This window comes from Streptomyces sp. x-19, from assembly GCF_046549115.1.
GTDB lineage: Bacteria > Actinomycetota > Actinomycetes > Streptomycetales > Streptomycetaceae > Streptomyces > Streptomyces albulus_C.
This window is the reverse complement of the sequence record NZ_JAJPWK010000001.1, coordinates 112,153-224,774: the sequence shown is the minus strand read 5'-3', so window position 1 is coordinate 224,774 and position 112,622 is coordinate 112,153. Positions and strand designations below refer to the sequence as shown.

98 protein-coding genes, 2 tRNA genes, 2 pseudogenes and 1 riboswitch (2 of these 103 only partly in view) are annotated in these 112,622 nt (G+C 73.5%); of the genes and pseudogenes, 59 read left to right on the top strand and 43 right to left on the bottom strand.

Annotated features, from left to right (window positions below; all coding sequences use genetic code 11):
- Positions 1 to 54 carry the start of a hypothetical protein gene (locus tag ACLJT4_RS01030; protein ID WP_016573352.1) on the bottom strand. It extends 405 nt beyond the left edge of the window, so the window shows 54 of its 459 coding nt (coding positions 1-54); its start codon is at positions 52 to 54; its stop codon lies off the left edge, out of view.
- Positions 55 to 372: 318 nt separating this feature from the next.
- On the bottom strand, positions 373 to 1,305 hold the full coding sequence (locus ACLJT4_RS01025; protein WP_411120541.1) for a heavy metal transporter: 933 nt from the start codon (positions 1,303 to 1,305) through the stop codon (positions 373 to 375).
- A gap of 41 nt (positions 1,306 to 1,346) precedes the next feature.
- Between ACLJT4_RS01025 and dapE the strand changes: the two genes are divergently transcribed.
- Together dapE and ACLJT4_RS01015 are read left to right on the top strand one after the other, a co-directional pair.
- Complete coding sequence (gene dapE / locus ACLJT4_RS01020) at positions 1,347 to 2,435, top strand: succinyl-diaminopimelate desuccinylase (RefSeq protein ID WP_411120540.1); 1,089 nt, start codon at positions 1,347 to 1,349, stop codon at positions 2,433 to 2,435.
- Between the two features lie 146 nt (positions 2,436 to 2,581).
- Positions 2,582 to 3,334, top strand: coding sequence for a TIGR00730 family Rossman fold protein (locus ACLJT4_RS01015; protein WP_016573349.1), 753 nt, complete (start codon positions 2,582 to 2,584; stop codon positions 3,332 to 3,334).
- Between the two features lie 176 nt (positions 3,335 to 3,510).
- Here ACLJT4_RS01015 and folP read toward each other — a convergent pair whose 3' ends face one another.
- Complete coding sequence (gene folP / locus ACLJT4_RS01010; RefSeq protein ID WP_411120539.1) at positions 3,511 to 4,371, bottom strand: dihydropteroate synthase; 861 nt, start codon at positions 4,369 to 4,371, stop codon at positions 3,511 to 3,513.
- Between the two features lie 95 nt (positions 4,372 to 4,466).
- Here folP and ACLJT4_RS01005 point away from each other — a divergent pair, with 95 nt between their 5' ends.
- On the top strand, positions 4,467 to 4,910 hold the full coding sequence (locus ACLJT4_RS01005) for a DivIVA domain-containing protein (protein WP_411120538.1): 444 nt from the start codon (positions 4,467 to 4,469) through the stop codon (positions 4,908 to 4,910).
- Positions 4,907 to 5,512, top strand: a complete 606-nt coding sequence (locus tag ACLJT4_RS01000; RefSeq protein WP_411120537.1) for a DNA-3-methyladenine glycosylase I — start codon at positions 4,907 to 4,909, stop codon at positions 5,510 to 5,512. Before ACLJT4_RS01005 ends, ACLJT4_RS01000 begins: the two co-directional genes overlap by 4 nt.
- An 82-nt stretch (positions 5,513 to 5,594) precedes the next feature.
- On the opposite strand, the gene ACLJT4_RS00995 is transcribed toward ACLJT4_RS01000, so the two are convergent.
- Complete coding sequence (locus ACLJT4_RS00995; protein WP_411120536.1) at positions 5,595 to 6,395, bottom strand: enoyl-CoA hydratase-related protein; 801 nt, start codon at positions 6,393 to 6,395, stop codon at positions 5,595 to 5,597.
- A gap of 323 nt (positions 6,396 to 6,718) precedes the next feature.
- On the opposite strand from ACLJT4_RS00995, the gene ACLJT4_RS00990 reads away from it, so the two are divergent.
- Positions 6,719 to 6,886 (top strand): DUF3117 domain-containing protein, encoded by a 168-nt coding sequence (locus ACLJT4_RS00990; RefSeq protein WP_003985072.1) that lies wholly within the window; start codon positions 6,719 to 6,721, stop codon positions 6,884 to 6,886.
- 162 nt (positions 6,887 to 7,048) lie between these two features.
- On the opposite strand, the gene ACLJT4_RS00985 is transcribed toward ACLJT4_RS00990, so the two are convergent.
- Positions 7,049 to 7,732: an O-methyltransferase gene (locus ACLJT4_RS00985; protein ID WP_037633525.1), complete on the bottom strand. Its 684-nt coding sequence runs from the start codon at positions 7,730 to 7,732 to the stop codon at positions 7,049 to 7,051.
- A 299-nt stretch (positions 7,733 to 8,031) separates the two neighbouring features.
- Between ACLJT4_RS00985 and sigE the strand changes: the two genes are divergently transcribed.
- The 5 genes from sigE to ACLJT4_RS00960 all read left to right on the top strand — a co-directional run bounded on the left by sigE (position 8,032) and on the right by ACLJT4_RS00960 (position 13,434).
- Positions 8,032 to 8,721: an RNA polymerase sigma factor SigE gene (sigE, locus tag ACLJT4_RS00980; protein ID WP_411120534.1), complete on the top strand. Its 690-nt coding sequence runs from the start codon at positions 8,032 to 8,034 to the stop codon at positions 8,719 to 8,721.
- The gene (locus tag ACLJT4_RS00975; protein WP_411120533.1) at positions 8,718 to 9,665 is read left to right on the top strand and encodes an anti-sigma factor family protein; all 948 of its coding nucleotides are present in this window, start codon (positions 8,718 to 8,720) and stop codon (positions 9,663 to 9,665) included. The genes sigE and ACLJT4_RS00975 overlap by 4 nt, the downstream gene beginning before the upstream one ends.
- Before the next feature lie 151 nt (positions 9,666 to 9,816).
- Entirely contained in the window at positions 9,817 to 12,042 is a 2,226-nt protein-coding gene (locus tag ACLJT4_RS00970; RefSeq protein ID WP_411120532.1) for a trypsin-like peptidase domain-containing protein, read from the top strand.
- Between the two features lie 117 nt (positions 12,043 to 12,159).
- A complete protein-coding gene (locus ACLJT4_RS00965; RefSeq protein WP_411120531.1) occupies positions 12,160 to 12,660 on the top strand; it encodes a sec-independent translocase in 501 nt (166 codons plus the stop codon).
- A gap of 117 nt (positions 12,661 to 12,777) precedes the next feature.
- Positions 12,778 to 13,434 carry a hypothetical protein gene (locus tag ACLJT4_RS00960; RefSeq protein ID WP_016574162.1) on the top strand — a complete coding sequence of 219 codons (657 nt, stop codon included), beginning with the start codon at positions 12,778 to 12,780 and terminating at the stop codon, positions 13,432 to 13,434.
- Positions 13,435 to 13,573: 139 nt separating this feature from the next.
- Here ACLJT4_RS00960 and ACLJT4_RS00955 read toward each other — a convergent pair whose 3' ends face one another.
- The 3 genes from ACLJT4_RS00955 to ACLJT4_RS00945 all read right to left on the bottom strand — a co-directional run bounded on the left by ACLJT4_RS00955 (position 13,574) and on the right by ACLJT4_RS00945 (position 16,764).
- Positions 13,574 to 14,740: an Mrp/NBP35 family ATP-binding protein gene (locus ACLJT4_RS00955; protein ID WP_411120530.1), complete on the bottom strand. Its 1,167-nt coding sequence runs from the start codon at positions 14,738 to 14,740 to the stop codon at positions 13,574 to 13,576.
- A gap of 97 nt (positions 14,741 to 14,837) precedes the next feature.
- Entirely contained in the window at positions 14,838 to 15,449 is a 612-nt protein-coding gene (locus ACLJT4_RS00950) for a DUF1003 domain-containing protein (protein WP_411120529.1), read from the bottom strand.
- Positions 15,439 to 16,764, bottom strand: coding sequence for a magnesium transporter MgtE N-terminal domain-containing protein (locus tag ACLJT4_RS00945; protein ID WP_411120528.1), 1,326 nt, complete (start codon positions 16,762 to 16,764; stop codon positions 15,439 to 15,441). The genes ACLJT4_RS00950 and ACLJT4_RS00945 overlap by 11 nt, the downstream gene beginning before the upstream one ends.
- Before the next feature lie 215 nt (positions 16,765 to 16,979).
- Between ACLJT4_RS00945 and ACLJT4_RS00940 the strand changes: the two genes are divergently transcribed.
- On the top strand, positions 16,980 to 17,762 hold the full coding sequence (locus ACLJT4_RS00940) for a hypothetical protein (RefSeq protein WP_411120527.1): 783 nt from the start codon (positions 16,980 to 16,982) through the stop codon (positions 17,760 to 17,762).
- Between the two features lie 21 nt (positions 17,763 to 17,783).
- Here ACLJT4_RS00940 and ACLJT4_RS00935 read toward each other — a convergent pair whose 3' ends face one another.
- On the bottom strand, positions 17,784 to 18,371 hold the full coding sequence (locus ACLJT4_RS00935) for a hypothetical protein (RefSeq protein ID WP_411120526.1): 588 nt from the start codon (positions 18,369 to 18,371) through the stop codon (positions 17,784 to 17,786).
- Positions 18,372 to 18,458: 87 nt separating this feature from the next.
- Entirely contained in the window at positions 18,459 to 19,595 is a 1,137-nt protein-coding gene (locus ACLJT4_RS00930; RefSeq protein ID WP_411120525.1) for a magnesium and cobalt transport protein CorA, read from the bottom strand.
- Positions 19,596 to 20,100: 505 nt separating this feature from the next.
- On the opposite strand from ACLJT4_RS00930, the gene ACLJT4_RS00925 reads away from it, so the two are divergent.
- Entirely contained in the window at positions 20,101 to 20,685 is a 585-nt protein-coding gene (locus tag ACLJT4_RS00925) for a suppressor of fused domain protein (RefSeq protein ID WP_016574155.1), read from the top strand.
- Positions 20,686 to 20,737: 52 nt separating this feature from the next.
- Here the strand turns inward: ACLJT4_RS00925 and ACLJT4_RS00920 are convergent, their stop codons facing one another.
- Positions 20,738 to 21,919, bottom strand: coding sequence for an MFS transporter (locus tag ACLJT4_RS00920; protein WP_411121055.1), 1,182 nt, complete (start codon positions 21,917 to 21,919; stop codon positions 20,738 to 20,740).
- Between the two features lie 352 nt (positions 21,920 to 22,271).
- Here ACLJT4_RS00920 and ACLJT4_RS00915 point away from each other — a divergent pair, with 352 nt between their 5' ends.
- The 3 genes from ACLJT4_RS00915 to ACLJT4_RS00905 all read left to right on the top strand — a co-directional run bounded on the left by ACLJT4_RS00915 (position 22,272) and on the right by ACLJT4_RS00905 (position 24,723).
- Positions 22,272 to 22,910 carry a DUF6758 family protein gene (locus tag ACLJT4_RS00915; protein WP_411120524.1) on the top strand — a complete coding sequence of 213 codons (639 nt, stop codon included), beginning with the start codon at positions 22,272 to 22,274 and terminating at the stop codon, positions 22,908 to 22,910.
- 189 nt (positions 22,911 to 23,099) lie between these two features.
- Positions 23,100 to 23,954: a PHP domain-containing protein gene (locus ACLJT4_RS00910; protein ID WP_411120523.1), complete on the top strand. Its 855-nt coding sequence runs from the start codon at positions 23,100 to 23,102 to the stop codon at positions 23,952 to 23,954.
- 163 nt (positions 23,955 to 24,117) lie between these two features.
- Positions 24,118 to 24,723, top strand: coding sequence for a MarC family protein (locus ACLJT4_RS00905; RefSeq protein WP_055584733.1), 606 nt, complete (start codon positions 24,118 to 24,120; stop codon positions 24,721 to 24,723).
- Positions 24,724 to 24,865: 142 nt separating this feature from the next.
- Here ACLJT4_RS00905 and ACLJT4_RS00900 read toward each other — a convergent pair whose 3' ends face one another.
- Positions 24,866 to 25,021 (bottom strand): hypothetical protein, encoded by a 156-nt coding sequence (locus ACLJT4_RS00900; RefSeq protein WP_016574150.1) that lies wholly within the window; start codon positions 25,019 to 25,021, stop codon positions 24,866 to 24,868.
- Positions 25,022 to 25,231: 210 nt separating this feature from the next.
- On the opposite strand from ACLJT4_RS00900, the gene ACLJT4_RS00895 reads away from it, so the two are divergent.
- Positions 25,232 to 26,158 (top strand): NYN domain-containing protein, encoded by a 927-nt coding sequence (locus ACLJT4_RS00895; protein ID WP_411120522.1) that lies wholly within the window; start codon positions 25,232 to 25,234, stop codon positions 26,156 to 26,158.
- A 23-nt stretch (positions 26,159 to 26,181) separates the two neighbouring features.
- On the opposite strand, the gene ACLJT4_RS00890 is transcribed toward ACLJT4_RS00895, so the two are convergent.
- Complete coding sequence (locus ACLJT4_RS00890) at positions 26,182 to 27,048, bottom strand: alpha/beta fold hydrolase (protein ID WP_411120521.1); 867 nt, start codon at positions 27,046 to 27,048, stop codon at positions 26,182 to 26,184.
- Positions 27,049 to 27,186: 138 nt separating this feature from the next.
- On the bottom strand, positions 27,187 to 29,697 hold the full coding sequence (locus ACLJT4_RS00885; RefSeq protein ID WP_411120520.1) for a DEAD/DEAH box helicase: 2,511 nt from the start codon (positions 29,695 to 29,697) through the stop codon (positions 27,187 to 27,189).
- Between the two features lie 214 nt (positions 29,698 to 29,911).
- Between ACLJT4_RS00885 and ACLJT4_RS00880 the strand changes: the two genes are divergently transcribed.
- Positions 29,912 to 30,649, top strand: a complete 738-nt coding sequence (locus tag ACLJT4_RS00880) for a ferritin-like fold-containing protein (RefSeq protein ID WP_016575979.1) — start codon at positions 29,912 to 29,914, stop codon at positions 30,647 to 30,649.
- A 48-nt stretch (positions 30,650 to 30,697) separates the two neighbouring features.
- Here ACLJT4_RS00880 and ACLJT4_RS00875 read toward each other — a convergent pair whose 3' ends face one another.
- The 4 genes from ACLJT4_RS00875 to ACLJT4_RS00860 form a co-directional block, all read right to left on the bottom strand.
- A complete protein-coding gene (locus ACLJT4_RS00875; RefSeq protein WP_233656877.1) occupies positions 30,698 to 30,991 on the bottom strand; it encodes a hypothetical protein in 294 nt (97 codons plus the stop codon).
- Between the two features lie 274 nt (positions 30,992 to 31,265).
- Entirely contained in the window at positions 31,266 to 31,493 is a 228-nt protein-coding gene (locus ACLJT4_RS00870) for a DUF3107 domain-containing protein (protein WP_411120519.1), read from the bottom strand.
- A gap of 141 nt (positions 31,494 to 31,634) precedes the next feature.
- Positions 31,635 to 32,276, bottom strand: coding sequence for a TetR/AcrR family transcriptional regulator (locus ACLJT4_RS00865; RefSeq protein WP_016575982.1), 642 nt, complete (start codon positions 32,274 to 32,276; stop codon positions 31,635 to 31,637).
- A gap of 148 nt (positions 32,277 to 32,424) precedes the next feature.
- Positions 32,425 to 32,649 carry a hypothetical protein gene (locus tag ACLJT4_RS00860; RefSeq protein WP_016575983.1) on the bottom strand — a complete coding sequence of 75 codons (225 nt, stop codon included), beginning with the start codon at positions 32,647 to 32,649 and terminating at the stop codon, positions 32,425 to 32,427.
- A gap of 151 nt (positions 32,650 to 32,800) precedes the next feature.
- On the opposite strand from ACLJT4_RS00860, the gene ACLJT4_RS00855 reads away from it, so the two are divergent.
- From ACLJT4_RS00855 to moeZ, 7 genes and pseudogenes are all read left to right on the top strand, one after another.
- Entirely contained in the window at positions 32,801 to 33,832 is a 1,032-nt protein-coding gene (locus ACLJT4_RS00855; RefSeq protein WP_411120518.1) for an alpha/beta fold hydrolase, read from the top strand.
- 8 nt (positions 33,833 to 33,840) lie between these two features.
- The gene (locus ACLJT4_RS00850) at positions 33,841 to 35,274 is read left to right on the top strand and encodes a DUF3152 domain-containing protein (protein WP_411120517.1); all 1,434 of its coding nucleotides are present in this window, start codon (positions 33,841 to 33,843) and stop codon (positions 35,272 to 35,274) included.
- A 171-nt stretch (positions 35,275 to 35,445) separates the two neighbouring features.
- Positions 35,446 to 35,670 (top strand): annotated as a pseudogene (locus ACLJT4_RS00845) (ABC transporter ATP-binding protein); the annotation flags it as partial.
- Positions 35,671 to 35,869: 199 nt separating this feature from the next.
- Positions 35,870 to 37,633: a DUF3492 domain-containing protein gene (locus ACLJT4_RS00840; protein WP_411120516.1), complete on the top strand. Its 1,764-nt coding sequence runs from the start codon at positions 35,870 to 35,872 to the stop codon at positions 37,631 to 37,633.
- Positions 37,634 to 37,844: 211 nt separating this feature from the next.
- A complete protein-coding gene (locus ACLJT4_RS00835) occupies positions 37,845 to 39,110 on the top strand; it encodes a hypothetical protein (protein ID WP_411120515.1) in 1,266 nt (421 codons plus the stop codon).
- Positions 39,111 to 39,396: 286 nt separating this feature from the next.
- The gene (locus ACLJT4_RS00830) at positions 39,397 to 40,356 is read left to right on the top strand and encodes an NAD-dependent epimerase/dehydratase family protein (RefSeq protein ID WP_016571662.1); all 960 of its coding nucleotides are present in this window, start codon (positions 39,397 to 39,399) and stop codon (positions 40,354 to 40,356) included.
- Positions 40,357 to 40,695: 339 nt separating this feature from the next.
- Positions 40,696 to 41,874 (top strand): adenylyltransferase/sulfurtransferase MoeZ, encoded by a 1,179-nt coding sequence (moeZ, locus tag ACLJT4_RS00825; protein WP_016571661.1) that lies wholly within the window; start codon positions 40,696 to 40,698, stop codon positions 41,872 to 41,874.
- Between the two features lie 124 nt (positions 41,875 to 41,998).
- Here moeZ and ACLJT4_RS00820 read toward each other — a convergent pair whose 3' ends face one another.
- Positions 41,999 to 44,995: a lysylphosphatidylglycerol synthase domain-containing protein gene (locus tag ACLJT4_RS00820; protein ID WP_411120514.1), complete on the bottom strand. Its 2,997-nt coding sequence runs from the start codon at positions 44,993 to 44,995 to the stop codon at positions 41,999 to 42,001.
- 240 nt (positions 44,996 to 45,235) lie between these two features.
- Here ACLJT4_RS00820 and ACLJT4_RS00815 point away from each other — a divergent pair, with 240 nt between their 5' ends.
- From ACLJT4_RS00815 to nudC, 5 genes are all read left to right on the top strand, one after another.
- On the top strand, positions 45,236 to 45,670 hold the full coding sequence (locus tag ACLJT4_RS00815) for an MGMT family protein (RefSeq protein WP_411120513.1): 435 nt from the start codon (positions 45,236 to 45,238) through the stop codon (positions 45,668 to 45,670).
- A 210-nt stretch (positions 45,671 to 45,880) separates the two neighbouring features.
- Positions 45,881 to 49,405 carry an ATP-dependent helicase gene (locus ACLJT4_RS00810; RefSeq protein WP_411120512.1) on the top strand — a complete coding sequence of 1,175 codons (3,525 nt, stop codon included), beginning with the start codon at positions 45,881 to 45,883 and terminating at the stop codon, positions 49,403 to 49,405.
- 110 nt (positions 49,406 to 49,515) lie between these two features.
- Positions 49,516 to 53,298: a UvrD-helicase domain-containing protein gene (locus ACLJT4_RS00805; RefSeq protein WP_411120511.1), complete on the top strand. Its 3,783-nt coding sequence runs from the start codon at positions 49,516 to 49,518 to the stop codon at positions 53,296 to 53,298.
- A 10-nt stretch (positions 53,299 to 53,308) separates the two neighbouring features.
- Positions 53,309 to 54,709: a dipeptidase gene (locus tag ACLJT4_RS00800; protein WP_411120510.1), complete on the top strand. Its 1,401-nt coding sequence runs from the start codon at positions 53,309 to 53,311 to the stop codon at positions 54,707 to 54,709.
- A gap of 75 nt (positions 54,710 to 54,784) precedes the next feature.
- Positions 54,785 to 55,720, top strand: a complete 936-nt coding sequence (gene nudC, locus ACLJT4_RS00795; RefSeq protein WP_016576226.1) for an NAD(+) diphosphatase — start codon at positions 54,785 to 54,787, stop codon at positions 55,718 to 55,720.
- A 117-nt stretch (positions 55,721 to 55,837) separates the two neighbouring features.
- Here the strand turns inward: nudC and ACLJT4_RS00790 are convergent, their stop codons facing one another.
- On the bottom strand, positions 55,838 to 56,083 hold the full coding sequence (locus tag ACLJT4_RS00790) for a mycoredoxin (protein WP_016576739.1): 246 nt from the start codon (positions 56,081 to 56,083) through the stop codon (positions 55,838 to 55,840).
- Between the two features lie 254 nt (positions 56,084 to 56,337).
- Here ACLJT4_RS00790 and ACLJT4_RS00785 point away from each other — a divergent pair, with 254 nt between their 5' ends.
- The 5 genes from ACLJT4_RS00785 to ACLJT4_RS00765 all read left to right on the top strand — a co-directional run bounded on the left by ACLJT4_RS00785 (position 56,338) and on the right by ACLJT4_RS00765 (position 60,178).
- Positions 56,338 to 58,608: an ATP-dependent DNA helicase UvrD2 gene (locus ACLJT4_RS00785; protein ID WP_411120509.1), complete on the top strand. Its 2,271-nt coding sequence runs from the start codon at positions 56,338 to 56,340 to the stop codon at positions 58,606 to 58,608.
- A 144-nt stretch (positions 58,609 to 58,752) separates the two neighbouring features.
- Positions 58,753 to 59,079, top strand: a complete 327-nt coding sequence (locus tag ACLJT4_RS00780; RefSeq protein ID WP_038521634.1) for a hypothetical protein — start codon at positions 58,753 to 58,755, stop codon at positions 59,077 to 59,079.
- 119 nt (positions 59,080 to 59,198) lie between these two features.
- Positions 59,199 to 59,549: a WhiB family transcriptional regulator gene (locus ACLJT4_RS00775; RefSeq protein ID WP_016574557.1), complete on the top strand. Its 351-nt coding sequence runs from the start codon at positions 59,199 to 59,201 to the stop codon at positions 59,547 to 59,549.
- Positions 59,546 to 59,863, top strand: coding sequence for a hypothetical protein (locus ACLJT4_RS00770; protein ID WP_411120508.1), 318 nt, complete (start codon positions 59,546 to 59,548; stop codon positions 59,861 to 59,863). The genes ACLJT4_RS00775 and ACLJT4_RS00770 overlap by 4 nt, the downstream gene beginning before the upstream one ends.
- Positions 59,864 to 59,977: 114 nt before the next feature.
- Positions 59,978 to 60,178 (top strand): hypothetical protein, encoded by a 201-nt coding sequence (locus tag ACLJT4_RS00765; protein WP_016574555.1) that lies wholly within the window; start codon positions 59,978 to 59,980, stop codon positions 60,176 to 60,178.
- Between the two features lie 3 nt (positions 60,179 to 60,181).
- On the opposite strand, the gene ACLJT4_RS00760 is transcribed toward ACLJT4_RS00765, so the two are convergent.
- The gene (locus ACLJT4_RS00760) at positions 60,182 to 61,648 is read right to left on the bottom strand and encodes an ABC1 kinase family protein (protein ID WP_411120507.1); all 1,467 of its coding nucleotides are present in this window, start codon (positions 61,646 to 61,648) and stop codon (positions 60,182 to 60,184) included.
- A 34-nt stretch (positions 61,649 to 61,682) separates the two neighbouring features.
- The gene (locus tag ACLJT4_RS00755; protein WP_411120506.1) at positions 61,683 to 62,822 is read right to left on the bottom strand and encodes a ThiF family adenylyltransferase; all 1,140 of its coding nucleotides are present in this window, start codon (positions 62,820 to 62,822) and stop codon (positions 61,683 to 61,685) included.
- A 189-nt stretch (positions 62,823 to 63,011) separates the two neighbouring features.
- On the opposite strand from ACLJT4_RS00755, the gene ACLJT4_RS00750 reads away from it, so the two are divergent.
- Together ACLJT4_RS00750 and ACLJT4_RS00745 are read left to right on the top strand one after the other, a co-directional pair.
- On the top strand, positions 63,012 to 63,623 hold the full coding sequence (locus tag ACLJT4_RS00750) for a M48 family metallopeptidase (RefSeq protein ID WP_411120505.1): 612 nt from the start codon (positions 63,012 to 63,014) through the stop codon (positions 63,621 to 63,623).
- Between the two features lie 114 nt (positions 63,624 to 63,737).
- Positions 63,738 to 64,889, top strand: a pseudogene (locus ACLJT4_RS00745) (TerD family protein); the annotation flags it as partial.
- A 259-nt stretch (positions 64,890 to 65,148) separates the two neighbouring features.
- On the opposite strand, the gene ACLJT4_RS00740 reads toward ACLJT4_RS00745, so the two are convergent.
- Complete coding sequence (locus tag ACLJT4_RS00740; RefSeq protein ID WP_411120504.1) at positions 65,149 to 65,694, bottom strand: NUDIX hydrolase; 546 nt, start codon at positions 65,692 to 65,694, stop codon at positions 65,149 to 65,151.
- Positions 65,691 to 67,160, bottom strand: coding sequence for a zinc-dependent metalloprotease (locus ACLJT4_RS00735; protein WP_331248695.1), 1,470 nt, complete (start codon positions 67,158 to 67,160; stop codon positions 65,691 to 65,693). Before ACLJT4_RS00735 ends, ACLJT4_RS00740 begins: the two co-directional genes overlap by 4 nt.
- 190 nt (positions 67,161 to 67,350) lie before the next feature.
- On the opposite strand from ACLJT4_RS00735, the gene ACLJT4_RS00730 reads away from it, so the two are divergent.
- From ACLJT4_RS00730 to ACLJT4_RS00715, 4 genes are all read left to right on the top strand, one after another.
- On the top strand, positions 67,351 to 68,499 hold the full coding sequence (locus ACLJT4_RS00730; protein ID WP_411120503.1) for an SDR family oxidoreductase: 1,149 nt from the start codon (positions 67,351 to 67,353) through the stop codon (positions 68,497 to 68,499).
- A gap of 153 nt (positions 68,500 to 68,652) precedes the next feature.
- Positions 68,653 to 69,132: a molybdenum cofactor biosynthesis protein MoaE gene (locus ACLJT4_RS00725; RefSeq protein WP_275463033.1), complete on the top strand. Its 480-nt coding sequence runs from the start codon at positions 68,653 to 68,655 to the stop codon at positions 69,130 to 69,132.
- 185 nt (positions 69,133 to 69,317) lie between these two features.
- Positions 69,318 to 69,521 (top strand): hypothetical protein, encoded by a 204-nt coding sequence (locus ACLJT4_RS00720; RefSeq protein ID WP_411120502.1) that lies wholly within the window; start codon positions 69,318 to 69,320, stop codon positions 69,519 to 69,521.
- Positions 69,522 to 69,607: 86 nt separating this feature from the next.
- Positions 69,608 to 70,702, top strand: a complete 1,095-nt coding sequence (locus ACLJT4_RS00715; RefSeq protein ID WP_411120501.1) for a PDZ domain-containing protein — start codon at positions 69,608 to 69,610, stop codon at positions 70,700 to 70,702.
- 44 nt (positions 70,703 to 70,746) lie between these two features.
- On the opposite strand, the gene ACLJT4_RS00710 is transcribed toward ACLJT4_RS00715, so the two are convergent.
- Entirely contained in the window at positions 70,747 to 71,301 is a 555-nt protein-coding gene (locus ACLJT4_RS00710; protein WP_411120500.1) for a PPA1309 family protein, read from the bottom strand.
- Positions 71,302 to 71,437: 136 nt separating this feature from the next.
- On the opposite strand from ACLJT4_RS00710, the gene ACLJT4_RS00705 reads away from it, so the two are divergent.
- The 4 genes from ACLJT4_RS00705 (at position 71,438) to ACLJT4_RS00690 (ending at position 76,761) form a co-directional block, all read left to right on the top strand.
- On the top strand, positions 71,438 to 74,329 hold the full coding sequence (locus ACLJT4_RS00705) for a UPF0182 family protein (protein ID WP_411121054.1): 2,892 nt from the start codon (positions 71,438 to 71,440) through the stop codon (positions 74,327 to 74,329).
- 108 nt (positions 74,330 to 74,437) lie between these two features.
- Positions 74,438 to 74,511: transfer RNA gene (locus ACLJT4_RS00700), tRNA-Met, on the top strand.
- 208 nt (positions 74,512 to 74,719) lie between these two features.
- Positions 74,720 to 76,555: a tetratricopeptide repeat protein gene (locus tag ACLJT4_RS00695; RefSeq protein WP_411120499.1), complete on the top strand. Its 1,836-nt coding sequence runs from the start codon at positions 74,720 to 74,722 to the stop codon at positions 76,553 to 76,555.
- 132 nt (positions 76,556 to 76,687) lie between these two features.
- Positions 76,688 to 76,761, top strand: a tRNA-Met gene (locus tag ACLJT4_RS00690).
- 60 nt (positions 76,762 to 76,821) lie between these two features.
- On the opposite strand, the gene ACLJT4_RS00685 is transcribed toward ACLJT4_RS00690, so the two are convergent.
- From ACLJT4_RS00685 to ACLJT4_RS00670, 4 genes are all read right to left on the bottom strand, one after another.
- Positions 76,822 to 77,970 carry an ABC transporter substrate-binding protein gene (locus ACLJT4_RS00685; RefSeq protein WP_411120498.1) on the bottom strand — a complete coding sequence of 383 codons (1,149 nt, stop codon included), beginning with the start codon at positions 77,968 to 77,970 and terminating at the stop codon, positions 76,822 to 76,824.
- 89 nt (positions 77,971 to 78,059) lie between these two features.
- Positions 78,060 to 78,932 (bottom strand): ABC transporter permease, encoded by an 873-nt coding sequence (locus ACLJT4_RS00680; protein WP_411120497.1) that lies wholly within the window; start codon positions 78,930 to 78,932, stop codon positions 78,060 to 78,062.
- Positions 78,929 to 79,693 (bottom strand): ABC transporter ATP-binding protein, encoded by a 765-nt coding sequence (locus tag ACLJT4_RS00675; RefSeq protein ID WP_411121053.1) that lies wholly within the window; start codon positions 79,691 to 79,693, stop codon positions 78,929 to 78,931. Before ACLJT4_RS00675 ends, ACLJT4_RS00680 begins: the two co-directional genes overlap by 4 nt.
- A gap of 698 nt (positions 79,694 to 80,391) precedes the next feature.
- A complete protein-coding gene (locus ACLJT4_RS00670) occupies positions 80,392 to 80,811 on the bottom strand; it encodes a Fur family transcriptional regulator (protein WP_351463291.1) in 420 nt (139 codons plus the stop codon).
- Between the two features lie 160 nt (positions 80,812 to 80,971).
- On the opposite strand from ACLJT4_RS00670, the gene ACLJT4_RS00665 reads away from it, so the two are divergent.
- Positions 80,972 to 82,435: a catalase gene (locus ACLJT4_RS00665; protein WP_038521651.1), complete on the top strand. Its 1,464-nt coding sequence runs from the start codon at positions 80,972 to 80,974 to the stop codon at positions 82,433 to 82,435.
- A 235-nt stretch (positions 82,436 to 82,670) separates the two neighbouring features.
- Here the strand turns inward: ACLJT4_RS00665 and ACLJT4_RS00660 are convergent, their stop codons facing one another.
- Both ACLJT4_RS00660 and hisN read right to left on the bottom strand, forming a co-directional pair.
- Positions 82,671 to 83,069 (bottom strand): cyclic nucleotide-binding/CBS domain-containing protein, encoded by a 399-nt coding sequence (locus ACLJT4_RS00660; RefSeq protein WP_275467583.1) that lies wholly within the window; start codon positions 83,067 to 83,069, stop codon positions 82,671 to 82,673.
- Between the two features lie 197 nt (positions 83,070 to 83,266).
- A complete protein-coding gene (gene hisN / locus ACLJT4_RS00655) occupies positions 83,267 to 84,070 on the bottom strand; it encodes a histidinol-phosphatase (protein WP_411120496.1) in 804 nt (267 codons plus the stop codon).
- A 170-nt stretch (positions 84,071 to 84,240) separates the two neighbouring features.
- Here hisN and ACLJT4_RS00650 point away from each other — a divergent pair, with 170 nt between their 5' ends.
- Complete coding sequence (locus ACLJT4_RS00650; RefSeq protein ID WP_411120495.1) at positions 84,241 to 84,897, top strand: TetR/AcrR family transcriptional regulator; 657 nt, start codon at positions 84,241 to 84,243, stop codon at positions 84,895 to 84,897.
- Between the two features lie 20 nt (positions 84,898 to 84,917).
- Here ACLJT4_RS00650 and ACLJT4_RS00645 read toward each other — a convergent pair whose 3' ends face one another.
- The 4 genes from ACLJT4_RS00645 to ACLJT4_RS00630 all read right to left on the bottom strand — a co-directional run bounded on the left by ACLJT4_RS00645 (position 84,918) and on the right by ACLJT4_RS00630 (position 88,656).
- Complete coding sequence (locus ACLJT4_RS00645) at positions 84,918 to 85,241, bottom strand: DMT family transporter (RefSeq protein ID WP_020930759.1); 324 nt, start codon at positions 85,239 to 85,241, stop codon at positions 84,918 to 84,920.
- A 136-nt stretch (positions 85,242 to 85,377) separates the two neighbouring features.
- Positions 85,378 to 86,385, bottom strand: a complete 1,008-nt coding sequence (gene rsgA / locus ACLJT4_RS00640; protein WP_411120494.1) for a ribosome small subunit-dependent GTPase A — start codon at positions 86,383 to 86,385, stop codon at positions 85,378 to 85,380.
- Positions 86,386 to 86,398: 13 nt separating this feature from the next.
- Positions 86,399 to 87,751, bottom strand: a complete 1,353-nt coding sequence (aroA, locus tag ACLJT4_RS00635) for a 3-phosphoshikimate 1-carboxyvinyltransferase (RefSeq protein ID WP_411120493.1) — start codon at positions 87,749 to 87,751, stop codon at positions 86,399 to 86,401.
- Positions 87,752 to 87,942: 191 nt separating this feature from the next.
- The gene (locus tag ACLJT4_RS00630) at positions 87,943 to 88,656 is read right to left on the bottom strand and encodes a M50 family metallopeptidase (RefSeq protein WP_411120492.1); all 714 of its coding nucleotides are present in this window, start codon (positions 88,654 to 88,656) and stop codon (positions 87,943 to 87,945) included.
- Between the two features lie 35 nt (positions 88,657 to 88,691).
- Here ACLJT4_RS00630 and ACLJT4_RS00625 point away from each other — a divergent pair, with 35 nt between their 5' ends.
- The 8 genes from ACLJT4_RS00625 (at position 88,692) to def (ending at position 96,649) form a co-directional block, all read left to right on the top strand.
- Positions 88,692 to 89,522, top strand: a complete 831-nt coding sequence (locus ACLJT4_RS00625) for an SOS response-associated peptidase (protein ID WP_411120491.1) — start codon at positions 88,692 to 88,694, stop codon at positions 89,520 to 89,522.
- 65 nt (positions 89,523 to 89,587) lie between these two features.
- Positions 89,588 to 90,235 carry an alpha/beta family hydrolase gene (locus tag ACLJT4_RS00620; RefSeq protein ID WP_411120490.1) on the top strand — a complete coding sequence of 216 codons (648 nt, stop codon included), beginning with the start codon at positions 89,588 to 89,590 and terminating at the stop codon, positions 90,233 to 90,235.
- Between the two features lie 331 nt (positions 90,236 to 90,566).
- Complete coding sequence (locus ACLJT4_RS00615; protein WP_233657109.1) at positions 90,567 to 91,268, top strand: sigma-70 family RNA polymerase sigma factor; 702 nt, start codon at positions 90,567 to 90,569, stop codon at positions 91,266 to 91,268.
- Positions 91,265 to 91,657, top strand: a complete 393-nt coding sequence (gene rsrA / locus ACLJT4_RS00610; protein ID WP_016573167.1) for a mycothiol system anti-sigma-R factor — start codon at positions 91,265 to 91,267, stop codon at positions 91,655 to 91,657. Before ACLJT4_RS00615 ends, rsrA begins: the two co-directional genes overlap by 4 nt.
- A 319-nt stretch (positions 91,658 to 91,976) precedes the next feature.
- The gene (locus ACLJT4_RS00605) at positions 91,977 to 93,380 is read left to right on the top strand and encodes an HD-GYP domain-containing protein (RefSeq protein WP_411120489.1); all 1,404 of its coding nucleotides are present in this window, start codon (positions 91,977 to 91,979) and stop codon (positions 93,378 to 93,380) included.
- A complete protein-coding gene (locus tag ACLJT4_RS00600) occupies positions 93,377 to 94,615 on the top strand; it encodes an HD-GYP domain-containing protein (RefSeq protein ID WP_411120488.1) in 1,239 nt (412 codons plus the stop codon). The genes ACLJT4_RS00605 and ACLJT4_RS00600 overlap by 4 nt, the downstream gene beginning before the upstream one ends.
- 336 nt (positions 94,616 to 94,951) lie before the next feature.
- A complete protein-coding gene (locus tag ACLJT4_RS00595) occupies positions 94,952 to 95,950 on the top strand; it encodes a tetratricopeptide repeat protein (protein WP_275463015.1) in 999 nt (332 codons plus the stop codon).
- 69 nt (positions 95,951 to 96,019) lie between these two features.
- The gene (gene def / locus ACLJT4_RS00590; RefSeq protein WP_411120487.1) at positions 96,020 to 96,649 is read left to right on the top strand and encodes a peptide deformylase; all 630 of its coding nucleotides are present in this window, start codon (positions 96,020 to 96,022) and stop codon (positions 96,647 to 96,649) included.
- A 39-nt stretch (positions 96,650 to 96,688) separates the two neighbouring features.
- On the opposite strand, the gene ACLJT4_RS00585 is transcribed toward def, so the two are convergent.
- The 4 genes from ACLJT4_RS00585 to ACLJT4_RS00570 form a co-directional block, all read right to left on the bottom strand.
- Positions 96,689 to 98,641, bottom strand: coding sequence for a transglycosylase domain-containing protein (locus ACLJT4_RS00585; protein ID WP_411120486.1), 1,953 nt, complete (start codon positions 98,639 to 98,641; stop codon positions 96,689 to 96,691).
- A 107-nt stretch (positions 98,642 to 98,748) separates the two neighbouring features.
- Positions 98,749 to 99,813 (bottom strand): ribonucleotide-diphosphate reductase subunit beta, encoded by a 1,065-nt coding sequence (locus ACLJT4_RS00580; protein WP_411120485.1) that lies wholly within the window; start codon positions 99,811 to 99,813, stop codon positions 98,749 to 98,751.
- A complete protein-coding gene (locus ACLJT4_RS00575; protein ID WP_411120484.1) occupies positions 99,813 to 102,233 on the bottom strand; it encodes a ribonucleoside-diphosphate reductase subunit alpha in 2,421 nt (806 codons plus the stop codon). The genes ACLJT4_RS00580 and ACLJT4_RS00575 overlap by 1 nt, the downstream gene beginning before the upstream one ends.
- Before the next feature lie 186 nt (positions 102,234 to 102,419).
- A riboswitch (cobalamin riboswitch) is annotated at positions 102,420 to 102,520 on the bottom strand.
- A 167-nt stretch (positions 102,521 to 102,687) separates the two neighbouring features.
- Positions 102,688 to 103,191 (bottom strand): GNAT family N-acetyltransferase, encoded by a 504-nt coding sequence (locus tag ACLJT4_RS00570; RefSeq protein WP_411120483.1) that lies wholly within the window; start codon positions 103,189 to 103,191, stop codon positions 102,688 to 102,690.
- A gap of 135 nt (positions 103,192 to 103,326) precedes the next feature.
- Here ACLJT4_RS00570 and ACLJT4_RS00565 point away from each other — a divergent pair, with 135 nt between their 5' ends.
- Positions 103,327 to 103,914, top strand: a complete 588-nt coding sequence (locus tag ACLJT4_RS00565; RefSeq protein WP_411120482.1) for a Uma2 family endonuclease — start codon at positions 103,327 to 103,329, stop codon at positions 103,912 to 103,914.
- A gap of 85 nt (positions 103,915 to 103,999) precedes the next feature.
- On the opposite strand, the gene mctP is transcribed toward ACLJT4_RS00565, so the two are convergent.
- From mctP to ACLJT4_RS00550, 3 genes are all read right to left on the bottom strand, one after another.
- Entirely contained in the window at positions 104,000 to 105,670 is a 1,671-nt protein-coding gene (gene mctP, locus ACLJT4_RS00560) for a monocarboxylate uptake permease MctP (protein WP_411120481.1), read from the bottom strand.
- Positions 105,667 to 105,924 carry a DUF3311 domain-containing protein gene (locus tag ACLJT4_RS00555; protein ID WP_016573178.1) on the bottom strand — a complete coding sequence of 86 codons (258 nt, stop codon included), beginning with the start codon at positions 105,922 to 105,924 and terminating at the stop codon, positions 105,667 to 105,669. The genes mctP and ACLJT4_RS00555 overlap by 4 nt, the downstream gene beginning before the upstream one ends.
- Positions 105,925 to 106,142: 218 nt before the next feature.
- Positions 106,143 to 106,904 (bottom strand): GntR family transcriptional regulator, encoded by a 762-nt coding sequence (locus tag ACLJT4_RS00550; RefSeq protein WP_411121052.1) that lies wholly within the window; start codon positions 106,902 to 106,904, stop codon positions 106,143 to 106,145.
- A gap of 241 nt (positions 106,905 to 107,145) precedes the next feature.
- On the opposite strand from ACLJT4_RS00550, the gene ACLJT4_RS00545 reads away from it, so the two are divergent.
- The 4 genes from ACLJT4_RS00545 (at position 107,146) to ACLJT4_RS00530 (ending at position 111,914) form a co-directional block, all read left to right on the top strand.
- Positions 107,146 to 108,414 carry an extracellular solute-binding protein gene (locus tag ACLJT4_RS00545; protein ID WP_411120480.1) on the top strand — a complete coding sequence of 423 codons (1,269 nt, stop codon included), beginning with the start codon at positions 107,146 to 107,148 and terminating at the stop codon, positions 108,412 to 108,414.
- Between the two features lie 168 nt (positions 108,415 to 108,582).
- Complete coding sequence (locus ACLJT4_RS00540; RefSeq protein WP_411120479.1) at positions 108,583 to 109,557, top strand: carbohydrate ABC transporter permease; 975 nt, start codon at positions 108,583 to 108,585, stop codon at positions 109,555 to 109,557.
- Positions 109,554 to 110,384 carry a carbohydrate ABC transporter permease gene (locus tag ACLJT4_RS00535; protein ID WP_016573182.1) on the top strand — a complete coding sequence of 277 codons (831 nt, stop codon included), beginning with the start codon at positions 109,554 to 109,556 and terminating at the stop codon, positions 110,382 to 110,384. Before ACLJT4_RS00540 ends, ACLJT4_RS00535 begins: the two co-directional genes overlap by 4 nt.
- A 3-nt stretch (positions 110,385 to 110,387) precedes the next feature.
- Positions 110,388 to 111,914, top strand: coding sequence for a glycoside hydrolase family 3 protein (locus ACLJT4_RS00530; RefSeq protein WP_411120478.1), 1,527 nt, complete (start codon positions 110,388 to 110,390; stop codon positions 111,912 to 111,914).
- A 161-nt stretch (positions 111,915 to 112,075) separates the two neighbouring features.
- Here the strand turns inward: ACLJT4_RS00530 and nagB are convergent, their stop codons facing one another.
- Positions 112,076 to 112,622 carry the 3' portion of a glucosamine-6-phosphate deaminase gene (gene nagB / locus ACLJT4_RS00525; protein WP_411120477.1) on the bottom strand. It continues 236 nt past the right edge of the window, so 547 of the gene's 783 nt are visible here — the last part of the coding sequence; its start codon lies beyond the right edge, outside the window; it ends in the stop codon at positions 112,076 to 112,078.

The window sequence follows — 112,622 nt, the reverse complement described above, 5'->3', positions numbered from 1 at the left end:
TGCTGCGACCAGCAGGGCGGCTCGGGCGATCCGACGCGTAACGGGGAGGGACATGATGCTCCTTTTACGGAGAAGGACTCGTACTTCTGACAGATGTGCCATGTCCGCCGGGCGGACGGACGCCCTGATTACCGCGTCAGGAGTCCGAAGGTTGCGGTGAACTCCGGTAAAGAATTGGCAACGCGTCACATAATCTGCCCGGATAAAGATGAGCAATGTGCGCGCGCCCCGAAGTCGTACGGAAACGTCACAGACCTTTAAACGCACGGGAATTGGCCGAGGATACGGTCGCAACCAGGTGAAATACCGGTCCGGTAAAGGGGGTTGCGGCTCCGGGCGGTCAAGTCGGCCGGCGCGTCAGAGGGAAACGCGCTACTGCGCGGTGACGATCCGCACCGCGTCCGCCGCGCCCCCGGCGCCCGCCGGGCCCTGCCAGCCCTTGTCCGAGTCGGCCGCCGTCCACGTCCGCCCGGCGTAGGTGATCCGGTCGATGTGCAGGTCGGCGGCGTGCGCCAGGGCCCAGTTCGCCAACTGCCAGCCGCGCTGCGCGGCGTCGTCGGTCGCCGTCGCGTACGCGTCGGGCCGCACCGGCACGGTCAGGTCGCGGCCCGCCGCCGGCGCCCGCCCGCCGCTGCCCCCGGTCCGCGGCACCACCCCGGAGCCGAACTCCCGCACCAGCTGCTCCCGCACCTTCGCCGCGCCGTCCGGCCCGGCGCCGTCCACCGGGTGGCTCACCGTGCAGCTCAACACGTCCCCGCTCCGGCCGGTCAACGCCCCCGTGAGCAGTGCGGCGTTCGCCTCGTGCTTCGCGTACGCCTGCGGATAGCCACTGCGTTGCACCTTCTGTGCGGCAACGGTCAAAGGCAGTCGCGAATAGCCGGGAACTTTCACCAGATGGCGGTAGAACTCCCCGGACGCATAGACGGGATCCATGATCTCTTTCACGGTTCCCCAGTCCTGCGAAGGACGCTGCTGGAAAAGCCCCACCGAATCCCGGTCGCCGAAATTGATGTTGCGCAGTCCGGATTCCTGCATGGCGGTTGCCAGTGCGATCGTCACCGCCCGCTCCGGAAGCCCGCGCGAGGCCGCCACCGCGGAAATCGTCGCGGCGTTCGCGGCCTGTTCGGGACTGAGCTCGTACGGATCCCCGTCGCCCTGGACCCGCACCGTGCAGCGCGGTGCCCCGGGGCCGCTGGTGACGTACTGCACCAAGAGGTACGCGATCACTCCGAGGAGGACGGCGACCGCCGCGGCGGTGCGCCACCGACGGGCACGGCGGGCCGGGGAAACGGGCTGGGCGGACACGCAGCACAACGTACCCGAGGGCTGCCGATAGGGTCGGTCCCATGGAGCGCTCCACTCACCCCCGCCTTGACCTGTCGCTGGACGCCGCCGCACTGACCGCGCAGCTCGTCGACTTCCCGTCCGAGAGCGGCAACGAGAAGGACCTCGCCGACGCCGTCGAGGACGCCCTGCGTGCCCTGCCGCACCTGACCGTCGACCGGTACGGCAACAACGTCGTCGCCCGCACGCACCTGGGCCGCACGGAGCGGGTGGTGCTCGCCGGACACCTCGACACCGTGCCGATCGCGGACAACGTCCCCTCCCGGCTCGACGAGGACGGCGTCCTGTGGGGCTGCGGCACCTGCGACATGAAGTCGGGGGTCGCCGTCCAGCTCCGGATGGCCGCCACCGTCCCCGCCCCCAACCGCGACCTGACCTTCGTCTTCTACGACAACGAAGAGGTCGCCGCGCACCTCAACGGCCTCGGCCGGGTCGCCGACGCCCACCCCGACTGGCTCGCGGGCGACTTCGCCGTCCTCCTGGAGCCCTCCGACGGCCAGGTGGAGGGCGGCTGCCAGGGCACCCTCCGGGTCCTGCTGCGCACCAGCGGGGAGCGCGCGCACTCCGCGCGCAGTTGGATGGGCGCCAACGCCATCCACGCCGCCGCCCCTCTCCTGGCGACGCTCGCCGCCTACGAGCCGCGCCGCCCGGTGATCGACGGCCTGGAGTACCGCGAGGGACTCAACGCGGTCCGCATCGAGGGCGGCGTGGCCGGCAACGTCGTCCCGGACGCCTGCACCGTCACCGTCAACTTCCGCTACGCACCGGACCGCACCCCCGAAGAGGCGGTGGCCCACGTCCGCGAGGTCTTCGCGGACTGCCCCGTGGACGAGTTCGTCATCGACGACCACTCCCCGGGGGCGTTGCCCGGGCTGTCCCACCCGGCCGCCCAGGCGTTCATGACGGCCGTCGGCGGCAGCGCGAAGCCCAAGTTCGGCTGGACCGACGTCTCCCGCTTCAGCGCCCTCGGCGTCCCGGCCGTCAACTACGGACCCGGTGAGGCGCTGCTCGCCCACAAGAAGGACGAGCGGGTCGCGATCGACCGCATCGCGCACTGCGAGGAGCGGCTGCGCGCCTGGCTGACCGCCTGAGGACGCGCGGTGCCAGGTCAGCGGGGCCGTCCGGGACCGGACAGCCCCGCTGGCGACCGCCCGGAGACCCGCCGAATTCCCCTCCGCGCCACACCGGCGGATCTACGCTGAAGTGGCAAACGATCTGTCAGCGGAGGGAGCACGTCATGGCCAACCCCGAGGGTGCGTACAGCCCTGAGGAGCAGCGGCTGGGCCCCGTACTGCGCCGGCACGACCAGGTGCAGACGGGTACGACGACGGACCAGCGGCTGCTGGACTCCGAAGGTCCCTCCGAGTGGGTGCACACCGATCCCTGGCGCGTGATGCGCATCCAGTCGGAGTTCGTCGAGGGCTTCGGCGCGCTGGCCGAGCTGGGCCCGGCCGTCAGCGTCTTCGGTTCGGCCCGCACCCCGCGCGGCACGGCGGAGTACGACGCCGGGGTGCGGATCGGCGCGGCGCTGGTGAAGGCCGGCTTCTCGGTGATCACCGGCGGTGGCCCGGGCGCCATGGAGGCGGCCAACAAGGGCGCCTTCGAGGCCGGCGGCACCTCCGTCGGGCTCGGCATCGAGCTGCCCTTCGAGCAGGGCATGAACGCGTACGTCAACCTCGGGGTCGACTTCCGCTACTTCTTCGTCCGGAAGACGTGTTTTGTGAAGTACGCACGCGGGTTCGTCGTCCTCCCCGGCGGACTCGGCACCCTCGACGAGCTCTTCGAGGCGCTGACCCTCGTCCAGACCCGCAAGGTCACCCGCTTCCCGATCGTGCTCTTCGGCTCGGACTACTGGAGCGGGCTGGTCTCCTGGCTGCGCGAGACCGTGATCGCCCAGGGCAAGGCGTCGCCGCACGACCTGGAGCTGTTCCACCTCAGCGACGACGTGGACGAGGCGATCGCGCTGGTGACAAAGGAGGTCGGGATCTAGTCCCGGGCAGTCGGGGTCTGGTCCCGGTCGGCCGTGATCCGGCGCCCCGGTCCGCCGCGGAGAGGGGAACACCGCCCGCGCCCGCGCCGTTGTGGCCCGCAGGGGGCGCGGGCGACCCCTAGGGGATCCGTTCCCACGCCCCCGAGGGGGGTTCCCCGCCGCCGGCGGGAACGGCGCTACGCCAGGCCGCGGCGGGCGACCGCCGGCGGCCGGTGGCCGGCGATCGAGGCCACCATGTCCAGCACCTGACGGGTCTCGGCGACCTCGTGGACGCGGTAGACCTGGGCACCGAGCCAGGCGGAGACCGCGGTGGTCGCCAGGGTGCCCAGCACCCGCTCCTTGACCGGCTTGTCGAGCGTCTCGCCGACGAAGTCCTTGTTGGACAGCGAGACCAGCACCGGCCAGCCGGTCTCCGCCATCTCGCCGAGCCGTCGGGTCGCCTCCAGGCTGTGCCGGGTGTTCTTCCCGAAGTCGTGCCCCGGGTCGATCAGGATGCCGTCCCGGCGCACGCCCAACGCCGCGGCCCGCTCGGCCAGTCCGAGCGTGACCCGCAGGACGTCGGCCATCACGTCGTCGTACGCCACCCGGTGCGGCCGGGTGCGCGGCTCGGCGCCGCCCGCGTGGGTGCACACCAGGCCCACGTCGAACCGCGCGGCGACCTCCGCGAGGCGCGGATCGACGCCGCCCCAGGCGTCGTTGAGCAGGTCCGCACCGGCCTCGCAGACCGCCTCGGCGACCTCGTGCCGCCAGGTGTCCACGCTGATCACCACGTCGGGGTGGCGGCGCCGCACCTCGGCCACGAACCCCACCGTGCGGCGGGCCTCCTCGGCGGCGTCCACCTCCTCGCCCGGACCGGCCTTGACGCCACCGACGTCGATGATCGCGGCCCCGTCGGCGATCGCCTGCTCCACGCGGTGCAGGGCGGGTTCGTCGCGGAACGTCGCGCCCTGGTCGTAGAAGGAGTCCGGCGTCCGGTTGACGATCGCCATGATCACCGGTTCATGCGCTCCGAACTCGCGTTTTCCCAGCCGCAGCATTCCCTTGACTCCCTCTCCATGGTCCGGGGGCGACCCTAACTGTCAGACCCGCATGGCACGATCGGTGCAGGCACTTGAAGTCCGGGGAGATGGTCGTGTTCTGGTTCATGCTGATCGCGATGGTCGTGGTGGTGGCCGCGGTCACGCTGGTCGTCGTCGGCGGAGGTGACGCCGGCGGAGAGGGCGGCGGGCTGCGCGACGCCGAGCCTGCGGCGCTCCACGACCCGTTGCCCCAGGACCGCCCGCTGGCCCGGGCCGACGTGGAGGCCGTCCGGCTGCCGGTGGCCGTCCGCGGATACCGCATGGACGACGTCGACGACGTGCTGGACCGCCTCGGCGCCGAGCTGGCCGAGCGGGACGCCCGGATCGCCGAGCTGGAGGCGGCCCTGGCCGGTGCCAACGCCTCGGCGATGGGCGGCGCCGGACTGGTGGCGGACCTTCCGCCCGGGTCCGGACCGGCCGGGGAGCCCGGACGCCCGGAGGCGACCGAGCACGAGGACGGCGAGGCGCCGTCGGGAGAAGGGGAGGACCGGGCATGACCGGAGTGGTGACGGCCCCCGACGGGGTCCCGCGCTGCCCGTGGGGCATGGAGTCGGAGCGGATGGCGGACTACCGCGCCTACCACGACACCGAATGGGGCCGGCCGGTCCACGGCGACGACGCGCTCTTCGAGCGGATGAGCCTGGAGGCGTTCCAGTCCGGGCTGTCCTGGATCACCATCCTGCGGCGCCGCGAGGGCTTCCGCGCCGCGTTCGCGGGCTTCCGGATCGCCGAGGTGGCGCGGTTCACCGACGAGGACGCCGGGCGGCTGCTCGCCGACCCGGGCATCATCCGCAACCGCGCCAAGATCACCGCGACGATCGCCAACGCCAAGGTCGCCGCCGCGCTGGCCCCCGGCGAGCTCGACACCCTGATCTGGTCCTACGCGCCGACCCGGGCCGGCCGCCCGGTGCCGCGCAGCACCGGCGACGTGCAGCCGGTCACCGAGGAGTCCACCGCCCTCGCCAAGGACCTCAAGAAGCGCGGCTTCCGGTTCGTCGGCCCCACCACCGCTTACGCCATGATGCAGGCGTGCGGCCTGGTCAACGACCACCTCGCGGACTGCCACGTCCGTGCGGCGGTGGACGCGGCGGTCGGCTGACGTCCCGGCTGCCGCCAGGAGGTGCCGCAGCCGGGCCCGTCGCCCGTCAAGAGCGCCGGGTCCGGCGCCGCCGTCCGCCCGGTCACCGTCCTTCGAAGACCGGCTTCTCCTTGTTGACGAACGCGGCCACGGCGCGGTGGTGGTCGCCCGAGGCCCCGGCCCGGACCTGGAGCTCGTCCTCCTTTTCGAGGGTCTCGACGAGCCCGTGCCCGGCGCCGAAGGCCAGCGACTCCTTGATCGCGGCGTAGGCGGCGGTCGGGCCCTCGGCCAGCCGGCGGGCCACCGCGGCGGCCGTGTCGGCGAGTTCGTCGGCCGGGACGACCTGGTTGGCGATGCCCAGGTCGTGGGCCTCCGAGGCTCCGATCGAGCGCGGGAAGAGCAGCAGGTCGGCGGCCCGGCCGTGGCCGATCAGCCGCGGCAGCGTCCAGGACACCCCGGAGTCCGCGGTCAGCGCGACGCCCGCGAACGAGGTGTTGAAGGAGGCGGTGTCGGCGACCACCCGGTAGTCGGCGGCCAGCGCGAAGCCCGCGCCGGCACCCGCGGCGACCCCGTTGACGCCGGCCACCACCGGCTTGGGCATCCCGGCCAGCGCCGTGACGATGGGGTTGTAGTGCTCCCGCACGGTGTTCATGGTGCGCCCGGCGCCGGTCTCCCGGTCCTCGGCCAGCAGGGCGATGTGTTCCTTGAGGTCCTGCCCGACGCAGAAGGCGCGCCCGGTGGCGGTGAGCAGCACGGCGCGCACGGCGGGGTCGGCGGCGGCCTCCTTCAGGACGTCCCGGAGCGCGACCTTCGCCTCCGTGTTCATCGCGTTCATCGCGTCGGGGCGGTTGAGCGTGATCGTCGCGAGTCCGTCGGTCACGTCGTAGAGCACGGTGTCGGCCATAGTGGAGTCCCCTCCGTCGCGGCTCTGGGCTGCCCGGCAGCGGCAGTCAGCGCTCAGGATGCCGGAGATCATCCGCCGTCGACATGTGACGTACGTCAAACAATGTGGGGGTGCCGGGTGGCGGAGAGTGGCGAAGTATCGCAGCCCGCTCCCCGAATTGGGTGGGTTTGCGGGAGCGCGTTGCCAAAGGGATGCCCCCTGATGTTGGTCATCGGGTCGTTCGATGCGGGATAATGGCCTGGAAGCAATGTGTTCGACGCCGGTGACACGCGCCTATCAAGGCCGCCGGCTGAGATGAGCTGGTTTCAGGAAGGGGAACGAGCATGGCGGCCATGAAGCCGCGGACGGGCGACGGCCCGCTCGAGGTGACCAAGGAGGGGCGGGGCATCGTCATGCGCGTTCCGCTCGAAGGCGGCGGTCGACTCGTCGTCGAGCTGACCCCCGACGAGGCCAAGGCCCTGGGTGAGGCCCTGGAGAAGGTCACCGTCTGACGAGGGCGGAGAATCCGCTGCGGTTTTCGGGGAATTCCACCCCGCTACCTCCAGCCGAATACCCCGGCCCCGGCACGCGGCACGCCACCACACGGCGCGCCGCGTGCCGGGGTCGTTTCGTACCCCCGCGCGCTCGTCCGGGCCGGGCCCGCGGCGGCCGGGTCAGGCGCGCTTGACGGCGCAGAGCAGCCCGTCGCCGACCGGCAGCAGGGCCGGCGCCAGCGAACGGCTCTCCCGGATGGCCCGCAGCAGTTCGCGGACCCGCAGTACCTCGTCGGGCTGCTCCGCGGAGTCCACCGTCCGGCCGTCCGCGAAGACGCCCTGGAAGCAGACCAGGCCGCCGGGGCGCAGCAGCCGCAACGATTCGGCGAGGTACTCCAGGTACTCCAGGAGGTCGCCGTCGCAGAAGACGAGGTCGTAGCCGCCGTCCGCCAGGCGCGGCAGCACGTCCAGGGCGCGGCCCGGGATGAAGCGGGCGCGGTTGCCGGCGAAGCCCGCGGCGCGGAACGCCTGCTTGGCGAAGGCCTGCCGTTCGGGTTCGAGGTCCACGGTGGTCAGCACGCCGTCCGGGCGCATGCCGTGCAGGAGGTAGATGCCCGACACCCCCGTGCCGGTGCCGATCTCGGCGACGGCCTTGGCGTCCGCGGTGGCGGCGAGCAGCCGCAGCGCCGCGCCGGTGCCGGCGGTCACCGTGCGCACGCCCACCTCGCGGGCGCGGTCGCGGCACCAGAGCAGGGCGGTGTGGGCGGCGTCGTCGATGGTCCCGGCGCCGTACGCCTCGGCGAATGCCAAGCTCGTCTGCCGGTTGCCGGTAATGGCCCTCTCCTGTCCCCGTAGTTGACGCAACCGTGACTGTATCCGCTGCGCGCGGGAACCCGCAGATGGGACCGGGCGTTAGAAGGGGGCAGGGGGAGAGACGGGGGGACGCACCGGTGGATACCGCGCAAGAGTCCGGGCGGGAGCCGCGGCGAGACGAGAAGCCACACCAAATGCTGGTCAAAACTGCTTATCCGGAGCTAACGGGCGAGGTGGATATGGTAGGGGCTCTACTGGACACCACCAGAGCCACCAGGGGAGGTGCGGCTGCGGCGGGTGACCGAGGAGTGCGCAGGCGCTTGCGAAGGTCGTTCGCCGGGCCGAAATCCGTGACCAACACCGCTGACCGCTTCCGCCCTTACGGCCCCAAGGCCAAGGGAGGGGCTCCCGTCACCGACGCGCCCACCGCGACCTTCGCCGCAGACGCCGACGTGCAGGCGTGGACTCCGCCCACCTGGGAGGAGATCGTCAGCACGCACAGTGCCCGGGTCTACCGCCTCGCCTACCGCCTCACCGGCAATCAGCACGACGCCGAGGACCTGACGCAGGAGGTGTTCGTCCGCGTCTTCCGCTCGCTGTCGACGTACACCCCCGGCACCTTCGAGGGCTGGCTGCACCGCATCACGACCAACCTCTTCCTGGACATGGTCCGCCGCCGTCAGCGCATCCGCTTCGACGCGCTCGGCGACGACGCCGCCGAGAAGCTGCCCAGCCGGGAGCCGGCGCCGCAGCAGCAGTTCGACGACACCCACTTCGACGCGGACGTGCAGCACGCGCTGGACACCCTCGCGCCGGAGTTCCGGGCCGCCGTGGTGCTCTGCGACATCGAGGGCCTGTCGTACGAGGAGATCGCCGCGACGCTCGGCGTCAAGCTCGGCACGGTCCGCAGCCGGATCCACCGGGGCCGCTCGCACCTGCGCAAGGCGCTCAAGCACCGCTCGCCCGAGGCCCGGGCCGAGGAGCGGCAGGAGCGGCGGAGCCTGGCCGTGGTGCCCAGTAGGGAGGTCGGAATCGCGTGAGCGGCAGTGGCGGTCCGTCCCCCGCCGAGCACCATCTCGGCGACCGCCTCGCGGCCCTGGTCGACGGTGAACTGGGGCACGACGCACGGGAGCGGGTGCTGGCGCACCTCGCGACGTGCGGGAGGTGCAAGGCGGAGGCCGACGCGCAGCGTCGGCTGAAGAACGTGTTCGCGCAGGCGCTGTCCCCCGGGCCCTCCGAGGGACTGCTCGCGCGGCTCCAACAACTGCCCGGCGGCGATTCCGACGGCCCCGGCAGTCGGCTCGGCAGCGGCACCTTCGGTCGCGGTGCGTTCGCCGGCGGCGACGGCGCGTTCGGCTACGTCCCGTCGGAGAACCACCTCGGCGGCGCCATGGCGGCCGTTCCCACCCCGCCGCGGACGCGTGGCTTCCGGGTGCCGGAGTCGGAGCGCGGCGCCCCGCAGCGGCGCCGGTTCGCGTTCGCGGCGGCCGGCGCGGTCTCGTTGGCGGCGTTCGCGCTCGGCGGCGCCCTGCCGCTGGAGGCGGCCGTCGACGCGCCCGGGCCCCGCGCCGAGGGCAGCGGCACCGCCGTCACCCCGCTGGGCGCCAATCCGGCGGCCGGCTCCCTGGAGTTCTCGCGCGGCCGGGGCTTCTGGGCCACGCACGAGCCCCGCCCCGACGTCTGGCCCTCCGCCAGCAACCCGACGGGTGCCCCCGCGCCCAGTCCCATGTCGCTGCTGGGGCCGGACGAGGGCCGGTCGTCCGACGCGGTCCCGGCGTTCAACCCGGCACCCGGCCGGTTCGGCATCTCGCCGCTGATAGCCGCCACCGGCCCGGCGACGGAGTTCCGCTTCGCCCCGCTCGCCGCCACCAGCGGCAACGCCCCGGTCCGGCACACCCCGCCCCCGTTGCCGCCGCTGGAGCCCATGCGGCCGCTGCTCGGCTCGGCGGCCCCCACCGGTCAGCCCGTCACCGGCCAGCACTGACCGGGCTCTGCGCGCTCCCGCCCGGAACTGGTTGAATCCCTTCTCGGGCGGCGCGCTCCTGCCCGGGGCGCGTACCGCACGGGCCTGTCGTCGGACAGGCCCCAGGTGGCGGTGGTCCGCGCAGGGCCGCGGGCGAATTGTTGGGGAGAGCATGGACGACGCGAAGGCCGCCGGGCCCAAGCCGAAGTGGTGGCACCGCCCGGAGCAGGCTCCGGGGCCGGGACAGTCCGCCCGGCAGGCCGGGGAGGCGGCACCCGCCGCGTCGCCCGTCGACGGCACCGACCACGCCTCCGAGGCGGAGACCTCGGGCGACTGGATCGTCCGGCCGCCGCAGCCCCCGGCCGGGCCGGCGGAGCCCGCGGCCGTTCCCGCCCCGCCCGCCGGGCCCCCCGGGACCGCCGCGGTCGACCGACCCGCCGTTGCCGCCGACCCCGTCGACGCCCCCCAAGCGGCCGGTGGCGGACGGGAGTTGGCCGGGGCGTCGGCCGAGATACCCGGTGAGGGCGTCGCCCCGGAGGCCGCGACAACGACCGCACCGGCGGGGCCCGCCCCCACGGCACCGGGCGCCACCGGGCACCCCACCGAGGACGCACCGACCGCCCCGGCCCCCGTGGAGCGCCCCGCGGCGACCGTGACGCTCGGCCGGGTGCCCGCCGGCGCCCGGGCGGAGCAGCGGCCGGCGCCGGACGTCGAGCCCGCGGCCGGCACCACCCCGCCCGACCCGCGGACCGAGCCGGCGGCCGCTCCCCCCGCCGCGCCCCGACAGCAGCCGCTGCATCCCGAGGACCCCTACGGCACGCCTCCCTACGGCGGCCCCGGTCCCTGGGCGCCGGCCCCGCTCGTCCAACGGCCGACGGCCACTCCGGCCCACGGCACCGTGCTTCCGCCCGCGCCGGACACCCCGGCGCCCGGCGCGGCGACACCGGCCCCTGCCGCCCCGCAGGACGCCGAGCAGCGGCCCGCCGGCCCGCACGCCCCGGCCGGCCATCGCGCGGCGCCGGACGCCCCGTTGGCGCACTCCACGGCGTCGGACGCCGGGCCGGCCGGACCGCGGCCGGCCGTCCCCGAGCCCGCCGAGGGCGGCTTCGTCCCGCACCCGGGCGACGGCGGCCCCCGCCCCGCGCCCCCGGGAGCCGTGGCGGCCGGCGTCCCCGCCTCGGGCTTCGTCGCACCCCCTCCCGCCGCCCCCGGCGCCTGGCAGCAGTACGACCCCTGGAGCGCGCCCCCGGTGGCCGTCGCGGCCCCGCCCCGGCGCCGCGGCCGGCGTCCCGCGCTGGTCCTCGGCGCGGTGGCGCTGGCGCTGCTCGCGGGCGGCGCCGGCGGGGTCGCCGGCGCCTACATCGAGCGCTACGGCGGCATCGACGACATCAAGTTGCCGCAGGTGGCCGACGGTGTGGGGAGCCGCAGCCCGGAGAGCGTCGCCGGGATCGCCCGGGCGGCGCTGCCCGGCGTGGTGACCCTGCACGTCCGCGGGAACGCCGAGCAGGGCACCGGCACCGGCTTCGTGCTCGACCGGCAGGGCCACATCCTCACCAACAACCACGTCGTCGAACCGGCCGGGACCGGCGGCGAGATATCGGTGACGTTCAGCGGCGGGCAGACCGCCCGGGCCAAGGTCGTCGGCAAGGACGGCGGCTACGACCTCGCCGTGGTCCAGGTCGAGGGTGTCACCGGGCTGCACCCGCTGACCCTCGGCGACTCGGACGCGGCGCAGGTCGGCGACCCGGTGGTGGCCATCGGCGCCCCCTACGACCTGGCCAACACCGTCACCTCCGGGATCATCAGCGCCAAGCAGCGGCCGATCACCGCGGGCGGCAAGAAGGGCGACGGCAGCGACGTGTCGTACGTCGACGCGCTGCAGACCGACGCCCCGATCAACCCGGGCAACTCCGGGGGGCCGTTGGTGGACGCCAAGGCCCGGGTGATCGGGATCAACAGCGCGATCAGGGCCGCCGACAGCGGCAGCGGCGGACTGGACGGCGGCAGCAGCAGCCAGGGCGGCAGCATCGGGCTCGGCTTCGCCATACCGATCAATCAGGCCAAGCGGGTGGCCGAGGAGCTGATCAACACCGGCCGGGCCACCCACCCGGTCATCGGCATCACGCTGGAGATGGAGTACGACGGCGACGGCGCCCGGGTCACCCAGGCCGCCAAGACCGGTGCCGCGCCGGTCACCCCGGGCGGGCCCGGCGCCAAGGCCGGCATCCGCCCGGGCGACGTGATCACCCAGGTGGACGGGGCGGCGGTGCACAGTGGCGAGGAGCTGATCATCAAGGTCCGCAGCCACCGTCCGGGGGACGCGCTCACGCTGACGGTCCAGCGGGACGGCGCGGAACGGTCCGTCCGGCTGACACTGGGTTCCTCCAGCCGGAGCTGATCGTTTCCACCGTGTTGGCACGGGCGACTCCCGCCCGAGGCCCGGGGCCAGGTACCGTGAGAGGTGGCCTTGGCCCAAAGGCCCCCGAAGGCCGCGGATACCCCAAGGAGCTGCAAGGTGTTCTTCGACATAGGACCCCTAGAGCTGGTTGCGATCGTGGTCCTCGCGGTGCTCATCTTCGGACCGGACAAGCTGCCCAAGGTCATCCAGGACGTCACCGGTTTCATCCGGAAGGTCCGGGCGTTCTCCGACAACGCCAAGGAAGACATCCGCAATGAGCTCGGCCCGGAGTTCAAGGACTTCGAGTTCGAGGACCTCAAGCCGCGGAACTTCGTCCGCAAGCACGTCCTGGAGAAGGACGAGTACGGCCTGCGTAAGCTCGCCGAGCTCCGGGAGGGCTTCGACCTGAAGAAGGAGATGGCGGAGGTCACCGACGCGGTGCGGGATTCGACCGCGCCGCGCTCCGCGTCCGGTGCGCCGGCCGCCTCCGCCGGCGGCGCCCCCTTGAGCCTGTCCAAGGAGTCCCCGGCCGCTTCCACCGGTCGTCCGGACATGTTCACCAAGAGCACCGACCCGTCCCGACGCGAGCCGCCGCCGTTCGACGCCGACGCGACCTGAGAATCTCGTATGCCCGGCTGTGTTGACCCCACTGGCTATGCTCCCGGTGTCCGGGGTGAGGTCGCCTGAGGGGGGCGGGCCGCCCACGACGCAGGGCAACGAGGAGGCTCCGCGCAGATGGAGACGACGAGTCGGACAGTCACCGACCAGGTGTCAGCCGATACCGGCCGCAAGGTCGACGGCTATCTGCTGGCCGCGTTCCCGTGGTACGGCCTCGATGAGGCGTTCACCGGGCCGCGCTGGTTGATGCGGGTGGGCTCGGCCGCGGACGGCACCGTCGAGCACGGCGCGACCGGCCACGGCGTGGAGCCGACCATAAAGCTGGAGTCCCCGGAGGACGAGCGGTTCGCGGTGGTGGTGACGGTCGCCAGCCGACCCGTGCGGCGCAGCGCGGACGGCACCGGCGTGCTGGAGGCCACCTCGGTCTCGACCGCCGCCTGGCTCGCCGGTTCCGGGCTGTTGTCCCACACCTGGCCGACCCAGATGGACCGGACGCTGCGCCAGGACTGGCTGGACCAGCAGACCATGCTCGCCTGGGAGTTGGCCGACGACCTCGGCGGGGAGGGGTGGAGCGAGCTGATGCTCCCGGTGGACGGGGTGCCGACGCCGTTCTGCTACCGGGAGTCCGAGTACGGCTGGGTGCTCGCCGGGTCCGCCAGCAGGGACGGGGCGGAGGGGCCGGAGGGGGTCCACCTCGGTGCCTACGGGCGCGGGATGAGCGCCTACGGCCTGGGCTTCTCGGTGATCAAGGACCTGGACGCGTACGAGGGCTGAGCGCCGGACTTCGTTTTGGGGGCGCGTGTGAGGCGTCGTGCGCCCCATCAGGCGGCGCACGCGCCGTGCGCGAAAGGGCGGACCGCTGCGGATCCGCCCTTTCCGGGGGCGTGCGGGGCCTGGAGCGGGCCCGTACGCGTCAGAACTTGTTGCGCGGGGTGATCCCCAGCGACATGCCCGCCAGACCGCGCTGACGGCCGCCCAGCTTGCCGGCGATCGCGCGGATCGCGGCGCCGGCGGGGGACTCCGGATCGGTCAGCACCACCGGCTTGCCCTCGTCGCCGCCCTCGCGCAGCCGGACGTCGATCGGGATGGCGCCGAGCACCGGGACCTGCGTACCGGTGGTCTTGGTCAGCCCCTCGGCGACTCGTTCGCCGCCGCCGGTGCCGAAGACGTCGACCATCTCGTCGCAGTGCGGGCAGGGCAGCCCGGACATGTTCTCCACCACGCCGACGATCTTCTGGTGGGTCTGCACGGCGATCGAACCGGCCCGCTCGGCGACCTCGGCGGCGGCCTGCTGCGGGGTGGTGACCACCAGGATCTCGGCGTTCGGCACCAGCTGCGCCACCGAAATGGCGATGTCGCCGGTGCCCGGGGGCAGGTCCAGCAGGAGGACGTCCAGGTCGCCCCAGTAGACGTCGGCGAGGAACTGCTGGAGGGCGCGGTGCAGCATCGGGCCGCGCCAGACGACCGGGGCGTTGCCCGGCGTGAACATGCCGATCGAGATGACCTTCACGCCGTTCGCCGACGGGGGCATGATCATGTTCTCGACCTGGGTGGGACGCCCGCTGGCACCGAGCATCCGCGGCACCGAGTGGCCGTAGATGTCCGCGTCGACCACGCCGACCTTGAGGCCGTCGGCGGCCATCGCGGCGGCGAGGTTGACGGTGACCGAGGACTTGCCGACGCCGCCCTTGCCGGAGGCCACCGCGTAGACCCGGGTCAGCGAACCGGGCTTGGCGAAGGGCACCTCCCGCTCGGCGGTGCCGCCGCGCAACGCCGTCGCCAGCTCCCGTCGCTGCTCGTCGCTCATGACCTCCAGCTCGACCCCGGCGCGGGTGACGCCGGGGACCCGCTCGACGGCCTCGCGGACGCTGTTGGTGATCGTCTCCCGCATCGGGCAGCCGGAGACCGTGAGGTAGACCACGACCGCCACCGAGCCGTCCGCGGCGACGTCCACCGATTTGACCATCCCCAGTTCGGTGATGGGGCGGTGGATCTCGGGGTCGTTGACCGTCGCGAGCGCTTCGCGGATCGCGTCCTCGCTCGGCGCGGAGCCGTCGGGCTGGGGCGTGTCTGTTGCCATGCCCCGATAGTACGGCCGCGCGAAGCGCGCCCCAAAGGGGTGGCGGTCGGGTGACGAGAGGGCGGTAGGGCGGGCGGGGAGGCCTCCGGTATGGCCCTCAGCGGTCGCGTTCGTCACGCTCGGGGCGCTCGCCGTCCGCCGGCCGGCGCACTTCCAGCTCTCGCAGCAGCTCCTCCAGTTCGGAGCGGATCCAGTCGCGGGTGGCGACCTCGCCCAGGCCCATCCGCAGCGCCGCGATCTCCCGGGTCAGGTACTCGGTGTCGGCGATGGAGCGCTCGTTCTGCTTGCGGTCCTGCTCGTGGGTGACCCGGTCGCGGTTGTCCTGGCGGTTCTGCGCCAGGAGGATCAGCGGCGCCGCGTAGGACGCCTGGAGGGAGAGGGCCAGGGTCAGGAAGATGAAGGGGTAGTTGTCGAACCGCAGGGAGCCGGGCGCGGCGACGTTCCAGCCGATCCACAGGATGATGGTGACCGTCATCCAGACGATGAAGCGGCCGGTCCCCAGGAAGCGGGCGATCTTCTCGGACATCCGCCCGAACGCCTCCGGGTCGTACTCCGGGAAGAGCGTCCGGCGCGGCACCCTCGGCTGGTCCAGCCGCACCCGCGGCCGCGCCTCCGCCCCCCGGGGCCGTTCGCCCGCGGCGCCCCGGCGCACCGCGGAGGCGCCGTGCAGTCGCCGCTCCTTGGGGGGCTCCCGGTCCTCAGCGGCCATCGGCCGTCTTCCCGCGCGACCGGACGGGGGCGCCGGCGGCCCCGGGGGCGCCAGCGGTGTCGGTGCGGCCGTGCAGCCCGGCCTCCCGCCAGTCGTCCGGCAGCAGGTGGTCCAGCACGTCGTCGACGGTGACCGCGCCCAGCAGCGCCCCGCCCTCGTCCACCACCGGGGCCGCCACCATGTTGTACGCGGCCAGGTAGCCGGTCACCTCGGGCAGCGGGGTGTCCGGCCGCAGGGCCGGCAGGTCGGTGTCCACGATGAAGCTGACGAGGGTGAACGGCGGGTCCCGCAAAAGCCGTTGGAAGTGGACCAGGCCCAGGTACTTGCCGGTCGGTGTCTCGTCCGGCGGCCGGCAGACGTACACCTGGGCGGCGAGCGCGGGGGAGAGGTCAGGGTCGCGGACCCGGGCCAGCGCGTCCGCGACCGTGGCGTCCGGGCGCAGCACGATCGGCTCGGTGGTCATCAGGCCGCCCGCGGTGCGCTCCTCGTAGGACATCAGCCGACGGACGTCCGCCGCCTCCTCCGGGCGCATCAGTGTCAGCAGCCGTTCCTTCTCCTCTTCGGAGAGTTCGGAGAGCAGGTCGGCGGCGTCGTCGGGGTCCATCGCCTCCAGGACGTCGGCGGCCCGCTCGTCCTTCAGCTTGCCGATGATCTCGACCTGGTCGTCCTCCGGCAGCTCCTCCATGACGTCGGCCAAGCGGTCGTCGTCGAGGGCCGCGGCGACCTCGGCGCGCCGCTTGGGGGAGAGGTGGTGCAGCACCCCGGCCAGGTCGGCCGGGCGCAACTGCTCGAAGGTGGCGAGCAGGTTCTCCGCGCCCTGCCCGTGCTCCTCCAGGGAGAAGCCGGTCACGGCCGACCACTCGACCGTCAGCACCTCGCCCTTGCGGCGCAGCGCCCCGCCCTTCCCGCGTCGGACGAAGACCTTGTCGATCTCCCAGTCGCGGCGGGCCGGCAGCTGGATGATGCCGATGTCGAGCACGGTGACCTCCTCGCCGGTCTCGACCAGCCGCACCCGCCGGTCCAGCAGTTCGCCGAAGACCAGCGTCTCGGAGGCCCGCTGCTCGAAGCGGCGCATGTTGACCACGCCGGTGGTGACGATCTGGCCGGACTCCACGCCGGTCACCCGGGTCATCGGCACGAAGATCCGGCGCCGGCTGATCACCTCGACGACCAGCCCCAGCAGCCGGGGCGGGCGGTCCCCGATCCGGAGCAGCGCCACCAGGTCCCGCAGCCGCCCGACCTGATCGCCGTTGGGGTCGAACACGGCCATGCCGGAGAGGTGGGAGACGAAGATCCGGGGAGTGACCACCGCCATGCGTAGCGCCGCCCTTCTCCCTTGCGCCCGGATTGCTCCACTTTTGATCGGTGAAATCCCGATGGGTCCGGGTTCAGGCTAACCCGTCGGGGTGGGCCGCGCCCCGACGGGAACGGCCGTATGGTGACCGCCCGGCGCCCGGCCGACGGCCCGCCGGGCCCCGGGTACGCTGCCGTGAGCTGTCGAGGTCACCCGCATCAGGAGGCAGAGCCGACGTGAGCGTCATCCCCCCGGACACCACCCGCCGGCCGCCGGCCGAGCCCCGACGCACCGGGCGGGCGACGCTGGTGGTGGCGGCGTGCGCGGCACTGGCCGCGACGGTGACGGGCTGCGCGGAGGACCCGGACGCCGGTACCAACGGGGTCGGCAAGCTGCCCGCCCAGCAGATCGAGGCCAAGGCGCGGGCCGCCGCCGCCCGCGCCGACACCGTCCGGCTCTCCGGAAAGGTCGTCAGTCAGGGCAGCACCTACACCCTGGACATGCGGCTGGCCAAGGACGGCGCGCGCGGCGAGCTGACCACCAAGGCGGCCTCCTTCCAACTGCTGCGGGTCGGCGAGGCGCTCTACCTGAAGGCGGACGCGTCCTTCTGGGCCGGGGAGAAAGCCGGCGCCGGCTCGGGCCCCGACTCCAGCGCCGCCAAACTCGGCGACAAGTACGTCAAAGTGCCCGCCGCCGACCCCGTCTACCAGCGCTTCAGCGGCTTCACCGACAAGGAGACCCTGCTCGCCGGACTGCTCGGCCTGCACGGCCAACTGACGGCCGGCAACCGCGGGACGGTCGGCGGGGTCCGCACCGTCCAGGTGGCCGCCGGCGCCGGTTCCGGCGGCACCCTCGACGTCTCCCTGGAGGGCACGCCGTACCCGTTGCGGCTTCAGCGGGCCGGCGGCGCGGGCGAGGTGAAGCTCGCCGACTGGGGCAAGGCGGTGGACCTCAAGGCCCCCGCCCAGGACCAGGTCGTCGACTACGGCAAGCAGATCGCGCGCAGCGGCAGCGGCTGAGGGCCGCCGGCCCGGTGGGCGTCAGCCCTTGCGGCCCCGGCGCAGCAGCTTGGGCAGCGCGGCCGGGATCGGCCGGCGCGTGGTCGCGGGCGAGGCCAGCGGCGGCGCGGCGTGCGCCTCGTCCGGCATCCGGCCGGGGCGCTGCGCCGCGGTGCCGGCCGGGACCAGCCGCAGCACCCGGCACTGGCGGGCCCAGCGCTCGGTGAGGGCGTCCGCGTCCGCTGCGTTGAGCCGCTTGCCCTTCAACTCCTCGACGGTGGCCCGCCACGCGTCGCTGCCGGGCGCGAGTTCACGGACCTCGGCGGGCCAGGCGACCAGCCGACCGCCCTTGTCCTTGCTGCGCACGGTGACCGTCGCGGTGCCGCCGTCGGTGAGCCCCAGCGCGGCCAGCGGCTGCTCGGTGGCGCCGGCGCGCTCCGTCCCGGCGTCCTCCCGGCCGTCCTCCGGGCCCGCGTCGCCGACCAGGCAGACCGCCCCGTCGTGCCAGACGTGCCACAGGGCCCGCGCCGGGCCGGTCGTCCCGCGCACCCAGATCAGGCCGGACTTCTTCGTGGCCTCTTCGATGAGCGCCCGATCCAGCAGGGCCTGCGACACGGTCTCCTCCGTCATGGCCCTCAGCCTAATCGGCCCGGTGGTGGCGGTCCGGGGCCGCCCAGGCGGTGAGACGCCGCCCGGCCGCGCCGGCGACCGACCGGGTCACAGCCAGCCGTTGCGCTTGAACCCGCGGTGGATCCCCAGGCAGATGGTGACCGTGACCAGCATCATCGCCGGGTAGCCGTACTTCCAGTGCAGCTCCGGCATGTACTCGAAGTTCATGCCGTAGATGCCGGCGATCATCGTCGGCACGGCGAAGATCGCCGCCCAGGCGGTGATCTTGCGCATGTCCTCGTTCTGCGCGACGGCGGCCTGCGCGAGGTTGGCCTGGAGGATGGAGTTCAGCAGGTCGTCGAAGGACAACACCTGCTCGTTGACCCGCGCCAGGTGGTCGGCGACGTCCCGGAAGTACTTCTGGATGTCGGCGTCCACCAGCCGCATCGGGCGCTCGCTCAGCAGCTGCATCGGCCGCAGCAGCGGGGACACCGCGCGCTTGAACTCCAGTACCTCGCGCTTGAGTTGGTAGATCCGTCCGGCGTCGCCGCCCTTGGCCGTGCCCTGGCCGCCGGCCGCCTTGCCGCTGGCGCCCTTGCCGTTGGTGCCGGAGCTGAAGACGTCGATCTCGACCTCGTCGATGTCGTCCTGGACCGCGCCGGCGACCGCCATGTAACCGTCGACGACCTGGTCGGCGATGGCGTGCAGCACCGCGGACGGGCCCTTGGCGAGCCGCTCCTGGTCCTCCTGGAGGCGGTGCCGCAGCGCGCGCAGCGAGCCCTGGCCGCCGTGCCGGACGGTGACGATGAAGTTCGGGCCCGTGAAGCACATCACTTCGCCGGTCTCCACGACCTCGCTGGTCGCGGTCAGCTCGGCGTGCTCGACGTAGTGCACGGTCTTGAAGACGGTGAACAGGGTGTCGTCGTACCGCTCCAGCTTGGGTCGCTGGTGGGCGTGGACGGCGTCTTCCACGGCCAGCGGGTGCAGCCCGAACTCCTGGGCGATGCCGGCGAATTCGGCCTCGGTCGGCTCGTGCAGGCCGATCCAGACGAAGCCGCCCTCCTCCCGGACGCCGGCGATCGCCTCGGCCGGGGCGAGGTGGCCGCGCACGCGCTGGCCGTCGCGGTACACGCCGCAGTCGACGATGGCGCTGTTGGCGCAGGCGGAGGACTCGGAGCGGTAGGGGGCGTCGTCGCGGCGCCGGGCGGGGCGGACGGCGGCGCGCAGGTCGCGGATCATCGACATGGCAGGCTCCTTCGGGGCCGGCCGTCAGTGGCGGGCGCGGCGCAACGCGGCCCGGAACGAGGACGTACGAGGCGTCATCGGCCGTACGTCCGCAAAGCGGGCGGCGCTCGGTGCGGGGCTACTGACGGCAGTTCGCTGACATCACGGAAGTAAGAGTCGGAGGCGCTCTTCCGCCATCTGCGTCCGGAGCAAAAAGACTTCACGGGTTTCGCCGCGGTGCGGCTGGGTACGGAAGCCCTCGGATCAGAAGATTCGCTGCGCGAACGGGATGACGGGAGAACTGTCGGTACTGCACGGTCGACTTGGATCCACCGCAGCCCCACCTCCTCCGGCCGGTCCCCGCTGGGGGACGACGTCATTCCCTGACCAGACGGCCAGGCTATCAGCCGTCCGAAGCGCTCAGGCTCCCCTTTGCACGTTCCATACGAAACGCCGTGCGAAGCCGCTGCTCACGGGCGTCCGGGGGCGGGCGTTCGGGTGCCGGGACGGCCCCTATGCTCGGCGCATGTCTGACGTTCTTGAGCTGGTCGAGGCCCGGTTGCGCACGGCACTGGGCGAACCGGACGCGCGTGCCGCCGTCACCTTCCTCGGCACCGACCGCATCGAGGTGCTGCGCTTCGTCGACGGGGACGTGCTCCGCTACGCCACCCTCGGGATGTCCGCCCAGCCCATGGCCGATCCCACCGCGGTCGTCGCCGACCCGCTGCGCGGTCCGCGGGCCGAGCTCGTGCTCTCGGTGCGGGCCGGCCGCGCCGACACCGACAAGGCGCTCCGGCCGCTCGCCGTCCTCGCCGCGGCACCGCAGGTCGAGGGCGTGATCGTGGCCCCCGGGGCGTCGTTGGACGTGGGGGACCCGCTGTGGCCGGGGGCGCCGTTCACCTCGGTGTTGGTGGGCGCGGCCGGCGGCCTCGTCGAGGACCTGGAGTTGGACGAGCCCCGGGACCCGGTGAGATTTCTGCCACTGCTGCCGATGACGCCGAACGAGGCCGCCTGGAAGCGGGTGCACGGCGCCGAGGCGCTCCAGGCGCGCTGGCTGGAGCGGGGCACCGACCTGCGTGACCCGCTGCGCACGGGAGTGGCACTGGACTGACGCCGACGCCCCGTCCGCGCGCGGCGGACGGGGCGTCAGCCCGCCCTTCGGCCTACTGGTTGGCGAAGACCGCGATCCCGTCCTCGGTCGCGTGCCGGGGTTCCAACTCCTCGGCGCGCAGGGTCAGTGCCCGACGGCGGACCGCGACGACACCGGCGCCGACCGCCGCGGCCAGCGCCGCGACCACGAACGGGACGCGGACGTCGGTCCACTCCGCGATCTTCGGGGCGAGGAACGGCGCGGCCGCCGCCGCGAACCAGCGGACGAAGTTGTAGCCGGCGCTGGCCACCGGGCGCGGGGCGTCCGAGACGCCGAGGGCCAGCTCGGTGAAGACGGTGTTGTTCAGGCCGATGAAGGCACCCGAGACGACGGTGCAGACGACGGCGGTGGCGTGGTCGCCGTAGCCCAGGACCACCAGGTCGACGGCGAGCAGCACGAGCGAGCCGCCGAGCACCCGCAGCGAGCCGAAGCGGCGCTGGAGCCGGGGCGCGAGGAGCACCGAGAAGACCGCGAGCAGCACGCCCCAGGCGAAGAAGACCCCGCCCGACTTGTACGGGGACATGTCGAGCACGAACGGGGTGAACGCCAACACCGTGAAGAACGCGTAGTTGTAGAAGAACGCGGAGACGGCGGCCGAGGCCAGTCCGCCGTGGCCGAGCGCCCGTATCGGGTCCAGCAGCGAGGTCTTCCGGGCTGGCCGGGGCTGTTCCTTCAGGAAGACGGTGATGGCGAGGAAGCCGATGGCCATCAGGACCGCGGTGCCGAAGAACGGGTAGCGCCACTTCATGTCGCCCAGGACCGCGCCCAGGAGCGGGCCGCAGGCCATGCCGAGCCCGAGCGCCGATTCGTAGAGCAGGATCGCCGCCGCGCTGCCGCCGGCCGCCGCGCCCACGATCACCGCCAGCGAGGTGGAGACGAAGAGCGCGTTGCCCAGGCCCCAACCGGCGCGGAAGCCGACCAGTTCGCCGACCGAGGACGAGGTGCCGGACAGCGCCGCGAAGACCACCACCAGGGCCAGTCCGGCGAGCAGCGTCTTGCGCCCGCCGATGCGGCTGGAGACGAAGCCGGTGACGAGCATCGCGACGGCGGTGATCAGGAAGTAGGAGGTGAAGAGCAGGGAGACCTGGCTGTTCGAGGCGTTCAGGCCCTTGGCGATGGACGGGAGGATCGGGTCGACCAGGCCGATGCCCATGAAGGCGACGACCGAGGCGCCGGCGGTGGCCCAGACGGCCATCGGCTGGCGGAGGAGCGAGGGGCCGCCCTCCCGCCGGGCGCCGCCGCCCGGAGCGGAGGCGCTCGACGGCGTGCCCGGGGGTTGCGCGAAGGGATCGTCGTGGGTGCCGCCGCCGTGGCTGCTGCTGTGCATGCCGGGGTTCCCCTTCCTGCTGTGCGTGCGCCCGAAAATCGTTGCTGTTTACACAGAATAAGTTAGATCACCTAAAGGGTGCAAGTTACAACTAAGGGTGCGGGGTGTGCGGCGCGGTGGCCGGAACCGGTCAAGTGTGCGGTCCCGTACGTGATTAGGGGCACACCGGTCGGGTGATCGTCCTTGACGGGGCGGCGGCGCTGGAGGACCGTTGGTCCTTATGAGGGGCGAACCCAGTTGCCCGAAGTGCGGAGGCCGGGTGCGGGCGCCCGGTCTCTTTTCCGATACGTGGCAGTGTGACGCGCACGGCGCGGTGCACCCACTCCAGCCGGTCGTCCCGCCGAGCGTCGAGGCGCTCGGCGTCGTCGTGCACCGGGCCCAGGTGCCCGTGTGGATGCCCTGGCCGCTGCCGGTCGGCTGGTTGTTCACCGGGGTGGCCTGCGCCGGCGACGACCGCAGCGGCGGTCGGGCGACCGCCGTCGCCTGTTCCGGACCCGGCCCGCTCGGCGGCCCCGGTGAGCTCCTGTTGGTCGCCGAGGAGTTGGGCGTCGGGCTCGGGGCCCGCTACGCCGGCATCGACGGCCTCGACCCGGGGCCCCGGTTGAGCGTCGACAAGCCGCCGCACGCCAAGGTGCTGGCCGCCGGCCGGCCGACCGCGATGTGGCAGGTGCACGGCGCCCCCGAGGACCGCGCGGTCTTCGCGGGCGAGGCCCGCGGCCTGTGGTTGTGGGCGATCGCCTGGCCCGAGCAGTCGGGGCTGTTGATGTACGACGAACTGGTGCTGACGGATCTGCGGGAAGCCGGCGCCGAGGTGGATCTGCTGCCCTGCGGGGCCTTGTCGCCGAGGATTCTGAGCTGAGCGGGGCCCGACGGCTGCGGTTCCTCGGATGGGCGGGGGTCCGATCGGGCGGGGGCACGTCCGGGTGCCCGGTATCCTTCCTGTAGTCCGTGGAAGCGCCGTCCAGTCCTTACGGTGCCCCGCGGCCCGGTGCCCGGTCCTTCCGGGCGCACCGTCGTGTCCGTCCCGCAGGAGTCTGGAGTCCGTGTCGTGCGTATCGATCTGCACACCCACTCCACGGCTTCCGACGGCACGGACACCCCCGCGGAGCTGGTGCGCCATGCCGCGGCCGCCGGTCTGGACGTCGTCGCGCTGACCGACCACGACACCGTGCGCGGGCACGCCGCGGCGCGCGCGGCGCTCCCCGAGGGCCTGACGCTGGTCACCGGCGCGGAGCTGTCCTGCCGGCTCGACGGGATCAGCCTGCACATGCTCGCCTACCTCTTCGACCCCGACGAGCCGGAGCTCGCCCGCGAGCGGGAGCTGGTCCGGGACGACCGGGTGCCGCGCGCCCGAGCCATGGTCGGCAAGCTGCGCGAGCTGGGCGTCCCGATCACCTGGGAGCAGGTGGCGCGGATCGCCGGTGAAGGCGCCGTGGGGCGGCCGCACATCGCCACCGCCCTGGTCGAGCTGGGCGTGGTCGACTCCGTCTCCGACGCCTTCACCTCCGCGTGGCTGGCCAACGACGGCCGCGCCTACGTGGAGAAGCACGAGCTCGACCCGTTCGACGCGATCCGCCTGGTCAAGGCGGCCGGCGGGGTCACGGTCTTCGCGCACCCGCTCGCCGTCAAGCGCGGCACCTGCGTCCCGGAGAGCGCGATCGCCGCACTCGCCACGGCTGGTCTGGACGGCATCGAGGTCGACCACATGGACCACGACGTCGCGACCCGCGCCCGGCTGCGCGGGCTCGCCGCCGACGTCGGACTGCTGACCACCGGCTCCAGTGACTACCACGGCAGCCGCAAGACCTGTCGCCTCGGCGACTGCACCACCGATCCCGAGATCTACGGGGAGATCGTGCGCCGGGCCACCGGCGCCTTCCCCGTCCCCGGCGCGGGCGGCTGAGCCCCGCGGGCGTCGGCCATCCGGCCCGGCGTCGTCCCGTAGGCCCCGGTGGGGTGCCTGCGCACCTCTCCTGCCTCGTTCCCACGGGCCCTGCCCCGGCCGTGCCGCGTTCCGGTCCCGTGCGCCTCCTTCCGTTCGTCCGTACCACCGCAAGGCCAGCACCGTGTTCGACGTCGCCGTCTTCAGTACCCTTTTCGTCACGCTTTTCGTGATCATGGACCCCCCGGGCATCACCCCGATATTCCTCGCCCTGACCTCCGGCCGCGCGGCCAAGGTGCAGCGCCGGATGGCCTGGCAGGCCGCCACCGTGGCGTTCTGTGTGATCGCGCTGTTCGGGCTCTTCGGCAAGCAGATCCTCGGGCGGCTGCACATCTCCACGCCCGCCCTGATGATCGCCGGCGGGCTGCTGCTCCTGCTGGTGGCGCTGGACCTGCTGACCGGCAAGTCCGAGGAGCCGACCCAGACCAAGGACGTCAACGTGGCGCTGGTGCCGCTGGGGATGCCGCTGCTGGCCGGGCCGGGGGCGATCGTCTCGGTGATCCTCGCGGTGCAGCACGCCGACGACGCCGCGTCCCAGGTCGCGGTCTGGACGGCGATCGCCGCCATCCACGTGGTGCTCTACCTGGTGATGCGGTTCTCGCTGGTGATCATCCGGGTGATCAAGGACGGCGGGGTGGTGCTGGTGACCCGGCTGGCCGGGATGATGCTCTCCGCGCTCGCCGTGCAGCAGATCATCAACGGTGTGACGCAGGTGGTCCAGGGGTCCTGAGCGGCTCCGGACGCGACGACGCCCCCGTGCGGAAGTTCCGTACGGGGGCGTTCGCGTCTTCGGTGCGTCGCCGCCGGGCCGATCGTCGGAGGGTCGTCACGCCGTCAGGGCGTTGTCCGGGCGAGGTCGGCGGCGTCGGCGGTCAGCGGACGGCAGTGGCGTCGGCGGGGCGGATGTAGATGCGCTGCCCTATGGCGGCGGCCTGCTGCACGATCTGGTTGACGGAGGCGGCGTCCACGACGGTGCTGTCCACGGCGGCGCCGTCGGCATCGTCCAGGCGCATGATCTCGAAGCGCATGCGGCTTCTCCCTTCGTCTGATCCTCCTGCGGAGAACTCTTTGACAGGACTTGCCTGGCTTCGTTGCCGGGCGTTCCGTATGGGTACAACGAGCCTACAGCTGAAATGATTCCCTACGCTAACGAAAATTTTTCATGGTCTAAGGAATGGGTGTGCGGGAACGCGAGTGGTTGTGCCCCACGAGCGCCCGCCAGGACAATGGATCCCGCAATGAACGACCCCCAGCCCACGGGCACCACCGACCTCGGCGCGCTCGCCGCCGGCATCGAGCGCACCAACGAGCTGCTCAGCCGGGTCCTCGCGGAGGTCGCCACCACCCCGTCCACCCACGCGGTCTTCGCCGACGCCGGCTACGTCTACGCCGCCACCGGGCGACTGGTCGCCGGCACCGAGGACCGCAGGACGTTCGAGCTGGACGCCGAGGGGCTCATCGAGGCGTTCATCGACAAGGCCCGGACGATCTTCCCGGACAGCCGGCTGCTGCGGGTCTACTGGTACGACGGCGCCCGCCGCCGGATCCACACCCAGGAACAGCAGCGGATCGCCGAACTCCCGGACGTCAAGGTCCGGCTCGGCAACCTCAACGCCCACAACCAGCAGAAGGGCGTCGACTCGCTGATCCGCACCGACCTGGAGTCGCTGGCCCGGCACCGGGCGATCACCGACGCGGTCCTGATCGGCGGCGACGAGGACCTGGTCTCCGCGGTGGAGGCGGCCCAGGGCTACGGCGCCCGGGTCCACCTGTGGGGCATCGAAGCCCCCGGCGGCCGCAACCAGGCCGAGCCGCTGCTGTGGGAGGTGGACAGCGCGCGCACCTTCGACCTGGACTTCTGCAAGCCGTACGTCACCCGGCGGGCGGCCGGCGAGTTCCCCGAGGCGGGTGCCGGCGAGGTGCCGGTGCCGACCCGCGAGGAGGTCCGGTTCGTCGGGGCGAGGATCGCCGGCCAGTGGCTGTCGGAGCGCGGACCGGCCTGGGTGGCCGATCTGCTCCCCGGCCACCCGTACCTGCCCGGCGCCGTCGACCAGGAGCTGCTCACCGCCGCGGAGGCGCTGCTGAAGCACTCCCTGCGCGGCCACTCCGATCTGCGGCGGGTGCTGCGCGACGGCTTCTGGGACCACGTGCAGGGGCGCTTCTAGGGCCGCCGGCCCGGCCCGGGGGATCAGCCGACGTCGCTCCAGAAGCCGGCCAGCGCTCCGGCGGTCTTCTCCGGGCGCTCGGCGTTGGGGGAGTGCTCGGCGCCCTCAACGACCGTGCGCCGGGCGGAGAGCCGACGGGCCATCGCGTCCATCTGCGGCACCGGCCAGGCGTAGTCGACGGTCCCCGAGACGACGTGCACCGGCAGCCCGGTGCGGGCCAGTTCGCCGACCCGGTCGGGTTCCGCGAGCATCTGCCGGCCGGTCGAGATCAGCTGCTCGGGCACGGTGTTCAGCCAGCGCTGCCGCAGGAACGCGGTCAGCTCCGGTGCCAGCGCCTCGTGCGCGGCCTCCGGCGGGTTGAGCGCCTGCATCGCCGCCCAGACCTGCTCCATGCCCATCGTGCCGAGCGCGTCGATCAGCATCCGCACCCGGGTCCGCTGGACCGGTTCGATGGCCGCCGGCCCGGAACTGAGGACGGTCAGCGAACGGAACGGCGTCGGGTCGTGGAGCACCGCGGCCCGGGTGACCAGCCCGCCGAGGGAGTGCCCCAAGAGGTGCAGCGGCCCGTCCTCGGGAGCGTGCAGGGCTCGTGCCTGGGCCTGCACGTCGAGCGCCAACTCCTGCTGCTCATAAGCCTGTTCGTCGCGCGGGCCAGGGGTCTCGTGCTGTCCGCGGCCGTCCACCGCGACGGCCCGGAACCCGGCGGCGGCCAGCGGCGCCAGCAGCGCGATGAAGTCCTCCTTGCTGCCGGTGAACCCGGGGACGAGGAGGGCGGTGCCGATCGGTGCGCCGTCGGGCCGGGCGTCGTGCACGGCGAACGCACCGCGCTCGGTGTCGAGCCGGTGCGCGCGGGCGCACGGCGGCAGCGTGAGGGTGGGCGGCCTGCTCATGGGGTGAGGTTATCGGGACGGTGGGGGAAAACCCGATCGGGACGCCGACGACGCCCGAGGTGCGCGGCCCGGAACGCCGACGACCCGGCGCCCGCACGGAGCGGGGCCGGGTCGTCGGGTGCCGTCGGGCCGGTCGGCTCAGCCTTCGACCGCAGCGGCGTCCGCGGTCTTCTTGGGGGCGGCCCGCTTGCGGGTGCGCTTGGGCTTGACCTCCGCGCCGTCCACCACGGCCACGGCCTCGGGGGCGGCCTCGGCGGCCTTCGCGGCGGCGGTCTTCCGCGTCCGCTTGGGCTTGGCCGGCGCCTCCCCGTCGGTGGCCTCGGCGGGCTCCGCGGCGGTCTTCTTGGCGGCGGCCGCCTTGGTCGCGGCCGTCTTGCGGGTGCGCTTGGGCTTGGCCGGGGCGGCGTCGACGCCCTCCGCCGTCGCCACGGCCGCTTCGGCCTCGACCGCGGGCTCCGCGGCGGCGGCCTTACGGGTCCGGGTCCGCTTGGGCTTGGCCGGCGCCTCGACGTCCGCGACCACCGGGGTCGTCGCGCCGCCGTCCAACGCGTCCACGGCGACCGGCGCGGCGTCGGCGTCCGCGGTCTTCTTGGCGGCGGCGCGCTTGCGGGTGCGCTTGGCCTTCGCCGGGGCGGCGTCCGCGCCCTCGACCGTCGCCAGGACGGCCTCGGCCTCGACCACCGGCTCGACGACCGTCTCGGTCACGGCCGGTGCGGCCACCGGCTCGACCGCGGCGGTCTTGGCGGCGCTGCGGGTGCGGCGCCGGCGCGGCTTGGCGGCCGGCTCCTGGCCCGCCTCGGCGTCCGGGCCGGCCGCGGGAGCCGGCACCGTGGCGGCCTCGGCGACCGCGCCGGCCGTGGCCTCGCGGTGCTCGGCGACCGCGGCCTCGCTGGCGGCGGTGGCCACCGCGCCCCGGGTGCGGCGCCGACGACGGGGCGTGCGCGGGGCCGCGGCGGCCTCGGTGCCCTCGGCGGTGCGCACCGCGGCGTCGGCGGCGTTGCCGGTCTCCGGCGCGCCCGCGGCGGCCGGCTCCTCCAGAAGGGCCCCACCGCGCGTCCGGCGCCGCTGGCGCGGTGTCCGGGTGCGCCGGGGCTCTTCCTGGGGCTCCTTCTCGGCCCGGCCGCCGGACCGCCGGCCGCGCCCGCGGCCCCCGGTCTCGCCGAGGTCCTCGACCTCTTCGGCGGCCAGCCCGGCCCGGGTGCGCTCGGCGCGCGGCAGCACGCCCTTGGTGCCCGCGGGGATGTTCAGCTGCTCGTAGAGGTGCGGCGAGGTGGAGTAGGTCTCCTCCGGCTCGTCGAACGACAGCTCCAGGGCCTTGTTGATCAGCTTCCAGCGCGGGATGTCGTCCCAGTCGACGAGGGTGACCGCGGTGCCCTTGGCGCCCGCCCGGCCGGTGCGGCCGATGCGGTGCAGGTAGGTCTTCTCGTCCTCGGGCGACTGGTAGTTGATGACGTGCGTGACGCCCTCGACGTCGATGCCGCGGGCGGCGACGTCGGTGCAGACCAGCACGTCGACCTTGCCGTTGCGGAACGCGCGCAGCGCCTGCTCGCGGGCGCCCTGGCCGAGGTCGCCGTGGACCGCGCCGGACGCGAAGCCGCGGCGGGCCAGCTGGTCGGCGATGTCGGCGGCGGTCCGCTTGGTGCGGCAGAACACCATCGCCAGCCCGCGACCCTCCGCCTGGAGCATCCGGGCGACCATCTCCGGCTTGTCCAGCGAGTGCGCGCGGTAGACGTGCTGGGTGATGTTGGCGACCGTCGCGCCCTGGTCGTCCGGGGCGGTGGCGCGGATGTGCGTCGGCTGCGACATGTAGCGGCGGGCCAGCGAGATGACCTGGCCCGGCATGGTCGCCGAGAACAGCATGGTCTGCCGCTTGGCCGGCAGCAGCTGCAGGATCTTCTCGACGTCGGGCAGGAAGCCCAGGTCGAGCATCTCGTCGGCCTCGTCCAGGACGAGGGTGCGCACCTGCGACAGGTTCAGCTTCTTCTGGCCCGCCAGGTCCAGCAGCCGGCCGGGCGTGCCGACGACCACGTCGACGCCCTTCTTCAGCGCCTCGACCTGCGGTTCGTAGGCCCGGCCGCCGTAGATCGCGAGGACCCGGACGTTGCGTACCTTGCCGGCGGTCAGCAGGTCGTTGGTGACCTGCTGGCACAGCTCGCGGGTGGGCACGACCACGAGGGCCTGCGGCGCCTCGGTCAGCTGCTCGGGCGTGGCCCGGCCGGCCTCGACGTCGGCGGGGACGGTGACCCGCTCCAACAGCGGCAGGCCGAAGCCGAGCGTCTTGCCGGTGCCGGTCTTGGCCTGGCCGATGACGTCGTTGCCGGAGAGGGCGACGGGGAGCGTCAGCTCCTGGATGGGAAAGGGGGAAACGATGCCGACGGCTTCCAGGGCCTCGGCAGTCTCGGGGAAAATCCCGAGATCTCGGAACGTCGTAGACAGAGTCTTGCCTCTTCTGTGAGACGCGGCGGGAGGCGGCGGAGGGGGTCGTACCGCGCCGTCGTACGGGTTCGTACGGCGCCGGCCTGCTGGGCCGGATGGCGCGGGACCACTGCCGTCGCTCAGGCACTCCTGCCGCGAGCGGTGTCCCTCCTGCTGTGCGCACGTCGCGTACGCGCCGCGGGGAGGGCGGTCGGGTGGAGCCGATCGGGCCACCGACCGGGCATCCGCTTTCGTGGAACGACCCACCGACTACTCGGCGGGTCCTTTAGCACTGTACCCCGGATGTCGCCCCTGAATCCGAAGGCGTGTATGACTGAGGAATTCATCACGGCGCGCCGCACCCGTCCCGACGACCCCGCGCACGGGTGGTCGAGCCGTGGCTGACCAGGGCCTTCCGTGGCCCCTCGGGCGGGCTATTGTGCCGGTCATGGAGACGCCTGACAACGCCGCTGCTGACGCCCAGGAACACACCGGAATCGCCGCCCAGGACTGGGATCGGGCATCCGCCGACCCGCACTACCGGGCCGCCGTGATCGATCTGCTCGGTGCACTCGCGTACGGCGAGCTGTCCGCCTTCGAGCGCCTGGCGGAGGACGCCAAGCTCGCCCCCACGATGGACGACAAGGCCGAACTGGCCAAAATGGCCTCGGCGGAATTCCACCACTTCGAGCGGCTCCGGGACCGGCTCGCCGAGATCGAGGCGGAGCCGAACGAGGCGATGGAACCGTTCGCCGCGGCGCTCGACGAGTTCCACCGCCAGACCGCGCCGTCGGACTGGCTGGAGGGCCTGGTCAAGGCGTACGTCGGCGACTCGATCGCCAGTGACTTCTACCGCGAGGTCGCGGTGCGGCTGGACTCCGACACCCGCGACCTGGTGCTCGCGGTGCTGGACGACACCGGGCACGCCACCTTCGCCGTGGAGAAGGTCCGGGCGGCCATCGAGGCCGAACCGCGGGTCGGCGGGCGGCTGGCGCTGTGGGCCCGCCGCCTGATGGGCGAGGCGCTCTCGCAGGCCCAGCGGGTGGTCGCCGACCGCGACGCGCTCTCCACCATGCTGGTCGGCGGGTTGGCCGACGGCTTCGACCTGGCCGAGGTCGGCCGGATGTTCTCGCGGATCACCGAGGCGCACACCAAGCGGATGGCGGCGCTGGGCCTCGCGGCCTGACGCGGTCGGCAACGGCGTACCGGCCGCGTCGCGCCGCGGGGCGGCTGGTCAGCAGGCCGTCCGGTGGCCCTTCAGCGGGGCGGCCGGGCGGCGGGGCCGGCGGCGCGGCGGGCGCACCAGGACCGACAGCAGCGCGGCGCCCACGGCGCACGCGGCGACCATCACCTGCACCGGGTGGCCGGGCCCCAGGATCGACCGGGTCAGCAGCGCGCCGAGCAGCGCGGCGACCGGGCCGGTGGCCAGCGTCAGGACGCGGTCGGGGAACCGTTCCGGCAGCCATCGGCGCGCGGACAGGGCGATGGCGAATCCGACGATCACGGCGCCGAGCGCTTCCCAGATCATGCTGTTCCCTCCCGCGTGACGAGGCCGATCGGTCGAACAAATCGGTCGTAGGCGGTCGTACCCAGGGGCCGCCGGCAACAACCCTCCGGCGCGGGCCCGCTTGTCCGGTCAGCGTGCGCCTGCGTCCGGCCATCGGGCAAGGGATTTCGGGCGTGGATTTCCGGTGCCGCGGTGGGCGCTGGAACGCCACAGGGCGGCGGCCCGGAGAACGCTCTCCGGGCCGCCGCCCTGCGGTGTCGGTGACGGCGCCCGCGCGCCGGCCTCGGTGTGCCGCTCAGGGCGCGCCGAAGCCCACCTTGCGGGCGGTCGGCTCACCGAGCTCCACGTAGGCCACCCGGCTCGCCGCGACGAGGACCTTGCGACCGTGATCGTCCACCAGGCACAGCAGCTCCGCCTTGCCGGTCAGCGCGTCGCTCACCGCGCGCTCGACCTCCTCCGCGGGCTGCCCGCTCTCCAGAACGATCTCGCGCGGCGCGTGCTGCACGCCGATCTTGACCTCCACGGCTACTGTCCCTCCGATGGTCTGGGGGTCCCCCGACGTCAGCCGGGGGAGGGTGCGCGGCCAGCCGCGCGGTACGCAGCCCACATTAGCCCGGTGCGGGGACGGACAGGACGTCACCGAACACGCCAGCAGCGAACACGGTCAGTGGGTGTCGGTGCCGTGCAGCGGGAATCCGGCGATGCCCTTCCAGGCGAGCGAGGTCAGCAGCTGCACCGCGGTGTCCCGCGGCACCTGGCTCTTCGAGGACAGCCAGTACCGCGCCACCACCTGGGAGACCCCGCCCAGGCCCACGGCCAGCAGCATCGACTCGTCCCGCGACAGCCCGGTGTCCTCGGCGATCACCGCGCTGATCGCCTCGGCGCACTCCAACGACACCTTGTCCACCCGCTCGCGGACGGCCGGCTCGTTGGTCAGGTCCGACTCGAAGACCAGTCGGAAGGCGCCGCCCGGGTCCTCCACGTACGCGAAGTAGGCGTCCATGGTGGCCGCCACCCGCTGCTTGTTGTCGTTGGTGGACTCCAGGGCCGTGCGCACCGAGTGCAGCAGGGCCTCGCAGTGCTGGTCGAGCAGGGCCAGGTACAGCTCCAGCTTGCCGGGGAAGTGCTGGTAGAGCACCGGCTTGCTGACGCCGGCCCGCTCGGCGATGTCGTCCATCGCGGCCGCGTGGTACCCCTGCGCGACGAACACTTCCTGGGCCGCGCCCAGGAGCTGGTTGCGCCGGGCTCGGCGTGGCAGGCGCGTGCCCCGCGGGCGCGCCGCCTCGGTCTGCTCGATGGCGCTCACGCTGCCTCCCAGAAATCGTTCCGTTCGCGGTCCGTACAAGGTGGTGCACCGCGGCCGTCATCGTACTTTTGGGTAACGGGGCTGTGTGCGGTCCGTGGGGAGAAATTCTGCCCGGCACCGGTCTTCGAAGGCGACATAACGTCCCAGGTCATCGGTATTCGTCTTCGTTGAGTTCGACGACCCGGGCCTGTTCGGCGCGGTCCGCCTCGTTCGCGGAGAAGTCGCCGCCGGTCACCGTGTCGTCGCGGTGCGGGGCGAGGTCGGCGTGCTGCTCGGCGGCGTCGGCCTCCGGTGCCTCCACGTCGATCTGGGTGAGGTTGGGGCCGTTCGCCGCTTCCTCGAAGGTGTCGGGGTCCGTCGGGTCGACGTGCATGGTGGCTCCCTAGTCCGGTGCGTACGGGGGCCCGGTCCGCCTGTGGTGGCCGCCCTAGCTACGAGCCTAGGAGAGCGGTTGCGGGTGCGCGATGCGGTGTGTGACCGCGAACACACAATCGGGGGCGTGATCGTCTCGTAACATCGACCCCATGTCTTCGACCGAGTCGCCGGACACCGCGACAGCCGCCGTCCTCCCGGTGCCGCCGGCCGGCCCCGGCGCCCCGGGCGCCGCGGACGAGGCGGTCGAGTGGACGACGCTGGCGTCGTCGCCACGGCTGACGCTGGCCGTCCGGACCCCGGGCGTCCCGGCCGGCGCCGCCGACCGGACGCGTGAACCGGCCCTCTACGTCCACGGCCTGGGCGGCTCGTCGCGGAACTGGTCGGCCCTGATGCCGCTGCTCGCCGACCGGCTGGCCGGCGAGGCGATCGACCTCCCCGGCTTCGGCGAGTCGCCGCCGCCGGACGACGGCAACTACTCGGTCTCCGCGCAGGCCCGTGCGGTCATCCGCCACCTCGACGCGGGCGGGCGCGGCCCGGTCCACCTCATCGGCAACTCCATGGGTGGCGCGGCGGTGACCCGGGTCGCCGCGACGCGTCCCGACCTGGTCCGCACCCTCACCCTGATCTCACCCGCGCTGCCCGAACTCCGGCCGCAGCGCACGGCGGTGCCCACCGCGCTGCTCGCGGTCCCCGGCGTGGCCCGGCTGTTCGGCCGGCTCACCCGCGACTGGACGGCCGAGCAGCGCACCCGCGAGGTGCTGGCGCTCTGCTACGGCGATCCGGCCCGGGTCACCCCCGAGGGCTTCGAATCCGCCGTGGAGGAGTACGCCCGACGGCTCGAACTCCCTTACTTCTGGGAGGCGATGGAGCGTTCGGCGCGCGGCGTGGTCAACGCCTACACGCTCGGCGGCCAGCACGGACTGTGGCGTCAGGCCGAACGCGTCCTGGCACCCACGCTCCTCGTTTACGGTGGACGCGACCGCCTGGTCTCCATCCGGATGGCGCGGCGGGCGGCCGCGGCATTCCGCGGTTCGCGGTTGCTGACCCTTCCGGAGGCGGGACACGTGGCGATGATGGAGTACCCCGAGGCGGTGGCACGGGCCGTCCGCGACCTGGTCGACTCCGCAGCGGCCCGGTCCGAGGCCCCCGGTGCCGCGCGGCCCGCGGCGGACGGGAGCTGACGGGCCCCGTGGGACGACACAGCCGTCAGGGCGGGCCGCAGCGCCCGTCCGGTGACACGGCCGAGAGCACCGGCAGTACGCCCCCCGCCCCCGCCCCCGGCACGGGGCGCCGACGCCGGACGGCCGGCCCGCCGGAGGGCGGCGGCGCGGTGCGCGGCGGCCATCCCGAACAGCGCGAGCCGGGCGGCGGCTGGGGCACGGACCCGGAGCCGACCGCCGCCGGCGCGTACGGCCACGCGCCGGGCGCCCAGGCCGCGCCGAGGATTCCGCGACCGCGGTCCGCCGAGCCCGGCGGGGCCCGGTCCGCGCCGGGCTCCTACGCCACGCCCGCCGCGGGTACGCCCGTCTTCGGCGCTCCGGTGGCGTCGCCGGGCGGCGGGCCGGGACCGCGGCGGGAGTACCTGGAGGCGTTCGGCGACCCGGCCCGGCCCGGCGCGCGCGGCCACGAACCGGCCGACCTGCCGGCGGGCGCCCCGACCGAGCGGGCCGCGGCGTCCCTGGACGGGCTCTCCGGCGGTGCGCCCGACGCGGTCTTCGCGGCGCCGGCGGGAGGCCGGGACGACGGCGATCCGACGGCGGTCGAGACCGCGACCGAGGACGGCGCCGGGGCCCGAAGCGCCCCGCGCGCGGCCCGCAAGGGCACCAAGGCGCGCACGTTCACCGGTGCGGCGGCCGCGGCGGTGACCACCGCACTCGCCGTCGTCATCGCGGGTCAGGTCGCCGACCAGCAGCGCGACGACGGCGGGGCGCAGGCCCGCAGCGGGGACGACCGGAGCGACACCGGCACCGACGAGGCGTCGCGTTCCGAGGTGCGGGCCGGCCAGGACGCCAAGCCCGCCGACTACGCCACCCAGATGACCCAAGTCTTCCCGCTCGACCCGCAGTTGACCGCCAGCGGCCAGTTCCGGCCGGCCGGCGGCGACGCCAAGGCGCCCGGCCACGGCAAGGTGCTGCGCTACCGGGTGGACGTCGAGGAGGGACTGCCGCTGGACGGCCGGCTGTTCGCCGATGCCGTGCACAAGACCCTGAACGACGACCGGAGTTGGGCGCACGGCGGGCGGCGCACCTTCCAGCGCGTCGGGTCCGGCGACGCGGACTTCGTGATCTCGCTGGCGAGCCCGGGGACCACCGCGAAGTGGTGTGCCAAGTCCGGCCTGGACACCACCGAGGACAACGTCTCCTGCGACTCGGCGGCCACCGAACGCGTGATGATCAACGCATACCGGTGGGCGCAGGGCGCCAAGACCTACGGCCCCGACAAGATGCTGGCCTACCGGCAGATGCTGATCAACCACGAGGTCGGGCACCGGCTCGGACACAACCACGAGGCGTGTGCGCGGCAGGGCGCGCTCGCGCCGGTGATGATGCAGCAGACCAAGTTCCTCACCACGGACGGGGCGACCTGCCGGCCCAACTCCTGGCCGTACCCGACCGGTCGGTGAGCCGGTCGGGCGGGGCGGAGCGTCGGCCGCGCGGCGTTGAGACGACTCGTCCCGCCCTGCGAGACGCCTTGCCGGGAACCGAACCGCCGCCCGAAGCCGTGGGCCTGTAGCGGGAGTTCGGCCTCGACCCGGACTGGGTGCCGCCGCTATCCGCGCGAGTTCGGCGGCGGCCAGTTGGGCCTCGCGCTGGTCTTCATCGCCCACGACCTGGCGGTGGTCCGGGCGGTCGGCGACCGGGTGGCGGTGCTGCGGGCCGGCCGGATCGTCGAAGAGGGGCCGGTCGACCGGGTGTACGACAGTCCGCAACACCCCTACACGCGGGGGCTGCTGGCGGCCGTCCCGGTGCTGGATCCGCAGGTCGCGGTGGGGAAGCGGGCGCTGCGGGCGGCGGCCTGACGGCCGGACCACCCCGCCCAACGGCCCCATAGCGCGGCGAAACGGCCCGAGGGGTGGAAAGTCACGCGCGTTCACCCCTTCCGGTGGCGCGATGGACAACCGTCCATCGCGCCACCGGCCCCTTTGCGTAGCTTCTTCCTGCAGGTGGCGGGTGACGTGCCGCGCCAGGACGCCGATATGGGAGGACGGGGGTGCCGTCGTGCGCATTGGACTGCTCACCGAGGGTGGCTATCCCTATGCGTCCGGTGAGGCGCACGGGTGGTGCGAGCGGCTCGTGCGCGGGCTCCCCGGCCACGACTTCGCGCTCCACGCGCTGACCACGGACGCCCGGCAGGACGCCCGGGGCCCCGGGGAACTGCCGGCCAACGTACGGCTGGCCGGGTCGGCGCCGCTGTGGGGCGACGTCCCGGTGGTGCGGCGCCGGACCGCACCGGAGCACCCCGGGGGGCGATCCGCCGGCCGCCGCGCCCGGCGCCGGTTCGTCGAGCACTTCGGCGACCTCGTGGCGGCCTGCGCGGCGCCGGCGGCGGGGGAGCGGGCCACCGGCGCGGAATCCGGCGCGGACGACCAGGCGGACCGTTTCGCCAGCGGCCTCTACGGGCTCGCCGACCTGGCCCGCGCCGGCGCCGCACTGCCCGCCCTGCTCCGCTCCGAGGAGGCCGTGCGGGTCCTGGAGGCCGTCTGTCACGGCCCCGGCGCGGCGCCCGTCCTCCAAGGGGCCCAGGTCACCGACCTGTTGGCGGCCACCGCGGAACTAGAGCCGGCGCTCCGCCCGCTCGCGCTGGACTGGTACGGCGACGCCGGGCTCGCCGGGGTCGACCTCTGCCACGCCACCTCGGCCGGCGCCGCCGCCCTCCCGGGGCTGCTGGCCAAACGCTTCTTCGGGACCCCGCTCCTGGTCACCGAGCACGCCGTGCGCCTGCGCGAGCACTACCTCACGGCCCCGACCGCACCGCGGACCGCGCCCGTGCGGGTGCTGCTCGCCGCCTTCCGGCGCGCCCTGGCCGCCGAGACCTACGCCCGGGCCGCGCTGATCACCGCCGGCGGCACCCGGGCCCGCCGCTGGCAGGAGCGGTGCGGCGCGGACCCGGCCCGGCTGCGCACGGTCTACCCGGGCAGGGACGCCGGCCCCTTCGCGGCGGTGCCGGACGCCGCGCCGGACGACTCCGCGACCCTCGTGTGGACCGGCGCCATCGCCCCGGACAAGGACCTGGTCGGACTGCTGCACGCCTTCGCCGCGCTCCGCAGGGAGGTGCCGGCCGCCACCCTGCGGATCATCGGCGGCCTGGGCGCCGACCCGGAGGCCGCCGGCTACCGCGCCCAGTGCCGGGCGCTGGCCGCCCAACTCTTCCCCGACGAGGCCGTCGACGCCCGGTCGGCCGGGGAGAACCCGGTCAGCTTCGAGGAGTTCGGCGGTCCCGCCGCACCCACCCCGGCGGACGCCTACGACTCGGCGACGGTGGTGGTGCTCTCCAGCGCCGTCGAGGGGTTCCCGCGCTCCCTGGTGGAGGCGATGTTCTGCGGCCGCGCCACGGTCTCCACCGACACCGGCGCGGTCTGCGAGGTGATCGGGGGCACCGGCCTGGTGGTGCCGCCGCGCAACCCCCGCGCGCTGGCCGAGGCATGCCGGGCGCTGCTCGCCGACCCGGAACGGCGCGCCCGCCTGGGCGCCGCGGCCCGCGCCCGGGCACTCGAACTCTTCACCGTCGAGCAGAACGTCGCGGCATTTCGTGGCATCTACCTGGAACTGATCGCACAGGCCCCCGGCGGCCCCGCGGGGTGCGGCGCCACGGCCGGGGACGGCGTTCCGCGGCCCTTCGCCCGGCCCGCGGAGTCGCGGATGCCCGAGGGGCCGTCGCCGGCCGGTGTCGCCCGCACGCCGAGTTGGGCACGGGCGGGCGGACGGGCCCGGCGCACGCGGTACGGGGCGGCCGGCGAACCGGCCGCCGGGCAGGTGTGGTGAGGGTGAGGGAGACGGCAGTGGTGACGGACGTACGGGACGTGCGCGGCGCGGTGGGCGCGGCACGGGTGACGGGCCGGGCGGACGCGACGCACGCGGTGTGTCGGGGCGGCGCCCGCGGGCGGGGCCGGCCGGGGGCCGGGCGGGCGTCGTCGGACCGGGGCGGCCCCCTCGCCGGCCCCTGTCGCCGGGACCGGAGGAGAGGAGACGGCACATGACCGCGTCCGAGAGCGGCACCGCGGCGCCCCCCGCCCGGCCGGCCCCGCGGCACGGCCCCGCCGACCCGGTCCGACTGCTGATGCACCGGCACCGCATCTTGTGCGAACGGGCCGTCGACCCTCTGGAGATCGCCGCCGGCCTGGAGGCGCACGGCGTCACCGACCGCGCCGCCGCCCGCTTCCGGCACCGCGACGTGTTCTCGCTCGCCGAGGAGCTCTACGCCCGCGTCCCGCGCGCCGACGAACCGGTGCGACGGCCGGCGCCCGGGCCGACGGCCGAGCGCGAACCGGACCCGGACCTGGAACCGGACCCGGAACCGGACCCGCTCCTGGTCGCCCCCGCGCCCCGTTCCCGGTTCGCCCGCGGCGCCGTCCAACTGCTGCCCGGCGCGCTCGCCCTCGCCACCGTCGCCGCCCACGCCGCCGTGCGGCACCCGACCCGGCACCTCGTCGCGGCAGTCGACGCCGCCGGGCTGTTGCTGACCGCCCTCGCGCTGCGGCTGGCGCTGCGGCACGGGCCGCTGCGGCTGCGCCACCGCCCCGGGTCCCGGGCCGTGGTGCTGTGGGCCGGCTGGACGGTGGGCTACGCGGTCTACGGGGACTGGTTGCTGGCGCAGCTGCTCTCCGGCGGGCCCGACGTGCCCGGCCCGCACCCGCGGGCGACCGTCGCCACCGCCGTGGCGCTGGCCTGCGCGGTCGTCCCGGCCGCCGGGTGCGCCCACTGGTTCGCGGTGCGCGGCCGCCGCGGACTGGCCAGCAGCCGCGCCCTGGCCGAACTCGCCTCCCGGGTACGGCCGTTGCTGGTCGGTGCCACGGGGCTCTTCCTGGGTGCCGCGCTGGCGCTGGCGGTCGGCGCGCACCTGCTGCTCGCCGGTGCGGGCCGCCCCGGCGGCAGGTCGGCCGTCCTCGCGGCCGGCGCGCTGGCGCTGCTGCTCTTCCTCGCCCGGCTGCTCGCGGTGCACGGCTTCCCGACGGCCGCCGCGGCCGGCCTGGGCAGCGCCGCCGTCCTGGAAGCGGCGGCCCTGTGCCTGGTGCTGGCCGCCCGGTTGCCCGGGCTGGCGCCGCTCGGCACTCCGGTGGAGACCCTGGTCGCCGCCGCCGGACCGGCCGCGGTCCCCGCCGTCGCGTGCGCCCTCGCGGCCCTGGGCCTGTTCGCCCGCGGGCTGCGGGCGCTCACCGGCGCCTGCGCGCACCCGCCCGCCGCCGCGCCCGAACGCCGCGGCGGCACCCCTCTGACCGACCGGCCGGAGGCCCACCGGTGACGAGGTGCCCCACCGGCCCGTACGGGGCTGCGTACTCCGCGTACTCCGCGTACTCCGCGTACTCCGTGTACTCCGCGTTCCGCACGGCGCGGTGCCCCGATGCCGCCGCGTCGCCCGACCCGGCCCCCGCGCCGCGGACCCCACCCCCCACCGGGCCGCCCCCAGGGGCGGGCACCGCATCCGCGGTCGGCGTCGGCGCCCTTCACCCGCTTCCCTCGATCCGCATGAGGAGTCGTCACATGAACGTCCACCCGACCACACGGCACGCGCGCAGGGGGGCCGCACGATGAGGGTGCTGCTCATCGGCGCCAACGGCTACCTCGGCCGCTACGTCGCCGACCGCCTGCTCGCCGACCCCGCCGTCCAGCTCACCGCCCTCGGCCGGGGGGACGACGCCGACGTCCGCTTCGACCTCGCCACCGGCAGCCCGGGGGCGCTCACCCGCTTCCTCGACGCGGTCCACCCCGGCGTGGTCGTCAACTGCGCCGGCACCACCCGCGGCGGCGCCCGGGAGCTGACCCGGCACAACACCGTCGCGGTGGCCACCATCTGCGAGTCGCTGCGCCGCAGCGGCTGCGGCGCCCGCCTGGTGCACCTCGGCTGCGCCTCCGAGTACGGGCCCTCACAGCCCGGCTCGTCCACCGCCGAGGACGCCGTGCCGCGCCCCGGCGGCCCGTACGGCGTCAGCAAGCTGGCCGCCACCGAGCTGGTGCTGGGCTCCGGTTTGGACGCCGTGGTGCTGCGGGTGTTCTCGCCGGTCGGCCCGGGCACCCCGGCCGGCTCGCCGTTGGGCCGGCTCGCCGAGGCGATGCGGCGCGCGATGCAGTCCGGGGACAACGAGCTCAAGCTGGGCGGGCTGGGGGTGCAGCGGGACTTCGTCGACGTCCGGGACGTGGCCCGGGCGGTGCACGCCGCCTCGCTCTCCGCCGCGCAGGGCGTGGTCAACATCGGGACCGGGCGGGCGGTGCGGCTGCGGGAGGCCGCCGCGGTGCTCGCCCGGGTCGCCGGGTTCGGCGGCTCGCTGCACGAACTCGACTCCCCGCCGGCCCGGCTGGTGATCCCGGCCCCGGCCTCCGAAGGGCACGCGGTCGGCACGCCCCCCACCGCCTACCCGTATCCGGACGGCTGCGGCACCTGGCAGCAGGCCGACGTGCGCACCGCCCGCGACCGGCTTGGCTGGCGCCCGCGGATCGTCCTGGAGGAGTCCCTCGCCGACATCTGGATGGAGGCGGCCTGCCGCATCTGAGCCGCTGGTCGGGCGCGGCACCGCCACACACCGATCCGCGAGACGGGTGTCCGGCCAGTGAGACGGCTGGCGGCGGGTACGGGGGTGGAGCACCCGCCCCCGTACCGCGCCGGCCAGGGGCGTCGGCCGTCCGGTGCGCGCAGGCCAGTGAGGTGGTGGCGGCCGTGGGCGACGCCGGGGAGTCGCTGCCCGGCTACTGGGACGCATTCGTCTCGCACACCGGACCGGGTGTCTCGGAATGAAGAAGGCCGTGGCAGTGTTACGGGGAGAACCGTCTCCACCGTTCCCGGTTCCGACCGGGGCGGGGGAACCCCATCGAGACCGACCAACGGAGTCCCCGTGTCGCTGCCACCCCTGGTCGAGCCCGCTTCGGAGCTCACCGTCGACGAGGTCCGCAGGTACTCCCGCCACCTGATCATCCCCGATGTCGGGATGGACGGGCAGAAGCGGCTGAAGAACGCCAAGGTGCTGTGCGTCGGCGCCGGCGGCCTGGGTTCGCCCGCGCTGATGTACCTGGCCGCGGCCGGCGTCGGCACCCTGGGCATCGTGGAGTTCGACGAGGTCGACGAGTCGAACCTGCAGCGCCAGATCATCCACAGCCAGGCGGACATCGGCCGTTCCAAGGCGGCCTCCGCCAAGGACACGGTCCTCGGCATCAACCCGTACGTCACGGTCAACCTCCACGAAGAGCGCCTCGACTCCACCAACGTCATGGAGCTCTTCGCGCAGTACGACCTCATCGTCGACGGCACGGACAACTTCGCCACCCGTTACCTCGTCAACGACGCCTGCGTGCTGCTGAACAAGCCGTACGTCTGGGGTTCCATCTACCGCTTCGACGGCCAGGCGTCGGTGTTCTGGAGCGAGCACGGTCCGTGCTACCGCTGCCTGTACCCGGAGCCCCCGCCGCCCGGCATGGTGCCCTCCTGCGCCGAGGGCGGCGTGCTCGGCGTGCTCTGCGCCTCCATCGGGTCGATCCAGGTCAACGAGGCCATCAAGCTGCTCGCCGGCATCGGCGACCCGCTGGTCGGCCGCCTGATGATCTACGACGCGCTGGAGATGACGTACCGCCAGGTCAAGGTTCGCAAGGACCCCAACTGCGCGGTCTGCGGCGAGAACCCGACCGTCACCGAACTGATCGACTACGAGGCGTTCTGCGGTGTGGTCTCCGAGGAGGCCCAGCAGGCGGCGGCCGGTTCGACGATCACTCCGCAGCAGCTCAAGGAGTGGATCGACAACGACGAGAAGATCGACATCATCGACGTCCGGGAGCCCAACGAGTTCGAGATCGTCTCGATCCCCGGCGCCCGCCTGATCCCGAAGAACGAGTTCCTGATGGGCACCGCCCTCCAGGACCTCCCGCAGGACAAGAAGATCGTCCTGCACTGCAAGACCGGCGTCCGCTCCGCCGAGGTCCTGGCGGTCCTGAAGTCCGCCGGCTTCGCCGACGCGGTGCACGTCGGCGGCGGCGTCATCGGCTGGGTCAACACCGTCGAGCCGGAGAAGCCCGTCTACTGAGCGGCTCCGCGAGCGGGGCGCCGCCCCGTGACGCGTGACGGCGCCGGTCCGTGCGATACGGACCGGCGCCGTCGTGTCTGTGCGGCCGGCCGGCCCACCGGTGGCGGCGGCCGGCCGGTCGGGCCTAGATCTCGCCCTTGCGGCTGAGGAAGCTGAAGGCCATCCAGCCCGGCAGCACCGGCAGCCAGAAGACCATCAGCCGGAACAGCAGCACCGCCGGGAGCGCCGTCTCGGCCGGCAGCCCGCCGATGGTCAGCGCACCCATCAGGGCGGCCTCCACGGCGCCCACCCCGCCCGGCGTCGGCGCCGCCGACCCCAGTGCGTTGCCCGCCAGGAAGGCCACCGCGATGCCGGCGTAGCTGATCTGGTCGCCGCCGCCGAACGCCCGGATCGAGGCGTCCAGGCACATCACGTTCGCCACCGTCAGCAGCAGCATCCCGCCGATGCCGGTGACCAGCTTCCGCGGCCGCTGGAGGATGTCCAGCATCCGCGGCACCACCCCGGCGAACAGCGACCGCAGCCGGGTCACCACGAACTTCCGCAGCACCGGCACCGCCGTGACGACCAGGATCAGCACGGCCACCGTCAGCAGACCGGCGATGACCGTCCGGGACGGCGAGATCTGCGGGGCGTGCTCGGTGCCCGTCAGGTAGCCGAACGCCAGCAGCAGCACGATGTGGCTGCCCAGCCCGAAGAGCTGGGACGCGCCGACGCTCGCCACCGCCAGCCCCGGACGCACCCCGGCCCGCTGGAGGAACCGGGTGTTCAGCGCCACGCCGCCGATCGCGGTGGGCGCCACCAGCTTCACGAAGTCGCCCGCGACCTGCGCGAGCAACGTCCGCAGGAACGAGACCTTCTCGGTGACGAAGCCCAGCAGGCTCATCGCCGCCGCGACGTACGTCAGCGCGGAGAAGAACGCCGCCACCAGCACCCACACCCACCGGGCCTGGTTGATCACGTCGCCGAGGTTGAAGTTGGTGAGCTGCGACAGCAGCACGTACGCGGCGAACGCGCCGGCGATCCAGCTGATCAGGATGCGTGGGCTGAGCCGTTCCAGCCTCGCCGGCTCGATCACCGCGCTCGGCCGGATCAGCAGCACCTGCCGGCGGATCTGCGCGAGCAGGTCCTCCTCCAGGGCCTCTTCCGACGCCTCCTCCAGGGCCCGCTTCTCGGCGCTCTTCTCGGCGTTGCGCACCGCCCGCAGCGCCTTGCGGTCCTGGGGGCCGTTGGCCTCCCTGGCCTCCCGTGCCTCCTTGGCGGCCTGCGACGCGGCGAGCACCGCCTCGCGCTCCCGCTTGGCCCGGTCCCGGGCCAGTTGGCGCAGGGTGGCCCGGGTGGTGCGGCTGAGCGCGATCGGCTGGAGCAGCGGCAGGCTGTCGGCCACCGCGTCCGGCCCGAGCACCTCGACGGCCGCGGCGACCGCCCGCTCCGCGCCGACCCGCAGTCCGCAGGTGGCCAGCAGCTGCGCGATGTCCATCCGCAGCACCACGTCGCCGGCGGCGATCTCGCCGCCCCGCAGGTCGGTCAGCACGATGTTGCCGGAACGGTCCACCAGCAGCGCCTCGCCGACCAGCCGCCGGTGCGCGATCCGCCGCGACTGCAGCGCGGCCACCTGGCGCCAGGCGCTGTGCATCAGCGCGTCGGTGATCTCGTCGTCGGCCAGCGCGTCGAAGGTGCGGCCGCCGATGTGCTCGTAGACCAGCATCACGGCGTCCGGGCCCAGCTCGGAGGTGGCGATCAGCTTGGGCGCGTTGGCCCCGGCGGCGATCGCCGCGTACGACAGCAGCGCCTCCTGCTCCAGGGCCTGGCGCAGCGACTGCAGGCTGCGGCGCTGGTTGATCCCGCGCAGCGACAGCCGGCGCCACACCCGGTAGAAGAAGCCCTGCGCCTGCTGCTCGCGGTCGACGACGGTGACGTCGATCGGCGGCCCGTCCTCCAGGGTGACGAGGTAGCGGCGGCCCCGGTCGGTGTGCTCCGGGCTGCCGGCGTCCTCCGCGCGCATCGCGCTGACCGGCCGGAAGCCGACCCTGCGCAGCCCCGCGAGAAGGTTCTGGCCGGTGGGGCGGACGTTGGGCGAGCCGACCGCGTAGAGGGTGCCGAAGGCGACGGTCCAGCCGATCAGCACGGTCACCACGATCGCGAACGGGGTGGTGTACCGCCCGATCAGCACCGCGAAGGCGTCCAGCAACAGGACGCACCACATCGCCACCCGCCAACGGGGGCGCCGGGACATCCCCACCGCCGTCATGTACGCGATCACCGGCGCCAGGTAGCTGTGCACCGGTGCGGAGAGCGACCCGTTGGCCAGCGGCTGGGTGAGCGCGCTGCGGATCGAGGCGGGGGCGGCCTCGGCGACCCAGAGGTCGGTGGCGAGCGACACCCCGTGCGCCAGGACGGCGGCCAGCACGCCGTCCGCGATCCGCAGCCCGTCCCGCTTGATCAGCCGCTCCACGGCGAACGCCACCGGCACGATCAGCACCAGGACGCTGGACGCCAGTCCGGCGAGGTTGATCAGCAGCGGCGGGGCCGCCCCGGCGCCCTGCCCGATGTCGTTCTTCAGGCCCTGGGTGGTGCCGTGCGCGAAGGTGGCCAGCGCCAGCACCAGCGCGATCCCGGCGATGCCGAGCAGCAGCCGCAGCAGGTCGGCGGGGCGGTGCACGCGCGCCGGCAGCAGCGGTTCGTCCACCGCCAGGCGGTCGACGTGGAACTCGCCGGTGTCCTGGAGCCCGTCCTCACAGCGGTGCGGGCCCGTGCGGGGCGCGTCGTCGGCGGTCTTGTGGTGCTCCAGCCCTTCGTCCGGCGGCTGGTCGCCGTGCTCGTCCTCCTTCGTCTGCCGGACGGGCTCGTGCCGCTCGGGTGGCTCGGGCGCCGTGGGCCGGTCCGGCCTCGCGGACGCCTCGGGTCGTTCGGCCTTCTCGATCGTGCTCGCCTTTTCGGTAGCGGGAGCCGTGGTCGGCTTCCGTCGCTGCTTCCCCTTCCCCGCCGCCCGCGGCCCGTGCGGCTGCGCGGTCCCCGCGGTCGGTTCCGGGGCGGTGCCGGTGACCAGCACGTCAGGGGCGCCCGCCTCCCGCGGAGGCGCCGCACCCTGCTGCTCGGCCGTCTCTTCTTGATCTCGTATCACCAGTCACCGTCCGGAAGATGGTGGCACGGCCGTCCGGTCCGGGGAGGCATCAGGGTGCATTTGGGGGCCACGGGAAGTGAAACCTCAGCCATTACAGCCACTACAGCCATGACAGCCATTGCGGCTATGACAGCCATGACAGCCACCGCACCGCCGCCTCCGCCCTGCTCCGCGCCGCCCCGGCCGGTGCGGATCGGGCATCCAAGCCCATTGTCGGTGCTGTGCGGCAGGATGGACCGAATGAAGGGGACCGGAGACACGTACAGCGCCGGCGCCGCCGGTGACCGGGCCGCGCCGGACGACGCAGCGGGCGCCGCGGTCGAACTGCCCGACTACGCGGAGCGGGTCCTCGGCGTCGCCGAGCTGATCCCGTCCGGCAGGGTCATGACGTACGGCGACGTCGCCGAGTGGCTCAAGGACGAGGAGCACCCGCAGGGGCCGGCGCCGGGCGGCCCCCGGCAGGTGGGGCGGGTGATGGCCCTCTACGGCGGCGCGGTGCCGTGGTGGCGGGTGGTGCGCGCGGACGGCGTGCTGCTGCCCGGGAGCGAACTGCGCGCCCTGGCCCACTACCGGGACGAGGGCACGCCCCTGAAGGGCGCCCCGGCCGCGTCCGAGGGCCACATACCGCGGATCGACATGCGGCGGGCCCGGTGGGACGGCGGCGACGGGGCGTAGCGCGCCGGCGCTCCCGCCGCCGGGTGTCCGGGCGGCGGCCGGTGCCCTGACGGCCGACCCGGCCGCGCGGCTCCCCGACCCGGTACGGTCGAGGACTGCCGTCCCGGCCGCGGTCCACCGCGACCGTCCCGACGGCCGGGACGCCCGGCGGTACCGTCCGGCCCCGTCCGCACCACGACCAGCACCTCCCTCCCAGGACCGGCGATCCACGTGAGTTCCTCCCTTCCGGCCGTCGGGCCGGCGCAGCCCCGCGCGGCGGCGCGACGCGGCGCCCCCGGCGCGTACCGCCTGGTGCGCACCCCGCCGGAGCGGACCGCGCCCCCCGACCTGGACGACGCCCAGCGCGCGGTGGTGGCGCACCGCGACGGCCCGCTGCTGGTCCTCGCCGGCCCGGGGACGGGCAAGACCACGACCCTGGTGGAATCCGTGGTGCGCCGCATCCGGGAGGGCGGCGACCCCGAGCGGATCCTCGTCCTTACCTTCAGCCGGAAGGCCGCGGTGGCCCTCCGCGACCGGCTGGCGGCGCGCCTGGCCGACGCGGACGTGCTCCCGGAGGGACCCGGTGGGCGCCGGACGGGCGTCCCCCAGGCCACCACCTTCCACTCCTTCTGTTACGCCCTGGTCCGCGCCCATCAGGACGCGGACCTCTTCGCCGACCCGTTGCGGCTGCTGTCCGGCCCCGAGCAGGACCTGGTCGTCCGCGAGCTCCTGGCGGGGCAGGCGGAGCTGGCCGGCGCCGGCCGCGCCCGGGCGGGCTGGCCGGACGAGCTGCGGGCCTGCCTGACCACCCGCGGCTTCGCCGACGAGGTCCGCGCGGTGCTGGCCCGCAGCCGGGAGCTGGGCCTGGACCCGGACGCGCTGGGCGACTTCGCCCGCCGCACCGGCCGCCCCGACTGGCAGGCCGCGGCCGCCTTCCTCGCCGAGTACCTCGACGTCCTGGACGCCCAGGGGGTGCTGGACTACGCCGAGTTGGTGCACCGGGCGGTGCTGCTGGCGGAGGGCCCGGAGGCCGCCGCCCGACTGGCCGGCGCCTACGACGCGGTCTACGTCGACGAGTACCAGGACACCGACGTCGCCCAGGTGCGGCTGCTGCGGGCGCTCGCCGGCCACCGGGGCGCGCCGGCCGCGGCCGGCTCCCCGGGGCGCACGCTGCTCGCCTTCGGCGACCCCGACCAGTCGATCTACGCGTTCCGGGGCGCCGACGTCAACGGCATCCTCGACTTCCCGGAGACCTTCCGGCGGGCCGACGGGGAACCAGCCCCGGTGGCCGTCCTGCGCACCTCCCGCCGCTCCGGCGCCGCCCTGTTGGCCGCCACCCGGCTGATCACCCGCCGGATGCCACTCACCCGCCTGCCGTCCGCCGCCGTCCGCGCCCACCGCGAGCCGACGCCCGTACGGGACGGCGGCCGGGTCGCGGCGTACACCTACCCGACGCCCGGCGCCGAGCTGGACAACATCGCGGACCTGCTCCGCCGGGCCCACCTGGAGGAGGGGATGCCCTGGCGCGAGATGGCCGTGCTGGTGCGCGCCGGGGGGCGCTCGATCCCGACCCTGCGCCGGGCGCTCACCGCCGCCGGGGTCCCGCTCGACATCGACGGCGACGACCTGCCGCTGCGCCACGAACCGGCGGTCGGCCCGCTCCTGACCGCGCTGCGGGTGGCCGCGGGGGCGCCGGCCGAGCGATCCACCGGCGGGGCCGCGCGCGGCGACACCGCCGCCGCCGACGAGGCGGCAGACGCCGTGACGGCCGTGGCCGCCGAGCACGCCGTGGACGCAGTGGACGCCGCCGAGGCGTCCGACGCAGTCGTGGCGGGCGCGGCGGAGACGACCGACACCCCGGACCACACCACCGCCCCGCGGATCGACGCCGAGACCGCCATAGACCTGCTCACCTCTCCCCTGGGCGGCATGGACGCCGCCGACCTGCGGCGGCTGGGCCGGGCGCTGCGCGAGGAGGAGCGGGCGGCCGGCCAGCCGCTGCCGCCGCCCTCCGACGAGCTGATCGCCCGCGCGCTGGCCGAGCCCGAGCGGCTGGTGGCGCACGATCCCGGCTACGCCCGTGGGGCCCAGCGGCTCGGCTTGCTGCTGCGCAAGGCCCGCGAACTCCTCGCCGGCGGCGGGACGGCCGAGCAGGCGCTGTGGGAGCTATGGGACGGCACTCCCTGGCCGGGGCGGCTGGAACGAGCCGCCCGGCGCGGCGGCGCCGCCGGCCGCAACGCCGACCGGGACCTGGACGCGGTGGTCGCGCTCTTCGAGACCGCGGCCCGCGCCGAGGAGCGCACCGGCGGCCGCGGCGCCCGCAACTTCCTGGAGGAATTGGACGCCCAGGACATCGCCGCCGACACCCTCACCCGCCGGACGGTCCGCCCCGACGCGGTCCGGCTGATGACCGCGCACCGCGCGAAGGGCCTGGAATGGCGCCTCGTGGTGGTCGCCGGGGTCCAGGAGGGGCTCTGGCCCGATCTGCGCCGGCGCGGTTCGCTCCTGGAGGCGGACCGGATCGGTCGGGACGGCCTGGCCGAACCGCTCACCCCGGGCGCCCTGCTCGCCGAGGAGCGCCGGCTGTTCTACGTGGCGGCGACCCGGGCCCGGGAACGCCTGGTGGTCACCGCCGTGAAGGCGGCCGCCGAGGACGGTGACCAGCCGTCCCGGTTCCTCACCGAGCTGGGCGTCACCCCCCAGGACGTCACCGGGCGGCCCCGCCGCCCCCTGACGGTGGCCGCGCTCGTCGCGGAGCTGCGCGCCACCACCGTCGACCCGGAGGCCGGTCCGGCGCTGCGCGAGGCCGCCGCCGAGCGGCTGGCCAAGCTGGCCGCGCTGTGCGACGACGACGGGTACCCCCTGGTGCCGGCCGCGCACCCGGACAGCTGGTGGGGCCTGCACGAGCCGACCGACAACGCCGTCCCGCTGCGCGACCGCGACCGGCCGGTGGTGCTCTCCGGCAGCGCCCTCGACCAACTGGCGAACACCTGCGCCCTCCAGTGGTTCCTGGGGCGCGAGGTGAAGGCCGACGCCCCGGCCACCGCCGCCCAGGGCTTCGGCAACGTCGTCCACGTCCTCGCCGACGAGGTCGCCTCCGGCCGCACCCCGGCCGACCTGTCCGTCCTGATGGCACGGCTGGACTCGGTGTGGGACGCGCTCGCCTTCGACGCCCCGTGGAAGTCCCGCCAGGAGAAGGACAGCGCCCGCGCCGCCCTGGAGCGCTTCCTGCGCTGGCACGTCATGGAGCGCGAGACCCTCGGCCGGCACACCGTCGCCACCGAGCACGGCTTCGACGTCACCCTCGCCGCCGGCGCCTACGAGGTCCGCATCCGCGGCAGCATGGACCACGTGTCGACGGACGCCCAGGGCCGCGCCTACGTCGTCGACTTCAAGACCGGCAAGCAGAAGCCGACCGGGCCCGAGGTCCTCCGCCACCCGCAGCTCGCCGTCTACCAGCTCGCGGTCCGCGAGGGCGCCCTCGACGACGCCGTCGACGGGGACCGGCCGGAGCCGGGCGGCGCCGAACTGGTCCACCTGCGGTTGGGCGCGCCCCGCAAGGAGGGCGGCGACGCGCTGCCGGCCGTCCAGGCGCAGCCCCCGCTGGACGGCGACTGGGTCGGCGACCTGCTGGCCACCGCCGCCGGCCGCGTCCTGGAGGAGCGCTTCACGCCCACCACCGGTGCGCACTGCACGCACTGTGCGTTCCGGGCCTCGTGCAGCGCGCTGCCGGAGGGCCGGCAGATCGTGGAGTGAGCCGACCGCCGCCCCTCACCACGCACCCCGACGGGGTACGTGCACCGCGCTGACCTGCCCGGACTCCGGTCATGACGGGAATGTCAGTGCCGGCCGTTACGGTGTCCGATGTGTCAGCCCGCATCACCGACCCCGAGCAGCTCAAGGAGCTGTTGGGCATCCCGTTCACCCCGGAGCAGACGGCGTGCATCACGGCCCCGCCCGCCCCGCAGGTCATCGTGGCCGGCGCCGGTTCGGGCAAGACCACGGTGATGGCGGCCCGGGTGGTGTGGCTGGTCGGCACCGGCCAGGTCGCCCCCGAGCAGGTCCTCGGGCTGACGTTCACGAACAAGGCGGCCGGGGAGCTCGCCGAGCGGGTCCGCGCCGCCCTGCTGGCGGCCGGCGTCACCGACCCCGACGCGCCCGTCCCGGCCGGCGGCGGCGCACAGCCGCCCACCGAGGCGCCCCCCGGGGAGCCGCGGATCTCCACGTACCACGCCTTCGCCGGCCAGCTCCTGAAGGACCACGGCCTGCGCATCGGCCTGGAGCCCAGCGCCCGCCTGCTCGCCGACGCCACCCGCTTCCAACTCGCCGCCCGCACCCTGCGCGCCGCCCCCGGCCCGTACCCGTCGCTCACCACCTCGCTGCCCACCCTGGTGGAGGACCTCCTCGCGCTCGACGGCCAGCTGGCCGAGCACCTGGTGGACCCGGACGCCCTGCACGCCCACGACACCGCCCTGCTCGCGGCCCTGGACGGCGCCAAGCTCAGCAACGCCGAGCTGCGCAAGGTCCCCGAGGCAGCCCGCGGCCGGCTGGAGCTGCTCGACCTGGTCGCCGCCTACCGCCGCGAGAAGCGCCGCCGCGACCTGCTGGACTTCGGCGACCAGATCGCCCTCGCGGCCACCCTGGCCACCACCCGTCCCGAGGTCGGCGCCCTGCTGCGCGACGAGTTCCGGGTCGTCCTGCTCGACGAGTACCAGGACACCTCCGTCGCCCAGCGGCTGCTGCTCTCCGGCCTCTTCGGCGCCGGCGGCGACAGTGGCGACGGCGGCGACGGCGGGGCCGGCACCGGGCCCGCCACCGGGGCCGCCACCGGGCACGCCGTCACCGCCGTCGGCGACCCCTGCCAGGCCATCTACGGCTGGCGCGGCGCCTCCGTCGCCAACCTCGACGACTTCCCCACCCACTTCCCGTTCGCCGACGGCAGCCCGGCCCGCCGCTTCGCCCTCAGCGAGAACCGCCGCAGCGGCGGCCGCCTCCTGGACCTCGCCAATCGCCTGGCCGCCCCGCTGCGCGCGATGCACGCCGGTGTGGAGGCGCTCCGCCCGGCCCCCGGCGCCGAGCGGGACGGCGTGGTCCGCTGCGCCCTGTTGCCGACCCACCGCGAGGAGCTCGGCTGGCTCGCCGACTCCCTCGCCCACCTGGTCCGCACCGGCACCCCGCCCGGCGGGATCGCGGTGCTGTGCCGGACCGCGGCCGACTTCGCCGGCATCCAGGGCGAGTTGGTCGCGCGGGACGTTCCGGTGGAGGTCGTCGGCCTCTCCGGGCTGCTGCACCTGCCCGAGATCGCCGACCTGGTCGCGACCTGCGAGGTCCTCCAGGACCCGACGGCCAACGCCGCCCTGGTCCGGCTGCTGATCGGTCCCCGCTGGCGGATCGGCGCCCGCGACCTCGCGCTGCTGGGCCGCCGGGCCCGCGCCCTGGCCCACACCTCCGCGCCCGGCGGTTCGCCCGACGACGACCCCCAGCGGCGCCTCGCCGCGGCCGTCGAGGGCGTCGACCCGGCCGAGACGATCTCGCTCGCCGACGCGCTGGACACCTTCTTGGAGTCCGGCGGTGCCGACGACGGCCTGCCGTTCTCCCCGGAGGCCAGGGTCCGCTTCGCCCGCCTGGCCGCCGAACTCCGCGACCTGCGGCGCTCGCTCGCCGACCCGTTGATGGACGTGCTCCACCGGATCCTCGCCGTCACCGGCCTGGAGGTGGAGCTGTCCGCCTCGCCGCACGCCCTCGCCGCCCGTCGCCGGGAGACCCTGGGCACCTTCTTGGACATCGCCGCCGGGTTCGCCGCCAAGGAGGGCGGCGCCGCCCTCGACGGCGAGGCGACCCTGCTGGCCTTCCTCGGCTTCCTGCGCACCGCCGTCCAGTTCGAGAAGGGCCTGGACAGCTCGCTCCCGGGGGGCGAGGACACCGTCAAGGTGCTCACCGCCCACAAGTCCAAGGGCCTGGAGTGGGACGTGGTCGCGGTGCCCGGCCTGGTGGCCAAGCAGTTCCCCAGCGAGCAGGCCCGGGAGTCCTGGATCAGCCGCGCCAAGGTGCTGCCGCACGCCCTGCGCGGCGACGCCGTGACGCTGCCCGACGTGGCGGAGTGGACCGCCCGCGGCGTCAAGGACTTCAAGGAGGCGATGAAGCAGCACCAGGAGACCGAGGAGCTCCGCCTGGGCTACGTCACCTTCACCCGCCCGCGCTCCCTGCTGCTCGGCTCCGGCCACTGGTGGGGCCCCAGCCAGAAGCGGTCCCGCGGCCCGTCCGCCTTCCTGACGGCGCTCTGCGAGCACTGCGAGGCCGGCCACGGCGAGATCGAGGTCTGGGCCGACCCGCCCGAGGAGGGCGCCGAGAACCCGGCGCTCGCCGAGGCCGCCGCCGACCAGCCCTGGCCGCTGCCGCTGGACCCCGCGGCCCTGGCCCGCCGCCGCCGGGCCGCTGACACGGTCCGCGCCCACCTCGCCGCCCAGGCCGCCCCGGCCCCCGCCCCCGCGCCCCCCGCGTACGACCCGGAATGGCCGCCCCCACCGGACGACGAGGAGTGGGCGGCCGCCCTTGAGGACGCGCCGTACCCGCCCTACGAGGACGCTCCCTACGAGGACGCTCCCTACGACGACGCCATGGCGGGGGCCCACGACGAGGCCCCCTACGCCCACGACCAGGACCCGTACGAGGGCGCCCCCGACGACGCGTACGCCGCCGCCTCCCAGGTATCCGCCGCTTCCCAGGAATCCCATGAATCCGGGGAATCCGGAGGAGGGGCGAGCGCCCCGGCCCCCGCCCCGCGCCCCCGCCTGATCGCCCAGCGTTCCGCCGAGCCCGATCCGGCCGCCCTCGCGTCCGGTCCCGGTCCGGGCGTGCCCGCCCCCGGTGGCCCGGTGGCTCCCACGGGTGAGCGGTCCGCGTCGCTGGTGCCCGAGGAGCGCCGCACCGTGGCGTCCTGGGACCGCGATCTGGGCGCGCTCGCCGCCGAGCTGCGCAGTTCCCGGGCCCGGGTCCGGGACGTCCCGCTGCCGGCCTCCCTGACCGCCACCGAACTGCTCCACGTCGCCGCCGACCCCGACGGCTTCGCCCGCGAGCTGGCCCGTCCGATGCCGCGCCGCCCGCAGCCCGCGGCCCGCCGCGGCACCCGTTTCCACGCCTGGGTCCAGTCCCGGTTCGAGGAGTTGCCGCTGCCGCTGCTCGGCCCGGAGGAGCTGCCCGGCGCCGAGCCCGGCGAGGCCGCGGAGATCGCCGACGAACAGGACCTGACGGCCTTGAAGGAGGCGTTCGCCCGGACCCCGTACGCCCACCGCACCCCGTTCCGGGTGGAGGTCCCGTTCCGCATGACGCTCGCCGGGCGGGTCGTCCGCGGCCGGATCGACGCGGTCTACAAGGAGCACGGCCCCGACGGCGACCGCTTCGAGATCATCGACTGGAAGACCGGCCGGCAGCTCCCCGCGGGCGGGGGCGGCGCGGACCCGCTCCAGTTGGCCGTCTACCGCCTGGCCTGGGCCGAGCGGTACGGTCTGGACCCCGCCGCGGTGGGCGCCGCGTTCCTCTTCGTCCGCACCGGGGAAGTGGTCCGGCCCGCCCGCCTGCCGGGCCGCGCCGGGCTCGAACGGATCCTGCTGGGCGAGACCCCCGGCCGGTATCCCCCGGAAGGCCGATAGGCTCGGGCGTATGAGCACCACCCCGGACAACGCCGTCCGCGCGTACCTCGCCGACCACCGCGACGCCTTCCTCGCCGACCTCGCGCAGTGGCTGCGTATCCCCTCCGTCTCCGCCGACCCGGGCCGTACGGAGGACGTGCGCCGCAGCGCCGACTGGCTCGCCGCCAAGCTCGCGGAGACCGGCTTCCCGGTGACCGAGGTGTGGGAGACCGAGGGACTGCCCGCGGTGTTCGCCGAGTGGCCCTCCGGGGACCCGACTGCCCCGACGGTGCTCGTCTACGGCCACCACGACGTCCAGCCCGCCGCCCGGGAGGACGGCTGGCACACCGACCCCTTCGAGCCGGTGACCGTCGACGGCCGCCTCTACGCGCGCGGCGCCGCCGACGACAAGGGCCAGGTCTTCTTCCACACCCTGGGCGTCCGCGCCCACCTCGCCGCGACCGGCCGGACGGCCCCCGCCGTCAACCTCAAGCTGCTCATCGAGGGTGAGGAGGAGTCCGGCTCTCCGAACCTCCCGGCCCTGATCACGGCCCGCGCCGACCGCCTGGCCTGCGACGCCGTGATCGTCTCCGACACCGGCATGTGGGCCGAGGACACCCCCACCGTCTGCACCGGCATGCGCGGCCTGACGGACTGCCAGATCGATCTGTACGGCCCCGACCAGGACATCCACTCCGGTTCGTTCGGCGGTGCGGTGCCCAATCCGGCCACCGAGGTGGCCCGGCTCGCCGCCGCGCTGCACGACGTCGACCGGCGGGTCGCGATCCCCGGCTTCTACGACGGGGTGATCGAACTCACCGACCGCGAGCGGGAGCTCTTCGCCGAGCTGCCCTTCGACGAGGAGCGCTGGCTGGCGACCGCGCATTCGCACGCCACCCTCGGCGAGCGCGGCACCACCACGCTGGAGCGCATCTGGGCCCGCCCCGCCGCCGAGGTCAACGGCATCGGAGGCGGCTACCAGGGCCCGGGCAGCAAGACCATCGTGCCGGCCGCCGCCCAGCTGAAGCTCTCCTTCCGCCTGGTCGCCGGCCAGGACGCCGAGGCCGTCCAGCAGGCGGTCCGGGACTGGGTCGCCGACCGGCTCCCGGCCGGCATCCGGCACGAGATCACCTTCTGGGGCGCCACCCGTCCCTGCCTCACCCCGCTCGACCACCCGGCGCTGCAGTCCGTGACCCGCGCCATGGGCCGGGCCTTCGAGACGGAGATCCGCTACACCCGCGAGGGCGGTTCGGGTCCGGCGGCCGACCTCCAGGACGTCCTCGGCGTCCCGGTCCTCTTCCTGGGCATCTCGGTGCCCTCCGACGGCTGGCACGCCCCGAACGAGAAGGTCGAACTCGACCTGTTGATGAAGGGCGTGGAGGCCGCCGCCTACCTCTGGGGCGACCTGGCGGACGCCTGGCGTCCGTCCTGACCCGCGCCCACCGCCGTACCGCTCCGCGCCCGCACGCAGCAATCACCCACGCCATAGGGGGAGTTGGAAACAGCAGTGACCACCTGGACCGACCGCACGGCCGACCGGCCGATCACCTTCAGCGCGCCGAGCGGAATTGACCGCTCCGCCCACCATCGGCTCGACGAGGCATGGCTGGCGGCGGCCTGGAGCCACCCGACGACGCGCGTCTTCGTCGTGTCCGGGGGCCAGGCGCTGATCGACGACACCCCCGACGGCCGCACCGAACTGATCATGACGCCCTCCTTCGAGGCGCCGCTGACCGAGGCCCACCGCTACTACCTCGGCACCGACGAGGACGGCGTCAGCTACTTCGCCCTCCAGAAGGACGCGCTGCCCGGCCGCCTGGACCAGTCCGCCCGCGCCGCCGGGCTCCGCGAGGCCGGCCTGCTGCTCTCCCCCCGGGACGCCGGCCTCCTCGTCCACGCCGTGGCCCTGGAGAACTGGCAGCGGATGCACCGCTTCTGCTCCCGCTGCGGCGAGCGGACCGTGATCGCGGCCGCCGGCCACATCCGCCGCTGCCCGGCCTGTGGCGCCGAGCACTACCCGCGCACCGACCCGGCCGTGATCATGCTCGTCACCGACGACCAGGACCGCGCCCTGCTCGGCCGCCAGGTCCACTGGCCCGAGGGGCGCTTCTCCACCCTGGCGGGCTTCGTCGAGCCGGGCGAGTCCATCGAGCAGTCGGTCGCCCGGGAGGTCTTCGAGGAGGCCGGGGTCGTCGTCGGGGAGGTCGAGTACGTCGCCAGCCAGCCCTGGCCCTTCCCCTCCAGCCTGATGCTGGGCTTCATGGCCCGCGCCACCTCCGCCGAGATCCAGGTGGACGGCGAGGAGATCGAGGAGGCCCGGTGGTTCTCCCGGGACGACCTCAGCGCCGCCTTCGCCTCCGGCGAGGTCATGCCGCCCTACGGCATCTCCATCGCGGCACGGCTGATCGAGCGCTGGTACGGGCAGCCGCTGCCCAAGCCGTGACCCGTGCGGCCCGGGGTGCGGTGATCACCGCACCCCGGGCCGGCGGACGGCACTGGGCCGTCGGCCGGCTCCCTCACGGACCGGCCGACGGCCCCGCTCCTGCGGTGCGCCGGGCCCTCAGGCCGCCGCCACCTTCTCCTTGACCTGCGCCAGGGACGGGTTGGTCAGCGTCGTGCCGTCGGCGAAGAGCACGGTCGGCACCGTCTGGTTGCCGCCGTTGGCCTTCTCGACGAACGCCGCGGACTCCGGGTCCTGCTCGATGTTGACCTCGGTGTACGCAATGCCCTCGCGGTCCATCTGGCCCTTCAGCCGACGGCAGTAACCGCACCAGGTCGTGCTGTACATCGTCACAGTGCCCGCCATGCGCCCCGCGCTCCTTAGCTCGGTGTGGATCGTGATCAGGTGCCACGCGCATCGCTCCGACGCCGTGGCACTGATGTCGACAACGTTCACCGGCCCCGGACCATTCCCGGCCGTCCGCCGGCCCCCACCACCGTCCCTCGGCCGGGCCCCACCGGGCCCCCGGCCGTCCCAAGCCGGGCCCGCCGGTACGACCGGCCCCCGGGCGCTGTGGACGGTTTTCCCGGGTGCGCCCGCGGACCTGGCAGCATGGCGGGGTGACAGCAGCAACGGACGCCACTCTCTTCCCGCAGGTTCCGGGCGGCTCTCCCCACGCGGTTCCGCCGAGCGGGGCCGACGCGGTGCTCCAAGGGCTCGACCCCGAGCAGCGGGAGGTCGCCACGGCCCTGCACGGACCCGTGTGCGTCCTGGCCGGTGCCGGCACCGGCAAGACCCGCGCGATCACCCACCGCATCGCCTACGGCGTTCAGGCCGGCATCCTGCAGCCCGCCAGCGTGCTCGCGGTCACCTTCACCGCCCGCGCCGCCGGCGAGATGCGCGGCCGGCTCCGGCAGCTGGGCGCGGCCGGCGTCCAGGCCCGCACGTTCCACTCCGCGGCCCTGCGCCAGCTCCAGTTCTTCTGGCCGCGGGCGGTCGGCGGCGAGCTGCCGCGGCTCCTCGACCGCAAGGGCCCGCTGATCGCGGAGGCCGCCGCCCGCTGCCGCCTCCGCCTCGACCGCAACGAGCTGCGCGACGTCACCGGCGAGATCGAGTGGTCCAAGGTCACCCAGACGGTGCCCGCCGACTATCCGGCCGCGGCCGCCAAGGCCGGCCGTGAGGCGCCCCGCGACCCCGCCGAGATCGGGCAGATATACGCCACGTACGAGCAGCTCAAGCGGGACCGCGGCACCATCGACTTCGAGGACGTGCTGTTGCTCACGGTCGGCGTGCTCCAGGACCGGCACGACATCGCCGAGCAGGTCCGCTCCCAGTACCAGCACTTCGTCGTCGACGAGTACCAGGACGTCAGCCCGCTCCAGCAGCGGCTGCTGGAGCTGTGGCTCGGCGACCGCGACACCCTGTGCGTGGTCGGCGACGCCAGCCAGACGATCTACAGCTTCACCGGCGCCACCCCGGACCACCTCCTCGACTTCCGCAGCCGCCACCCGCACGCCACGGTCGTCAAGCTCGTCCGCGACTACCGCTCCACCCCCCAGGTCGTCCACCTCGCCAACGGCCTGCTCTCCCGGGCCCGGGGCCGCGCCGCCGAGCACCGCCTGGAGCTGGTCTCGCAGCGCGAGCCGGACACCGAACCGGTCTTCACCGAGTACGGCGACGAGCCCGCCGAGGCCGAGGGCACCGCCCGCCGGATCCGCGACCTGATCGCAGCCGGCGTACCGGCCAGCGAGATCGCTGTCCTCTTCCGCATCAACGCCCAGTCCGAGGTCTACGAGCAGGCCCTCGCCGACGCCGACGTGCCCTACCAACTGCGCGGCGCCGAGCGGTTCTTCGAACGGCCCGAGGTCCGCGAGGCCGGCGTCAAGCTCCGCGGCGCGGCCCGCTTCGGCGGCAACGACACCCTGCTCGCCGGCGCCGCCGACCTGCCGTCCGAGGTGCGCGCGGTGCTCAGCGACACGGGCTGGACCGACCGGCCGCCGGCCGGCTCCGGCGCGGCCCGCGACCGCTGGGAGTCGCTCGCCGCCCTGGTCCGGCTCGCCGAGGACTTCGCCCGGGCCCGCCCGGCCGCCACCCTCGCCGACCTGGTCGCCGAACTCGACGAGCGGGCCGCCGCCCAGCACGCCCCCACCGTCGAGGGCGTCACCCTCGCCTCGCTGCACGCCGCCAAGGGCCTGGAGTGGGACGCGGTCTTCCTGGTCGGCCTCACCGAGGGCATGCTGCCGCTCCACCACGCCCGCACCGACGAGCAGGTCGAGGAGGAGCGCCGGCTGCTCTACGTCGGCATCACCCGCGCCCGCCGCCACCTGGCGCTGTCCTGGTCGTTGGCCCGCTCGCCCGGCGGGCGGGCGGTGCGCAGCGCCAGCCGCTTCCTGGACGGCCTGCGGCCCGGCACCGGCTCGGCCCGCCGCCGCACCGCCGGGGTGCTCACCGGCGGCATTGAGCGCGGCGGCAGCGCCCCGGCGGCCGCCGGCCGGCCGGCGCGCGCGCACCGCAGCCCGGCCCGCTGCCGGGTCTGCAACCGCACGCTGACCGATCCCGGCGAGATGAAGCTGATGCGCTGCGAGGACTGCCCCTCGGAGCTCGACGAGGCGCTCTACGAGCGGCTGCGGGACTGGCGCGCCGAGCAGGCCGCGCGCACCCGCCAGCCGGCCTACTGCGTCTTCACCGACAAGACCCTGATGGCCATCGCCGAGGCCGTCCCGATGGCCGCCGAGGAGTTGGCCGTCATTCCCGGCGTGGGCCGCCGCAAGTTCGACCGCTTCGGCGCCGACGTACTGGCGATCTGCGCCGGTGAGGAGCTCGGCGCGCAGCCCGGCGGGGACCTCGCGGAGGGGCCCGACGACGCCACGGAAAACTCGTCGGAAAAATAGTTTGCGCGCGTGGAGCGCATCCCCATAGCCTCTCGGAAGCAGCGGAAACACCGGAACTTCCGGGATCCGATGATTCCGTGCTGTACTTGAACGCCCCGGATCGGGTTTTCCCGGTCCCCTAGACGCCGAGAGGAGGCGAGCCCAGTGATCAGCTTCATCGAGACCAACAAAATGACCGATCTCTCGGTCGTCGCCCCCTGCGCTCTTGGCGTCTCGCTCCTGGGCACCGGTCTGTCCGGCTCCGGCCGACTGTCCGGTACCGAGGTCGCGCGTCCCGACGCCCTCGCCGTTCCGACGGTGGGCGAGCCGATCGTGCGACCGACCGAGGCACCCGCAGCAGCGGTGGCGACGGCACGGGCGAATGCCTTTGCCTTCGCGACGGCGGCCAACGGTGCCGAACCCCGGAAGTACCAGTCGCAGCATGACATGTGGGCCTACCGCGGCCTCGAATCCTGGAGAGATCCAGCCTGATCGGCGATCAGGTCGGCACCTTCCAGGGCCGCGGAACCCACACCGGGATCCGCGGTCCTTTTGTTTTGCCCAACGTGCCCGCCACCAGCCGGGCCGGAACAGACGAGGAACACACCACCGTGCAACTCCAGACGCACACCCCGTCCGCCACCGACCTGATCCCTCCGCCAGACCCCCAGGAGAACCCCTTGCTGCCCCTCACCGAGCTCGACGACGAGATCGACCGCCTCGGCACCTCCGTCCCCTGCCGCACCTACGACCCCGAGGTCTTCTTCGCGGAGTCCCCGGCCGACGTCGAGTACGCCAAGACGCTGTGCCAGACCTGCCCGGTGCGGGACGCCTGCCTGGCCGGCGCCAAGGACCGCCGCGAGCCGTGGGGCGTGTGGGGCGGTGAGCTCTTCGTGCAGGGCGTCGTCGTGCCGCGGAAGCGTCCGCGGGGTCGTCCGCGCAAGAACCCGGTCGTGGCATGAACACCGCGCGCACAGGAACGATCGACCGTCCCCTCACCCGGGACCCCCAGAAGCAGGACCCCACGATGAACCCGACTTTCACCGACACCACCGCACCCACGAACGTCAGCGCGATCGAGTCGCGTCAGAACAGGAACCTCGCCATGCAACTCATGCCAGAAGCCCTGGCCAGGGCCCATGTGGAACAACGCCTTTCCGAAGCCGAGTCCCAACGCAGAGGACATCGGCTCGCGGCCGCGCGGCGGATGCAGCGGCGCGCCGAGCGCGCGTCGCTGCGCGCCCGCCGGGCGTTGGCCATGGCCGTGATGCAGTGACCGGGCGGACCCGCACCGTGCACTGAGCCCGTGAGCACCGCGGGGCCCGTCCGACCGGACGGGCCCCGCGGTGCGTTGCGTCCCGGTTCACGACCCTTGCGGGGATATCGTCGGATGGTGGACCAGAAGACGCAGCAACAGGCGGAGTTGACCTCCGACGGCACGGTGTGCACGCGCTGCGGCGCGGTGGCCGAGGGCACCCCGCCGACGTGGACCTGCTCGGTCGAGAACGGCGAGCGCCGGTACTTCTGCGACCGCTGTGCCCGGGACAACATCCGCGCCATCGAAGGCCGGCTGGATTCCAGCTGGTGGTGAGGGTCAGGCCGGACTCTCCGCCGGACTGCCGGCGGAGTCCGCCGCATCCGTCGAGGCGCCCTCTTCCGCCGAGCCGCCGTCCGCCTCGTCGTGGCCCGCGGTGTCGTCGTCCGTCGCGTCCGCCTCGGCTGCGGCGGACAGGAACCCCGGCATCCACGCCTCCAACTCCGCGCGCAGCCGTACCGTCGCCCCCAACTGGCACAGCACCCCGATGGTGCTCAACGTCACACGGTGTATCAGGAGGTAGGCGGGCGGCAGGTTGAGCTGCTTGCCCAACTGGTGTGCGGGGGAGCGCGGATCGCCGATCCGGGCCGCCTGCCGCCGCATCCAGCCCCGGGTGAAGGTGAACGCGTCCAGCTGCGCGGGTTCGATGATCGGCAGCAGGTACTCCAGCACCGCGTCCGGGTCCAGCTCGATGGACTCCTTGACGAAGCCCTCCTCGCACAGCATGCGGTAGACCGCGTCCGCCTCGCCGTCCAGCGCCATCCGCAGCGAACTGCCGATCGTCGGCGGCAGCCCGTCCGGCAGCCGGTCGACGGTGCCGAAGTCCAGCACGCCCAACCGCCATTCGGCCACCGGGCCGTCCGGCGTCCTGCCGGGGAGCAGGCGGAAGTTGCCCGGATGCGGGTCGGCGTGCAGCAGGCCGGTGCGTGCCGGACCGGAGAAGAGGAAGTGCGCCAGCAGCTGCCCGGCGCGGTCGCGCTCCTCCTCGGTGCCGTCGGCGATCACCTCGGACAGCGGCACCCCCTCCAGCCACTCCGTCACCAGCACCTGGTCGCTCTGGTGCACCACGGCCGGCACCACCACGTCCGGGTCGCCGGCGAACTCCGCGGCGTGCGCCCGCTGGGCCTCGGCCTCCAGGGCGTAGTCCAGCTCTTCGGAGACCCGGTCGCGCAGCTCGGTGATGAGCGGCTTGATGTCCATGCCCGGGATCAGCGGTCCGAGCAGCCGCGCGAACCGGCTGAGCTGCGTCAGGTCCGACAGCAGTGCCGGGCCGGCCCCCGGGTACTGCACCTTGACCGCCACCTCGCGACCGTCGTGCCACACCGCCCGGTGCACCTGTCCGATCGACGCCGCCGCGGCCGGCCTGTCCTCGAACTCCTCGAACAGCTCCCGCCAGTCCTCCCCGAGCCGCTCGGCCAACACGGCGTGCACGGTGCTGGCCGGCAGCGGCGGGGCCGCTTCCTGGAGCTTCGTCAGGGCCGCGCGGTAGGGACCGGCGACCTCCTCGGGCAGCGCCGACTCGAAGACGGACAGCGCCTGCCCGAACTTCATCGCACCGCCCTTCAACTCGCCGAGCACCTTGAACAGCTGCTCCGCGGTGCGCTGTTGGAGCTCCCGGCCGACGATCTCGGCGGACTTGCCACCGATCCGTTTGCCCAGGCCCCAGGTGGCGCGGCCGGCGAACCCCAGTGGCAGGGCGGCCAGCTTGGCGGTGCGGGTGACCGCCTTACGGGGAAGATCAGACATGCGCCCCTCCAACTCACACCGTCCCCTACCGGGGTTACCCCGTCATTGTTGCGTGTCGCGGCCGAGGATCCGAGGTGTCCGCCGTGCCCCGTCCACCGGCGGCCCCGCAGCCGCAAGCGGGATGCGGGGCGATCCGCACCGTCCGCACGCTCGCGCACGGCAGCGGCAGCTCCATCCGCGCGCCGGTGCACGGCGGCGGCTCGCCGTCGAGAAACGCCAGCGCCTGCACGGCGGCGAGCCCCGCGACCGCCGTCGCCAGCGCCGCGTCACAGGCCGGTACCGCCGGCGTGCCGCGACCCGAACGCCACTGCGCCAGCAGCCGCGGCCAGGCCGGCTCCGCGTCCGTACGGCGGAGTTGGTCGCAGCCGGCGCAGGCCGAGACGCCGGGCACCACCAGCGGCCCCACCACCCCGGTGCCCTCCAGCACCCCCGCGTAGAGGTGCGGGACGCCGGCGGCGAGCAGCGGCTCGGCGAGCACCGGGTCGGGGGCGTAGGCGCCGAGGCCGTCGCGCGGGGCGAGCACCAGGAGACAGACGCCTGGTTCACCGGCCTCGGTGACCGGGCCGCCGGGCCGGGGCCGTCGGCTCCACGGGGAGGACTCCCGGACCAGCCGCCGCGCGGACTCGGCCCGCCGCTCGCCGACCTGGCCGGGGGTCGGCCCGCCCGGCACCACGTCCCACGGCGCGACCGTGCCGCCGTCCACCACGTCCACCCGGCCGACCCCCGAGGCGGACAGCAGTGCCGCGACCTGGGCGCCGACCCGCCCGGCCCCCTTGACCTTCACCCGGACCGACCGGCGCGCCCCCAACTGCGCCAGCGGTCCCGCCGCCCCCGGGCGCTGCCGCACCGACAGGGCGGACAGATCCGCCCGCAGCCGCGCGACGGCCCGGTCGTCGGTCCGCACGGCGCCGTCCGCCGGCCCGTCCGTCGCCGGCGGCTCCAGGAGCCCGGCCGCGTCGAGCCGCGCCACCACCCCGCGCGCCCGCTCCGGCGCCACGTCCAGTGCCACGGCTGCGTCGAGCAGTTGCGACAACGAGCGGGTGCCGTCGATCAACTCCAGGAAGCTGCCGGTCGCGAGGTCGACCGGGCCGACCACCCGGGCATGCGCCGGCGCCACCCCGAACCGCACCGTCTCCCGGTCCTGCCAGCCGCGCCGCAGCGCGGGCTTGAGCATCGGATGCACGTCATCCGCCCCCGTTCCGTCTCGTCCGGCCTCCAGCATGCGCCGGCCGGGCGCCGGACCCCGAAGTTATCCACAGGCGCCGGCCCGGAGTCGTACAAGCGGTGCACGCCGGGGGCGTTCAGGTGGCGAACCGTCCGAGGGTCGGGACTTCCCCCCGTGCCAGCGGGTAACGTCGGGCGCGTGCCCGCCGACCCTTCCCCGCGCGGATCCGGGGAGACACCCCTGCGCCGCGCCGCCGATCGCCCGCGGCGGGCCGAGCCGAGCCCGCCGGCCCGCCCGGTCGAGGTGCGCCGCAGCAGCAGGCGACGCCGGACGGTCTCCGCGTACCGCGAGGGCGATCGCACCATCGTGCTGATCCCGGCCCGGATGTCGCAGGCCGAGGAACAGCGCTGGGTGTCGGTGATGCTGGACAAGCTCGCCGCCCAGGAGAGCAAGCGGATGCTCGGCGACGGCGAGTTGGCCGAACGGGCCGAGCGGCTCTCGGGGCACTACCTCGACGGCCGTGCCCGGCCGGCGTCGGTCCGCTGGGTCACCAACCAGAACACCCGCTGGGGATCGTGCACCCCGGCCGAGGGCAGCATCCGGCTGTCGCACCGCCTCCAGGGCATGCCGGAGTACGTCATCGACTACGTCCTGCTGCACGAGCTGGCGCACCTCCTCGTCCCCGGTCACGGGCCGGAGTTCTGGCGGCTGTTGGATCCCTATCCGCGCACCGAACGGGCCCGCGGCTACCTCGAAGGCGTGGTGGCCGCCGACCGGCTGCCGCACCTGCCCGCCGCCCGCCGTCGCTGAACCGCCAGTCCCGGTCCGTTCCCCGACGCGCCCCGCCACCGCGGACCGTCGGTGCCAGCCGTTAGCCTGGCGTGGGTAGGGATGCACTGCGAGAGCGGGGGAGGGGCGTTGCACATGGCCAGGGAGTTCCAGCGGGGCCACAAGGCCAGGCTCGCCGATCTGACGGCGGATCGGGACCTGTACGTCGGGGTGCAGATCGCCGGGCCCGGCCTGGCCTTCGACATCAGCTGCTTCGGCCTGGACGCCGACGAGCGGCTCTCCGACGACCGCTACTTCGTCTTCTACAACCAGCCCGCGGCCCCCGAGGACGCGATCCGGCTGCTCGACCCGCAGCCCGGCGACACCGCGTCCTTCCACGTCGCCCTCGACCGCCTACCGTCGCAGGTCCGCAGGCTGACCTTCACCGCCTCCCTCGACGGCGAGGGCCAGATGGCGCAGGTCGGCCCCGGCTGCCTGCGTGTCGTGGCCGGTGGCCAGGAGGTGGCCCGGTACCCGTTCACCGGCGCCGAGTTCAGCACCGAGCGCGCCGTGATGCTCGGCGACCTCTACGTCAAGGACGTCTGGCGGTTCGCGGCGGTCGGTCAGGGGTTCGACGGCGGGTTGGAGGCGCTGCTGACGAACTTCGGCGGCGAGGTCCTGGAGGAGGACGCCGCCGGCCAGGCACCGGCTGTATCCGCCGCCGCGCAGGACGACGCCGACTTCACGCTGTCCCCGCCGGCCCCGGGGCCCGACCCGTCCGCCGCGCCGCCCGCCCTCGCCGTGCCGCCGGCCGTTCCGGCACCGCCCGCGCCGGCCGTCCCCGACCCGCGCGCGCCCGCCCCGCACCCTCAGCGGTCGACGCCGCCCCCGCTGCCGCAGCCGGCCGTCGCACAGTCCCCGCAGCCCGCCGCCGCGCAGATCCACAGTGCGCCGACGGTCATCGCGCCGATGGTCCCGCCCGGTGGACAGGTGCCGCCGCCGGCGTTGCAGGGACCGCCGCCCCCGCCGCCCCCGCCGCCGGGCATCGGCATGCAGGGACCGCCGCCCCCGCCGTACGGCCAGGTGCCCGGTGGGCACCCGGCCGGTCAGCAGCCGCCCCCGCTGCCGCCGTACGGCCAACAGCCGCCGCAGTACGGCCAACAGCCGCCCCCGCCGCCCCCGTACGGTCAGCAGCCCCCGCCGGTCCCGCCGTACGGCCAACAGCCTCCGCCGGCGCCCCCGTACGGTCAGCAGCCGCCGCCGGTGCAGCAGTACGGCGCGCCGCAGGGGCCGCCCGTGCCGCTCCCGCCGCCCGCCGCGTACGGGCAGCCGGGCCAGCAGCCGCCGCCTGCCCCCTATGCACCGAACGCCCCGTACCCGGCGCCGGGCGCGCCGCTGCCCGAGGACGGCGGTACGGGCCCGTGGCACCGTCCCGACGAGCCGGGAGCGCCCGGCGCACCGCACGGCCAGCAGCCCCGAGGCTGACTCGCCCGGGCCACCCGTCACGCATGCGGCCGGCGTCCGCCCCTCCTCGGGGGTGGCCGCCGGCCGCAAGTGTGACGTCGGGTCAGGAAGAAGCCGCGGACAGCAGGGCCCGGGTGTCCGCCACCAGACGCACCACCGAGTCGTCGGCGACCGCGGCCACCTCGTCGTAGCGGAACCAGCGCAGGTCCAGCGACTCGTCGCTGATCTTCGCCACCGCATCCGCGGGCGCCAGCGCCGCGTACTGCACGTCGAGGTGGACCGCGCAGGGCGTCTGGTGCCGGTCCAGTCGCACCGGCGCGCCGCCCAGCAGCGTCAGCCCGTGCGCGATCCCGGACTCCTCACGCGCCTCGCGCAGCGCCGCGTCGGCCAACGAGGCGTCCTCGGGCTCACAGTGGCCGCCCATCTGGAGCCACATCTCCAACTTGCGGTGCAGGGTGAGCAGCACCCGCCCGCCGGCCGGGTCGATCACCAGCGCGCTGGCCGTGACGTGCCCGTCCTTGCATGGCTTCCACATGCCGTCCTGATGGGCCACGAGGTGGTCCAGGTAGGCCAGCCGCAGCCGCTCCTGATCAGCCGACGGCGCGGGCCACTCCTTGAGCACCCGCGCCGCCTCCGCGTGCAGGCTCACTTGGCGCCGTCACCCTTGCCCTCGGCCGGCCCGTCCTCGGGGCCCTCGGCGGCGTCGTCCCCGGCCCGCTTGGTCAGGTCCGGGCCGCTGCCGCTCGCCGCCTCGCCCAGCATCTTGTCGAGCTCGGAGAAGTCCGCGTGCTCGTGGTGGACGAAGCCGTCGGGGTCGTCCAGGTCGGCCGCCGTCGGCAGCATGTCCGGGTGCTCCCACAGGCCGTCGCGGCCGTCCAGGCCCCGCGCGTCCGTCAGGGACGCCCACAGCCGCGAGGCGTCGCGCAGCCGCCGCGGACGCAGCTGGAGCCCGATCAGCGTCGAGAAGGTCTGCTCGGCCGGGCCGCCGGTGGCGCGGCGCCGCCGCAGCGTCTCGCGGAGCTTGTCCGCGGATGGCAGGTGCGGCTTGGCGGCAGCGTGCACCACCGCGTCCACCCAGCCCTCGACGAGTGCCAGGGCGGTCTCCAGGCGGGCCAGGGCGGCCTTCTGCTCCGGGGTGTCCTCGGGCTGGAACATGCCGCCCTGGAGGGCGTTCTGCAGCTCCTCGGGGTGCTGCGGGTCGATCTGGCCGACCATGTCCTCCAGCTTGGTCGTGTCGACCTTGATGCCGCGCGCGTAGCCCTCCACGGCACCGAAGAGATGCGAGCGCAGCCACGGAACGTGGGCGAAGAGCCGCTGGTGGGCTGCCTCGCGCAGGGCGAGGTAGAGCCGCACCTCCTCCTCCGGGACGCCCAGTCCGGCGCCGAACGCCTTGACGTTCGCCGGCAGCAGCGCGGCCTTGCCGGCGGGGCCCAGCGGCAGCCCGACGTCCGTCGAACCGACGACCTCGGAGGCCAGCACGCCCAGCGCCTGCCCGATCTGGGTGCCGAACATCGCGCCGCCCATGGAGCGCATCATCCCGAGCAGCGGGCCGGCCATGGCCTGCATCTCCTCGGGCAGCACCTCGCCCATCGCCAGTCCGACCCGCTCCGCGAGCGGGTCGACCAGGTCCTTCCACACCGGCAGGGTCTCCTCGACCCACTCGGCGCGGCTCCAGGCCACCACCGAGCCGGCGCCCGACGGGAGCGACGTCACCCCGTCCAGCCACAGGTCCGCGAGCCGCACGGCGTCCTGGACGGCCGCGCGCTCACCGGAGGAGACGCTGGCGTCCTTGCTGCCGTCCTCGGCACCCTGCGCGACGGTCTGCCGCGCGATGTCCTTGGCCATCTCCCAGTTCACCGGGCCGCCCTCGTAGGAGAGCATCTGACCGAGCCGCTGGAAGGCGGCGCCGAGGTCACCAGGGTCCATCTGGCCGCCGGGTCCGCCCATGCCGCCGAAGAGCGCCGCGAACGGGTTGTCCGCGCCGCCGCTCCCGCCGCCGAACCCGAAGGGGTTCGCGGGGCCCTGGCTACCTCCCTGGCCGCCCTTCTTCTCGCCGTTGTCGCCGTCCTCCGGCTCCTCCGGCGGAAGGCCGAATCCAAATGGGGTGTCACTCACGGGTTTCCTCGGCTCGTAGGGCCGCCGGCCCTACGCCGACGGCGGCTGCCCGACATCACCTCCAGCGTAGACACTCGCCCCGCCCTGGGGCTCGGTGCTTCGCTGTCCCGGTGGCTGCGGCAGGATGGATGCCACCTGGTACGGACCCGTCCGACGCGCCCGTACTGAAGACAACCGCTGGAGACGCCCGGTGAGTTCCCCAGATCCGACCGTTCGCGCAGCGCGAAACGCTGCCGCCACAGCCGAACAGGCAGACCGCACCCCGGTCGACGCCGACCGGCCGCTGCGCCGTCCCGTCGTCGCCGTCACCGGAGCCGCCTCCGGGGTCGGCGCGCTGCTCACCCGCGCCCTGGTGGCGTCCGACGAGGTCAAGCAGGTGGTGGCCATCGACGAACGGCCCGGCGACGTCCCCGAGGCGCTGTGGCACGTCCTCGACGTCCGCGACCCGGCCATCGCCGACAAACTGCGCGGAGCGGACGTCGTCGTCCATCTCGCCCTCGACCTCGACCTGGAGACCGACGCCACGGCCCGCACCGCCTACAACGTGCGCGGCACCCAGACGGTGCTGACCGCGGCCGCGGCCGCCGGCGTCCACCGGGTGGTGCTGTGCACCTCCGCCATGGTCTACGGGGCGCTGCCCGACAACGACGTCCCGCTCGCCGAGGACGCCGAGCTGCGCGCCACCGCGGACGCCACGGGCGTCGGCGACCTCCTGGAGATCGAGCACCTGGCCCACCGCGCCCCGCGCGCCCACCCGGGCCTGAACGTCACCGTGCTCCGCCCCGCCATCCTGGTCGGCGGCACCGACACCGCGCTGACCCGTTACTTCGAGTCGCCGCGTCTGCTGGTCGTCGCCGGGTCCCGTCCGGCCTGGCAGTTCTGCCACGTGGAGGACCTGGTCAGCGCCCTGGAGCACGCCGCCCTGGAGAAGGTCGAGGGCGAGTTGGCGGTGGGCTGCGACGGCTGGCTGGAGCAGGAGGAGGTCGAGGAGCTCTCCGGCATCCGGCGCATGGAGCTGCCGTCGTCGGTGGCGCTGGGCGCCGCGGCCCGGCTGCACCGGATCGGCCTGACGCCGTCGCCCGCCGGGGACCTCGCCTACACCATGCACCCCTGGGTGGTCAGCGGCAGCCGGCTGCACGACGCGGGCTGGCGGCCCCGGTGGACCAACGAGGAGGTCCTCGCCGAACTGCTGGAGGAGGTCGCCGGCCGGCACACGGTCGCCGGCCGCCGCCTCGGCCGCAAGGACGCCACCGCCGCCGGCGCCGCCGGTGCCACCGTCGCCCTCCTGGGCACCGCGGCCCTGGTCCGCCGCGCCCGCAAGGCCCGCCGCCGCATCTGAACCCCCTGCGGGGCCGGCGCCGTGGGGCCGGCCGCAGGCCCGTGCGGCGGGTCCGGGAGGGCCGGGGACTGTACGAGCCTCCAAAACGGGCCCCCGCACGCCCGGTGGAAACGGCCATTCCCTGCGGGGCACCCGGTACGGCACGATGGGACCATGTCTGCCACGCACACCCGGCCGTCCACCGGCCACGACCACCCTGGTGAGCAGGGCGGCGAGGACCCCATCCGGCTCCTGGAGATCCGCGACGGCGCGCTGTCCGTGGACGAGGTCTTCGCGGCCGTCGGGGACCGCGCGGCGGGCGGCACGGCACTCTTCGTCGGCACCGTCCGCTCGCACGACGGGGGCTCGGACGTCGACGGACTGGGCTATTCCGCCCATCCGACCGCGGCGGAGGAGCTGCGTCGGGTGGCCGAGAAGGTCGTCGCCGACTATCCGGTCCGCGCGCTGGCCGCCGTCCACCGGGTGGGCGATCTGGCCATCGGCGAGCTGGCCGTGGTCGTCGCGGTCTCCTGCCCGCACCGCGCCGAGGCGTTCGCCGCCTGCCGCAAACTGATCGACGACCTCAAGCACGAGGTCCCCATCTGGAAGCACCAGACGTTCTCGGACGGCACCGAGGAATGGGTCGGCGCCTAGCGGGGCCGCCCCTGCGGGACGGCCGCCCGGCGGTTCCGCGCTGCCGAACAGGTACCCCGGCCGCGGCCGAACCGGTAACCCGGCTTCCGGTTGCGTAACCGGCTCCCCGGCACCAGCGTTGACCTGGCAGATGGTTAATCTGCTTATTCGTCGATCGCGGGCGCGCAAGGGGTAGGGAGGTCGCCATGGGAGCGCTGCTCTGGCTGCTGATTCCGGTGCTGGCCGGGTTGATCGCCGCGCTGTGGAGCAGTTGGGCCGTGCGCAACCGCCGGACCGGGGACGTCGCCGAGCTGGCGGGTTACGCCCGGTTCCGCGCGGCCATGGAGAAGCAGCAGCACGCCGCGGCCGTCGCCCCGACGGTCCCCGAGCGCGTCTCGGACCCGGTCTGACGGCTTCCGGCGCCCGGCCCGACCGTCGGCCCCCGGACGGACGGCCCCGCGGGCCGGTTGTCATACCCGTCCCGTACTGTCGTTCCATGCCACGCCGCACCGCGACGCTGCTCGCCTCGACCCTGATGCTGATCGCGCTGCTCTGTGCCGGGGTGCTGATTCCCGTCCCGTACGCCGAGATGTCGCCGGGGCCGACGGTCAACACCCTCGGCGACCACAACGGCGAGCCGGTCCTGCAGATCTCCGGGCGGAAGACGTATCCGACGACCGGCAACCTCAACATGACCACGGTCCGGGTCACCGGGCCGGACTACAACATGAACCTCTTCGAGGCGGTCTACGGCTGGCTGGACCCCAACAGCGCGGTGGTGCCGCACAAGACGCTCTACCCGGACGGCCAGACGGCCGAGCAGGCCGACCAGCAGAACGCCGAGGAGTTCTCCCAGTCCCAGGAGAGCGCGAAGGTCGCCGCGCTCCAGCAGCTGCACGTCCCGGTCGCCAGTCAGACCGTGGTGGGCGCCGTCGTCAAGGACAAGCCGGCCGACGGGCTGCTGCACGCCGGCGACGTGATCAAGGCGGTGGACGGCAAGACCGTCCAGCAGGCCGGCGACGTCGCCAAGCTCGTCACCCGGCACAAGCCGGGCGAGAAGGTGGTCTTCACCGTCATCCCGGCCAAGGACGCGGCCGCCGCGGAGAAGCAGGGCAAGCGGCCCGCGGGCCCCGAGAAGCAGGTCACGATCACCACGGTGGCGGACGGCGGTCGTGCGGTGGTGGGCATCCAGGCCCAGGTGGACCACATCTTCCCGTTCACCATCGACGTGAAGCTCGCCGACGTCGGCGGTCCGAGCGCCGGCCTGATGTTCGCGCTCGGCATCGTCGACAAGCTCACCCCCGGCGGGAACCTCACCGGCGGCAAGTTCGTCGCCGGCACCGGCACCATCGACGACCAGGGCAAGGTCGGCCCGATCGGCGGCATCTCGATGAAGACCGTCGGCGCGCGGGACAAGGGCGCGGAGTTCTTCCTGACGCCCGCGGAGAATTGCACGGCCGCCGCGAAGGACACTCCCAGCGGTCTGAAGCTGGTCAAGGTCGGCACCATAGGGGACGCGGTCAAGGCGCTGGAGAAGATCCGCAACCACGACACCGCCGGCCTGCCGAGCTGTAGCCCGGCAGGCCGGTAGCGGCGCCGCCGCGCGACGGCGGGCCGGCGGCCCACCGTCGGCGACTACTCCTCGAAGGTCGCCGACAGCGCGTCCGCGAGGCCGGGCACCAGCGCTTTGCCGGTGAGCACCTCGGAGGTGGAGTCCTTCTCCCGCAGGCGCAGCGCCGATTCGCGGGAGCCGTCCCGGAGGACGGCCACCGTCATCCGCACCTCCTGGCGCTCGGGGTGCTCGGCGACCCACTTGGCGAGTTGCTTCTCGGACATGCCCGCCGGCTCGGCCTCCTCGGCGGACGGCGGGAGCATCAGCCGCTCCACGGTCAGGGCGCAGCCGACGACGGCGTCCGGCCAGGCGATGGTGGCGAGGAACTCGTCCAGCGGCGCTCCGGCCGGGATCTCGTCCTGCTCGATGGGGGTCAAGGACGTGCCGACGGAGTCGTCGATGCCCAGTTGGGCGGCGAGCGAGGGCTCCTGCGAGCGGAGCTTCACGGTGTCGACGAGGGCGAACAAACGGGCGGGCTGGTCCCAGCCGAGGCCGGCGGCGTACTCGTCGATTTCGAGTACCGCACGGGTCAGCGGGTCGGCGGCGAGGGGGGTGCCGTCAACGGGGAGGTTGGTCATGCCCAACATCGTGCCTTGTACACCCCGGAAATCGGGAACCGAGTAAAGCCGTCGTAAGTTGCATCACTGGGTCCTACTATCGCCGGGCCTGCTCCACACGACAGCGAACTTCGAGGTGCGCACCTTGGCTTTCCAGATGCCGGACCGCGGCGGAGGCCCCACCGGGCCACGGATCAGAGTCGGCCGACCGTCGCGGCGGTTCAGGACCCTGCTCATGACGTTGGGCGCGTTGGCCGTACTGGCCATGCTCTTCGTGATGTTCTCGGGATTTTGGACCGACTGGCTCTGGTACCGGTCGGTCCACTTCTCCTCGGTCTTCACCACCACCCTGTGGACCAAGATCGGTCTGTTCTTCGCCTTCGGCATCGTGATGGCGATCGCCGTCGGCATCAACGTCTGGTTGGCGCACCGGCTGCGGCCGCCGCTCAGCGCGATGTCCACGGAGCAGCAGAGCCTGGACCGCTACCGGATGGGCATCGCCCCGTTCAAGAAGTGGGCGCTGGTCGCGGTCACCGCGGTGATCGGGCTGATCGCCGGGGCCTCCGCCTCCGGTGAGTGGCGGACGTGGCTCCAGTGGGTCAACGGCGTCCCGTTCGGCACGACGGACCCGCAGTTCCACAAGGACGTGTCGTTCTACGCCTTCGACCTGCCGTGGTACCGCTTCCTGTTGAGCTTCGGCTTCGCCTGCGTGGTGCTGTCCCTGGTGGCCGCCGCGCTCACCCACTACCTCTACGGCGGGCTGCGGCTGACCAGCCCCGGTTCGCGGGCGACCGCCGCCGCCACCGGCCACCTCTCGGTGCTGCTGGGCCTGTTCGTCTCCCTGAAGGCGGTCGCCTACTGGCTCGACCGGTACGGCCTGGCGGTGAAGTCCAGCGGCCTGAAGTCGGCCGACAACTGGACGGGTCTGCGCTACGTGGACGCCAACGCCTACCTTCCGGCGAAGACCATCCTGTTCTTCATCGCGGCGATCTGCGCGGTGTTGTTCTTCGCCACCCTGTGGCGGCGCACCTGGCAGCTGCCGGTGATCGGGTTCGGCCTGATGGTGCTCTCCGCCGTCCTGATCGGCGGGCTGTACCCGGCGATCGTCCAGAAGTTCCAGGTCCAGCCGAACGAGCAGGCCAAGGAAGCCCCGTACATCAAGCAGAACATCAAGGCGACCCGGGATGCGTACGACATCCAGGACTCCGATGTGACGTCGTACAAGGGCAACTACAAGCCGACCTCCGACGCGGACAGCCAGCGGCTGCGGGACGACGCCGACACCGTCGCCAGCATGCGGCTGCTGGACCCGAACGTGGTCTCGCCGGCCTTCCAGCAACAGCAGCAGGTGCGGTCCTACTACCAGTTCCCGTCCACCCTGGACGTCGACCGGTACAAGGACAAGGACGGCAAGGAGCAGGACACCGTCATCGGCCTGCGCGAGCTGAACCTCGCCGGCATCCCCGAGCGCAACTGGATCAACGACCACTTCAAGTACACCCACGGCTACGGCGCGGTCACCGCCAAGGGGACCGAGACCGCCGACGGCGGCGGCCCGCAGTACACCGAGTCCGACCTGCCCTCCAAGGGCCAGCTGCCGCCGCACGAACAGCGCGTCTACTACGGCGAGAAGACCACCCAGTACTCCATCGTGGGCGGGCCGCAGAAGGAGCTGGACTACTCCGACGACAGCGGTGAGAAGAGCTACCGCTATCAGGGCAAGAGCGGGGTCAGCCTGTCCAACCCGATCAACCGCGCCGCGTACGCGGTGGCGTTCGGGGAGCCGCAGATCCTCTACTCCGGCGCGATCGGCGACGGTTCGCGGATCCTGTACAACCGCACCCCCAAGGAGCGCGTCGAGTCCGTCGCCCCCTGGCTGACCATCGACGGCGACGCCTACCCGGCGGTGATCGACGGCCGGATCCAGTGGATCGTGGACGCGTACACCACGAGCAACGGCTACCCGTACGCCTCCCGCACCACCCTGGGGGACAGCACCGCCGACTCGCTCACCAACGGCCAGCGCGCGGTGGTGGCCCAGCAGAACCAGGTCAACTACATCCGCAACTCCGTCAAGGCGACGGTCGACGCCTACGACGGCACGGTCAAGCTCTACCAGTGGGACACCAAGGACCCGGTCCTCAAGACCTGGATGAAGGCGTTCCCCGGCACGGTCGAGAAGAAGAGCGACATCAGCCCGGACCTGCTGGCGCACCTGCGCTACCCGCAGGACCTGTTCAAGGTGCAGCGCCAGTTGCTGACCACGTACCACGTCACCGACCCCGGCACCTTCTACACCGGTTCGGAGCGCTGGCAGATCCCCAGCGACCCGACCACCAAGTCGGGCAACGCGGTGCCGCCGTACTACCTGAGCATGAAGATGCCAGGACAGAAGCAGCAGGCGTTCTCGCTGACGACGACCTTCACGCCCAACAAGAAGGACAACCTGGGCGCCTTCATGGCGGTCGACGCCGATGCGACGAGCAACGACTACGGCAAGATCAGACTGCTGAAGCTGCCCGCGCAGACGCCGGTGCCGGGCCCGCAGCTGGCGCAGTCGAAGTTCAACTCCGATCCGACGATCGCCAACGAGCTGAACATCCTCAAGAAGTTCGGTGACTCGGAGATCGAGTACGGCAACCTGCTGACCGTCCCCCTGGACGAAGGGCTGCTCTACGTCGAACCGGTCTACCTGCGCGGTGCCAACACCAACTACCCGCTCCTGAAGAAGGTGTTGGTGAGCTACGGCGACAGCAAGCCGGTCCTGGAGAACAGCCTCAAGGACGCGCTGGACGTCGTCTTCGGCAAGAAGGCGCCGACCACCGGCTCGGAACCGCCGCCCGGCGGGGGCCAGACCGGCGAGCAGCCGCCGCCGGCCGGCCAGACCGTGCAGCAGGCGTTGTCGGACGCCGAGAAGGCGTACGACGACGGCGAGAAGGCACGGGTGGCCGGCGACTGGGGCGCCTACGGCGACGCCCAGAAGCGACTGAAGGCCGCACTGGACCGGGCCGCCAAGGCGTCCGAGAAGGGCGGCAAGTCCGGCAGTTGAGCCACTGCCGCGGGCCGTGGTCCGGTGGCCGCCGGTGCGAACCGGTGGCCACCGAGGCCCGTGTGTCAACAGTGGTCCCCGTGGCGTGATACGTTGGAGTCACAACGGCGCGGGGTGGAGCAGCTCGGTAGCTCGCTGGGCTCATAACCCAGAGGTCGCAGGTTCAAATCCTGTCCCCGCTACTGATAGACCAAGGCCCGGATTCCTTGAGAATCCGGGCCTTTGTCATGCGTTCGGGGTAAAGCTCGCCACGGGCGGGTCGGACAACCCACGGGGGAAAGTCGTGTGCTTGAGTTTGGCATGTCGCCGTGTCGGGAAGTCGACAAAACGCTGAAGTGACCTCACCGGCTGCGGTATACCAGGTGTACGCGGGTAACAGGTGATGCGACGATGGTTCTTATGGGGGACAAGGCAAGGTTGTTGGAGACGGACCGTTTTGTGCAGGCGCCCGACGACGGGCGCGATTCCGAAATGGCGATGGACGCGATGGAGGCCGACGGTGCGGCCGAGGCGTCCGACGCGGTCACCGAGTCCGGGTACCGCCGCGCCGCCGAGGCGGGCGACACCGCCGCCATGAGCGCACTGGGCGCGATGCTGCTGCGCCGCGGCGACCTGGACGGGGCCGAGCCCCACCTGCGCTCCGCGGCCGCCGCCGGGGACCGGGCGGCGGCGAACAACCTCGGCGTCCTCCTCCACCAGCGCGGCTACGGCGACGAGGCCGCCGGTTGGTGGCGGATCGCCGCCGTCGCAGGCTCCGCCGCCGCGGCACACGCCCTGGGACGGCACTACCGCGAGCGCGGTGACGAGCCGGCCGCCGAATACTGGCTGCGCCAGTCCGCAGAGTCCGGCCACTACCTGGGCGCCTACGCCCTCGCCGACCTCCTGGAGCACCGCGGGGACATCGGTGCCGAGCGCTGGTTCCGGGCCGCCGCCGAGCGCGGCCACCGCGAAGCGGCCTACCGCCTCGCGCGGGTCATCGAGGACGGCCGCGACGGCGACCGCCGGGCGGTGCCCGCCTACGGGGAGTTGACCCGGCAGGCCGAGGCCGAGCAGTGGTACCGCCAGGCCGCCGCCCGCGGTCACCGGCGGGCCGCGCTCCAACTCGGCGCGCTGCTGGAGGAGCGCGGCGACGTCCAGGAGGCCGGCCGCTGGTACCTCTCCGCGGCCAGGGACGGCGAGGCCCGAGCTGCCTGCGCGCTGGGCTTCCTGCTGCGCGACGCCGGCGACGAGGAGAGCGCAGCGGAGTGGTGGCGGCGGGCCGCCCAGGACGGCGACGGCAACGCCGCCAACGCCCTGGGGGCGCTCCACGCCGACCGCGGTGAACTCCAGAGCGCCGAGCGCTGGTACCGCGCCGCGCTGGACGCCGGCGACGTCAACGGCGCCTACAACCTCGGCCTGCTCTGCGCCGAACAGGGCCGGCCCGGCCGGGGCGAGCAGTGGTACCGCCGCGCCGCGTACGCCGGGCACCGCGAGGCGGCCAACGCGCTGGCCATCCTGCTGCTCCAGCGCGGCGACGCCTCGGGGGCCGAGCCGTGGTTCTCCAAGGCGGCCGAAGCGGGCAGCGTGGACGCCGCGTTCAACCTCGGCATCCTGTTCGCCGGGCGCGGCGAGGAGCGGTTGGCGCGCTCCTGGTATGAGCGGGCGGCGGCCGCCGGGCACACCGAGGCGGCGCTCCAGGTCGCCATAGCGCAGCTGCGCGACGGCGACCTCCAGGACGCCGAGCGGAACCTGCGCTGCGCGGCCGGCGGCGGCAGTGCCGAGGCGGCGTTCCGACTCGCCGACCTCCTCGACCGCCGGTCCGCCGAGGCGGACGCCGAGCGGTCCGCGGACGACGAGAGCCGGCAGTGGTACGAGCGGGCCGCGCGGCAGGGGCACCGTCGCGCCCAGGTCCGGGTTGGCATGTTCGCGGCGGCCCGCGGTGACGCGGTGGAGGCGGCCACCTGGTACCGCGCCGCGGCCGAGGCCGGCAGCCGTAACGGGGCCTTCAACCTCGGGCTGCTGCTGGCCCGTGAGGGCAGCCTCCCCGAGGCCGTCCTGTGGTGGCAGCGCGCCGCCGAGAGCGGCCACGGCCGGGCGGCGCTGCGGCTGGCGCTGATCGCGGCCCGGCGCGGGGCGCTCGCGGAGGCCCAGCGCTGGTGCGCGCGGGCCGTGGAGCTCGGGCCGCCCGAGGTGGCGGAGCGGGCGGCCCGGTTGCGGACGGCGCTCCAGGAGGAGCTGAGCGCCTGACGGCCGGCCGGCGACGTCGGTGATCGGGCCCGGGACGCGGTCGAACGGACCGGTTCCCGGGCACTGCTCCCGGGGCGGGCGGAAGGGATTTGCGCTGGTCGTCGCGGTGGGGTTACAGTAAACACACAACGGCGCGGGGTGGAGCAGCTCGGTAGCTCGCTGGGCTCATAACCCAGAGGTCGCAGGTTCAAATCCTGTCCCCGCTACTGAAACCGAAGGCCCGGATCCCTTGAGGATCCGGGCCTTCGGTGTGCTTGGGGTGTCGGCTACGGGCGGTGCCCGACCGCCTCCGCGTACAGGTCGCGGTCGACGAGCTTGGCCTCCGGCAGCGGTGCCCCCTTGGTGACGTCGGCGTCACGGTAGGTCTTCTGGAGCCGGTCGGTGGTGCCCTTCCTGATCTCCCAGTCCATCCGGAGCGGGGGCACCGACGCGAGGATCTTCGGATCGACCTTCAGCAGCCCGGCCAGTTCCGCGACGAACGCCCGGTCCGCCTTGTAGTCGCCGGCGAAGTAGGTGTTGACGGTGCGGATGTAGGCCCTAAGGAAGGCGACGCCGGCGTCCGGGTCCTTCTGGAGCAGGTTGGGTCCGTAGAGGGCGCCGCCGAGCGGTTCGCCCTGCGGCTGGCCGCCGAGGTAGGCGTACTGCTTGTCGCCGTCCACCTGGCGCCACACGGGGTCCAGCAGCCAGGCGGAGTCGACGCCGCCGCCGGTCAGGGCGGTGAGGACGTCGGCCGAGCCGAGTTGCTGGAAGGTGACGGAGTCCAGCGCGGCACCGTGGGCGGCGAAGGCCCGGTCCATCGGGTACATGATCACCGAGCCCTTGCCGATCATGGTGCCCAGCGTCGCGCCCTTCAGCGGCACCGAGGACGCGTCCTGCCCGTTCTTGAGCCGGACCCACAGGCCGCTCCGGGACTTCGGGCCGGGGGAGAAGTTCCCGGCCACCCAACGGATGTCGAAGCCGCCGTTGACGCCGTTGACCACGGCGGCCTCCGGGGCCGCCCACAGGACGTCCACGTCGCCCTTGGCCAGGAGGGGCAGGGCGTCCGGGGTCGGCAGTACCTTCAACCGGACGTCCAGGCCCTCCTTGCGGAACTCGCCCTTGGCCAGGGCGAGTCGGAGGGGCGCGACGTACTCGGCGCTCAGGGTGCCGGTGGCGACGGTGAGGGTGCGGCGCTTGCCGAGCGGTGCGGGCGCCGGTGCCCCCTTGGCGCAGCGGGCCGGGGCGCGGCCGGGCGAGAGGTCGGCGGGGTCGGTCCAGGAGCCGGCGCCGCAGCCCGGTACGGCCTTGATGGTGCGCGGCTTGGCGGGGGCGGTGGCGTTCGGGCCGGCGGCGCAGCCCGCGCTGAGGGCGAGGGCGGCGGTCAGGACGGCGACGGCGAGGGTGGGTCGGGTGCGGGTGCGGGTGCGGGTGCGCATGGGACCTCCGTACGGGCCGGTGTTCCGGGGGCTCGGGGGCCTGGGGGTGCCCGGGGACGGTGGGTGCGGGGGCGGGGTGCGGGGCGGCTTCAGTTCTGCGTCCGGCCGCGGTCGCGGGGCGCCCACGGGGTGAGGAACCGCCCGGCCAGCCGCACCAGTTCGGAGAAGACCACGCCGAGCACGGCCACGCAGACGATGCCGACGAACATCACGTCGTTCTGGAACAGCGCCCGGGAGTCGAAGATCAAGTGGCCGAGCCCGTCGGCCGCCGCGATCTGCTCCGAGGCGACGATCACCAGGACGGCCACGCCGGCGGCGATCCGCGCGCCCACGAGGACGGCGGGCAGGGACGCGGGCAGCAGCACGTGCCGGAACATCTGCCAGCGGCCGGCGCCGAAGACCCGGCCGGCGTCCCGGTGGCCGGCCGGCACCGCGAGCACCGCGGCCATCGTGGAGATCCAGACGAAGAAGAAGACGGTGGCCGCCACCAGAGCGATCTGCGGGCCCTCGCCGAGCCCGAACATGTTGAGGAAGATCGGCAGCAGCGCCAACTTGGGGACCACGTAGAGGGCGTCCAGGAGCGGCTCCAGGGCGGCGCGCACCAGCGACAGCGAGCCCATCAACAGGCCCAGCAGGTAGCCGCTGACGGTGCCGGCGGCGTAGCCGGCCAGGACGCGCTGGAGCGTCGCGCGGACGTCCGGCCACAGCTCGCCGGCCAGGGCCCGGTGCCAGCCGTCGGCCAGGATCGTGGCGGGCGCGGGGTAGACGCGGGCGTCGATCCAGGACCGGGCGGCGGCCAGCTGCCACACGAGGACCAGCAGCACCGGAACGGCGACCGCGAGGGTGAGTTCGAGGGTGCGCCGGCGGCGGTGGGCGCGTTCCGGCCTGAGCTCCTGGGGGCCGGGGCGGCGGACCAGGAGGCGTTCGGCGGCGGGTCCGTCCTTGGCGGGGGCGGTGGTCATGCGGGGACGGCCCCCTCGGGTTCGGTGGTGGTCCGGCCGGCCACCTCGCCGCGCAGCAGCTCCCACAACTCGGCCTTCAGGGCGGCGAATTCGGGGGCGGCGCGGACCTCTCCGGTGCGCGGGCGGGCGAACGGCGGTCGGCGTTCGGCGATGATCCGGCCGGGCCGGGCGGACATGACCAGGACCCGGTCGCCGAGGACCAGGGCCTCTTCGAGGCTGTGGGTGATGAAGAGGGTGGTGGTGCGGGTGGTCTGGGTGAGGGCGAGCAACTCGTCCTGGAGGATGGTCCGCAACTGGGCGTCCAGGGCCGCGAACGGCTCGTCCATCAGCAGGATCTCCGGTTCCACGGCGAGTGCCCGGGCGATGGCCACGCGCTGGCGCATTCCGCCGGAGAGGGCGGCCGGATAGGCGGTCTCGAAGTCGGTGAGCCCCATCCGGGCCAGCCAGGACCGGGCCCGGCGGTCGGCCTCCTCGCGGGGCACGCGCTGGACGTCGAGCCCGAAGCGGACGTTGGCCAGGACGGTCTTCCAGTCGTAGATGCCGTAGTCCTGGAAGATCATCGCGGCCGGGCGGTCGGAGCCGGTCCGCAGCTCCAACTCGCCCGCGCTGGGCCGCAGAAGCCCCGCGGCGATCCGCAGCAGGGTCGACTTCCCGCACCCGGACGGCCCCACGACGCAGACGAACTCGCCGGGCGCGATCTCCACGTCCAGCGGCCCGAGGGCGGCCAGTGCCTTACCGCCCCGCCCGAACGTTCGCGCCAGCGCGCGGGCTCGGAGGGCCGGGGGAGCGGATGTAGGTGGAGCGGATGTAGGTGGAGCGGGCGGTCTGAGCGGTTCGTGCGGGCTGGATGGGGTGGGCGGCGCGGAGGGTGTGAGGTCGGCGGAGGTGGTCGGCGGGGATGTAGGGGCGGGGGACGGGTGCGGCTCTCCCACGGGTGCTCCTTGCGGAGTGCGGACAACGTGCCGTCGGGGCGCCGGCCGGGCGCTCCCGGGCGGCCCGGGACACGGTCGGTCCCGATGGCCGAAAAGCGCGGCCCGCCGACGATATGACGGTCCGTCAGATCCGGGCAAGGGGCGTGCGGGGCGGGACAGCAGGTGCGAGCGAGCGGCCGGCCGGCCGTGGAGCGGGCGGAGTCGGGCTCGGGCGCTGGTCGGAGGCCCGTTCGCGGCCGGCGGGAGGGGCGGCGCGAGGTGCGGGCGGAGGGTTTCGTCGACCGAGGTCGGGTGCGCCGCCCGCGGAGGTGGTCGTCCGGAGGGGCGCTGGGGCGCACGGGGCCCATGGGGCACCGGGGGTGCGAGGGGTGGCCGGCGGGCCGGAAGGGGGCGCGGGGCGGGCCCCGATCGGGGCGCCGGGCGCGGCTCGACGGTGACGAACCGGGCCGGGTGGGCCCGGGGCCCCGGAGCTTATGGGGCCGGGTGCGGCGGCCTGGGGCGCGGCCCGGACGGGGGCCGGGCAGCGGTCAGGACTTGGCGCTGCAGTTGGGGCAGATGCCCCGGTAGGTCACGGTGACCTCGGAGACCTCGAAGCCGTAGCGCTCCGGCATGGGCAGTGCGGAGAGCGGGTCGCCGTGCAGGTGCACGTCGCGGATGGTGCCGCAGCGCGCGCAGACCAGGTGCTGGTGGTCGTGGTGCGCGTTGGGGTCGTAGCGCTTGGCGCGGCCGTCGGTGCTCACCTCGATGACCTCGCCGAGCGAGACCAGCTCGCCGAGGGTGTTGTAGACCGTGGCGCGGGAGATCTCAGGGAGGCGCTCGGACGCCTTCGCGTGCACTTCGTCGGCGGTGTAGTGGACGTGGTCCCCGTCCAGGACCTCGGCGACGACGCGGCGCTGTGCGGTCAGCCGCCAGCCGCGTCCCCGGAGTCGTTCCAGCAGGTCACTCATGCCAATCACCTATCAGTCAGATAGACACCAGGGTAGCAGCGGTCGTCCATCACCGGATCGGGTACGAGTTTCGGGTACTTCTTGACTTAGACATTGTCCAATGTAGGATCGCTTACGGCGCAAGCCAAGGGCAGGTGTACGAAGACGTCAGGAGGCGCACGTGTCGGTAGAGACCCCCACCGGACCGCTGACCACGGAGACCGGAGCTCCGGTCGCGGACAACCAGAACAGCGAGACGGCCGGTGTCGGCGGCCCCGGTCTGATCCAGGACCAGCTCCTGATCGAGAAGCTCGCGCACTTCAACCGCGAGCGCATCCCGGAGCGCATCGTCCACGCCCGCGGTGCCGGTGCGTACGGCACCTTCACGGTCACCGCGGACGTGACGCAGTACACCCGGGCGAAGTTCCTCTCGGAGATCGGCAAGCAGACCGAGACGTTCCTGCGCTTCTCGACGGTCGCGGGCAACCTCGGTGCGGCCGACGCGGTGCGCGACCCGCGCGGTTTCGCGCTGAAGTTCTACACCGAGGAGGGCAACTACGACCTCGTCGGCAACAACACCCCGGTGTTCTTCATCAAGGACGCCATCAAGTTCCCGGACTTCATCCACACCCAGAAGCGCGACCCGTACACCGGCTCCCAGGAGGCGGACAACGTCTGGGACTTCTGGGGCCTGTCGCCCGAGGCCACCCACCAGGTGACCTGGCTCTTCGGCGACCGCGGCATACCGGCCACGTACCGCCACCTGAACGGCTACGGCTCGCACACCTTCCAGTGGACCAACGAGGCGGGCGAGGTCTTCTGGGTCAAGTACCACTTCAAGACCGACCAGGGCATCAAGAACCTCACCCAGGACGAGGCCAACAAGCTCGCCGGTGAGGACCCGGACAGCCACCAGCGGGACCTGCGCGAGTCCATCGAGCGCGGCGACTTCCCGACCTGGACCGTCCAGGTGCAGATCATGCCGGCGGCCGACGCGGCCGGCTACCGCTTCAACCCGTTCGACCTGACCAAGGTCTGGCCGCACGAGGACTACCCGCCGATCGAGATCGGCAAGCTGGAGCTCAACCGCAACCCGGAGAACATCTTCGCCGAGGTCGAGCAGTCGATCTTCTCCCCGCACCACTTCGTGCCGGGCATCGGCCCGTCCCCCGACAAGATGCTCCAGGGCCGCCTCTTCGCGTACGGCGACGCCCACCGCTACCGCGTCGGCATCAACGCCGACCACCTGCCGGTGAACCGCCCGCACGCCACCGAGGCGCGCAGCCACGGTCGCGACGGCGCGCTCTACGACGGCCGCCACGGCGGTCAGAAGAACTACGAGCCGAACAGCTTCGGCGGCCCCGCCCAGACTGGCCGGCCGCTGTGGCAGCCGCTCCCGGTGTCCGGCGGGACCGGCGAGAGCGCGGCGCCCTCGCACGCCGAGGACGACGACTTCGTCCAGGCCGGCAACCTCTACCGCCTGATGTCGGAGGCGGAGCGGGAGCGGCTGATCAACAACCTGGCGGGCTTCATCGCCAAGGTGTCCCGCGACGACATCGCGCAGCGCGCGATCGAGAACTTCCGCAAGGCGGACGCGGACTACGGCAAGCGGCTGGAGGCCGCGGTCCAGGCCCTGCGCGGCTAGCGGTCCCGTGCGGTGCGGCCGCCGCCCCTCGTGGCGGCGGCCCGTCGCAGGGCGACCGGGCGTCGCTTGCCGTACATGCCGAAGAGGTCGGATGCCATGGGGCTCCGGCCTCTTCGTGCTGCCTCGGGGCGGATGTCGGCGGTGCGGGGGCGGGTGCGCGGCGGTTCGCCGTGCACCCGCCCGCTCGCGCGCCCGCCGGCGCGGGGTGTCGCGCCGGGGTGCGCCGGACTCTCGCTCAGGCCGCCGCGGGCGTCCGCTGGGAGGCGTCGGACCAGCAACGGATGATGTCGCGGACCGAGACGATGCCGACCGGTTCGAGGTCGTCGAGGACGACGAGGTGGCGGAAGCCGCCGCGCACCATGGCGTCCGCCGCGTCGTCCAGGGTCCAGTCGGGGGCGGCGAAGACCACGTCGGACGTGGTGTGGCCCTGGGCGGTCTCCCGGTCGGGGTTCTCGCCCGCGCCGAGGGAATTGAGGATGTCGCGCTCGGTGAGGATGCCGACGCCGTAGGTGTCCTTGTCGAAGACGACGGCCGCGCCGATGCGGCGGGCCGCCATCAGCCGCGCTGCCTGACGGAGGGTGTGAGCCGGCCCGATGGTGAGGACCACCGTGCTCATGGCGTCTTTGACGAGCATGGGCATGGAGAAGTGCCACCTCCTTGGGGGCAAGTGAACATGCGAATCGATTCACAAGTTCACAAAGTGGGGGATTCTCATGTTCACATGCTCTCGGTCGCGCGACAAGGGGCAGATGCTGGACGCCAGTCCGAACATCTGCCCCTGTGCAGGTCAGCGGTGGTTTTCCGGGCGGAATCCGATTCCGCGGCGGTGGCTCAGCCCCGGTCGTCGCCGAGGTACGACAGCAGCTCCTCGTGGAGCAGGCCGTTGGAGGCGGCCGCGTTGCCGCTGTGCGGACCCGGCCGACCGTCCAGGCCGGTGAACCGGCCGCCGGCCTCCTGGACGATCACCGCACAGGCCGCCATGTCCCACAGCGACAGCTCGGGCTCCGCGCAGATGTCCACCGTCCCCTCGGCGACCATCATGTACGGCCAGAAGTCGCCGTAGGCCCGGGTGCGCCAGCAGTCCCGGGACAGGTCGAGGAAACGGGGCAGCTTGTCGCGCTCCTCCCAGCCGGTCAGCGAGGCGTACGCGAAGGACGCGTCCTGGATGCGGCCGACCTCGGAGGTGTGCAGCCGGGCCGCCGAGGTGAGGCTGCGGCCGCTGAACGCGCCCAGCCCCTCCGCGGCCCACCAACGGCGGTTCAGCGCCGGCGCCGAGACCAGTCCGACCACCGGGCGGTCGCCGCCCTCGCCGCGCTCCATCAGCGCGATCAGGGTGGCCCAGACGGGCACCCCGCGGACGTAGTTCTTGGTGCCGTCGATCGGGTCGATGACCCAGCGGCGCGGCCCCGAGCCCTCGCTGCCGAACTCCTCCCCGAGCACCGCGTCGCGCGGCCTGGCGCGCTGGAGCTGGCTGCGGATCAGCTCCTCGGCGGATTTGTCCGCCTCGCTGACCGGAGTCATGTCCGGTTTGGTCTCCACCTTGAGGTCGAGTGCCTTGAACCGCTCCATGGTCGCAGCGTCCGCGGCGTCCGCCAGGACGTGTGCCAGGCGAAGATCATCGTGATAGTCGGGCATGTGCGAACAGTATCCACTGGTATACGCGGGATCCACACGGCCATGCCGCGCTCCCGGGTGGTCTGTCCTCCGGCGCCGGCCGGACCCGGGCGCGGGAGGTCTTGACAGCCCCTGACGGCGCGTCAATTCTGTGCGTGTCCCGCGGTTCGGGCCGAGCCAGGAGGTGGCGGATGCCCTCGGCGCGCGAGGCCCTACTGGACGCCGCCTACACGGCGCTGCTCGTCCGGGCCTGGGCGGACGTCCGGATGGTGGACGTGGCGGCTGCGGCCGGGGTGTCCCGGCAGACGCTCTACAACGCCTTCGGCAGCAAGGACGGGCTGGCCCGGGCCCTCGTCCGCCGGGAGACCGAGACCTATCTGGCCGGGGTGGAGCGGGAGCTGGCCCGCGGCGACGCCGGCGCGCCCGGGCCCACGGACGACGCGGCCGCCCGGATGACCGCGGCGGCCACCTGGACGCTGCGCACCGCACGCACCAACCCGCTGGTCAGGGCGGCGCTGACGGGTTGTTGGGGCGATCGGTTGCCGCTCGGGCAGACGGGGCCGGCGGAACTCGTCGGCCGGTTCCGCGAGCGGGCGGTGGCGGCGCTGGCGCCCGGCCGGCCCCGGGAGCAACTGCCGGCCCTGGACGCCGCCTGCGAGACCGCGGCCCGGCTGACGCTGTCCTGCGTGATCGCCCCGGCCGGCCCGGAGCGGGAGCCGGAGCCCGTGCGGTCGCCGGCCGACGTGCGGGCGGCGGTGCCGCGGCAGCGGACGCGGCCGGCGGCGGAGGCGGAGAGCGCGGCGGTCTCCCGGCTCGTCCGGGGCGCGTTCGCCGGGCTCGTCGGTTGAGCCGGGCGCCCCGGCGTGCGTCAGTGCGCCGAACCGGACAGTTGGAGCCCGACCACCCCGACGATGACCAGGGTGATGGAGACGATCTTCAACGTGGAGACCAGGTCGCCGAGGAAGACCATGCCGTAGATCGCGGTGCCGGCGGCCCCGATGCCGGTCCAGACGGCGTACGCCGGGCCGACGTCGAGCTTGCGCAGCGCCAGCGTCAGCAGGCCGAAGCTGCCGAGTGCGAAGACCGCGAAGGCGATGGTCGGGTAGAGGCGGGTGAAGCCGTGCGAGAGCTTGAGGCAGACCGCGAAGCCGGTCTCCAACACCCCCGCCACCACGACCAGCAGCCACGCCATATCCCATTGCCTCCGTCAGCTCGGTGACCGCTTCAGCCAGGTGACCACTTCCGACCGGTGGGGACCGGGTCGGACCGGTTCTGCCGTGAGGGTGATTATGCCCGGGCCCCGGACGGGTGGCAGGGGTTTGCGGCGGTCAGTCGCCCTCGCGTCGCTCGCGGGTGGACAGCAGCCGGCGCAGGGAATACAGGCGCGCCGGCTCGGCGTGCCCCCCGGCCACCCACGCGTCCAGCGCGCAGTCCGGCTCGTCGTGGCTGCACGCCCGCGGGCACTCCGCCGTGCCCGACGCCAGGTCCGGGAAGGCGTGGATGACCCGGGACGGGTCGACGTGCGCCAGCCCGAAGGACCGCACGCCCGGGGTGTCGATCACCCAGCCGGTGTCGCCGGGCAGCGGCAGTGCCAGTGCCGAGGTGGTGGTGTGCCGGCCGCGACCGGTGACCGCGTTGACGTGCCCGGTGGCCCGGCGGCGTTCCGGCACCAGGGCGTTGACCAGGGTCGTCTTGCCCACCCCGGAGTGCCCCACGAACGCCGTCATCCGGCCCGTCAGCTGCTCCCGGATCCGCTCGGCGGCGCTGCCGTCGGACAGTTCGTCGCGGTTGGTGACGACGTACGGGACGCCGAGCGCGCCGTAGGACTCCAGCAGCGCGTCCGGTGCGGCCAGGTCCGACTTGGTCAGCACCAGCAGCGGGTCCAGCCCGGCGTCGTAGGCCGCGACCAGGCAGCGGTCGATCAGCCGGGGCCGGGGCTCGGGGTCGGCCAGCGCGGTGACGATGGCGAGCTGGTCGGCGTTGGCGACCACCACCCGCTCGAACGGGTCGTCGTCGTCGGCCGTGCGGCGCAGCGTGGAGCTGCGCGGCTCCACCCGGACTATCCGGGCCAGGGTGTCCTTGTCGCCGCTCAGGTCGCCGACCACGGCGACCCGGTCACCGACCACCGCGCTCTTGCGGCCCAGTTCGCGGGCCTTCATGGCGGTGACCTTGCGGTCGTCGATCAGACAGGTCAACCGACCCCGGTCGACGGTCAGGACCAGTCCCTCGCAGGCGTCCTCGTGCTTGGGGCGGATGTTCGTCCGCGGGCGGTTGCCCTTGCGGTTGGGGCGGACGCGGACGTCGTCCTCGTCGGGGTTCTTCCCGTAGCGGCGCATGGTGCGGCGACCCTCAGGCTCTCCGGGCGGCGGGGGACGTCGGATCGAGCATCTCGGTCCACAGCGCGGGGAAGTCGGGCAGGGTCTTGGCGGTGGTGGCGACGTTCTCCACCTCCACGCCCTCGACGGCCAGGCCGATGATCGCGGCGGCGGTGGCCAGGCGGTGGTCCTCGTAGGTGTGGAAGATCCCGCCGTGCAGCGGCCGGGGACGGATGTGCAGCCCGTCCGCCGTCTCGGTGACGTCGCCGCCGAGCTCGTTGAGCTCCTTGGTGAGCGCGGCCAGCCGGTCGGTCTCGTGCAGCCGCAGGTGCGCGACGCCGCGCAGGGTGGACGGCGAGTCGGCGAGCGCGGCGACCGCGGCGATGCCCGGGGTCAGCTCGCCGACCTCGCTCAGGTCGACGTCGATGCCGTGGACGCGGCCGCTGCCGGTGAAGGTCAGGCCCCGGTCGGTCAGCTCGCAGGAGCCGCCCATGGTGGTGAAGATGTCACGCAGCGCGTCGCCGGGCTGGGTGGTGTGTTCGGGCCAGTCCGGGATGGTGACCCGGCCGCCGGTGACCAGCGCCGCGGCCAGGAACGGCTGGGCGTTGGAGAGATCCGGCTCGACGACCAGGTCGCGGCCGAGCAGGGCGCCGGGGGTGACCCGCCAGACGTTCGGCTCGCCGCCCGCCTCCGGGGTGTCCACCTGGGCGCCGACACTGCGCAGCATGTCGACCGTCATCCGGATGTGCGGCATCGAGGGCAGCGCCGCGCCGACGTGCCGGACCTCGACGCCCTGGTTGAAGCGCGGCGCGGACAGCAGCAGGGCGCTGACGAACTGGGAGGACGAGGAGGCGTCGATCTCCACCGCGCCGCCCTCCAGGGCGCCGCCGCCGAACACCGTCATCGGCAGCGCGCCGCGGTTGTCGTCGTCGATCCGGGCACCCAGGGCGCGCAGCGCGTTGATGACACCGCCCAGCGGGCGCTCGTAGGAGCGCGGGTCGCCGTCGAAGCGGATGGGGCCGTCGGCGAGCGTGGCGACCGGCGGCAGGAAGCGCATCACGGTGCCGGCGTTGCCGACGTCGACGGTGGCCGGGCCGTGCAGGCCGGCCGGGATGATGCGCCACGCCTCGCCGCCGGAGGTGCCGGCGGAGCTGGACGACGCGGTCTCCTCGATGCCGACGCCCAGGGCGCGCAGCGCCTCGGCCATCAGCAGGGTGTCGCGCGAGCGCAGCGGGCGGCGCAGCCAGCCGGGCTCGGACGAGAGGGCGGCCAGGACCAGGCCGCGGTTCGTGACCGATTTGGAGCCGGGCACGGTGACGGTCGCATCGACCGCCCCGGGAGCGACGGGGGCGGGCCACAGGGCAGGGAGGGCGGGGCTCTCGGTCATGCCCTTACTTTAATGGCTGGACAAGGGTTCCGATCTTGATCAAAAGCGGCGCAACCTGTGCGAAACACGGCTCTCGTGGTGCAACCGCAGGCAGCGGGCGTCTCCGGGGCAACAGGGGCGACACCGACATACGGAATGTGGGTTACCAGATGTCAACGGTACGGACATCCGCTCCTCCTTCATATGCCGATTCATATGCCGAGCAGCCAGCGCCCGCCGCCGAGCAGGGAGCACACCGTCACCACGTGGAAGAAGCCGAGCCAGACAGCGGCCGGGACATGGGTGAGCCGGGCCAACTGGTCGGGGTCGGAGTCCACGGCGCCGCCGCGCCGCCGCTTCCCCTGGAGCTCGAACGGCGGCCGCACCCCGCCCAGCAGCAGGAACCACACCACCGCGTACGCGAAGCCCGCCTGCACCTCGGGCCCGGTCAGCCAGGACACCAGCAGGAAGGTGCCGCCCGCCAGCACGACGGTGAGCACGCCGTACGCGTTGCGGATCATCACCAGCATCGCCAGCAGCAGCGCGGTGGCCCCCCACAACAGGGCCGTGGTGTGCCCGGCGGCCAGCAGCGCGGCACCGGCCAGGCCCAGCAGCGACGGGGCCAGGTAGCCGGCGGCGGCGGTCAGGACCATGCCCAGACCGTGCGGTTTGCCGCGCGAGACGGTCAGCCCCGAAGTGTCCGAGTGCAGCCGGATGCCGTCCAGACGGCGCCCGGTGAGCAGGGCGATCAGCCCGTGTCCGCCCTCGTGGGCGATGGTCACGGCGTTCCGCGCCAGGCGCCAGGCGGTGCGCGGGACGACGGCGCCCAGGGCCAGCACGCCGGTGACGATCACCAGCCAGAGCGAGGGGCCGGGCTGGGCGGAGAAGACCCGCTCCCAGACGTCGGTGATGTGGTGGGTGTCCATGTCTCCCCTTCGTGTGGCATGGCAGTGTGGCACGCATGTGCGGTAGGTATGCAGCGAGCCGGCAGGCCGAGGAACTGGTGGGAACCTTCGGCGTCCAGCAGTGGCAAGCCACGGAGACGTTGGCGCCCAGTTGGAACGTCGCCCCGACGGACAACGTGCAGGTGGTGCTGGAACGTCCCCTCAAGGGCGAGACGGCCCCAGCCTTCCCGCCCGGCCCGGTGCGCCAGCTACGGACGCTCAAGTGGGGCCTCGTCCCGGCGTGGGCGAAATCACCCGAGGGCGCCGCACGGATGATCAACGCCCGGTCGGAGACGGTGCACGAGAAGCCGTCGTTCCGGCAGGCGTTCGCCGCCCGTCGCTGCCTGATCCCCGGGGACGGCTACTTCGAGTGGGTCACCGGCGCGACCGAGCGGCAGCTGGAGGAACAGGGCCGCAAGAAGCGCCCCCGCAAGCAGCCGTACTTCGTGACGCCCGCGGACGGCTCGGTGATGGCGATGGCCGGGCTCTACGAGTTCTGGCGCGACCGCACGCTGCCCGCCGACCACCCGCTGGCCTGGTGGGTGACCTGCACGGTCCTCACCACCGAGGCCGAGACCACCGCGCTGGCCGGTGCCGACGGCGGCGAGGGCCCGCAGACCCTCGCCGAGATCCACCCGCGGATGCCGCTGGTGCTGCCGCCGGACCGCTGGGACGCCTGGCTCGACCCGGGCCGCAGTGACCCCGACGAACTCCACGCGCTGCTGACCCCGCCGCCGCCCGGACTGATGCGGGCCTTCCCCGTGCCGACCGACGTCAGCAACGTCCGCAACAACGGACCGGAGCTGGTCACCGAACTCGACGGGCCGGAGGTCGGCACCCTGTTCTGAAGGCCGTCGTGGCCGTCGGGCGGGCCGCGGTGCCCTCCCCGGCGCACCGCGGGCAGGATGGGCCCATGAGTACGAGGGCGAACGAGAGCGAGACGGTCGCGACGCCGGCGGGCGACGCCCGGATCTCCTGGTACCGCGACGCCGAGCCGGCCCGGGCGGTGATCGCCGTCAGCCACGGCGCGGGCGGCGGCATCGAGGCCCGTGACCTGCGCGCCCTGGCGGCGGCGCTGCCGGCCCGCGGCTACACCGTGGCGCTGGTCGAGCAGCCGTGGCGGGTGGCCGGCAAGAAGGTGGCGCCCGCCCCGAAGACCCTGGACGTCGGGTGGACCGCGCTCTGGCCGACACTGGAGAAGCCCGGCCTGCCGGTGGTCGCCGGTGGTCGCAGTGCCGGCGCCCGGGTGGCTTGCCGGACGGCCCGCGCGCTGGGCGCCCACGCCGTCCTGGCGCTGAGCTTCCCGCTGCACCCGCCGGGCAAGCCGGAGCGGTCCCGGGCCGAGGAGCTGACCGGCGCCGGCGTGCCGACGCTGGTGGTCCAGGGCGGGCGGGACCCGTTCGGGCGGCCGGCGGAGTTCCCGGCGGGCACCGCGCTCACCGAGGTGGCCCACGGCGACCACGGTTTCGCGGTGCCGAAGTCGGCGGGCGTGAGCGAGGCGGAGTCGATGGCGGTGCTCACCGACGCGGTGGTGGCGTGGCTGGACGGGATGTTCGGCTGACGGTCCCCGGCCGGGGCGCCGTACCGCGCCGCACGGCCCCCGGCCCGACCTGCCAAGACCCGGTCGGTCCGGGCGGGAATGATCCGGCCCGGTGCCGCTGTTGTGCCATGCGTAGGCAATGGAGCACAGCCAGCGCGCACGAGGAATGGGAGTCCGCCGCATGGGAATCGCTTGCCCGGCCCGACCGGCCGCCGACCTGCAGTGGCCGCCGATGCAGGTGACGCAGTCAGCCCTGGTTGGAGCGGCGGCCGCACCGGATCGTCGTCTATTCTCCGATTCGAGAGGACCCGCGGCGCCGGCAGCCGCGGGGTCCGCCACGGTGTTGGAGGAGGTGGGTCCGGTCACCGGAACCGACGAAGGGACCGACGGCCCGGCTGCGGAGCAGACCGCGGGCCGGACGGAGAGCGACGCCGAGCGCAACGCGCGCTTCGAGCGGGACGCCCTCACCTTCCTCGACCAGATGTACTCCGCGGCCCTGCGCATGACGCGCAACCCGGCCGACGCGGAGGACCTGGTGCAGGAGACGTACGCCAAGGCGTACGCGTCCTTCCACCAGTTCCGGGAGGGCACCAACCTCAAGGCGTGGCTGTACCGCATCCTCACCAACACGTTCATCAACTCGTACCGCAAGAAGCAGCGTGAGCCGCAGCGCAGCGCCGCCGACGAGATCGAGGACTGGCAGCTCGCGCGCGCCGAGTCCCACATGTCGACGGGTCTGCGCTCCGCCGAGTCGCAGGCGTTGGACCACCTTCCCGACTCGGACGTGAAGGCCGCGCTGCAGGCGATCCCCGAGGAATTCCGGATCGCCGTCTACCTCGCGGACGTCGAGGGCTTTGCGTACAAGGAGATCGCGGACATCATGGGGACACCCATCGGCACGGTGATGTCCCGTCTCCACCGCGGTCGGCGCCAACTGCGCGGCATGCTGGAGGACTACGCCCGCGAGCGCGGGCTGGTTCCGGCGGGGGCGGCCGCCCAGACGGAGTCCGCGCCGGCGCCGGAGTCGCACGACCGGAAAGGCTCGGGATCATGAGCTGCGGAGAGCCGCACGAGAAGGACTGCTCAGAGGTCCTTGACCACCTTTACGAGTACCTCGACCGCGAGATGCCGGCCGGGGAGTGCGCCGAATTCCAGGTCCACCTCGACGAGTGCTCGCCGTGCCTGGAGAAGTACGGGCTGGAGCAGGCCGTCAAGAAGCTCGTCAAGCGGTGCTGCGGCCACGACGACGTCCCCACCGACCTGCGGTCCAAGGTCATGGGCCGGATCGAACTGATCCGGGCCGGGGAGGCCGTGCCCGAGGTGAGCGTCCTGGACCAGGCCCGGCACGAACAGGCCCAGCGGGAGCGCGCGGCGGACGCCCAGGGCGCCGCCGGCGCACCGCCGCAGGCCGACGCGGCGGACAGCGCCGCACGCGCCGAGTAGACCCGGCCGCCCCAGCGGGCCCGGGTGCCTCCGGGGAGTCCCGCGATCCCGGCCGCCCCGGTCACTCCGGCCCCGGAACACTGCCGCGTACGCGTGCGGCTCCGACAACGGACCGCCGCCGTGCAGCCGGCACGTCCGCGCACCGAACGGGCGTGCGCCCCGCTCACCCCTGAGGGTGAGGGGCCGGGCGTTCCGCCCCCTCCGATCCGTCGATGCGTCCCCTCGGGCGCCACCGCCCCTCTATTCTCGCCGGACCCTCGCGGGTACGCGGCCGTCCGCCGCGACGGCGGGGTGCGTCGGGCAGGGTGAGGAGAACGCGATGCGGGAACTCCCAGCGGCCGCGCGGGTGTACATCGGTTGCGCCGCCCTGGCCGCGGCGCTCTGCGCGGCCCCCGTGGTACGGCTCGGCGCCGCCGCCCCCTGGGCCGACGCCCTGGCCCTGGGCGTCCTGCACGGCCTGTGCGAACGGATCCGCCGCTGCCCGTTGACCCAGGGCCCGGCGCGGCACGCGGCCGGGCCCGACGCGCCGACCGGAACGTTTCCTCCGGGCTGGGCCACCCCCGTGGTGCTCGCCGGAGCCTTCCTTTTGCCACCGCCGTTGGCGGCGCTGGTCGCCGTGCCCGGCGCCCTGCTCGCGCCGGCCGCCCGCCCCTGGCCGGCCGCCCGCCGCCTCTGGCACACCGCCGAACTCGCCCTGGCCGCCTGGGCGGCGACCCAGGTCTTCCGGGCCGTCGGCCCCGCCGCACCGGCCGCGGCCCCCTTCCCGCAACTGCTGCCACCCGCGCTCGCCGCCGCGGCCGCCTTCTGCGGCGTGCTCACCGCGCTCGGCGGCGGCGTGCTGGCCCTCGCCGAGCGGCACCCGCTGCGCACCGCGTGGCGCGGCCCGGCGGCGCGGCTGCCGGTGACCCACCTCGTCCACGGGCTGACCGGGCTGATGATGGCGGTGCTCTGGCACAGCGTCTACGGGCCGCCCGCGGCGCTGTTGGTGCTGCTGCCGGTGCACCTGTCCTGCTGGGCGTTCGCGCAGTACCAGCGGGAGCGCGCCGCCCACCAGGCCACCGTCCGGGCCCTGGTCCAGGCCGTCGACATCAAGGACCGCTACACCCGCGGGCACAGCGAGCGGGTAGGCCGGGCGTCGGTGCTGATCGCCCGGGAGCTGGGCATGGCCGAGGACCGGCTGGAGGTGCTGCGGTTCGCCGGCATCCTGCACGACGTGGGCAAACTCGGCGTCCCCACCCGGGTGTTGCGCAAGGAGGGGCCGTTGACCCCGCACGAGCGCCGGATCATCGAGCTGCACCCCGAGTACGGGCACGAGATCGTCCGTGGCATCGGGTTCCTGGGCGAGGCGCGGGCCGCGATCCTGCACCACCACGAGCGGGTGGACGGCAGCGGCTACCCCTACGGCCTGATGGGCCATCAAATTCCGGAGTGCGCACGGATGGTGGCCGTCGCCGACGCCTTCGACGCGATGACCTCCACCCGTTCCTACCGGCGGGCCCGCCCGGTGCCGGTCGCGGTCGCCGAACTCCGGCGGTGCGCCGGGACGCAGTTCGACCCGCGGATGGTCCGGGCACTGGCCGCCGCCCTCGACAAGCACGGCTGGCGGCCGGAGCAGGTGACCGCGGGGGAGGAACGGGCGGCCGATCCGGCGCCGGCGGGCAGCGGCGCCGTCCCCTCGGTCCGGGCCCCCCGGTCGGGCGCGGACCACGGCGCCGCCCGATGAGACGCCGCACCGCCGCCTGGGTGCACGGCCCGGCCGTCGCGTTGGCCTGCTGGGGCCTGGGCCACACCCTGTGGCACGGCATCGCCGCACCGCGCACCGCACTGGCCTTCGGGGCGCTGATCGCGGCGGGCGAGGCGGTGCGCCGCGCCCCCGCCCGCCCGGGTCTGCGGGAGGGCGCCCCGCTCGGTGCGGCCGGGGCGCTCGGCTACGCGCTGCTCGACGACGCGGACGGGCGGCCGGCCGGGCACGGGGTGGCGCAGACCCTGGCGGTGGTGGTGGCGGCCGGGTTGGTGGGGCTCGTCCCCTACCTGGCGCGCGGCGGCGGGCCGGTGCTGGACCCGCTCGCCCGCCGGGTGTTGAGCGTCGGGTTCGCCGCCACCTGCTGCCAACCCCTGCACGCCGCGGGGACGTTGCCGGCCTGGGCCGCGGTCGGTCCCGTCCGCCCGCTCTTCCTGGCCGTGCTGCTGGCGCTGACCGCGCTCTGCGACGCGGTGCTGGCCGCCGCACTGGCCCGGGCCCGGACGGGGTGGCCGTACGGGCCGCTGCTGCGGGACGCGTTGCGGGCGCTGCCCGGCATCGGCACCGCGATCTGCGCCACCGGCGTGGTCATCGCGCTGGCCGTGGCGGTCGCCGGCCTGTGGGCGCTGCCGGTGTTCTGCCTGCCGCTGCTGCTGACCCAGCTCGCCTTCCGCCGGTATGCGGCGGTCCGTGCCACCTACCGTCAGACCATCGCCTCGCTGGCCCGCGCCACCGAGATCGCCGGCTGCACGCCGCCCGGCCACGCCCGCCGGGTGGCCGGGCTCAGCCGCGCGGTGGGGCGGGAACTCGGGCTCGGCGGGCCGGACTTGGACGTCCTGGAGCACGCCGCCCTGATGCACGACATCGGACAGCTCTCGCTCGTCGACCCGGTGCCGGACGGCGCCACCGCCCCGCTGGCGCCCGCCGAACAGCGCCGGATCGCCCTGCTGGGCGGCGCGGTGGCCCGGCAGACCGGTGCCCCGCCGGAGGTCGCGGTGATCGTCGAGCGGCAGGCCGATCCGTACCGGGAGCAGCCGGTCACCGCCCGTATCGTCCGCACCGTCAACGCCTACGACGACCTGGTGGCGGGCGCCGCGGGGCCCGCCGGGCGGCTGCGCGCCCTGGAACGGCTGCGGCTGGCCACCGCCCGGGACCACGAACCGGGGGTGGTCGAGGCGCTCGCCCGGGTCCTGGCGCGCGGGGGCCGGGCGGGCTGAGCCCGGGCGCCAGGGGGCTTCCGCACGGTGTGCGCCGGGGCGCGGAGCTGGTCCGTGCGCTCCCGTCGAGGCCCCGTGCACCCCCGTCGCACGGTGTTCCCGGCCCGTCCACTGTCGGGGAACCCATGGGTAATGAGCGGCCTGCGAGATGGGCATGGTTGGATGCGAAGGGAGCCCCTTGAAGGGGGGTTCAGGGGGTCGGCGCAGGGCATGAGCCGCACGGGGGTGAGCCCGACGGCAATCTGTGGCAGGTTGTCGAGTGGGCCCCCAGAAGGCCCCGGGGAACCGCCCGGGCCTCCTCCGGAGCGGCACAAGAGCAACCAGCAGGCGGGAATCGTGAGGATCTTCGGCAAGGTACGGCACCGGCCCTCCGCCTCGTGGCGGCAGGCGACCGACCGCGCTTTCACGCTGATCGGCGACGGCCGTTACGAGGACGCGGGGGCACTGCTGACCCGCGCGGCGGACATGGAGCCCTGGCTGTCGGAGTCCTGGTTCAACCTCGCGCTGCTGCACAAGTTCCGGCACGACTGGGAGCAGGCCCGGGCCGCCGGCCTGCGCGCGGTGGCGCTGCTGGACCGCGAGACCGGGGCGCCCGACTGGTGGAACGTCGGCATCGCCGCCACCGCCCTCCAGGACTGGCCGCTGGCCCGCCGTGCCTGGCAGGCGTACGGGCTGAAGGTCCCCGGCGAGGGCTCGCCGACCGGGGAGCCGCGGGGGATGGCGCTGGGCAGCGCCGCGGTCCGGCTCTCGCCCGAGGGCGAGGCCGAGGTGGTCTGGGGCCGCCGGCTGGACCCGGCCCGCATCGAGGTGCTCTCCATCCCGCTGCCGTCCTCCGGGCGGCGCTGGGGCGAGGTGGTGCTGCACGACGGCGTCCCGCACGGTGAGCGGACCACCACCACCGCCGACGGCGACACCCGCACCTTCCCGGTCTTCGACGAGATCGAGCTGTGGGCGCCCTCCCCGGTGCCCACCTGGGTGGTGCTCTTGGAGGCCGCCACCGAGGCCGACCGGGACGCCCTGGAGCAGTTGGCGGCCGACGCCGGCTTCGCCGCCGAGGACTGGTCGTCGTCGGTGCGGCTGCTGTGCCGCACCTGTTCCGAGAGCCGGATGCCCAGCGACGAGGGCGACGGCGAGCACCTGGACCCGCACGACCACAGCGAACCAGGCCACCCCGGGCCGCTGGGCCACCGCACCGCCGGCTCCGGCTCGCTGTGGGCCCCCGAGCGCGAGTGCGGCATCGCGGCGCCCGCGGCCCTGGTGCGGGGCCTGCTGGACGGCTGGGTCGCGGACAGCCCGGACACCCGGGAATGGCGCGATCTTGAAGAGGTCTGCTGAGCGGGCGACCGCGTCCCCGTAGGCTGTAGGGCGTTCCCCGAGGGTTTTGCAGGAAGGCGTACGGCGGAGATGGCCCAGCAGGACAGTGATCAGCAGGAGAGCGTCGCGTTCGTCGACGACGTCACGGACGCCAAGGAGCGCGAGGCGGCCCACCGGGAGCGCGGCACCTCCCGTCCCATCACCGTGGTCGGCAACCCGGTCCTCCACAAGGAGTGCAAGGACGTCACGGAGTTCGACGACGAGCTGGCGCAGCTGATCGACGACATGTTCGCCAGCCAGCGCACCGCCGAGGGCGTCGGCCTGGCCGCCAACCAGATCGGCGTGGACCTCAAGGTCTTCGTCTACGACTGCCCGGACGACGAGGGCGTCCGGCACGTCGGCCACGTCTGCAACCCCGTCCTGGACGAGCTGCCCGCCGGCCGTCGGGTGCTGGACGACTCCAACGAGGGCTGCCTGTCCGTCCCCGGCGCGTACGCCGAGCTGCCCCGCCCCGACTACGCGGTGGTGCGCGGCCAGAACGCCCAGGGCGAGCCGATCGTGGTCGAGGGCACCGGCTACTTCGCGCGCTGCCTCCAGCACGAGACCGACCACCTCTACGGCTACCTCTACATCGACCGGCTCTCCAAGCGGGACCGCAAGGACGCGCTGAAGCAGATGGCCGAGCGGGAGCCCCGCTACGCCGTCGTCCCCAACGACTGAGGCGGCGGCCGGCGCGGGGCTTCCCGGCCCGGCGCGGCCCTACGCGGCGCCCTGATAGGCGGCCCAGACCCGGGGCGGGAGCGAGGTGCCCAGCCCGGTGTCGGGGCCGCCGACGCCGTTCAGGGGCAGCAACTGGGGCGCGCCCGGCTTGTTCCGGAACAGCGTGATCGCGGTGGTGGGTTCGGCGCCCTTCCCGGCACCCGACGCGCGCTCGGCGCGGACGCCGGCACCGGCGGCCGGCGCGGGGCGCACTCCCCTGGCCCAGCCGGCGCCGGCCGGCGGCGGGGTGGCGACGAACCACGCCGACTTCATCCGGTCACCGGGCTCGGTGGCCGCGACCGCGGGCGGCTGCTCGCCCGCCTTGAGGCCCGACGGCAGGGTCCGCCAGCCCAGCCCCGCCAGCATGTTGGTCATGGTCTGCGCGACCTCCGGGGTGACCGCCTGCTGCGGTTCGGCGCGCTCGAAGCCGGCCACTGCCTTGCCCTGGTAGCTCATCTTCGAGACCGCGTACGGCTCGGCGTGCCGCCCGGCGTTGGCGAAGGTGCTGTAGGCGCTGGCCAGGCGGACGGCGCTGGGCGCCGAGGTGCCCAGCGGGAAGGTCTGCTCCAGCTGCGCCAGGCTCTCCTTGCGCAGTCCCAGGCTGAGCGCCAGGTCCCGGATCCGCTCCAGTCCGAGTTGCTTCCCGCCTTGGACGAACGGGACGTTCGAGCCCTGCATCAGGGCGCCGAGCAGCGCGTCGGACCGGCTGGAGCTGTCCGCCGGGCGCGGCTGGTCGCCGTACCGCTCGGCCTCCTGCTGGAGGGCGGTGGCCAGGACGATCGGCTTGAAGGCGGAGCCGGCCGGCACCGCCGTGGTGTCGGCGTTGTTGCTGAAGTGCCGGGTGGCGTCGGCACCGCCGTAGAGCGCGACGATCGCGCCGTCGTCGGGGCGCACCGAGGCCGCGCCGAATTCCACATAGCTGTCCGTGGTGCGCTTCTTCGCGTCCAGGCTCTTGGCGCGGACGTCGTTGACGGCCTTCTCCAGCCGGCGGGTGCGCTGCTTCTCGAACGTGGTGTGGATGCGGTAGCCGCCGCGGGCCAGGTCCTTGTCGGTCAGTCCGGTGGTGCTCTTGACGAACTTGTTGGCGACGTCGACGAGGTAGCCGACCTGGCCGGCCTGGCTGGTGGGTTTGGTCACCGGGCGCGGTTCGGGGAACGTGCGGTAGTGCGCGCGGTCCTCCTTGCTCATCGCGCCGGTGTCGACGAGCCGGTCGAGTATCCACTTCCAACGGTCCACCGCCCGGGCGTGGTTGGCCTTGCTCAGGCCCGGGTCGTACTGCTCGGATCCCTTCAGCACGGCGGCCAGCAGCGCGCCCTGACTGGGGTCGAGGTCCTTGGCGTCGATGCCGTAGTAGGCGTGGGCCGCCGCCTGGATGCCGTTCGAACCCCGGCCGAACCAGCTGGTGTTGAGGTAGCCCCGCAGGATGTCCGACTTGCTCTTCTGGTTGTTGACCTTCAGCGCGATGATGAATTCCTTCACCTTGCGGGTGGCGGTCTGGTCCGGCGAGAGGTAGGTGTTCTTCACGTACTGCTGGGTGATGGTCGAACCGCCCTGGGTGTCACCGCCGGAGACCATGTTCACCACGGCCCGGGCGATGCCGGTGAGCGAGACGCCGTGGTCCTCGTAGAAGGTGGCGTTCTCGGCCGCGATCACCGCGTTCTGGACGTGCTTGGGCACCTTGTCCAGGGTGACGTTCTGTCGGTTGACCGTGCCGACGGTGACCATCTGGCTGCCGTCCGCCCAGTAGTACACGGTGCCTTCCCGGCCGGCGAGCGCGTTCTCGTTGGGGACGTCGATCTTCGCGTAGACGAACGCGAACAGCCCGCCCAGACATGCCAGGACGAACGTGCACGTGCCCGACCACAGGCGCCACGACGGCAGCCAGCGGCGCACCCCCTTCCGGCCGAGGCGGGGGTAGTCGATGTACCGGCGACTTCTCTTCCTGCCCTCCATATCCGGGTAGATGTGGTGGCACAGGCTCCGGTTGCCGCTCCGGCCACCTGCTAATCGAACGCTCACATTCGGGCGGGTGGCCGGGGCACGGCTTCAGCCGGTCGGGATCAGAAGTCGTCGTCGAAGGAGACCGAGCCCTCGACGGCGACCTGGTAGGCCGAGGCGCGCCGCTCGAAGAAGTTGGTCAGCTCCTGGACGTTCTGCAGCTCCATGAAGGAGAAGGGGTTCTCCGAGCCGAAGACGGCGGGGAAGCCCAGCCGGCGCAGCCGCTGGTCGGCGACGCACTGGAGGTACTCGCGCATCGACGCGGTGTTCATCCCCGGCAGGCCCTCGCCGCACAGGTCGCGGGCGAACTGCAGCTCGGCCTCCACGGCCTCCGTCAGCATGTCGGTGACCTGCTGCTGGAGCGAGTCGTCGAAGAGGTCGGGCTCCTCCTCGCGGACGGTGTCCACCACGGAGAAGGCGAACTCCATGTGCATCGACTCGTCGCGGAAGACCCAGTTGGTGCCGGTGGCCAGGCCGTGCAGCAGGCCGCGCGACCGGAACCAGTACACGTACGCGAACGCGCCGTAGAAGAACAGGCCCTCGATGCAGGCCGCGAAGCAGATGAGGTTCAGCAGGAAGCGGCGGCGGTCGGCCTTGCTCTCCAACTGGTCGAGCTTCTCGACGTGGTCCATCCACCGGAAGCAGAACTCCGCCTTCTCGCGGATGGACGGGATGTTCTCCACCGCGGCGAACGCGGCGGCCCGGTCGTCCGGATCGGGCAGGTAGGTGTCCAGCAGCGTCAGGTAGAACTGGACGTGCACGGCCTCCTCGAAGAGCTGACGGCTCAGGTAGAGCCGCGCCTCGGGGGAGTTGATGTGCTTGTACAGCGTCAGCACCAGGTTGTTGGCGACGATCGAGTCGCCGGTGGCGAAGAACGCCACCAGTCGGCCGATCAGGTGCTGCTCACCCGGGGAGAGCTTGGCGAGGTCGGCGACGTCGGAGTGGAGGTCGACCTCCTCGACGGTCCAGGTGTTCTTGATCGCGTCCCGGTAGCGGTCGTAGAAGTCCGGGTAGCGCATGGGCCGCAGGGTCAGCTCGAAGCCCGGGTCCAGGAGGTTCTTCCGGCCGCCGGCGGTGGCGGTGTGGGCGGCTGCGGCGTTCGTGGTCTTCTCGGGTGCGGTGGACATTACTGGCAGGCCTCGCAGGACTCGGGGTTCTCCAGGGAGCAGGCGACCGCGTCGGGGTCGCTCACCGGGAGCTGGGCGGGGAGGGACGCGGCGCGGGCCGACTGGGCGATCCGGGTCGCCGGCCGGGAGCGCAGGTAGTACGTGGTCTTGATGCCGCGCTTCCAGGCGTACGCGTACATCGAGCTGAGCTTGCCGATGGTCGGCGACGCCATGAAGAGGTTGAGCGACTGGCTCTGGTCCAGGAACGGCGTGCGGTCCGCGGCCATGTCGATCAGGGCGCGCTGGGGGATCTCCCAGGCGGTGCGGTAGCGGTGCCGGACGTCCGCGGGGATCCAGGCCAGCTCCGCGACGGAGCCGTTGGCCTCCCGGAGCGCGTCCCGGGTCCGCGCGTCCCACAGGCCCAACTCCTTGAGCTCCTCGATCAGGTACGTGTTGACCTGGAGGAACTCGCCGGACAGCGTCTCGCGCTTGAAGAGGTTGGAGACCTGCGGCTCGATGCACTCGTAGACGCCGGCGATGGACGCGATGGTGGCGGTCGGCGCGATGGCCAGCAGCAGCGAGTTGCGCATGCCGGTCGTGGCGATCCGGGCGCGCAGCGCCGCCCAACGGTCCGCCCAGCGCGGTTCGGCGTTCGGGTAGTGGTCGGGGTGCAGCACGCCGCGGGCGGTGCGGGTCGCGGACCAGGTCGCGTGCGGGCCGTGCCGCTCGGCGAGGTCGGCGGACGCCTCGTAGGCGGCCAGCATGATCCGCTCGGAGATGCGGGTGGACAGCTCCCGGGCCTCGGCCGAGTCGAACGGCAGCCGCAGCCGGAAGAAGACGTCCTGCAGGCCCATCAGGCCCAGACCCACCGGCCGCCAACGGGAGTTGGAGGCGGCGGCCTGCTCGGTCGGGTAGAAGTTGATGTCCACGACCCGGTCGAGGAAGGTCACGGCGGTGCGGACGGTGGCGTCCAGCCGCTCCCAGTCCATCGCCTCCGCCCCGTCGCCGGCGTCCTGGCGCAGGTGCGCGGCGAGGTTGACCGACCCCAGGTTGCAGACCGCGGTCTCGCCGTCGTCGGTGACCTCCAGGATCTCCGTGCACAGGTTGGAGGAGTGCACGACCCGGCCGGGCTCCGCGGTCTGGTTGGCGGTGCGGTTGGCGGCGTCCTTGAACGTCATCCAGCCGTTGCCGGTCTGCGCCAGGGTGCGCATCATCCGGGAGTACAGCACCCGGGCCGGCACCTGCTTGAGGGCCTTGCCCGCGGCCTCCGCCGCCCGGTAGGCGACGTCGAACTCCTCGCCCCACAGGTCGACGAGCTCCGGCACGTCGGCCGGGGAGAACAGCGACCAGTCGGCGTCCGCCTCCACCCGGCGCATGAACTCGTCCGGGATCCAGTGCGCGATGTTGAGGTTGTGGGTCCGGCGGGCCTCCTCGCCGGTGTTGTCCCGCAGCTCCAGGAACTCCTCGATGTCCGCGTGCCAGGTCTCCAGGTAGACGCAGGCCGCGCCCTTGCGGCGGCCGCCCTGGTTGACCGCGGCCACCGACGCGTCGAGCGTGCGCAGGAACGGCACGATGCCGTTGGAGTGCCCGTTGGTGCCGCGGATCAGCGAACCGCGGGCGCGGATCCGGGAGTACGACAGACCGATCCCGCCGGCGTGCTTGGAGAGCCGGGCCACCTGGTGGTAGCGGTCGTAGATGGAGTCCAGCTCGTCCAGCGGGGAGTCCAGCAGGTAGCAGGAGGACATCTGCGGGTGCCGGGTGCCGGAGTTGAAGAGCGTGGGGGAGGACGGCAGGTAGGACAGCGTGCTGGTCAGCCGGTACAGCTCGGCGACGTCCGCCAGCGCCCGCGCGGAGTCGTCCTCGGCGAGACCGCAGGCCACCCGCAGCAGGAAGTGCTGGGGCGTCTCGATCACCTTGCGGGTGGTGGGGTGCCGCAGCAGGTAGCGCGACTGCAGGGTGCGCAGCCCGAAGTACCCGAACCGGTCGTCGGCGCCGGACGCCAGGGCCCCGTCCACCAGCGCGTCCAGCTGCGCCGCGTGGCCGCGGACGAACTCCGCGGTGACGTCCGCGATCAGGCCCTCCCGGTGGCCGACCTCGATCGAGGCCGCGAAGGAGGTGGTGCCCTGGCCGGCGGCCTCCTCGGCGATGGCGAGGGTGAGCAGGCGCGCCGCGAGCCGGGAGTACTGCGGCTCGTCGGCGATCAGCCCGGCCGCGGCCTCGGTCGCCAGCGCGCGCAGTTCCGCCTCGTCGGAGCCGGGGTGCCGGCCGCGCAGCGCGGCGGCGGCCACCTTGCCGGGGTCGGTCGCGGTCAGGTCGGCGGTCAGCTCGGTCAGCGTCCGCAGCAGGGCGACGCCCGGTCCGTCCTGGTGCGCGGGAGGTGCGGCCACCACGGACTGCACGACCTCGGCGTCTGACGCGGGCTCCGTTGGCGCGATGGTCACCTGATGCTCTCCCTCACTCGGCGGGGGCCGGGAGGGACGGCGGTGCGACGGCAGCCGTGCGGGCAGGGCGGCACCTCACGGCGAGCCGGAGGTGCGCGGGTCGGCCGCGCGGCGTCCATCGGCCCATCCCTCGGGGCCCGGACGTATCGACGCCGCACCGATGGCGGTGCGGACGTGCCGTCGGCAGGTCCTCGGACTCGGGAGCGCACCGCCGGACCCTTGCGAACGGGCCGCGGAACGCGCTCTCACACCGTTGCGGGACAGTCCCGGATTCGCACCGGATTCCCCTGCGGCGACAGCGAGGAAGAGCATACATCTTGTGTCGCTCCCCGCATGCACCCCCACATCTTGTGTCGCTCCCGCGTACCATTCCCGCAGGTATGCGGGAGGCCGGACCGCCCGGGCGCCGCTTCGGCGCGGCCGGAACGCCGTCGCGACGGCCGCCGACGCCCCCTCAGACCAGCTCGCGGGCGAACGCCCACAGCGTCACCCCGGGGATCGGAACCCAGTCCCGTTCCGCCGCCCGCGCGAAGCCCAGCCGGCGGTACAGGCGGTGCGCCGGCAGCAGGTGCGGCTGGCTCGACAGCACCATGGCGCGCAGCCCCGACTCCCGGGCCCGCGCCAGGCACGCCCGCACCAGCGCCGCCCCGACGCCGTGCCCGCGCCCCGCGGCCCGCACCGCCAGCATCCGGAACTCGGCCTCCCCGGGCCCGGCCAACTCCGCGTACGGGCTCCCGTGCGGCGCGAACGTCACCGCCCCCAACAGCGCCCCGTCCGCCCCGCCCACGGCCACCAGCACCTCGGCGTGCTCCGCCCGGTGCGCCACGTTCCGCAGCACCGTCCCGTACGGATCGCCCGCCCCGCCGTTCAACAGCCCGTCGGCCAGGTACACCTCGGCCACCAGGTCGCCGACCGTTTCGAACTCCGCCTGCCGTATGGGCCTGATGGTGATGTCCATGGAGGCAGTGTGCCGGCGACTGCTCGCCGGCGGGGGCGAGATGACGCACGGTCGTCATCACGTGACTGTCGGTGGGGCCGACTATCGTCGGAGTGACGTTCTCTGATCCGTCCAGCGGAAGAAGGAGGAGGCTCCATGGCCGCGTTCGGCGACCGGCCGCACCGCACGCTCACCGATTACTTCGAAGAGGCAGCTCGGATAATCGACCGGTCGGAGGAAGGGGCGCGGCTGGAAATCATCGACGGGAAAATCTGGAGCAAGGCCGTGCCGGACGGGGACCGCGGTCGGATCATCCAGTGGCTGACGCGCATCTGCATGCAGTACCGGCCTGAACTCTGGCTCTACCCCAACCAGGGCTTGAAGGTGCAGCCCTACCGAGGGGGTCGTGCCCGGCCGGATGGTTCGCTCGTGCCTAGTGACGCCTTCGTCGGCCAGGGCGAATGGGCGGATCCCGAGCCCGTGCTGATGGTCGTCGAGGTGACCTCCCACGACTCCGACACCGAAAAGCGCGACCGGGTGGAGATGCCCAGGGCCTACGCCGAAACCGGCATCCCGCTCTACCTGTTGGTCGACCGCGAAGCCTGCGAGGTGACGCTCTGCAGCGAGCCCGGCGGCGGCCGCTACGAGGACGTCCACACCGTGCCGTACGGCAAGCCGCTCCATCTCCCGGACCCCGTGGGCATCACCCTCGATACCGAGGCGCTCAAGGACTGGGTGAGCTGATCCTGCGCGGCCGCCGCGGCGCACATGGCGGAGGGCCGTGCCGTTCCGAGGGAACGCCACGGCCCTCCGCCGTAGTTGACGGCGCTCAGTGCCCCGCCGGTGCCCCCGCCGTCGCCGGCGGCAGGTCGGCGGTGACGCCCGCGTCGCCGACGTCCGCGGTGTAGTCCCCGGGAGAGGTCTCGTCGGTGCCCTCGGGGGCCTTGAGGGCCTTCAGGACGAAGGTCAGGACGACCGTCACCACGACGTTCAGGACGAAGGCGGTGAGGCCGATGTAGCCGATCTCGCCGATGCCGGGGATCTGGGCGTTGGAGCCGCCGAAGTGCTTCTGGGTCGGGCTGGCCACCCCGTAGGCGGCGAGGGTGCCGTAGACCATGCCGACCGCCCAGCCGGCCAGCAGCGCCCAGCGGTGGAACCAGCGGGTGAAGAGCCCGCCGACCAGGGCCGGCATGGTCTGCAGGATCCAAATGCCGCCCAGCAGCTGGAAGTTGATCGCGACGGTCTTGTCCATGGTGAGGACGAAGGCCAGTGCGCCGACCTTCACCAGGAGGGAGACCAGCTTGGCGACCTTGTGCTCCTGCTCGGGAGTGGCGTCGGGCTTGAGGAAGTCCTTGTAGACGTTCCGGGTGAAGAGGTTGGCGGCGGCGATCGACATGATCGCCGCGGGCACCAGTGCGCCGATGCCGATCGCGGCGAACGCCACGCCCGCGAACCAGCTGGGGAACATGTCCTCGAAGAGCTGCGGGATCGCCAACTGGGCATTGCCCCGGGTGTCCGTGCCGGCCTTGATCGCCATGAAGCCGAGCAGCGCCAGGAGGCCCAGCATCAGGGAGTAGAGCGGCAGGATCGTGGTGTTGCGGCGGATGACGTTGCGGCTGCGCGAGGAGAGCGTCGCGGTGATCGAGTGCGGGTACATGAACAGCGCCAGCGCCGAGCCGAGCGCGAGCGTGGCGTACGCCCACTGCGCGTTGGGGCCGCTGGCCAGTTCACCGCGCGGTTTGCCGGTCGGCCCGTGCACGGCGAGTGAGTCCTTGGCCGCGTGGAAGATCTCGCCGAAGCCGCCGAGCTTGATCGGGATGTAGATGATCGCCACCACGATGACCAGGTAGATCAGTCCGTCCTTGACGAACGCGATCAGCGCCGGCGCCCGCAGCCCGGACGAGTAGGTGTACGCGGCCAGTACGGCGAACGCGATCAGCAGCGGCAGGTCCTTGACGAACCAGTTGGCGTCCGCACCGCCGCCGACGCCCAGCACGTCCAGGACGGCCTGGATGCCGACCAGTTGGAGCGCGATGTACGGCATCGTGGCGAGCAGGCCGGTGAGGGCCACCGCCAGCGACAGGCCCTTGGAGCCGAAGCGGCCGCGGACGAAGTCGGAGGTGGTGACGTACCCGTGCCGGTGCGAGACCGACCACAGTCGGGGCAGGAAGGTGAAGATCAGCGGGTAGACCAGGATGGTGTACGGGACGGCGAAGAAGCCGGCCGCGCCCGCCGTGTAGATCGCCGCCGGTACGGCCACGAACGTGTAGGCGGTGTAGAGGTCGCCGCCGAGCAGGAACCACGTCACCCAGGTGCCGAAGCTGCGGCCGCCCAGGCCCCATTCGTCGAGGTTGGCGGACTGCTCGGCCTTGCGCCAGCGCGCCGCCAGGAAGCCCATGACCGTGACGGCCAGGAAGAAGAAGACGAAGACGGCGAGCGCCACGCCGTTGACGCCCTGGGGGGCGGCGGCGAGCGTCGTGGTCAAGGGAGTCGTCGTCATGCCGCACCGTCCTTGCGGGCCCGCTGCTCACGCTGGACCAGCTTGTAGGCCACGGACGTCAGCACCGTCGAGATCAGCACCCACGCCATCTGGTACCAGTAGAAGAACGGGATCCCGATCAGCGTCGGCTCGATCCTGGCGTACGAACTCACCCACAGCATCGCGATGAACGGGGCGATCAGGCACAATCCGGCCACTACCCGTGTGGGGGTGACGACCGGTCTGCGGTCCGGTGGTGCGGCTTTCTCGGCCATGACCGTGGCTCCCGTCCCTCGTGAACTCCTGTGCAACCGGCTGGAAATCTAAGGCAGGGTCGTGGCACGCGTCACTAGCTGTCCGCATATCGGTATGCGGCGGTTACCGCACGGGAGTTGGGCGGACACCGGGAGGGACCGGATTCCGTGGCGCGCGGCGGCGGTCGGGCGGCGTGCCGTTCGGAATCCGTACGGTCGGTCGGCTCCGGGCGGGGACGTCAGTCGGTCGGGCGCTGGAGGCGCGCGACGAACTTGTAGCGGTCGCCGCGGTAGACCGAGCGCACCCATTCGACCGGCTGGCCCTGGGCGTCCAGGGAGTGCCGGGAGAGCATCAGCATCGGCAGGCCGACGTCGGTGCCCAGCAGGCCGGCCTCGCGCGGGGTGGCCAGCGAGGTCTCGATGGTCTCCTCGGCCTCCGCCAGCCGGACGTCGTAGACCTCGGCCAGCGCGGTGTACAGGGAGGTGTACTTGACGAGGTTGCGGCGCAGCGCCGGGAACCGCTTGGCCGAAAGGTGGGTGGTCTCGATGGCCATCGGCTCGCCGCTGGCCAGCCGCAGCCGCTCGATGCGCAGCACCCGGCCGCCGGGGGTGATGTCCAGCAGCCCGGCGAGCCGGTCGTCGGCGGTGACGTAGCCGATGTCCAGCAGCTGGGAGGTGGGTTCCAGGCCCTGGGCCCGCATGTCCTCGGTGTAGGAGGTCAGTTGCAGCGCCTGGGAGACCTTGGGTTTGGCGACGAAGGTGCCCTTGCCCTGGATGCGCTCCAGGCGGCCCTCGACGACGAGTTCCTGGAGGGCCTGGCGGACGGTGGTGCGGGAGGTGTCGAACTCCGCGGCGAGGGTGCGCTCGGGCGGCACCGGGGTGCCCGGCGGCAGGGTTTCGGTGATCTCCAGCAAATGCCGCTTGAGCCGGTAGTACTTGGGCACCCGGGCGGTCCGCGCGCCACTGCCGCCGCTCTCGGCGCTGCCCGCCTCGGTGTCCATGACCCGCCTTTCCGATGCCTGTCGTGCTGCCGTCACCGGCTCCTCCGTACGTAGCGGCTCACATCGTGGCACGGACGGGGTGCCCATGCGCCCACGCGGGCCTGGGCCCGCCAGATGTCGGTCCGGTAACGGACCTGACAGCGACTCTTATACACCCTTGACACCCCTAAAGGTCTAGGCCAAGCTGCGGGAACTGGTCTAAACCATTAAAGCCACACCCGTCCTTGAGGGGGAGAGCGCGATGAAGCGTGGGCTCATAGCGGCGACCGCGGTCGCGGGAATGCTGGTGAGTGTCGCTGCCTGTGGGTCGAGCGGCAAGAGCAATGCGGGCGCCGATGGCTTCAAGGGCCAGAAGCTGACCGTATGGGTGATGTCCGGCTCCAATCCGGCGCAATGGACCAAGCAGGTCTCCGACCAATTCAAGAAGAAGACCGGCGCCACGGTCGAATTCAAGGTCCAGCAGTGGAACGGCATTCAGCAGAAGCTGAGCACCGCCCTCTCGGAGGACACTCCGCCGGACGTCGTCGAGATCGGCAACACCCAGACCGCCGCCTACGCCAAGGCCGGTGCCCTGGTCGACCTCGGCGACCTGAAGAAGGAGATCGGCGCCGACTGGAACGACGCCTTCAACAAGGCCGCGATGGCGGACGGGAAGCAGTACGCCCTGCCGTGGTTCGCCGGCAACCGCGTGGTGATGTACAACAAGAAGATCTGGGCCCAGGCCGGGATCACCAAGCTCCCCACCACGCGCGCCGAACTCTTCCACGACTTCGACACCATCAAGCAGAAGACCGAAGCCGATCCGCTCTACCTGCCCGGCCAGAACTGGTACTTCCTCGACGGCCTCACCATCGGCACCGGTGCACAACTGGTGAAGAAGGAAGGCGACAAATGGGTGTCCAATTTCGCTGACCCCAAGGTCGCCAAGGCGATGGACATCTACAAGCAGTACATGGCGTTCAGCAGCGCCCCCAAGAACAAGGACGAGGCCACTCCGCAGCAGGCCGAAATCTTCGCCAAGGGGAAGACCGGCGCCCTCATCGCCATGGGCTACGAGGCCGCGACCGCCGTCAAGGCCAATCCGAAGATCAAGGAAGACATCGGATTCTTCACCATTCCGGGGGAGACCGCCGCCAAGCCCGAGGGCGTCTTCCTCGGAGGCTCCAACTTCGCGGTCGCCGGAATGAGCAAGAACCAGGAACTCGCCAAGGAATTCCTGAAGGTCGCGCTCTCCAAGGACAACGACGCCCAGATGGTCAAGGAATCCGGCTGGACGCCCAAGTCCCCGGCCCTGGCCGGCGCCGCCAAGGACAACCCGGCCGCCGCGGCCGCCGCCCCCGCCGCCGAGAAGGCGGGCGGCACCACCCCGCTGATCCCCCAGTGGGCCGCGGTGGAGAACGTGCCGAACCCGATCAAGAACTACATGACCGCGGTCCTGAACGGTAAGGCCCCGACCGACGCCGCCAAGGACATCGAGTCCGAGATCAACGCCCGGCTCGCCAAGGAGTAGCCGGTCACCGGAGGCGTACCGGCCGGGCGGCCCTGCGGGACCCGGCCCGTACGCCCGGAGCAGCGACCGCGGCCGCCGTCACCGCGCCGGGCCGGCACCCCGCGGTGCCGGCGGCCGCCTCCACCGCACCACCCGGCGCATCCACGGGAACGAGGGGACCACACGCTCATGGCAGTGCAGCTCGACGAAGCGGCGGGGAGGACCACGCCGCGGACCGGCAAGGGCGGCGCGCCGCCCGCCCGGAGCGGCCCCGGCGGACGACGGAGCGCCCCCTACCTCCTGCTGCTCCCGGCCCTGCTCGCCACCGCGGTCTTCCTGGGCTGGCCCCTCGTCCGCAACCTGGTGCTCTCCTTCCAGAACCTCAACATGAAGGAGTTGATCCAGCACCTCACCGACTGGCGGGGCCTGGGCAACTACCAGGAGGTCCTGGGCAGCGAGCAGTTCTGGCGGGTCACCGGCCGCACCATCGTCTTCACCGCCGTCAACGTCGTGCTGATCATGGTGCTGGGCACCCTGCTCGGACTGCTGCTGGCCCGGCTCGGCACGAAGATGCGCCTGGTGCTGTCGGTGGCGCTGGTACTGGCCTGGGCGATGCCGTCGATCGCTGCCACCACCGTCTTCCAGTGGCTCTTCGACTCCCGCTACGGCGTCGTCAACTGGTTCCTGGACCACCTCGGTTGGCACGCCATGGCCCACTACGACTGGGTCGGCACGCAGCTGTCCACCTTCTTCGTGATCACCGTTCTGATCGTCTGGCAGTCGCTGCCCTTCGTGGCCCTCAACCTCTACGCGGCCACCACGACCATCCCCAAGGAGCTCTACGAAGCGGCCCGGATGGACGGCGCCGGCACCTGGAAGATCTTCACCTCCGTCACCTTCCCCTTCCTGCGCCCCTTCTTCATGGCCACGACGTTCCTCGAAGTCATCTGGGTCTTCAAGGCGTTCCCGCAGATCTTCGCGATCAACCAGGGCGGCCCGGACCGGCTCACCGAGACGCTGCCGATCTACGCCTTCACCGAGGGCGTCGGCAACCTGCACTTCGGCATGGGCGCCGCCATCTCCGTCCTGACCATCGTCGTGCTGCTCGCCCTCACCGCGTACTACCTGCGCCTGACCCTCAAGCAAGAGGAGGACGCGCTGTGAAGCGCTCACTCGCCGGCCGGATCTGGCCCAACGCGACCGCCGCCGTCCTCGCGCTGCTGTTCGTCTTCCCCGTGTACTGGATGTTCGCCACGGCCTTCAAGCCGACCCAGGACATCCTCAGCGAGGACCCGGTGTGGTTCCCGTTCCACGGCACCGTCTCGCACTTCGTGACGGCCGTGGACGCGCCGAACTTCTGGCGCCTGGCCGGGAACTCCGTCGTGGTGACCGTGGTCGCCGTCGGGCTGTCGCTGGTGATCGGGCTGTGCGGTTCGTTCGCCATCGCCCGGATGCGGTTCAAGGGCCGCCGGGGCATCCTGCTGACCTTCATGGTCGCCCAGATGGCGCCCTGGGAGGTCATGGTGATCTCGATCTACATGATCGTCCGGGACGCGGACCTGCTCAACAGCCTGCTGCCGCTCACCTTCTTCTACATGCTGATGGTGCTCCCCTTCACCCTGCTGACGCTGCGCGGCTACGTCGCCGCGGTGCCCAAGGAGTTGGAGGAGTCCGCGATGGTCGACGGCTGCTCGCGCCGGCAGGCGTTCGTCAAGGTCGTCCTGCCCCTGCTGGCCCCCGGCCTGATGGCCACCTCCCTCTTCGGCTTCATCACCGCCTGGAACGAGTTCCCGCTGGTGCTGGTCCTCAACAAGGAGCCCGGCGCCGGCACCCTGCCGCTGTGGCTCTCGCAGTTCCAGACCCAGTTCGGCGACGACTGGGGCGCCACCATGGCCGCCGCGTCGCTCTTCGCCCTCCCGATCCTGATCCTCTTCCTGTTCCTGCAGCGCAAGGCGGTCGGCGGTCTCACCTCCGGCGCAGTGAAGGGATAGCCCATGGCCACCGTCAGTCGCTCCGCCGACACCCTCACCCGGGACGCGCTCGCCGTCCTCCAGCCCGGCTTCACGGGCACCACCGCCCCCGACTGGGTGCTGCGCCGCCTGGACGAGGGCCTGACGACCGTCGCCCTCTTCGGCCGCAACGTGCACGACGCCGAACAACTCGCCGCCCTCACCGGCCGGTTGCGCGACGTACGCCGGGACCTGCTGGTCGCCATCGACGAGGAGGGCGGCGACGTCACCCGCCTCGAAGTGCGCGGCGGTTCCTCCTTCCCCGGCAACCTCGCCCTGGGCGCCGTCGACGACCCCGACCTGACCCGGGCCGTCGCCCGCGAACTCGGCCGCCGCCTCGCCGACTGCGGCATCAACGTCAACTGGGCCCCCTCCGCCGACGTCAACTCCAACCCCGCCAACCCCGTCATCGGCGTCCGCTCCTTCGGCGCCGATCCCGCACTCGTGGCCCGTCACACCGCCGCCTACGTCCGGGGACTGCAGTCCGCCGGCGTCGCCGCCTGCACCAAGCACTTCCCCGGCCACGGCGACACCGACACCGACTCCCACCACGACCTCCCGCGCATCACCGCCGACCTGACGACCCTCCGGGAACGCGAACTGGTGCCGTTCCGCGCCGCGGTGGCCGCCGGCACCCGCGCGGTGATGAGCGCCCACATCCTGCTGCCCGCCCTCGACGCCGAGCGGCCCGCCACGCTCAGCCCCGCCGCGCTGCACGGGCTGCTGCGCGCCCCCGCCACCGAGGGCGGCCTCGGCTTCGACGGACTGATCGTCACCGACGGCATCGAGATGCGGGCCATCGCCGCCGCCTACGGCATCGAACACGGCAGCGTCCTGGCGCTCGCCGCCGGGGCCGACGCGATCTGCGTCGGCGGCGGACTGGCCGACGAGGACACCGTGCTGCGACTGCGCGACGCCCTGGTGCGCGCGGTCCGGGACGGCGAACTGCCGGAGGAGCGGCTGGCCGACGCCGCGGCGCGGGTCCGCACCCTGGCGCACTGGACCCGGGACGCGGGCGCGGGGGAGGGGACCGCGCCCGCGCCCGGGATCGGCCTGACCGCCGCCCGCCGGGCCGTCCGCCTGACCTCCACCACCCCGCACGAGCCGCTGACCCGCCCCGCCTACGTGGCCGCCTTCACCCCCCTCGCCAACATCGCCGTCGGTGACGAAACCCCCTGGGGCATCGCCGCCGAACTCTCCCGGCTTCTCCCCGGCACCGAGACCGCCGCCTACACGACCGAGGACGCCGCGGCCGGGACCCGCGCCCTCGTCGACACCCTGCTCGCCGCCGCCGGCGACCGCCCCGTCGTCGCCGTCGTCCGCGACCTGCACCGCCACCCGTGGATGGCCGACGCCCTGCACGCCCTGCTGGTCGCCCGCCCCCGCACCGCCGTCGTCGAGATGGGCGTCCCCCAGGCCCCGCCCCAGGGCACCCCTCACCTCGCCACCCACGGCGCCGCCCGCGTCTGCAGCCAGGCCGCCGCGGAGGCCCTCACCGGGCACCGCCCCTGACCGGGCACGGGTACGGGCCCTGACGGGGCACCGCCCCCGACGGACAGCTCCCCGGCACGGAGTTGCCCCCGTCCCGCCCCCAACGCGCCGAGGGCCCGCGTCGGCGCCCGCCCCTCAGGGGCCGGCACCGGCACGGGCCCTCAGGCCGTCGGTCGGTGCCGTCAGAGCCCCTGCCACGCCGGCTTGGCGGCGTAGGTCGCCCGGAAGTAGTCGGCCAACTTCAGCTTGGACGCCGCGGCTTCGTCGACGACGACCGTGGCGTGCGGGTGCATCTGGAGCGCCGAGGCCGGGACCAGCGCGGCGACCGGACCCTCGACGGCCTGCGCCACCGCGTCCGCCTTGCCCTCGCCCGTGGCCAGCAGCACCAGGTGGCGCGCCTCCAGGATGGTGCCGATGCCCTGGGTGATGACGTGGTGCGGAACCTCTTCCGGGCTGTCGAAGAAGCGGGCGTTGTCCTCCCGGGTCTGCCGGGTCAGCGTCTTGATGCGGGTGCGGGAAGCCAGCGACGAGCAGGGCTCGTTGAAGCCGATGTGCCCGTCGGTGCCGATGCCGAGCAACTGGAGGTCCACCCCGCCGGCCTCGCGCAGTGCCTCGTCGTACGCCGTGCAGGCGGCCTGCACGTCCTCTGCCGTGCCGTCCGGTCCCATGAACGCGCTCTCGTCGAGCCCCAGCGGCTCCACCACCTCGCGCAGCACCACCGAGCGGTAC

What these genes read in the sequence shown, in the direction of transcription:
- ACLJT4_RS00875 (WP_233656877.1), bottom strand. Translation starts at nt 30,991, where the DNA reads ATGATCTGGGAAGCGCTCGGCGCCGTGATCGTCGGATTCGCCATCGCC.
- dapE (WP_411120540.1), top strand. Translation starts at nt 1,347, where the DNA reads ATGGAGCGCTCCACTCACCCCCGCCTTGACCTGTCGCTGGACGCCGCC.
- ACLJT4_RS00680 (WP_411120497.1), bottom strand. Translation starts at nt 78,932, where the DNA reads ATGACCACCGCCCCCGCCAAGGACGGACCCGCCGCCGAACGCCTCCTG.
- ACLJT4_RS00995 (WP_411120536.1), bottom strand. Translation starts at nt 6,395, where the DNA reads ATGGCCGACACCGTGCTCTACGACGTGACCGACGGACTCGCGACGATC.
- ACLJT4_RS00660 (WP_275467583.1), bottom strand. Translation starts at nt 83,069, where the DNA reads ATGCTCGTCAAAGACGCCATGAGCACGGTGGTCCTCACCATCGGGCCG.
- ACLJT4_RS00695 (WP_411120499.1), top strand. Translation starts at nt 74,720, where the DNA reads ATGGTTCTTATGGGGGACAAGGCAAGGTTGTTGGAGACGGACCGTTTT.
- ACLJT4_RS01015 (WP_016573349.1), top strand. Translation starts at nt 2,582, where the DNA reads ATGGCCAACCCCGAGGGTGCGTACAGCCCTGAGGAGCAGCGGCTGGGC.
- ACLJT4_RS00720 (WP_411120502.1), top strand. Translation starts at nt 69,318, where the DNA reads ATGGGAGCGCTGCTCTGGCTGCTGATTCCGGTGCTGGCCGGGTTGATC.
- ACLJT4_RS00925 (WP_016574155.1), top strand. Translation starts at nt 20,101, where the DNA reads ATGTCTGACGTTCTTGAGCTGGTCGAGGCCCGGTTGCGCACGGCACTG.
- ACLJT4_RS00530 (WP_411120478.1), top strand. Translation starts at nt 110,388, where the DNA reads ATGGCCACCGTCAGTCGCTCCGCCGACACCCTCACCCGGGACGCGCTC.
- mctP (WP_411120481.1), bottom strand. Translation starts at nt 105,670, where the DNA reads ATGACGACGACTCCCTTGACCACGACGCTCGCCGCCGCCCCCCAGGGC.
- ACLJT4_RS00685 (WP_411120498.1), bottom strand. Translation starts at nt 77,970, where the DNA reads ATGCGCACCCGCACCCGCACCCGCACCCGACCCACCCTCGCCGTCGCC.
- rsrA (WP_016573167.1), top strand. Translation starts at nt 91,265, where the DNA reads ATGAGCTGCGGAGAGCCGCACGAGAAGGACTGCTCAGAGGTCCTTGAC.
- rsgA (WP_411120494.1), bottom strand. Translation starts at nt 86,385, where the DNA reads ATGCGCCGCTACGGGAAGAACCCCGACGAGGACGACGTCCGCGTCCGC.
- ACLJT4_RS00620 (WP_411120490.1), top strand. Translation starts at nt 89,588, where the DNA reads ATGAGTACGAGGGCGAACGAGAGCGAGACGGTCGCGACGCCGGCGGGC.
- ACLJT4_RS00625 (WP_411120491.1), top strand. Translation starts at nt 88,692, where the DNA reads ATGTGCGGTAGGTATGCAGCGAGCCGGCAGGCCGAGGAACTGGTGGGA.
- ACLJT4_RS00770 (WP_411120508.1), top strand. Translation starts at nt 59,546, where the DNA reads ATGAACACCGCGCGCACAGGAACGATCGACCGTCCCCTCACCCGGGAC.
- ACLJT4_RS00900 (WP_016574150.1), bottom strand. Translation starts at nt 25,021, where the DNA reads ATGCGCTTCGAGATCATGCGCCTGGACGATGCCGACGGCGCCGCCGTG.
- ACLJT4_RS00725 (WP_275463033.1), top strand. Translation starts at nt 68,653, where the DNA reads ATGTCTGCCACGCACACCCGGCCGTCCACCGGCCACGACCACCCTGGT.
- hisN (WP_411120496.1), bottom strand. Translation starts at nt 84,070, where the DNA reads ATGCCCGACTATCACGATGATCTTCGCCTGGCACACGTCCTGGCGGAC.
- ACLJT4_RS00550 (WP_411121052.1), bottom strand. Translation starts at nt 106,904, where the DNA reads ATGGACACCGAGGCGGGCAGCGCCGAGAGCGGCGGCAGTGGCGCGCGG.
- ACLJT4_RS00765 (WP_016574555.1), top strand. Translation starts at nt 59,978, where the DNA reads ATGGTGGACCAGAAGACGCAGCAACAGGCGGAGTTGACCTCCGACGGC.
- ACLJT4_RS00760 (WP_411120507.1), bottom strand. Translation starts at nt 61,648, where the DNA reads ATGTCTGATCTTCCCCGTAAGGCGGTCACCCGCACCGCCAAGCTGGCC.
- ACLJT4_RS00950 (WP_411120529.1), bottom strand. Translation starts at nt 15,449, where the DNA reads ATGGCCGCTGAGGACCGGGAGCCCCCCAAGGAGCGGCGACTGCACGGC.
- ACLJT4_RS00930 (WP_411120525.1), bottom strand. Translation starts at nt 19,595, where the DNA reads ATGTCGATGATCCGCGACCTGCGCGCCGCCGTCCGCCCCGCCCGGCGC.
- ACLJT4_RS00880 (WP_016575979.1), top strand. Translation starts at nt 29,912, where the DNA reads ATGGAGACGCCTGACAACGCCGCTGCTGACGCCCAGGAACACACCGGA.
- ACLJT4_RS00835 (WP_411120515.1), top strand. Translation starts at nt 37,845, where the DNA reads ATGACCGCGTCCGAGAGCGGCACCGCGGCGCCCCCCGCCCGGCCGGCC.
- ACLJT4_RS00545 (WP_411120480.1), top strand. Translation starts at nt 107,146, where the DNA reads ATGAAGCGTGGGCTCATAGCGGCGACCGCGGTCGCGGGAATGCTGGTG.
- ACLJT4_RS00860 (WP_016575983.1), bottom strand. Translation starts at nt 32,649, where the DNA reads ATGCACGTCGACCCGACGGACCCCGACACCTTCGAGGAAGCGGCGAAC.
- ACLJT4_RS01000 (WP_411120537.1), top strand. Translation starts at nt 4,907, where the DNA reads ATGACCGGAGTGGTGACGGCCCCCGACGGGGTCCCGCGCTGCCCGTGG.
- ACLJT4_RS00565 (WP_411120482.1), top strand. Translation starts at nt 103,327, where the DNA reads ATGGCCGCGTTCGGCGACCGGCCGCACCGCACGCTCACCGATTACTTC.
- folP (WP_411120539.1), bottom strand. Translation starts at nt 4,371, where the DNA reads ATGCTGCGGCTGGGAAAACGCGAGTTCGGAGCGCATGAACCGGTGATC.
- ACLJT4_RS00890 (WP_411120521.1), bottom strand. Translation starts at nt 27,048, where the DNA reads ATGAGCAGGCCGCCCACCCTCACGCTGCCGCCGTGCGCCCGCGCGCAC.
- ACLJT4_RS00855 (WP_411120518.1), top strand. Translation starts at nt 32,801, where the DNA reads ATGTCTTCGACCGAGTCGCCGGACACCGCGACAGCCGCCGTCCTCCCG.
- ACLJT4_RS00895 (WP_411120522.1), top strand. Translation starts at nt 25,232, where the DNA reads ATGAACGACCCCCAGCCCACGGGCACCACCGACCTCGGCGCGCTCGCC.
- ACLJT4_RS00600 (WP_411120488.1), top strand. Translation starts at nt 93,377, where the DNA reads ATGAGACGCCGCACCGCCGCCTGGGTGCACGGCCCGGCCGTCGCGTTG.
- ACLJT4_RS00830 (WP_016571662.1), top strand. Translation starts at nt 39,397, where the DNA reads ATGAGGGTGCTGCTCATCGGCGCCAACGGCTACCTCGGCCGCTACGTC.
- ACLJT4_RS00945 (WP_411120528.1), bottom strand. Translation starts at nt 16,764, where the DNA reads ATGGCGGTGGTCACTCCCCGGATCTTCGTCTCCCACCTCTCCGGCATG.
- ACLJT4_RS00630 (WP_411120492.1), bottom strand. Translation starts at nt 88,656, where the DNA reads ATGGACACCCACCACATCACCGACGTCTGGGAGCGGGTCTTCTCCGCC.
- ACLJT4_RS00790 (WP_016576739.1), bottom strand. Translation starts at nt 56,083, where the DNA reads ATGGCGGGCACTGTGACGATGTACAGCACGACCTGGTGCGGTTACTGC.
- ACLJT4_RS00555 (WP_016573178.1), bottom strand. Translation starts at nt 105,924, where the DNA reads ATGGCCGAGAAAGCCGCACCACCGGACCGCAGACCGGTCGTCACCCCC.
- ACLJT4_RS00715 (WP_411120501.1), top strand. Translation starts at nt 69,608, where the DNA reads ATGCCACGCCGCACCGCGACGCTGCTCGCCTCGACCCTGATGCTGATC.
- ACLJT4_RS00645 (WP_020930759.1), bottom strand. Translation starts at nt 85,241, where the DNA reads ATGGCGTGGCTGCTGGTCGTGGTGGCGGGGGTGTTGGAGACCGGCTTC.
- ACLJT4_RS00670 (WP_351463291.1), bottom strand. Translation starts at nt 80,811, where the DNA reads ATGAGTGACCTGCTGGAACGACTCCGGGGACGCGGCTGGCGGCTGACC.
- ACLJT4_RS00955 (WP_411120530.1), bottom strand. Translation starts at nt 14,740, where the DNA reads ATGGCAACAGACACGCCCCAGCCCGACGGCTCCGCGCCGAGCGAGGAC.
- ACLJT4_RS00920 (WP_411121055.1), bottom strand. Translation starts at nt 21,919, where the DNA reads ATGGCCGTCTGGGCCACCGCCGGCGCCTCGGTCGTCGCCTTCATGGGC.
- ACLJT4_RS00540 (WP_411120479.1), top strand. Translation starts at nt 108,583, where the DNA reads ATGGCAGTGCAGCTCGACGAAGCGGCGGGGAGGACCACGCCGCGGACC.
- ACLJT4_RS00815 (WP_411120513.1), top strand. Translation starts at nt 45,236, where the DNA reads ATGAAGGGGACCGGAGACACGTACAGCGCCGGCGCCGCCGGTGACCGG.
- def (WP_411120487.1), top strand. Translation starts at nt 96,020, where the DNA reads ATGGCCCAGCAGGACAGTGATCAGCAGGAGAGCGTCGCGTTCGTCGAC.
- ACLJT4_RS00585 (WP_411120486.1), bottom strand. Translation starts at nt 98,641, where the DNA reads ATGGAGGGCAGGAAGAGAAGTCGCCGGTACATCGACTACCCCCGCCTC.
- ACLJT4_RS00960 (WP_016574162.1), top strand. Translation starts at nt 12,778, where the DNA reads ATGGAGACGACGAGTCGGACAGTCACCGACCAGGTGTCAGCCGATACC.
- ACLJT4_RS00915 (WP_411120524.1), top strand. Translation starts at nt 22,272, where the DNA reads ATGAGGGGCGAACCCAGTTGCCCGAAGTGCGGAGGCCGGGTGCGGGCG.
- aroA (WP_411120493.1), bottom strand. Translation starts at nt 87,751, where the DNA reads ATGACCGAGAGCCCCGCCCTCCCTGCCCTGTGGCCCGCCCCCGTCGCT.
- ACLJT4_RS00710 (WP_411120500.1), bottom strand. Translation starts at nt 71,301, where the DNA reads ATGACCAACCTCCCCGTTGACGGCACCCCCCTCGCCGCCGACCCGCTG.
- ACLJT4_RS00580 (WP_411120485.1), bottom strand. Translation starts at nt 99,813, where the DNA reads ATGTCCACCGCACCCGAGAAGACCACGAACGCCGCAGCCGCCCACACC.
- ACLJT4_RS00605 (WP_411120489.1), top strand. Translation starts at nt 91,977, where the DNA reads ATGCGGGAACTCCCAGCGGCCGCGCGGGTGTACATCGGTTGCGCCGCC.
- ACLJT4_RS00970 (WP_411120532.1), top strand. Translation starts at nt 9,817, where the DNA reads ATGGACGACGCGAAGGCCGCCGGGCCCAAGCCGAAGTGGTGGCACCGC.
- ACLJT4_RS00570 (WP_411120483.1), bottom strand. Translation starts at nt 103,191, where the DNA reads ATGGACATCACCATCAGGCCCATACGGCAGGCGGAGTTCGAAACGGTC.
- ACLJT4_RS00755 (WP_411120506.1), bottom strand. Translation starts at nt 62,822, where the DNA reads ATGCTCAAGCCCGCGCTGCGGCGCGGCTGGCAGGACCGGGAGACGGTG.
- ACLJT4_RS00800 (WP_411120510.1), top strand. Translation starts at nt 53,309, where the DNA reads ATGAGCACCACCCCGGACAACGCCGTCCGCGCGTACCTCGCCGACCAC.
- ACLJT4_RS00705 (WP_411121054.1), top strand. Translation starts at nt 71,438, where the DNA reads ATGCCGGACCGCGGCGGAGGCCCCACCGGGCCACGGATCAGAGTCGGC.
- ACLJT4_RS00650 (WP_411120495.1), top strand. Translation starts at nt 84,241, where the DNA reads ATGCCCTCGGCGCGCGAGGCCCTACTGGACGCCGCCTACACGGCGCTG.
- ACLJT4_RS00990 (WP_003985072.1), top strand. Translation starts at nt 6,719, where the DNA reads ATGGCGGCCATGAAGCCGCGGACGGGCGACGGCCCGCTCGAGGTGACC.
- ACLJT4_RS00935 (WP_411120526.1), bottom strand. Translation starts at nt 18,371, where the DNA reads ATGACGGAGGAGACCGTGTCGCAGGCCCTGCTGGATCGGGCGCTCATC.